This window comes from Streptomyces sp. PT12, from assembly GCF_003311645.1.
In the GTDB taxonomy this organism is placed as follows: Bacteria; Actinomycetota; Actinomycetes; order Streptomycetales; family Streptomycetaceae; genus Streptomyces.
Map to the genome: position 1 here is coordinate 1 of NZ_QEST01000081.1, position 105877 is coordinate 105877.

Genomic DNA, 105877 nt, shown 5'->3' on the forward strand with positions numbered 1-105877 from the left:
AACGGCCAGAAGATGACAGACTCCAGAACATGGTGGTGGGTGAAGGACTGGCCGCCCGCCCCGGTCCTGCGAGCACCCTCCGGGGCGGGCGAGGGCGGCCCGGCACCCCAGCCAGTGGGTGCCGGGCCGGATGTCCCCGCGCTCGGAAGGGAATCGAGCGCTGGGAGGACCGCCCGGGACCGCCCAGGCGGGTGGGAGCCCCTGCCACCGTCCGGGCCGCACCCGTCCCCAGCGGGACGGCCTCACACACGGCGACAGGGGGGATCAGAGGTGGCCGCGCGCCTGCTCGGTCAGGTGCGGCGGGCGGTCGCGTTCGATCTCGTCCGCCCGCGCCATGGCGTACAGGCGACGCACACACCGGAGGCAGGCGTAGGCGGGCGCGGTCGCGATCCCGTTCGGCCCCGCGATGGAGACAGGCCCGATCCAGACCACCGGCTGAACGACCTGCGGGTCGCAGCCCAGCCAGCAGCGGCCGTTCACGGGCCGGTCGTTGCCTCGGTCGGGGTCGCGGAGATAGAGGTCGATCGCGCCGTTCACCGCGCCTCCCAGGTGGTGCCACTCCCCTGCCGAGCTGCCTCCCGCAGCCGCGCGACGGCCGCGCGGGCGGCGTCGTGAGCCGCGTGCCGCGCGTCGGCGTCCAGCGTGCGGTCCTTCGTGCGGGCCACGGCCGCCAGCAGCCGCCCGACCGGCGCGGCAAGCACGGGCGACTCGCCCAACGGCGCAAGTGCGGCAACCAGTTCACCCGGAACGATCTCCGGGTACGTCAGCCGTGCCCCGTCGTGGCGCAGCGGGTGGAAGGCGAGCGGGATCAGCCGCTCACGGGCCAGGCAGCTCGCGCACGCGCGATGCGTCCACCCGCCCCCCGACCCGGCATGGTGCACCGCCACCACGGTTAACGGCGGCACCGTCGTCCCGCACGACGCACAGCGCTCCGTCACAACCCACCGCCCGAACCCACGCGGGCGGCGCGGTCTCGCACCCGCTCCCGGCAGCCCAGACACAAATCAAGCGGCATCGCGGGCGGGCAGTCCCGCCCGACAATCACCGTCATCGGCTGGTCGTCGCTCAACGGCGGCGGCGCGGGTTCGGGCGGGGGCGTGCGGGGGGTCCTAGCCATGATCGAGCTCCAGTGACCGTCTCAATGCTGACAGTCACGAGCCTGGCGCGCAGACAGGCCCCCAACGTTCCAAGATTTGGAATATAGGGCCCCTGTCGGTACGTCAGGTCATCCCGACCCAGCGAGCGAGCGACGTCAGCTCCTCCGACAGCCGCCGCTGACGGCGAACGAGAGTGCCCACTACCTCCCGCGCTGTCGGGTGGTACCGCACCAGCTGTCCCGCCGTCTCCCGCGCCTTCCGCAACGTCTTCAGCGCCTGCTCGTTGCGCCCCATCTCGGCATACGCCCGCGATAGGTCGATGTGGTGGCGCCCGACCCTCGTTGGCGAGTAGCTGGCAGGGAACCGAATCCCTCGCGCAGCCTCGACCGCCTCGGGCATCTGCTCCAAGTCTACGTTCGTCTCGACACGGTATTGCTGAACATCCGTGGGCCCGAACGACAGCCAGTAGACGTCAGGCACATCCCGCCCGATACGCACCGCCGCCTCTTCGCCCATGGCCAGGAACTCCTCCGAGCGCGTCTGATCCTTGGCGCGCGCCGCGATGAAAGAGGCACGCAGATGCAGCTTCCCCGCCACTGCCAGGGCCGGTACCGACCTCGGATCGTCCGCTTGCTCAACGAGCCGCTGACCGCGAGTCACCAGCTTCAGCCCTACCTCAGGCGTACCACGACGCACGTAGGCGAGACTCCGTGTGTACAGACGCACGGCCTGGAGCAACGGATCTTCTGCCTGTGCGGCTACCCACCCCATGCGGTCCAGGGCCACCGACGCGAGATCGGGAAATCCCAGTCGTGCGGCGAACTGGTGCGCGATCCAGTAGGTGTTCGCGAGGGCGCCAGCTGCCCGGCGCCGCTCGTCCGTGCGCCGCGTCGTGTGCAGCACCGTAGTCAGCTCCCCGAGCAGGCCCGGCAGCTGGCGCCCGACATCGGCGTAGTCAGTGTGACGGAACTGCCGGATCAACTGCTCGGCATTGCCCGTCAGCGCCGCTGTGGGGCGCGGGACGATGTCGGGATCGGGCTCGATGTCGTACAGGTCCAGCGCCTCGGAGAGCGGCGAGATGAGCTGGTCGATCTGGTCCTTGCGCATCTCGGAGATGTACGGCTGCCCGTACAAGACGCTCACGTCCATTCCGAGGGCGCGCCCCACGGCCGCGACGAACGACGGGGAGGCGGGTGACAGGCCCGCTTCCACCTTGGCGATCATTCCTCGAGAGACGAACGCCCGCTGGGCGAGCCCGTCTTGTGTGAGATGCCGGAGCTTGCGGTAATCCGCAACTCGGGCACCCGTGTGATCTTCAGGGCCGTGTGGCATGCTGAACTCCGTTGTGTGTCTTGGCAACCACAACGGTACGCCCCGGTAGTGCTGGGGAACAGCGAACGGCCCTGCCTCACCCGATCGGTGAGCCAGGGCCGTTGTGCTGCGGCATGACGAAGCCCCCGCGCGCGGCCCGGTGGCCCGAGTTCTAGTGATCGTCGCAACACCCGAGAACCGGGAGAGGCGCCTTGCCCCGAGCGCGCCGGAGGGACCCTGGAGCCCATTCTGAGCTACCGGGACCTGATCACGGGAAAACCCTGTCAGCGCCCCGTCGCTCACAGCGTCCTCCTACGGCCGTTGACGTGGCTGGGGCGGGCGGCATACGGCGCGGCAGGGGCGGCCGGTTTGGCGCGAGCCTCCGGAGCGGGGCCCAACCGGGCTGTTGCGGGCAGGCCAAGGGCTGCCCGGTTCGCGGCCAGCGTACGGCCCCGCTCCCTCACGCCAAACCGGCCGCCGCCCACCACCCCGCACGCCACCCGCGACCGCACCCGACCCGCCCACCCACCTAAGGTCACGATCCCACAACGGTCTCAGACGCCGCAAAACCGCAGGTCAGAGGCCCCCCTTAGGGCCGAAGTTGCGACCAACTGGTCGTCGGGGGACGGCCCTACACCGTGTGCGACATGAGCGCGCTCGCCAGCGGCGGCAAGCTGCTGCACTTCCACGGGGGCGAGTCGTTCCACATGGGCTGCTTCACGGTCCTGTGGGCCAGCCGCCACATCTCCCAACTCCCCGGCTTCATCGCGCCCCGCCCGCGACGCTACGAGGCAGCGCGCCACCAGCGCGTCACGCGGTAGCGGAGCTCATCGCGGCCCGTGTGGGGAAAACCCCTCACCGGTCGAGTGCGGCGCGCAGTGCCGAAGCCCTGGGGTCGTCGTATCCGCCGACCAGCTCACGCGCCCTGGCCCGGTGGTGGCGCGCCTCGTCGGGGTCGGTCTCGGCCAGCGCGTCGGCCAGGGCGAGAAGGGCGGACGCCTCGTGCCAGTGCTCTCGGGTCTCCCGGTGAACCGCCGCGGCGCGGCGGTGAAAGTCCGCGGCCTCCGAGGGGCGGTTCATGGCCCGGTAGGTCTCCCCCGCGCCGCTCCAGGCCAGTGCCTCGCGGCTCCGGTCGCCGAGACGGCGGTGCAGCAGCGCGGACCGTTGAAAGGAGGCGAGAGCTTCCCCGTGGTCGCCCAGGGCACGCTGGGCATTCCCCAAGGACAGCAACCAGAACGCCTCCATCACGGGCTCTCGGAGCTCGAGCGCGATACTCACCGACTCCGTCGCGGCACGTTTCGCTCCGGCGAGATCGCCCTGTTCGAGACGGATCAGGCTCAGCAGCCTCAGTGCCTCCCCCATCCCGGCTCGGCTTCCACGCTGCCGGTGGGCGGCGAGGGCCTGATCCACGTCTTCGAGAGCCTCGTCGAGGCGACCGCCCTCATAGCGTGTCGCCGAGAGGTTCGTCAGGCAGATGATCTCCCAGTGCCTCTGGCGCAGTTCGGCGAAGGCGGTGCGCGCTCGCGTGAAGTATCGCTCCGCGAGTGCCAGTTCACGACCTCGGAAGTGGACGAGGCCGAGGACGTTCAGGCTCTGGGCTTCGCCGTCCCGGTCACCGAGTTCACGACGAATCGCCAGCGCGCGCTCGTGGCATTCCCGAGCCTCCGCCAGCTGATGCATCTGATTGCGGGCCATGCCAAGACGTTCCAGCATGCTCGCCTCTCCCGCACGGTCACCCAGCCTGCGCACGGCGTCCAGCCCTTCACGCGTCATGGCCAGGCGATCGCCAAGGGGCGCGCTGGGGGCCATGGCGTAATACAGGAGGGCTGACATCCGCCAGACGTGCCGATCCAGACCTTCAGCACGCGCGGCGCGCACAGCGGCCAGCAGGTTCACGTGTTCTCGTTCCACCCAATCGACTGCTTGATCACGGTCGGTGAAGGTGATGGGCGCGATGCCGTCAGTGGGTGGATCAAGAGGCAGCCTGTCCTCCTCTGGTTCGATCCAGCCGTGGGCCGCGTCCAACGTATGGAGGTACCAGTCGAGGACTCGGCGGAGCGCTCTTTCCCGCTCCGCCACCGTTTCCTGTCGAAGAGCCTCGTCGTTGGCGTAGGCCCGCAAGAGGTCGTGGAACTCGTACCGATCCGGCCCGGACTGCTCCACCAGATGCCCTCCCACCAGGCTGTCGAGCGATTGGCGGGCCATTCTGACGGCAAGGCCGGTGAGTGCCGCGGCGGCATGGATGCCGATTTCGGGACCAGGATGAATGCCGAGCAGTCGGAAGACACGGGCGGCTGACGCGGAGAGAGCCCGGTAGGACCACGCGAATACCGTCCGGACACTGTCGGCGTCGTCATCGTCATCCGTGCTGAGAGTGGTCCACAGTGCCGACTCGTCGCGCAGGTCGGCGATGAGATCGTCCAGTCCCACATATGGTCTCGTTGCCGCACGTTCGGCGGCGATGCGTAAGGCCAAGGGCAGACGGGCGCAAAGCTGGGCCAACTCGAATAGTTTGTCCGTGTCTTCCCCGGGACGGTAGCCCGCCGTGACCACACGGATGAGTTCCACGGCATCGCGTTCGGGGAGGGTGCCAAGGGTCAGGCGTCGGGCTCCGTCTCGTATGGCGAGCCCGGACAGGCGACTGCGACTGGTCACGAGGGCGAGGCTGCCGGTGGAGCCGGGCAGGAGCGGACGGACCTGCCTGGTGGTGGCGGCGTTGTCCAGGACGACGAGGACTCGGCGGTCGGCCAGGCGTGAGCGGTAGAGGGCGGCGGCCTCCTCGATGTTCTGGGGGATGGCCCGGGGAGGAACCCCCAGAGCCGTCAAGAAGCCCTGGAGCGCCGACTGGGCAGTGACCGGCTCTCGGGGGTCGTAGCCGCGGAGGTTGACATAAAGCTGGCCATGGGGAAACCGATCTCGCACCTTGTGTGCCCAGCGCAATGCGAGCGAGGTCTTGCCTACCCCTGCCGTGCCCGCGATCACATAGACAGACACGACAAGGGGAGCGTCGCCATCGCTGGGCAGGACCGCATTCAACTGCTGAAGCTCGTCGGTGCGGTTGACGAATCCTTGGTCGTCTCCCGGCAACTGCCGGGGCGGATGAGCGTCGGGCCCCTGTCCGTACCGGTGGAAGTGCACACCACCACTCAAGGATCCTGCCTGGACGACGTCCCGGGAGGGTGCCGCCAGCTCGTTGCTGGTGCCGCTGGGGTCGTTCTCCCTCTCCGAGGGTTCCCTGTCCTGACTGCCGATGGCGCACCCCTCGACCAGTTACGCGGTCGGCGGCGGAAGGTGGGCCGCGTACCGCTCCATATAGGAATCCAGCTCCTCGCCAGCGTCGAAGAGGGCGGCGATGAAACGCTCCCACTCGCGAATGAGAGGAGGGTCGACGAAGCGTACGGCCCCCTCGGCAATCCCGGCGTCCGAATAGAGGATGTGATACAGCACTTGCCCCCCGAGAGACACCAGCTCGGGAAGCGGGCCATCGCTCTCCGACCGCCCGACCTGATCCGAGGTGAGCACCCGAACGGGAGACCCGCTGCGCGCACGGACCCGAAGAAAGTGAAGCTCCCACTGCACGTAGGGCGACAGGGGCTCCTCAACGATGCGGACACGGCGCATGACCGTGCCTCGCTCGCGGTTCCTCGCGGCCGCCTCTCGCAGGGCTGGCTCCTGGGCCTTCGCGAAGCTCAGAGCCTCATCCCACTCGCCCCGACGGAAGGCGTCATAGCCCGGATTGCCGCTTTCGTCGAAGTCTTGATTTCGCTCCAGCTTCCAGGAATCGTGCTCCCGAATCTTCCCCTCGTAGGTGTCGAAATCGCTGTCGTACTCGGCGAATGTGAGCCGATCCCCGTCCGACAGATCAAGGCCTGGAACGCTGACGTCAAGCATCAGGGATGTCTTTCTTCGCGTTGCGGAGCATGATTCCCGGGATGACCACAAGTCGCTCGCCGGGCGCTATCGAGACACCCTTGGGCAGCTGCTCGGCATAATGGTCTGTGAGATCCCGGCCGATTACCGCCACGTCACCGTTGCTCAACTGCCAGATATCCGGGCAGGTCTTGTCTCCCGTGGTCAGCTTGTCATCCGCTGCCGACCTCCCAAGACGCCGCGAGAATAATGCGGCAGGATCGGGCTCCCAGGGGGCCATGGTCAACCACTCCCTCTCACCGTCAGACCTACAGGCCATCACTCTGCGTCCATGCTAGAGGGGCGGTGTGCCACGAACAATGTGCCGTCAGCGGCCCACGACACACGCGCCACCGGGCTCGCGCGGCGGCGGGCGCCGAACTCGGGTGTGGGGCGAGGCCGTCGGTCGCCTCGCCCCACGGCCCTGTGGGCCAGCCGCCCCATCCCCCGGCTTCCCGGCTTCATCGCGCGCCCTGCCCGGGACGTTACGAGGGAACGCGCCGCTCACGCACCACTCGGTAGCGGAGGTAGACGATGGCCGAGTCGAAAGTGCGGGTCTCGACGAGCTCGAGATCCACCTGGCGCTCGGCCTGCAGGAGGAACGGAATGCCGCCGCCGACCAGCACCGGGTAGACCCTGACCCGGTACTCGTCGATCAGATCAAGCGCGGCCGCCTCGGCGGCGAGAGTCGCGCCACCGATCGCGATGCCGCCCTCCCCCGGCTCGGCCCGCAGCCGCTCGATCTCCTCCGCCAGGCTGCCCGACGCCAGGCGGGCGTTGCCCCGCACCTCGGAGAGCGTGGTGGAGAACACCACCTTGGGAAGGGGATTCCAGACCTCGGCGAACTCGCGCATCGAGGCGTCGAACGTGCGGACATCGGCGTCCTCCCAGCACAGCATCGTCTCGTACAGCCGCCGCCCCAGCAGGTGCACGCCGACGCCGCGCACCTCGTCCGTGGCGAAGCGGCGGACCGCCTCGGGGGTCGGCGTCCAGTTGAAGCCGCCATCAGGGCCCACGATGTAGCCGTCGAGCGAGGCGCTCATCGAATAGGTCACGCTGCGCATCAGAGGTCCTCCTCGGTAACGGGCTCGGACAGTACGACCGCCCGACGCCGCAGAACTCATCGCGGCCGGGTGCCGACCCGCCTGGGATCCGAGGATGGATCCGCGCATCGTAACGCTCGCGACGTGGGGCCTCTTCGCACACAACACCGGCCTCCTCCGTGCGCGCATCATCGCGGTCGACGTCTTCGGTGTTCAGGAACCAGCCGACACGCCCTCCGGTCTGGTCCCCGGCCCGGGTGGCCTGGTCATCAGTCACCACCCTTGCCAGGAGGACGAACGACCACCCAGCGCTTTCCGTCGCCGCCAGGTACATCCCCCAACAGGTCGAACCCGAGCACGTCCACGGAGAAGGTGATCGCCTCGTCGTAGTCACGTACGACCACGGTCACCAATCCAGACGAGCCACCCGACGATCAGGCCGCCGTCCGACGCCGTCTCCAACCCGGCGAACCCATGCGGTCACAGCACTCTAGGCGCGGCTGTCGGCCAGCGCGGCGAGCTGATCGAACGTGCGGACAAGGGTCTCGCGGCGGCGGGCGCGGAAGTCGGGCGTGGGGGCGAGGCCGTCGATCGCCTCGTCCCAGACGGCGAGATACCTCTTCTTCCACTCCCTGACCGTGTCGCCCGACGGCAGGGTGACGCCGACGTAGCCGCGCGTTCCGAGCAGGTGGAGCAGTTCGAGGTTGCACGGGACGGCCACGCCGTCGTACTCGTCGGGCTCGAGCCCGACCGGGTCACCGGCCATCGCCTCGGCCACCTCGTCGACCAACCGGCCGGTGAGCACGGACAGATGGTCGGCCGCCGTGTCCTCGTCGAAGTCCCCGCGCCCCACCTGCCCACCGTTGCTCGCCGCCCGGCCCCCCAACGGTCCCCCGAGGCGTTCCCGCGCAACGGTCCCGCGAGGCGTTCCCGTGAACGTTCCTAGAACGCCCGCGTATAGATGAGGGGGGCCTCGTCCGTGGTGTTCTCGCGGACGAGCCTATCCCCGTCACGGACCAGGAACGTCGGGTCGCCGGAGGCGCACGCCCCCTCCTGCGCCGTCAGCCGCGTCCCTTCGAGATGGACCTCGCCATTCACCACGCCGATGAGGTCACCCTCGAACTCGCAGTGGTAAGGCTGCCCGTCCTCGCTCGTGCCCACGGCCGTCAGCCAGATCGCGGTCTCGCCGGGCGCCGCCTGCCGCACCTCAAGGGTGCGGGTGTGCGCGTAGCCGAACCAGTCGGCGGTGGCCGTCCATTCGCCGAGGAAGAAGTCCGGGATCGGCTCGTCGGCCGTGCCGGTGTCGTCCGGCTCCGGCTCGTCGCGCTCCGGCTCGTCCCACTCGGGCTCCTCCGGCGCGCCGCCGTCGGGCCCCGACTCGTCCGGCCCGTCCGGCCCGGCGTCCTCGGGCGTGGCATCGCCGCTCGGCTCGTCCTCGCTCGAACCCCCGTCGTCGGCGGGCGACTCCTGCGCGGTGTCGCCCGCCCCGTTGTCCCCCGTGGTGCTGGCGTAGACGAACCCGCCGCCCAGCGCGGCGACCAGCAGCCCGGCCAGGGCGACGACCAACCACGGCCTGCGGTCGCGGTGTTCGCCCGTCGAGGGCCCGGGGACGCTCCGGTCGGGGGCGGCCGTGAGCGGGGCGGGGACCGGCGCGGACAGGTAACGCGGGTGCCCCGACACGGGCATCGGCGGCGCGGACGGGGGCAGGGGCGTGGTGGCGGTCGCCGTCGGGGAGGAGTCGGTGCCGGATGGCACGGTGGGCTCGGGGATGTCGAACGGCAGCCACCCCGCGGCGGGCAGGGCGCGGTCAAGGCCCAGCTCGCCCGCTAACTCGCCGCAGAGCGCGAGGACTTCGGCGGCCGTGGGGCGTTCGCCCGGCTCCCGGCGCAGACAGGGCTCGACGATGCGGCGCAACGGGGCGGGGCACGCGGACAGTTCGGGCTCGGCGTGCGCGATGCGGTAGAGGAGGACATCCGCGGGGCCCTCGCCGAACGGGTGGGTCGCGGTGGCGGCCACATGGGCCGTGAGGCCGAGCGTGAACAGGTCGGTCGCGGCGGTGATCGCGCCGCCCGTCGCCTGCTCGGGGGCCATGAACCCGGGCGTGCCCACCCGGATCCCGGTGCCCGTCAACGACGTGGCGTCGGCGGCCTGCGCGATGCCGAAGTCGATGACCACGGGCCCCTCGGCGGCCAGCATGACATTGCCCGGCTTGAGGTCGCGGTGGACCACGCGCGCGGCGTGGATGTCGGCGAGCGCGGAGGCGACCCCGGCGACCAGGCGCAGCACCGTGGGCGGGTCGAGGGGGCCGCCGTCGGCGTTCAACACCCAGGAGAGCGAAGGCCCTTGGACATACTCGGTGGCGAGCCACGGCACCGGGCCCTCGGTGTTGCTGTCCACCACGGCGGCGACATAGCGGCCGCGCACCTGCCGCGCGGCGTTCACCTCCTGCTGGAAGCGCCTGCGGAAGCGCGGCTCGCCCGCCAGGTCGGGGTGGACGACCTTTAGCGCGACGGGCTGGCCGCCGCGCGTGGCCGAGAGATAGACCGTTCCCATGCCGCCCGCGCCGAGGCGGCCCATGAGCTGGTAGCCGGAGATCTCGCGCGGGTCCCACGACTGGAGCGGCGCGGCAGACGGTGGCGTTCCCCAGCCCGCGGCCTCCCGCCGTTCGCCCCGCGGTCCCTGCTGTCCGTGCTGTCCCTGCTGTCCGTGCTGTGCCTGCCGCCCGTACTCCCCGGTGCCGTCCACGGCCACAGCCCCTTCCCCCGCGTGGTCGCCCGTCGTATGTGTCGTGCCCCACTCCGTATCGTAGGGATGGCACATATGCGCTCCGTAACAGCTCGGTAGCGGATCCGTCTCCCGTGCGCGGGGCGCCAGTTGAACCGCACCCGGCACACAACTACGGTCGGTGGGCACAGGAACGAGCGACGACCGGGAGATTCATGACCGACGTGCGCGACGCGGTGATCGCGCTGGTCACCCCCCGGGTCGCCGGTGACGAGGCGGGCGGCGAACGGACGCCCTGGCACGCCGTGTCCAAGGAGTGGCGGCGGGCGGGGGCCGCCCCCGAGCCGCTGCCGGGGTTCGACCCGGCCACGGGCGGGGTCGACCTGTCCGCCGAGGACGTGCGGCTGCCCGGCGTGCTGCCGCTGGTGATCGGCCGCCGCCACAGGAGCGGCGGGCCCAGGGGCAGGCACTTCGGGCCCGCCTGGACCTCGACGCTCGACCAGCGCCTTGAGCTACGCGCGGACGGCGTGCGGCTCGTCGCTGAGGACGGCACGCTGGTGGAGTACCCGGTGCCCACGGGCGGCGTGGCCGTGCTTCCGGTCAATGGGCCGCACTGGCCGCTGCGTTGGGACGGCACGGCGGGCGGGCCCATGACGGTCACCAGGACAGGGAGCGGGATGACGTGGCACTACCGGCCCGTGCCCGGGGTGCCCGGGTCCGAGTTGCCGCTCGTCGAGGTGACCGACCGGCACGGCAACGGCGTGGCGCTCGCGCATGACAAGGGCACGGTCATGGAGCTGGTGCACAGCGGCGGGCAGCGGGTCGGGGTGGTGTCCGAGGCGGGGCGCGTCACCGAGCTGCGGCTGCTCGGCGACGACGACGTGGTGCTCGCCCGCTATGCCTACGGCGAGGCCGGGGACCTGGTCCGCGCCCCCGGTGGGCGCCTCCACCACGACGCCGCGCACCGGGTCACCGGGTGGGAGGACCCCACGGGGACGACGCGCTACTCCTATGTGTGGGAGGGCGGCCACGTGGTCGCGACCGAGGGCACCGACGGGCTGCTCTCGGCGACGATCGCGTACGAGGGCGAGGGGGCGGGCCGCACGACGGCGATCACGGACGGGCTCGGCGCCACGACCGTGCTGGCCTTCGATGAACGGGGCTTGGCTCTCTCCGCGACGGATCCGCTGGGCGCCGTGACGCGTAAGGAGTGGACCGCCGAGGGCCGGATCGCCGCCGTCACCGACCCGTTGGGCCGCACGACGTGGTATGGGTACGACGAGCGCGGCGCGCTGGTGTCGGTGGCCTACGCCGACGGCACCGGGGTCTCGGCCACCTATGACGAGCATGGGCTCATCACGTCGTTCACGGCCGAGGACGGGGCCGTGAGCGAGATCGCCCGCGACGACCTGGGCAACCCCCTGCGCCGGACCGCGCCGGGGGGCGCGGTGACCGTCCGCACCCACGACGGGCGTGGCGCGCTGGCCTCGGTGACCGACGCGCTCGGCGGGCTCTGGCGGGTGACGTGCGACGCCGCGGGCCTTCCCGTCGAGGTCGCCGACCCGATGGGCCGCGCGACGCGGTATGAACGCGACGCGCGCGGCCGGGTCATCCGCGTGACGGGCCCGGGGGGTGCGAGCGTGGCGGTGGGGTGGCACGACAGCGGCGCGCCCGCCGAGGTGACGTGGGCGGACGGGACGGGCGAGCGGTTCCACCACGACGCGGCGGGGCACCTGGTCGAGCACGTGGACGCGGCGGGGCACGTGACGCGCCGGGCGATCGGCCCCTTCGGCGTGGTCACCCGGGTCAGCCGCCCCGACGGCTCAAGCCTCACCAGGACCTTCGACGCGGCGCTTCGGGTCACCGAGGTCAGGGACGGCAGGGGCACCGTGTGGACGTACCGGTACGACGCGGCGGGGCGGCTGAGCGAGGAGACGGGACCTGGCGGCGGCTCGGTGCGGTACAGGTTCGACGCGGCGGGGCAGCTGGCGCGCCGGACGAACGGCGCGGGGCAGCGCGTGTCCCAGACCTACGACGGGCGCGGGCGGCTGGTCGAGCAGCGCTCGGACACCGACATCGCGCGGTTCCGCTACGACCCGGTCGGGCGCCTGGTGGGGGCGGTGGGCGGCGAGGCGTCGGTGACGCGGGTCCTCGACGCCACGGGCGCGGTGGTGAGCGAGTCGTGCGGCGAGCGCACCGTGCGGTTCGCGTATGACGCGCTGGGGCGGCCCGTCGAGCGGCGCACGCCCTCGGGCGCGGTGACGTCGTGGACCTATGACGCGGGCTCGTTCATGATCGGACTGCGGGCGGGGGACCGGGAGTTCGGCTTCGACCACGACGCGCACGGGCGTGAGACGGCCCGGCATCTGGGCCGCCCCGGGGTCACGCTGCGGCAGCGCTGGGACGCGGCGGGGCGGCTGATCGAGCAGGTGCTCCCCGGTGGCGCGCGGCGCAGGACGTACCGCTATCGCGAGGACGGCTTTCTCACCCGGGTGGTGGACTCGGGGGCGGGGATCACCGAGCTGACGCCCGACCCCCTGGGGCGGCCGCTGAGGGTCAACGGGCCCGGTGGCGACGAGGAGCTCGGCTACGACGCCGACGGCGGCCCGTCGGGCGCGGCGTCGGGGTACCGCTATGACACCCAGGGCCGCGTCGTCCAACTCGGCGGCGGCGAGCTGAGCTTGAGCTGGGACGCCCATGACAGGCTCACCGATGTGGTCTCCCGCGACGGGCGGCACTGGCACCTGGTGTACGACGCGCTCGGCCGCCGCATCGCGCGCCAACTCCTCGACGACTACGGTTCTGTGGTCGAGGAGACCGCGCTCGTGTGGGCGGGCGCGCGGCCCGCCGAGGAGATCGCGCCCGACGGCACGGCCACCACATGGCACTGGACGCCCGACGGCGGCCGCCCGGTGGCCCAGTCGACGGCCGCCCCGGGGGCGGTCCCCCGCTGCCATGCGATCGTGACCGACCCCACCGGCACGCCGCTCGAACTGGTCAACGGGCACGGGGGCGTTGCCTGGCAGCGCAGGGCCTCGGCGCTCGGCGCGCGGCGGTCGGCCGACGACGAGGCTCCGGGCGGGCGCCCCGGCCCCTGGTGCGCGCTCGACGGGCCGCACGCGCTGTACGACGCGGCAACGGGCCTGTCGTTCCAGCACGAAGCTGGCGGGGATCCGGCGACCCGGCCCTATGACCCGGTGGGCGGGCGCTTCCTCGCCCCCGCGCGCGAGCCGGGGCCGCACCCGTACGGCAGGGCGCCACGGGCCGCCGCGCACATTCTGTTGCACTGACCGCCTCGCACGCAGCGGCATGTGTAAGTACCCTGTTGCCGCGTCGACTTGGGGGAGGTTGCTGCGGTGGGTGCCCAACAGGGGCCGGTGTTCAAGCCGTTGTCGCCGGAGGATCCTTCCGAGGTGGCGGGCCAGCGGCTGCTCGCGCGCCTCGGCGAGGGCGGCATGGGCGCCGTCTATCTTTCGAGGACCAGGGGCGGTCAGCCCGTCGCCATCAAGGTCGTGCGGCGGGAGTACGCGCGGGACGCGGCGTTCCGGCGGCGCTTCGCGCAGGAGGTGCGGGCGGCGAGCCGGGTGCGGGGATACCACCTGGTGGCGGTCGTCGACCACGACAGCGAGGCGGCGGCGCCCTGGCTGGCCTCGGAGTATGTGGCGGGCGTGGGCCTCGACGAGGCGCTGGCCGCGCGTGGCCCGCTGCCGCTGGACGCCGTGCTCAAGGTGACGGCGTGCGTGGCGCGGGCGTTGGCGACGATCCACGCGGCGGGCGTCGTCCACCGCGACCTCAAGCCGAGCAACATCATGCTCGCCGCCTCGGGCCCTTTTGTCATCGACTTCGGCATCGCCCGCGCGGCCGACGCGACCCAGCTCACCACCACGGGCGGGCTGATCGGGACCCCGCACTACATGTCGCCCGAGCAGGCGCTCGGCGATCCGGTGGGACCGGCTGGCGACGTGTTCGCGCTGGGGCTCGTCGCGGCGGTCGCGGCGACGGGGCGCCACCCCTACGGGGACGGCGGCGGGATCACCGTGGCCACGCAGATCGCCAACACGGCCGTGCGCCCGCCCGATCTCTCGGGCTATCCGGACGCGCTGCGGCCGCTGCTTGAGCGGGCTCTGACCGCCTCGCCCGACGAGCGGATCACGCCGGGCGAGGTGGAGGCGCTGTGCGCGGGGGCCGCCGAGCGGCCGCTCGACGACTTCGGCGGGTGGCTGCCGGGGGAGTTGGCGCGTTCCCTCGCCGAACGGGCCGCCGAGGTCGAGCGGTTGGTGCGCGCGCCCGCGCCCCCTCCGCCCGCCTCGTCCGCGCCGCTGCCCCCGTTGCCGCCCCCGCCCGGGTCGGCGCTCGCGGCGACGGGCAGGGCGGCGCGGCCCGCTCCACCGGAGCCGCCGCGGCCGAAGAAGCGGTCGGGGCGGGCGCGTTGGGCGTGGGGCGGCGCGGTGGCCGCGGCGGCGGCCGTGGCCCTGGTGCTGCTCGCGCCCGTGGTGGCCGACCTGTGGTCCGACGACTCGGGGGCGGGCGCGGAGGGGAACGAGGCGGGCGAGTCGCCGGAGGATCCTCCGGCGGACGACGGGGACGGGGAAACCCCCGGCACCCCCGAACCCGAGCCGGAGCCCTCGACATCGGAGCCCGAGCCCGAGCCGCGCTTCGAACCCCTCATGGAGGGCCAGCCGTTCGAGATCAGGGCGGTGCTCTACGACATCATCTTCGTCGACCTCGACGAGGCGCGGGTGAGCGCCGACTCGGACGACAGCGACGACGACGAGCTGTCCATCTCGGGCTACTCCGACGCCTGGTCCCTGGAGACCACGGCCGGGATCTCGGCGGGCACCTCCCCCGAGGAGTGCCAGGACGCGACGCAGTTCAACGTCATGAGCCCCGAGATCAACTTCGACGACTTCGCGGACACCCTGCCGGTCGGCACCCGGCTGTGCTTCATCACCACCTCGGGCAATCTGGCCCAGCTGGAGATCACGGGGCTGACCGTCTCCGGCGACTACGACAACCTCTACGACGTCTCGACCGTGCTGACCGTGTGGGCGGTCAACCAGCCATGAGCACCGAGGCGCTGGAAGGAATCGAGCCGCACCTGGCCGCGGGGCACCAGGAGGCCGACGCGCTCGTCGACCTCTCCAACGTGGTGCGCGACACCCGCGTCGGCGAACGCGGCGCGCGCCCGCCCCGCTCCCTCCACCGGCTGCGCCTGGTGATCGAGGCCCTGGCCCGGCACACCAGCGACAGCGCCGCGACGGTGTACGCGATCGCCGACGGCAGCCTGGCGCTCGCCCGGCACGAGTACGCCGACCCGGCCGAGCCGCGTCTGCTGCGGCGCTGGATCGAGCGGGGCCTGGTCGATGAGGCGCCCGACGCGGACGGCCCCCTGCTCGAACTCGCCGAGGTCACGGGCCTGCCCGTCATCTCCAACGACGACTTCGCCGACTTCCGCACCGCCCACCCGTGGATCCAGGGGGACACGACGCGGTTCCTCGGCGTCGTGCCCATCCTCGGCGGCACCGCGGTCGCGCTGCGGCCGCGCGCCATGGGCGTGCGCACCCCGGCGCAGATCTCGCGGAAGCTGGAGGAGTCCGACCTCAAGGCGCACGGCCTGCTCCAGGGGCGCGGGCGCAAGCCGATGACCGCGGTGCTCAAGCGGTACTGGTCCTGTCCGCACCGCGGCTGCCAGCTGTACGACCGCTCGCGGGGCAGCGCCGTGCGGCTGCCGCTGCTGCGGGGCGGGACGCCGCTGTGCGAGCTGCACCGCGTCCCGCTCGTGGACGACGGGCCGCGCACGGGGATCGCGCAGCTCAAGCTGCATGTGCGGGGCGAGTGCGTGCGCCGCTTCACGCTCGACGTCGGAACGCGGGTAGCGCTGGGGCGCGCGCCCACGCCCGAGGGGATCGGGCTGCACGGCGTGGTGCCCGAGCCGCTGCTGCGGAGGATCAGCCGCAGCCACCTGGAGGTCACGGCATCGGACAGCGGCCTGCTGCTGCGGGACCTGGGCCGGGGCGGCACGCGGCTGCTGCGGCATGGGACGGCGCGGTGGCGGCCGTTGAACGCGGATGAGCCGACACACTTCAACCTGGGCGATGTCGCCGAGCTGACGCCGGGGGTGACCGTGACGCGCAGCGCGCGGCGTTACCCCCCGGAGATCGCGGCGGCGTGGCGGCGCTCCGCCGCGCGGGAGGCGCGGGGGCCGCGCGCGGCGGCGCTCGGCGCCGAGACGGAGCTGCCGCCCGGCGAGGCCGCGGAGTAACGCGGTGGACGGGGGCGGGGCGGTCAGGGGCGCGGGACGTCGGCCGGTCCGGTCAGCGTGACGCGGAAGACCGGGTGGTCGGGGGCGATGCGGCGCAGCTCCTCGTCCGACGAGTCGGGCCCGACGCCCCGGAAGAACGCGCCGACCTCCCACTTCCAGCGTCTGAGGTAGGCGCGCAGCAGCTCGGGCTTGTCGGCGTCGGCGACCTCGTCGGCCGTGAAGGCGTCCGCCTTTCCGCCGAGGATCAGCCGACCGCCGCCCGCGGCCCGCATGTTGTGCGTCCACTGCACATGGCCGCGCGGGGCGACGAGGTACTGGGCGCCGCCGAACGTCAGCAGGTTGACGGGGGTGGTGCGCCAGGCACCCGATGTGCGCCCGCGCACGGCCAGGACGCGCGAGCCCCACAGGCTGATCCCGCGCCGGGTGAGAAAGGCCACGGCGCGGTTGAGGACGTGGGTGGTGAGACGGCCGGGCTTCTTGGTGTACGGGCGCTCGCCCATGGCATGGCTCCTCGGTCGCGCTGTTTGCGAGAGCGGTGCTCTCTCTTCTGCCGGGAAGCCTGCCGGAAGCGGTGGCCAAAAGCAAGAGCACCGCTCTCCTTTTTGAACGTTGCTCCACCCGCTGGCTAGACTGCGCCCCATGACGGCGATCCAGGGGGCCAGGGAGCGGGCCAGGCGCGAGGTGACCGCGGCGATCATGGACGAGGCGCGACGCAGACTCGCCGTGGACGGGGCGGCCAAGCTGTCGCTGCGCGCCGTGGCGCGCGAGCTCGGCATGGTGTCGTCGGCGCTCTACCGCTACTTCCCCAGCCGCGACGACCTGTTGACCGCGCTCATCGTGGAGGCGTACGACGCGCTGGGCGAGGCGGCCGAGGGGGCGCTCGACGCGGCGCCGCGCTCGGCGCCCGCCGAGCGCTGGGTCGCGGTGTGCGTGGGCGTGCGCGCCTGGGCGCTGGCGCATCCGCACGAGTTCGCGCTGATCCATGGCACGCCCGTGCCCGGGTACGCGGCACCGCCCGACACCAACGCCCCCGGTGGGCGCGTTCCGTTCGCGCTGGCCCGGGTCGCGAGGGAGGCGGCGGAGGACGGGCTGCTGGGCCCCGTGCCCGGCGGGCCGCTGCCCGACGCGCTGGCGGATGAGGCGCGAGCCCTGGTCGAGGAGCATGCGCCGGGGGTGTCCGCGCCCGTGATGGCGGCGGTCGTGGCGAGCTGGGCGCAGCTGGTCGGCCTGGTGGGCTTCGAGGTGTTCGGCCAGTTCACGGGGGTGATCGAGCGTTCGCGCGCCGAGCTGTTCGCGCACCAGGCGCGGAGGCTGGCGGAGGGTGCGGGGCTGCCGCCGAACTCAACGCCCGCCCCCGCCGTATCCTGGGCTACCGCACCCCATCCGAAGTCTTCACCGCGCTACTGACCAGCTCAATCGCTTCCACCGACTGATACCACCCTCCGCTGCGTCTGAGCTTGACTCTGTCGGGGATCTTGAGGATCCCCGGCGGGCGCGTGATCAACGGGCATGCTCGACCCTGTTCAAGGACCGATGCAGTTGTCGAGGTGCCCGTTATGGTGCAGAACTACTACCGCGAAGGGGCCGGGCGCCTTCGCTGGCGCACCGCCGAGGACGGCGGGCTGCCGCCCTCGGCCGTCGCGGTCGTCTCGCCCTGCGACCCGACCGCCCGCTACGCACGTCGCGGACACGTCACCCGCTGGAAAGGGTTCGTCGCACATCTCACCGAGACCTGTGCCCCTGACGGCGTCAACGTGATCACGGATGTGGCCACCACCGACGCCACCGGCTATGACGCGAAGGCGCTGCCCGGCATCCACACCCGGCTCAAGCGCCACGGGCTGCTGCCCGCCGAGCACCTGGTCGACGGCGGCTACACCTCCCTGGTCCGTCTGGAACAGGCAGCCCGCGAACACCAGGTCACGGTCACCGGCCCACTGCCGGTCAACACCACCCGCAGAACCGCAGGAACAACGGCTTCGGCCGCGACGACTTCCGCATCGACTTCGACCGCGGTCAGGTCACCTGCCCGCAGGGCGAGACCAGCGCGGGATGGCACGGCCCCTATCCGACCTCCTCACCCACCGCGGCACCTCTGATCGTGGCACGGTTCACCAAGAGCCAGTGCCGTCCCTGCCCGGTCCGCACCCGCTGCACGACCACCGCCGACAGCGCCCGAGGCGTGGGCTTTCCCCCGCGAGAACTCCGTGACCTGCAACTCCAAGTCCGCGCCGAGCAGCAGACACCCGAAAGGCAGGCCCGCTATGCGGTCCGCTCCGGAGTGGAAGGCACCATCAACGAGCTCGCTCACGGACACGGCATGCGCCGCTGCCGCTACCGAGGACAGCACAAGGCCCACTGACAGCATGTGTTCACAGCCATCGCCGCGAACATCGAGCGCCTCAGCCGACGGCCGGAGAAGCACCTTCGTCCCGACCGCCGACCGCCTTCCAGAGCTACCTGGACCAGCACGGAATCGCCCGGCCGAGGTCGTGAGTGATCATTTCTGTTCTCGACGCAGAACGATCACCACGGAACCACGGGCTTGGACAACGATAGCGACGCGACGGTGCTGCTGGACCTGGACGGCCTGGCCGTCGTGCGGGTGAAGGGCCGGGCCCTCACCCGGCCACGGGGCCTGCCCCGCGGGGAACGAGGGCTTCATCTGGTGTGGCACAAACGGCGCTGGTACTGTGCCCGGTCGGGGCGGCGCTCGTGATCGCGCGTCGGCTCGGGCGATGCGGTGGACTCCGCACAGCTCCAGCAGAGTGGCGCACGAGAGGGGGACTCGGCGCGATGGCCGAAGTCTGGATGTGGCGATCATTCTCCTGGCTGGCATGGGGAATTCTCGTCTCCTGGGCCGTGCTGTTCCTCCTTCCTATCCTCATGGTGATCCCAGCGGATTCGCCCGCGTCCGGGACGCGCATGTTGTTCCTTCCCGTCGTAAGTGGAGTGTTCTTCCTGGCACGCTGGCAGGTCGGCGGTCGCATCCGTGTCCACCTGTATCGCAATGGTCTCCCCGCCACCGCGGAGATCAATCAAACGAAATACCGTGGGTCGTGGGGTGAAGGCAGCGAGGACGCCCCCCGGCGGGACTGGTACGACACCTGGCTGCACGTGACACCGGGGGTCGGCGTTCAACCCTTCGATGCGTTCGTCCGCCAGGGCTTGCGGCCGGGGACGGGGACTCATCTCGCCGAGGGGCTCCTCGTTCAGGTCGTGTACGACCCGGAAACGGGCCTGACGGCCCTTGCGGAGCGCGGGATTCCGGGAGATTTCTCCCTCCGGAAGACCCTCAGCAAGCTGGGTAGGAGGAAGTGTCGTCACTGATGCTTTTACGGATGTCAAGCAGTGGTTGTGGGGTGGCTCATGGCCGTTGCTGTGGCGTTCGTGGTGGTCAGGACGTGGTAGATCTCGCGGGCGATGAGCCGCTTGAGGCAGCGGATGATCTCCTTCTTCGACAGGCCCTCTTTGGTGCGTCGTTCCATGTAGTCCTTGGTGCGCTGATCCCAGCGCAGGCGGCAGAGCACGATCCGGTAGAGGGCCGCGTTCGCGGCTCGGTCGCCGCCGCGGTTGAGGCGGTGGCGGTGGGTGCGGCCTGACGAGGCGGGCAGTGGGGCGGCCCCGCAGAGCATCGCGAACGCGACCTCGGAACGGAGCCGGCCGGGGTTGTCGCCGGCGGTGACAAGCAGCTGGCCGGCGACGTTCGGGCCGACGCCGTTCAGCTCGGTCAGGGCCGGGTTGATCTCCTTGGTGAGCGGGGCTGTCAGCTCGTCCAGCTCGTCGATCTCCTCGCCCAGGTCGCGGTGGCGGCGGGCGAGGGACCGCAGAGCGATCTTCGTCGCGGTGACCGGGTCACCGGCCTACCCGAGGCTCGGGCGGAAGCCCGCGCAGACGGCAAGGAGGTCCTTGTCCTTCAGGTGCCGCAGCATGGTGCGGACGCCTTCCGGGGCGGTGACGATCAGGTTCTTTGATCTGCCGCATCACGTCCGAGCGCTGCTGGATGGCGCTGCGGCGGGCCACGCGCAGGGCCCGCAGGGCCTCGACCCGGCCGTCAAGGAACTTCGGTGTACCGGTGCGGCGTTCGGCCAGCGCGGCCCGGGCCGCCGCCTCCGCGTCGACCGGGTCGGACTTGCCCTGCCAGCGGCGGGTCTTGCGGTCCTGGCGGTCGATCTCAACCACCGCGGCGTCGTTTTCGCGCAGGTAGCGGGCGAGCCCGGCGCCGTAGGCACCGGTCCCCTCGACCCCGACCATCAGCAGGACTCCGAAGGAACGGAGCCAGGTCAGCAGCTGACGGTAGCCGAGCGCGGTGGCGGGGAACTGGGCCGAGCCCAGGACGCGGCCCGCGGAGTCGACCGCCGCCGCGATATGGGTGTCCTTGTGCGTGTCGACGCGGCCGGTGACCTCGACCTGGTGCTGTGCCATCGTGGACTGTGCCGTCCTCTCCATTCGACCGGGCGGGAGGCACCCACCGGCCGGGAGGGCGGACAAGACAGTGATGGGGCCTCTGGCCAGGCTCTTATGAAGTCACGCCCCCGGTCCAGCGGATACACACGAGCGTCCCCCGGCCAGGGCCGACAGATCCCGTCGAGGACCCTGAGTCAGTCAGGCGGTGGGTCAGACCCCGCCGGGGAACGCTCATGAACATCCTCACTGTCAGGCGGCGGCGCAGGCCGTTCCGTTGAGGGTGACCTGGGGAGTGGCGTACTGCGTGCCGCTGTTGGTCTGGAAGCCGAAGCTCAGCGACTGTCCGGCGCCAACGTTCGCGTTGTGCGACAGGTTACGCGCCGTGACATTGGTGCCGCTCTGGGCGACGTCCGCGTTCCACGAGCTGGTGACCGAGCCGGATGGCAGGGCGAAGCCGACCGTCCAGCCGTTCACCGCCGCTGCGACGGTGACGCTGACGTTGACCACGGAGCCGTTGTTCCAGCGGCTGGCCACCTGGTAGGTGGCACGGCAGTCGCCAGGCTCGGGATCCGGGCCGGGGCCGGGCTCGCCGCCGCCTGGTGTGCCGCCGAGGGCGGTGAGGACGCCGTTGTAGGCGGGCTTGGGGTTGAGGTTGTCGTCCCACAGGCACGCCGCGCCCTCGCCGGGGAACACGTCGGGGATCCAGGAGTCGGCGTCGCTGATGCCCCACACCGTGACGCCCGAGCAGCCGTCCACGGCCAGGCAGTAGCCCACGACCTGCCCAAACTGCGTTGCCTGGCGGGCCAGTCGGGTCGCGTCGGACGGGGTGTCCATGCGGATGTCGAGCTCGGTGATCACGACTTCGAGGCCCAGGTCGGCGAAGCGCTGCATGTTCTGCTGCATCGTGCCGGGGATCTGGTCCAGGATGAGGTGGGACTGGATGCCGACGCAGTCGATCGGCACGCCCTGGCTCAGCAGGCTCTGCACCAGGGCGTACATGCCGTCGCTCTTGGCGTTGTCGCCCTCGATGTTGTAGTCGTTGATGCAGAGCTTGGCACTCGGGTCGGCGGCGTCCGCGGCTTGGAAGGCGTTGGCGATGTACTGCTGGCCGATCGTCGTCTGGAAGACCGACTGGCGGAAGGTGCCGTCCTCGTTGAACGCCTCGTTCACCACGTCCCAGTAGGCGATGTCGCCCGCCCAGCGGCCCGCGACGTTGGTGATGTGGTCGACCATGATCTGGTTGAGCTCGGTGGCGTTGAAGCCGCCGTTGGACACCCAGCTGGGCAGCTGGCTGTGCCACACGAGGGTGTGGCCCCAGACCTGCTGGCCGTTCTGTTGCGCGAAGTCGACCAGACGGTCGCCGCCCGCGTAGGTGAACTGGCCGCGGGAGGGCTGGACCGACTCCCACTTCATGACGTTCTCCGCGGTGACGCTGCTGAACTCGTCACGCGCGATGCCGCTGTAACGGGAGTCGCCGAGGCGGCCGTCGTTGACGGCGGTCCCCACGAATATCCCCTGCTCATCGGCCGCCTCGCGCAGCGTGGCGGCCTGGGTGGTGGACGGATCCTGGGCTTGTGCGCTGGCGTGCATCGCGCCGGAGAGCAAGGCCCCGGCCGCGAAGACGACCGCGGCTTTGCGCACCAGGGATAGCATGAGTACCCCTTTCACTGTCATGCCCCCGCAGGCTGACGATCACCGTTGTATGGGGCGCTCTTGGACGCGTCAACCCTTCCGGAATAATGTTGAAAAACTTCCGGACAGCGGAGCCCAGCAGAAGAGGTGCTCATGACAGGGGAACGCAAGGTGACGATCACCGCCATCGCCAGGGAGGCGGGGGTCTCCGTGCCCACCGTGTCCCGGGTGGTCAACGGGCGCTCGGACGTGGCACCCCAGACGCGGGCCAAGGTCGAGGAGCTGCTGCGGCAGTACGGCTACCGACGGCGCACGCACGCCCCTGGCGACCGGGCGGCGCTGCTCGACCTCGTCTTCAACGACCTCGACAGCCCGTGGGCCGTGGAGATCATCCGCGGCGTCGAGGAGGTCGCCCACGCCTCGGGCGTCGGCACGGTCGTCTCGGCCATCCACGACAGGGCGGGGGCGGCGCGGCAGTGGATGACCAACCTGCGGGCGCGCGCCTCCGACGGCGTGATCCTGGTGACCTCAGCGCTCGAGCCGGTGCTCCACAAGGAGCTGCACCGGCTCGGGGTGCCGATCGTCGTGGTGGACCCGGCTGGCACGCTCGCGCTCGACGCGCCGACCGTGGGGGCGACCAACTGGGCGGGCGGCCTCGCGGCCACCGAGCACCTGCTCCAACTCGGCCACCGCAGGATCGGGTTCATCGCGGGCCCGCCGCGGCTGCTGTGCAGCAGGGCCAGGCTCGACGGCTACCGCGCGGCGCTCGAGTCGGCCGGGGTGGCCATCGACGAGTCGCTCATGGTGCCAGGCGACTTCTACCACGAGACCGGGTTCACCGGGTGCGGGCGGCTGATGGAGCTCGACGACCCGCCCACGGCCGTCTTCGCCTCGAGCGACCAGATGGCGATGGGCGCGATCGAGGCGCTGCGGCAGCGCGGACTCCGCGTTCCGCAGGATGTCTCGATCGTCGGCTTCGACGACCTTCCGGAAATGCGGTGGTCGGCTCCGCCGCTGACGACCGTCCGCCAGCCGCTGGCCGAGATGGGCAAGGTGGCGGCGCGCACGGTGCTGCGCCAGGCGCGCGGCGAGGAGCTTGACTCGCCCAGGCTCGAGCTGGCGACCGAGCTGGTGGTGAGGGCGTCGAGCGCCGCGCCGCCCCAGCGCCGCCAGGTCCTGTCGTGAAAGTAGCGCCGTCCGCCCGAAGGGCGTGCCCTGTGGCGTCTGGTGCGTGCGATCGCAAGGCGCCGGATCGCCCTCGTGCTCGGGGGCACCTCCCGGACGAAGTCCGGGGGAGCACGTGGGTGATTCGGCAACGCAGCGAGTGCGCGGGCCAGGCGTCGCGGGGCAGGAGGGACTTTCACAACAGGGGCCAAGGGCCCCGGGACGAGGGGCCCGACGCGACGGCCCGCCCGGCTCGCCGCCCGCGCCCGCGCCCGGCCCGCGCCCGACTCGGCGCCTTAATCGACTTGTTGTCGCACGCACCGTTGACGCGAAGGGCACCACCCCCGTAACTTCCCCGGCACCTGCCCGATAATTTTCGGCGAGTTTCCGGAAGGTGTGCGATGCGAAGCTCTGACCCGTGGCGACCCCGGCGGCCCAGAACCCTGGCGGCGGCGGCCGTTCTCGCGCTGGCCGCCCCCACCCTCGCTGCGTGCGGCAGCGACGGACCCGGTGGCGGCGGTGACGCTCTCGAGGTGTGGGTCTACCAGGACGGCTCGTCCACGATCCAGCAGGAGTTCGTGGACCGCTTCAACGAGACGTCCGACATCGACATCGAGCTCACCCAGATACCGGGCGAGAGCTACCAGGACCGCATGCGCACGGCGATGGGCACGCCCAACGCGCCGGACATCTTCTTCAACTGGGGCGGCGGCTCCATCAGCGACTTCGTGGCCGAGGACATGCTGGTGGACCTCACGCCGTACTTCGATGACGACCCCGAGTTCCGCGACGCGTTCATCCCGACGATCCTCGACGCGGGCGCGGTGGAAGGGCGCTACTACGGCGTCCCGATGCGCGGCGTGCAGCCCGTCATCCTCTTCTACAACCAGACCCTCTTCGACGAGGCGGGCCTCGAAGCCCCCGCGACCTGGGACGACTTCCTCACCGCTGTGGACGCCTTCCAGCGGGACGACATCACCCCCGTCGTGCTCGGCGGCGCGGACATCTGGCCCAACATGATGTGGCTCGAGTACCTGCTCGACCGCCAGGGCGGCTCCGAGGTCTTCGACCGCATCCGCAACGGCGACGCGAGCGCATGGGGCGACCCGGCGATGCTGTACGCCGCCGAGACCGTCGTCGAGCTGGTCGACTCGGGCGCGTTCGGCAACGACTTCCGCTCCGTGGCCACCACCAACGACGGCGCCCCGACGTTCTTCGCGTCGGGCGAGGCCGCGATGCACCTGATGGGCAGCTGGGAGTACTCCAACCAGCTCACCAACCAGCCGGAGTTCGCCGAGAACGACCTCGCCTGGACCACCTTCCCGACGCTGCCAGAGGGCGTGGGCGACCCCTCGGCCGTGGTCGGCAACCCGACCAACTACTGGTCGGTCAACTCCCAGGTGGAGGGCGAACGCCTCGACGCCGCCATGGAGTTCCTCAAGCTGCACGGCGACGAGGACTACGCCCAGGCGCTCATCGACAACGGCGACATCCCCACCACCTCCAACGCCGTGGACCTGATCGGCAGCAGCCCCAACCCCGAATTCGCCCAGTTCCAGTACGACATGGTGGAGAACGCCGCCAGCTTCACCCTCTCCTGGGACCAGGCACTGCCCGCCTCCCAGTCCGCCCCGATGATCGACGCCATCGACCAGCTGTTCAGCGGACAGCTGAGCCCCCAGGAATTCGTCGATTCCATGCAGGAGTTGTAGGGCGCCCCGTGAAGCAGCAGACGTCCAAAGCTCCGCGCGCCGGTCGCCCAGGCATCGCCTGGGCGATCCCGGGCGTGCTCTTCTTCGCGTTCTTCGCCGCCGCGCCGATGGGCATCGTCGCCTACCTGTCCTTCACGGACTGGGACGGACTGAGCGACCCCTCCTGGACGGGCCTGGACAACTGGACCAGGCTCTGGGAGGACGACAGCATGCGCAACGCCGTCTGGCTGAGCCTGCTGCTGACGGCGCTGACCTGGCTCACCCAGACCCCGATCACGCTGCTGCTCGGCGTGTGGGCGGCGGGGCGCCAGCGCAACAGGGCCGTGCTTTCGGCCATCTTCTTCCTGCCGCTGCTCGCCTCGTCCGTCGCGCTCGCCCTGCTGTGGCGCACCATCTTCGACCCCAACTTCGGCCTCGCCGCCGACATCGCCGACTGGTTCGACCTGGAGAGCGCCGACCTGCTCGGCAGCTCGCAGGGCGCCTTCGCGGCGATCCTCTTCGTCACGGGCTGGCAATTCATCCCGTTCCACATGCTCATCTACCAAGGCGGCGCCCGGCAGATCCCGCGCTCGTTCTACGACGCCGCGTCGATCGACGGAGCGGGCACCATCAGGCAGTTCTTCCACATCACGCTGCCACAGTTGCGCAACACCATCGTCACCTCAACGGTGTTGATGGTCGTCGGCGCCCTCACCTACTTCGACACCGTCCTGATCCTCACCCGCGGCGGCCCCGGGGACGCCACCGAGATCGTGCCGTACCTGATGTACGACACCGGCTTCGCGGCGTTCGACCTCGGCTATGCGAGCGCGATCGCCTGCGCCCTGGTCGTCGTGGCCACCACGGCGTCCCTGCTGCTGGTGCGGCTGACCGGGTTCACCAGGATGCGCAGCACCCGGGAGGGGATGTGACCAGCACCGTCGACAAGCGCCCCGCGCGCCTGAGGGACGAACGCCCGCCGCACGAACGCCCCCGCGCGCGGCGGCCGTTCCGCCTGCCGCGCGCCAACTACCCCGGCGCCCTCGCGGCGTTGATCTGGCTGGGCATCGTGGTGGTGCCGCTGTATGTGCTGATCGTCTCCACGATCCAGACGCGCCAGTCATACCTGGAGAACGGCCCGCTCTCCCTCCCCGACGACATCACGTTCGACGCCTACCGGACCGTGCTCGAGGGCGACTTCCCGCGCTATCTGCTCAACACCCTGGTCGTCACCCTCGCGTGCGCCGCCATCGCGGTGACGCTCGCCGTGACCGTCGCCTACAGCGTCGTGCGCACCCGGTCGCGCCTGTCGGGGCGGGTGTTCCAGCTCTTCCTGCTCGGCCTGGCGATCCCCTCCCAGGCCGTGATCATCCCCGTCTATCTCATCATCACCGAACTCCAGCTCTACGACACGCTGTTGGCGATCATCCTGCCCACCGCGGCGTTCTCCCTGCCGGTGGGCGTGCTCATCCTGGTCGGCACCATGCGCGACATCGACGAGGAGCTGTACGAGTCCATGGCTCTCGACGGCGCGAGCCAGGTCCGCATGCTCCTCCAGCTCGTGGTGCCCGTCTCCAGGGCGGGCATCTCCACCGTCGCGGTCTTCTCCGCCCTCAACGCGTGGAACGGCTTCCTCTTCCCCCTGATCCTCACCCAGTCACCGGAGACCCGGGTACTCACCCTCGGCCTGTACGACTTCGTCGGCGAGTTCCGCACCGACATCCCTTCGCTGCTCGCGGCCGTGGTCCTGTCGATCGTGCCGATCTTCACCGCCTATCTCTTCGCCCGCAGGCAGCTGATCAACGGCCTGATGGGCGTCGGCGGTCGCTGACCAGCGCCGTCCGCATCCGACAAGGAGCCCTATGCACCACCGCCCCTGGCAGGACACCTCGCTCCCGGCCGAGACCCGCGCCGCCGAGCTGCTGTCCGCCATGACCCTCGAGGAGAAGCTCGCCCAGCTCGTCGGCCTCTGGCCGGGCTCGGACGCCGGGCACGACGACGACGCCGACGTGGCGCCCATGCAGAGCCAGGTCAACTCCGGGTCCCCCGACCTGTCGGCCCTGCTGCCGCACGGACTCGGCCAGCTGACCCGCCCGTTCGGCACGGCCCCCGTGGATCCGTCCGAGAAGGCGCGGGCGCTCGCCGACGACCAGCGGAAGATCGCCGCCGCCAACCGCTTCGCCCTCCCCGCGCTGGTCCACGAGGAGTGCCTGACCGGGTTCGCCGCCTGGCGGGCCGCGATCTTCCCCACCCCGCTGGCCTGGGGCGCCTCCTTCCACCCCGAGCTGATCGAGGAGGCAGCCCGGCTGATCGGCGCCTCGATGCGCGCCGTCGGCGTCCACCAGGGCCTGGCCCCCGTCCTCGACGTCACGCGCGACCCGCGCTGGGGACGCACCGAGGAGACCATCGGCGAGGACCCCTACCTGGTGGCCACCGTCGGCACCGCCTATGTGAGGGGCCTGGAGTCCGCCGGGATCGTCTCCACCCTCAAGCACTTCGCCGGACACGCCAGCTCGCGCGGCGCCCGCAACCACGCCCCGGTCTCGATGGGCCCGCGCGAGCTGGCCGATGTCGTGCTGCCGCCGTTCGAGATGGCGCTGCGCGAGGGCGGGGCGCGCTCCGTCATGTCCGCCTACCACGACATCGACGGCGTGCCGACCAGCGGCGACCCCCGGCTGCTCACCCAACTCCTGCGGGAGGACTGGGGGTTCACGGGAACGGTCGTCTCCGACTACTTCTCCGTCTCCTTCCTCGAGCTGACCCACCGCGTCGCGGGCTCCCCCGCCGAGGCCGCGGTGCTCGCGCTCGCCGCGGGCGTCGACGTCGAGCTGCCCGCGCAGCGCTGCTACGGCACCCCGCTGCTCAAGGCGGTCCAATCCGGGGAGGTCGCCGAGGAGTTGGTGGACCGCGCGGTGCTGCGCGTGCTGCGCCAGAAGGCGGAGCTCGGCCTGCTCGACCCGGACTGGTCGCCCGTGCCGCCCGCGCTCGCGGACGGCGGCACCGTCGACCTCGACCCGCCCGCGATGCGGGAGGTGGCCCGGCGCATCGCCGAGGAGTCCGTGGTGCTGCTGGCCAACGACCAGGGCGCGCTGCCGCTCGCGCCGCGCGGGCGCATCGCGGTGGCCGGGCCGCTCGCCGACGACATCGCGCCCCTGATGGGCTGCTACACCTTCCCCCGGCACGTCGGGATCCGCCACCCCGAGCTGCCCGTGGGCCTCCCCATCAGGACGCCGGTCGAGGCGCTGCGCGCCGAGCTGCCCGACGCGGACATCGACGTCGTGACGCGGCCCGCGGACGCGGTGGGCGCGGATGTGTGCGTCATGGTCGCCGCGGACCGCTCGGGGCTCTTCGGGCGCGGCACCTCGGGCGAGGGCTGCGATGCCACCGACCTCGAACTCCCCGACGACCAGGGGACGTTGCTCGACGAGCTGCTGGCCACCGGCGTTCCTGTGGTCCTGGTGCTGCTCACCGGCCGACCCTATGCGCTTGGCCGGTGGGCCGATCGCCTCGCCGCCTGCGTGCAGGCGTTCTTCCCCGGCGAGGAGGGCGGCAGCGCGGTCGCGGGGGTCCTCTCCGGACGGGTCAACCCGTCGGGGCGGCTGCCGGTCGGGGTGCCACGGCACACCGGCGCGCAGCCGTGGACGTATCTCGCGCCGCCGCTCGGCCAGCGCGGCGACGCCAGCAGCATCGACCCCGGCGCGCTCTACCCGTTCGGACACGGCCTGTCCTACACGGAGTTCACCTGGAGCGACGCCGGGGCCGACGCCGACGCGCTGGACACCGACGGGGCGACGACCGCGCGCGTCACCGTCACCAACACCGGCGAGCGGGCCGGGACCGAGGTCGTCCAGCTCTATCTGCACGACCCGGTCGCCAGGACCGCGCGCCCGGTCAACCGGCTCATCGGCTACGCCCGCGTCGACCTGGCGCCCGGCTCCTGTGCCGAGGTCGCGTTCGCGTTCCACGCCGAACTCGCGGGCTACAGCCTCGGAAACGGCCACCACGTGGTCGAACCCGGCGCGCTCGAACTGCGGTTCGGCGCGTCGAGCGGCGACCTGCGGCACTCGGTCCCGCTCACCCTGACGGGACCCGAGCGCCATGTGGGCCACGACCGCCGCCTGCGCTGCCCCGCCACCGTGCGGGCCACCGCGCGGACGACCGCGCGCACAAACGGAGCGTAAGCGCCTCGCCACCCACCGCGGCCGCGGCCTACCCTGGGGAAATGGGCTGGACCGTACGCGACATCCCCGACCTCAAGGGCCGCACCGCGGTGGTGACGGGCGCGGGCAGCGGACTCGGCTATGTCACCGCCCGCGAGCTCGCCCGGCGCGGCGCCCGTACCGTCCTGGCCTGCCGCAGCCAGCGGAGCGGCCAGGACGCGCTCGAACGCCTCTTCGGCGAAGTCCCCGAGGCCCGGGCCGAGACACAGCTCCTCGACCTCGCCGACCTGGCCTCCGTACGGGCGTTCGCGCTGGAGTGGGGCGAGCGGCGGCTCGACCTGCTCATCAACAACGCAGGGCTGATGGCCGTTCCCTATGCCGAGACGGCCGACGGCTTCGAAATGCACTTCGGCGTCAACCACTTGGGGCACTTCGCCCTGACCGGGCTGCTGCTCGACCGCCTGGTCGCCTCGCCGGGCTCCCGCGTGGTCACCGTCTCCAGCCTGCTCCACCTCATCGCCAACATCGATCTGCGCGACCTCAACTCCCAGCGCCGCTACCGGCGTTGGGTGGCCTATGGCCGATCGAGGACGGCCAACCTCCTCTTCACCCACGAGCTGGCCCGCCGCCTGCGCGGCCGCGACGTGGTGGCCGCGGCCGTCCACCCTGGCTGGGCCGTCCACCCTGGCTGGACCGACACCGGGCTGCCCGCGCGGGGCCCGCGCAGGCGGCCCGCGCGGCTCGCCCACCGCCTGGCGGCCGCGCCACCCGAGGCGGGCGCGACACCGTCGCTGTACGCGGCGACGGCACCGGCGATCGCCCCCGACTCGTTCACGGGCCCGAGCGTGCTGGGCGCGCGCACCCCCAGGGGCGGCCCCGGCGGCCCCTGGCGCGCCCCCTGGACCCGCAACCCCAGGACGGCGGCCTCCCTGTGGCGGGCGTCCGAGGAGCTGACGGGGGTGCGGTGGGAGGGGTGAGCCCCGCCCGACGGCGTAGCATCGCCCTGGACGCGGCTCGTTCCGCGGCGCGTTGCGCGGGGTCGTTCTGTGGGCTCGTTCTGTGGGGTCGTTCTGTGGGGTCGTTCTGTGGGGTCGTTCTGTGGGGGGATGATGGGATCGTTCGACGAGGAGTGGGCCAGGTTACAGGCCGAGGCCCGTGATCAGCCGCTGCCGCTGCCAGGCGGCGGCACGGGCGGGGACCGGCTGACGGTGCGTTCGGACGCGCAGCGCGCGGCGGCCGACTTCCTCCAGACGGAGCTGCTGCCCGACGCGCGCCGCGAAGGCGACCGGCCCGTGGGCGAGTTGGAGTCCGCGTCGGCACGCATGAGCGGGTGGGCGTCGGCCACGGGCCTGCGGACCGTCGCCGACACCTGGGCGGGCAAGGTGGAGCTGCTGACCGCCCAGCTGGGCGCCGAGGCGGAGGCGCTGCGCGGCACGTCCAACGACTTCGCGGGCGGCGAGCTGGAGATCGCGCACCAGCTCACGCGGCTCGGCCTCGTCGACGGGACCGAGTGAGCCATGCCGGGCTACGGCGAGATCATCGAGCAGGACTTCGAGGTCCTGGAGACCGCGGCGAGCGAGCTGGAGGCCGCGTCCGAGGGGTTCGCCGAGGTCGCGCGGCGCTACCGCAGCGAGGTCGCCTCCCTGCCGGGGCACGAGGACCTGTGGGTCGGGGAGAGCGCCGAGGCGGCCAGCTTCCGGTTCTCGGTGCCCGAGGAGGAGCTGGACGCGGCGAAGGCCGAGGCCCTGGCGATCGCGCGGGTGCTCCGCGACGGCAAGGCCGAGCTGGTGCGGCTGCGCGGCGCGTTGGAGTCCGTGGCCGCCGACATCAGGGCCGAGGGCTTCGGGGTCAGCGGCGACGGTCGGGTCCTGCTCGACCCCGACTGGGCCAACGACACGGAGTCCACCCGCCTGGAACGCGAACGCAGCGCCTGGCAGGGCGAGTTGAGCCGGGCCGTGGAGGCCGTGTGCCAGGCCGACGAGAGCCTGCACCTGGCGTTGACCCGGCTCACGACGGAGCGCGACGGCCGACGCGCGGGCATCTTCAACGGCGCGGCCGACGACACGACCGACGAGGTACTGGCGGGCCGGGCACGGGAGTTGGCCGACCGGCTCGCGGCGGGCGACGCCCTCTCGGAGGCGGAGCGGGACGAGCTGAACCGTCTGCTCGAACTGGAGGCGCACGACCCGGAGTTCGCCCGTGAGCTGCTGGACGGGCTCGGCGGGGACGGCTTCGTCGACCTCGCGGCCCACACCTGGCAGGACTCGGGGCCGCTCCAGGACCACCTGCGGACGCTGCTGGCGACGGGCACCACGTTGCCGGGCCCGGCCACGCCGCAACAGGACGCGTTCTACCGGGAGTTCATGACCGAGCTGGACGAGGCCGGTCGGGCGGGTCACCTGGTGGAGGACCTGTCCGACCACGAGGTGCGCGGGTACCAGCTGCTGCTGAGCGTGATGGACGGCGGCGAGGCGGCCTGGTCGGCCCGGCTGCTGCACGACCTCGGCGACAACATCCGCGCCGCGGAGGACCCGTCCCTCGGCGGCGACCCCGGCATCTGGGCCCATGGCACGGACGACATCGGCGTGGACGGCCTCGACGCGTCGGACCTGGAGTGGCTGCGGACCGACCCGATGGACACGGTCCTCGGCATCATGGCCGACCAGCCGGGCATCGCCACCGCCTACCTCGACCCGGCTGGCGACAACGGCCGCCTCGCCTACCTCATCGACGACCGCGAGTGGTCCCAGCTCAGCATGCGGATCAGCCCGACCGGCGCCGTGGACATCCCGTCCACGCTCGACGGCTTCGGCGCGGCACTCCAGGCCGCGACGACGGGCGTCCCCGCCGACGAACGCCCGACCCAGCTCCACCTGACGCACGGCGGCCGCCGGATCATGGAGATGGCGTTCGAGAAGTTCGCGGAGAACGACGCGTCACTGATCGCCGACGAAGGCCCGTTCGCCCCCCTGCGCCCCGAGCTGGCACGGATGACGGGGGCGTACATGGGGGATTTTCAGCAGCAGTTGAGCGGGCTTGAGATCAATCCCCCGAACGAGGGGCACGTCGCTCTCGGATCGCCGGAGGAGATCCGGGCATTCCTGGTGCAACTGAGCGGCGATCAGGAGGCCCATGGCATCGTCACCGGCGCCCAGCAGGCATACACGACGCTTGCGGTGGATTACGCGATGGGCCTGGAACTCCCCCCGAACATCAGCAGGGAGGAAGTCGTGTACCAGGCCGTGGCCCCCGGGGCGCAGGTGGCGGGAATCCTCAGCGAGGCCCGTGCGAACGCCGCCTTCGAGGAGGTGATCGAGAGCGACCAGGCACACAACGACCGAGTGACGATGGTCCAGGACTGGACCGGGGTGATCCTGGACGAGGCCGTGGGACGGGCCGCCGAGCGCTATCCGGTCGCGGGCCCGGTCATCGAATGGGGCGTGGGCGAGCTGTCCGACTCCATCTTCTCCACCCTCGAACGCGACAACAGCGAACAGGCCGCTGGGGACGCCGAGAGCGGCTACATGGCGGACTACCGCTCGGCCCTCGCCTCAGCGGGCAACTCCGTGACCGTGGCGGCCGAGGCGCGGTACGGCCCCGACAGTGACGGGGCGCGGATTCTGCGCAACACGGCGGAGATCGCCACGTTGGAGAACTTCACGGAGCGCATTGAGTGGGAACTTCCGGAAACACAGCAGTAACGAGGAGAGGCATGCGCAGATTGTGCCTGGCGGGCGCCACCCTGGCGGTGTCCGTGACGGCGGTGGGGTGCGGAGGTTCGGAAGAGCGTGACTATGCGCTGCCCGGCGATTTCTGCGGTGTCGACATGCCCGAGGAATTGTACGCGCCTCTCTTTCCGGGGGGTTCCGAGCTGAGCGTCAGCCGGTCGTTCGACGAGTTCGGCAATCTGGCGGTCCGCTTCTGCCGCATGTCGGTGGACGACGAGATCATCCTGACCGCGGAATCCACCGGCACCGGCTCATTCGGCGACACCGAATCGTGGGACCTGGGCCCACTCGACCCGGATGACACGGAGACCGTGCCGGGAGAGTTCGGAGCGCGCGTCTCGCCGGGCGTGGCCATGGCCCTGGCACCCTGTACCGTCCCGGGTCCTGGGGGCGAGCCCACCATCGAGACACTGAAGCTCGTCCTGGAGACCGAACACCCCGGCGACGACGAGGAGTCGAAGGACGTGCTCGCCGGTCTCGTCCAGCCGTTGATGGCCGGGGCCATGGAAATGACGCCGTGCCAGGAGCACGGCGAGGACTGACGCGTTCCCTTGGGATCCACCGTCAGGAAATCCGTGATGAGGAATGGCATGCGCGCGCTCGGCGTCCTGGGCTCGGCACTCCTGGTGTCCGCCTGCGCGGGAGCGGAGGAGCGGGAATACACACTTCCCGACACCTTCTGCGGCGTCGACATGGACCAGGAGCTCTACGCGCCGCTTTTCCCCAACGGCTCCGAGTTGGACGCCGAGCAGGTGTTCAAGGACTTCACAACCGACCCGCTGCGCCAGTGCAGGCTGTCCGTCGACGGCGAGGTCTTCGTGGCGGCGGACGCGTCCGGTACCGTCTCGTTCGACCGGTGGGAGCTGGGTGATCTCAGCCTGGACGACGCCGAGACCGTGCCGGGCGACCACGAAGCGCTCGTCTGGCCCGGCGTGGCCAAGGCCATCGCGCCCTGCACCGTGCCAGGCCCAAGCGGCGAACCCTCCATCACAGAGCTGCGCGTCATCGTGGAAGCCGAACACCCAGGTGACGACCAGGAGTCCGTGGAAGCACTCTCCCAAATCATCCACCCCTTCCTCGCAGGCGCACTGGAAATGACGCCGTGCCAGGAGCACGGCGAGGGCTGAGGCGTTGCGCCCTCCCCGTCCACGCCGTTGCCACTCCCGCCGCGGGCACAGCGTTCACCTCAGCAGTTCGAGGCCCAGCGGGGTCAGGGTGTGCAGCACCTCGCTGCCGCGGCGCGTGGAGTGGATCAGGCCCGCGTCGCGGAGGACGCGGGCGTGCTGGCTGGCCGACGCGGGGGACACCGCCGCGCTGCGGGCCAGCTCGCCCGTGGTCGTGCCATTGCCGATGCAGCGCAGGACGCGGGCGCGGGTCGTGCCGAGGAGGCGGGGAAGTGCCGTCGGGCTGCCGGGAGTTGGCGGCGTGTGCTCGATGGGGTACACGAGCACCGGGGTCTGGCCGTCGTCCGCGTAGGTGACGGGGCGGCGGGAGCAGAAGAACGAAGGGACGAGCAACAGGCCCCGGCCGCCCGGGTGGAGGTCGCGCGCCACGGGGTAGGGCGCCTCGAGGACGGGGGCGTTCCAGCGCAGGACCGGGCGCATGCCCTCGAGCAGGCCCTGTGCGCCGCCCGCCATCAGGTCGCGGGCGCGGACCGCGCGGTCCGCGGCCACATCGGCGTGCACGCGGGCCCACACCGACGCGTCGGCCTGAAGCGCCGTGCGGTGGTAACGCGCCAGGTCCGTGGCCAGCTGCTCGACGGCCTCGCGGTCGCCGCCCGCGAGAGCGCGCAGCCAGCCGTGGAACGGCGTCGCCGGGTCGAGGCGGGATATCTCGGCGGCCAGGCGGCGGCGCGGCGTGGCGCGCAGGGCGTCCAGGCCGCTGTCCCAACTCTCCGCTGCCTGCGGGGGGTTGAGGAAGTCCGGAAAGTAACCCGTCGGCGGTATCAGGGCGCGCAACGTGCCGGGCAGGGCGCCGAGCCGCCGCCGCGCGCCCTCGCGCCAGCCGCCGTAGACGTGCGTCCCTCGCCGGTCGCGGAAGCGGTGCGTGCTGAGCACCGTCTCCCACAGCGGATCGGGACGGTCCGCGACGCGGATGCGGGCCAGGTCCTCGCCGGTGAGATGGATCCGCAGCACCGAGCGCCCTCCTTGTGCAACAAGCCTTGCATCACCCCGCCCGCTTGACCACGGAGTTTCAGCCTACGCCGAAATGATTCGCCCGATGGCCCGGTTGTCCGCGAAGGTGGGGCCGTCCGGCACCGCCCGGTACGGGGGGAACAGCGTCGGCTCCGCTTCGCCGCCGCTGTTTACCAGACACGCCGGGGGTAGCTGAGGGACCCTTTCTTGAGGCCACGGCGCGTCCTCCGGGCGCGTGCCGGACACCACTGTGGCCCCGGCATGTCCCAATGGTGTAACCGTCCCTCGGAGTTGGCATGGTCCCGTGCCATACTCGGCGCCGAAAACACCGGGGAACGAGTGGCGGGGGAGTCGAGTTGGCCGCCGAGGGCGGGGGCGTCGGCGCGGGCGGTATACGCCTGGTCACGCCCTATTTGGACACCAGCGCCGAGGAGTTGTCGTTCGCCATCGGGCTGCCCGCGCGCCCGGCCCTGGCCGTCACCCGGCTGGAACTCCGCGGCGTTTCCGTGGAGTTGCGGCTGCTCGGCGCGTCGCACCAGGTGTTCGCGGGGCCCGTCGCCGAGACGCTCGCGTGTCTGCCGGGCGAGCCGGGCGGGGGGCCGCCCCGTGCGGTGGAGCGGGACATCGCGGGGTGGCGTTACCGGTTCGGCTCGCGCGTCCACCGCCACGCGCCCGAGGCGTTCGCGGCCGAGGCCGAGCGGCTGCGCCGCACGACGGCCGAGCGCCCCGGCGCGCTGTGCGGCGTCTTCCCCGGCTCGCCCGACGCCATCACCGCCCTCGCCGCGCGGCGGGAGGCGGACGTCATCATCTGGCAGACCTGGCACGCGTACCCGGGGACCGGCCAGATCGTGGAAACCCGGACTCGGCTGGAGGGCCCGTGAAGCGAACTCCCGTGAAGCGCACCAGGATCGTCGCGGCGGCGGCCGTGGCGGGCACGCTGCTGCTGAGCGGCTGCGGCGGTGGCGACGACGATGACGACGACGCGCCGCGCGCCTGGATAGCCAGCACATACGACCGGGTGCGGACCGACCTCTACGAGGACCCCGCTGACGCCCCGACGCGCGTCGCGGGGGAGATCGCCGAGGAGCGGGGCCCCGAGGACCGCATCACGAGCGAGGACATGGTCTTCCTCTGGTACGACGACGACATCGTGGCGGTGGCCCCGCGCACCGTGGGCGGCAGCGAGATCGAGGTCGGCGACTACGACCGCATGCGCTCGCGTTACAGCACCCACCTCAGCCGGTGGCCCGTCTCGCAGAGCAGCAGCGGCGGCGACTTCAGGGGCGGCGGCCCCGGCTCGGGCAAGTAGCGGCCCGCGCACGCAGAGGGAACGCAAGGGACCGAACGAGGAAGCGACGAGAGAGTACGGAGTGGGAACAACATGGTGGAAGAGATAGTCGAGTCCGCCGGGCAGGCCGTGCTCTACGGCCTGGTCGGCTTCGCCGTCATGGCGGTGGCGTTCGTCGCGCTCGACCTGGTGACGCCGGGGCACCTGTTCAAGGTGGTCTGGTCCGAGCGCAACAAGGGCGCGGCCGTGGTGCTCGGCTCGGAGATGGCGGGCGTGGGCTGGATCGTCGCCGAGGCGATCAGGGCGAGCGAGTCCGAGGCGGGCCTGGACTACGGCCTGCTCTCCACCGGGCTCTACGGCCTGGCGGGCGTCGTGGTGATGACCCTGGTCTTCCTCGTGGTCGGCGCTATCACGCCCGGCCCGATGGGCGCGCGCGTGCTCGAGGACCAGGACGGGCGCCCGCACCCGGCCGCGTGGGTGCAGGGCGCGGTGTACCTCGGCACGGCGCTCATGGTCGGCGCGGCGCTTTCGTGAGTCCGCGCCCCAGGGTGGCGCGGTTCCTCCTGCTGCTGACCGTGTTCCTGTGCGCCGCCTGCGGGTTGGCGTACGAGCTCGCGCTGGTCGCGCTGGGCGGCTACCTCATCGGGAACACGGTCTTCCAGACCTCGCTCGTGCTGTCCGTGATGGTCTTCGCCATGGGCATCGGCTCGCTCGCGGCCAAGCCGCTGCAACGGCGCGCGGTCGGCGCGTTCGCCGTGGTCGAGGGGATCCTCGCGCTGGTCGGCGGCCTCTCCGTGCTGCTGCTCTATGTGATGTTCGCGTGGCTGAACATCTACACCCCGGCGATGATCGTCGTGGCGTCCGTCGTGGGGCTGCTGATCGGCGCGGAGATCCCGCTGCTGATGACGATGCTCCAGCGCATCAGGCGGCAGGAGGCGGGCGGCGCGGTCGCGGACATGTTCGCGGTCGACTACCTGGGCGCGCTGGTCGGCGGGCTGTCCTTCCCGCTCCTGCTGCTGCCGACGTTCGGGCAGCTCAAGGGGGCGCTCGTGGTCGGCGCTGTCAACGCGGTCGTGGGCGTCGCGGCCGTCGTGTGGATCTTCAGGCGGCAGCTGCGCGCGGTGGTGCGCGGCGGGCTGCTCGCCGGGATGGCGACCGTGCTCACGGTCCTCGGCGTGGTGTACGCGTACGCGGAGGACATCGAGGTCACCGCGCGGCAGCGGCTGTACCGCGACCCGATCGTGCACGCGGAGCGCACGCTGTACCAGGAGATCGTGATCACGCGCTCGCTCGGCTTCACGCAGGCCGAGGACCTGCGGCTCTTCCTCAACGGCGACCTCCAGTTCTCATCGCTCGACGAGTATCGCTACCACGAGGCGCTGACACACCCGGCGCTCGCGGGTGACCGTTCCGACGTGCTGATCCTGGGCGGCGGCGACGGGCTGGCGCTGCGGGAGGTGCTGCGTTACGACGACGTGGAACGCGTCACGCTCGTCGAGCTCGACGGGGCGATGACGGGTCTTGCCGAGGAGTACGGCCCGCTGCGCGAGCTGAACGGCGACGCGCTGGCCGACCCGAGGGTCACGGTGGTCAACGAGGACGCGTTCACGTGGCTGCGCGAGGCGCCCGGCGGCTTCGACGCGGCGCTGGTCGACTTCCCCGACCCGGAGGACATGGCGACGGCGAAGCTGTACTCGGTGGAGTTCTACGCGATGCTCTCCGGGGTGCTCGCGCCCGAGGGGCGCGTGGTGGTGCAGGCGGGCTCGCCGTTCTTCGCGCCGCGCACCTACTGGTCGATCGACGCGACGCTGCGCGAGGCGGGCCTTGGCACGACGCCGTACCAGGTGGACGTGCCGAGCTTCGGGAACTGGGGCTTCGTGCTCGCCACCGCCGAGGCGCGCGGCGGGCGGGGCGGGGGGTTCAGCTCGGGGGCCGCGACATCGGGGCCGCCGCTGGCGCTGGCGCCCGACGCGCCGGAGCTGCGTTTCCTCGACGACGCGGTGCTGCGCGCGGCCACGGTCTTCCCGGTGGACCGCCGCGAGCGGGACGTCAGACCGAGCACGCTGATGGACCCCGCGGTGCTCGAATACGCCCAGAGCGAGTGGCAGTTCGATTAGCGGTGCCCTGCCCGGGCGGGCCATGCGCCCTTCCTGCCGGTCGGCCCGGCGCCCCGGCGGGCGCGTCACGGGCGGGCCGCGGGCGCGTCACGGGAGAAACACGTTCGACATCTCCTCGCAACACGCCCAGTCCTACGCCCTGGCCGGGCTCGTCGCCGTACGGGCGGCCAGGCGGCGGTCCGCGCTGTCGGGGGCGTAGAGCGACTCCACCACCATCGCCGCCGCCCCGCTCAGGCCCGCCCTGTCGCCAAGGCGCGAGGTGACCACCTGGAGATACGCCGTGGTCCTTGGCATCGCCCGCTGGTAGAGCGTCTCGCGCACCCCGGTCAGGAACGGCGGCCCCGCCAGGTCGCCCGCGATCATCAGCACGCCCGGGTTGATCAGCGTGACCACGGTGGCCAGCACCCCGCCCACCAGGCGCCCGGCCTCGCGCGCGAGCCGCACCGCGTCCGGGTGGCCGACGGCCAGCTGGTCGCGCACCCCCGAGCCCGACGCGGTCGGCGTGCCCGCCGCGGTCAGCTGCTCGGCGAGCGCCCGCCCGCTGGCCACCGCCGCCAGGCAGCCATACGAGCCGCAGCGGCACAGCGCGTGCCCGTATTGGCTCAGCCTGATGTGACCGATATCACCAGCGGCGCCGTCGATGCCCTGATAGATCTCGCCGCCGACCACGACCCCCGCCCCTATGCCGGTGGACACCTTGATCAGCAGAAACGCCGAACAATCGGCGAAATTCTGGCGTTGTTCGGCGAAAGCCATCAAGTTCGCGTCATTTTCGAGCAGGACGGGTATGTGTGAGGCGCCGTCGAAGCGCAGCTCGGCGGCCAGCGCCTCCCGCAGCCGCCGCGCCACGGGGTAGCGGTCCCAGCCCGGCATCATCGGCGGCTGCACGACCTCGCCCGAGACCGGGTGCACGGGCCCTGGCACCGAGAGGCCGATCCCGCACACCGCGTCCACGCGCACCCCTGCCTTGTCGAGCAGCAGCGCGAACCAGTGGGCCAGCCGCCCCAGCACCTCGTCGGGGCCCTGATTGATCATCAGCGCGCCCGCGTGCTCGGCCAGCACCGTGCCGCCCAGGTCGAGCACGGCCGCGCGGGCGTGGCGCGTTTCGAGGTCGGCGCACAGGACGACCGCGTGGCCCGTGTCGAACGTCAGGCGCAGCGAGGGGCGCCCTCCGGTCGGCGCGTCCACCGGGTCGCCCGCCGCCTCACGGATCCAGCCCGCGCGGAAGAGCTGGTCCAGGCGGTGGGAGACGGTCGAGCGGGAGAGCCCCGTGACGCGTTGCAGCTCTCCCCTGGTGCACGCCTGACCCGCGCGGATCAGACGCAGCAGGTGTCCCGCGCTCGCCTGGTTCATGGACTGCCTTCCCGCCCACCGGATCTCGGATTCCCGCCCCCTTCAGCTTGTGAAGGAGATATTACAGCGGTACTTTTGCGTGTTAAGTAGACGTAACTCTGCGGTACCTTCGACAAAACGACAGGTGCGTCCGCCAGGCAGCGAACGCGCCGCCCTCCTCCGGAGCCCACGTGGACACCGCTGATCACCTTCAGCTTCCGAGACCCTCATCGATCGCGTCCCCCTCGTCGATCGCATACAACAACGCCCGCCGCGTCCTCTCGGGCAACTGGACCGGATGCTCCACGGTCCCCTCGCGCACCCTGTACCCACACCAGTGGAGCTGGGACTCGGGCTTCGTCGCCATCGGCCTGCGTCACCTCTCCCCCGTCCGCGCGCAGAGCGAGCTGGAGTCGCTGCTCGCCGCCCAGTGGGCCGACGGCCGGGTCCCGCACATCGTCTTCAACCCCGCGGTCCCGCTCTCCGCGTACTTCCCGAGCCCCGACTTCTGGCGCTCCTCCCTCGCGGGGGACCGCGCCGGGGCGCCGACCGCCGTGGAGACCTCCGGCATCGTGCAGCCCCCCATCCACGCGGTGGCCGCCTGGCTCGTGCACCAGGCCGACCCCGCCGCGTCCGAGAGCCGCGGCTTCCTCGCCCGCCTCTACCCCCGGCTCGTCGCCTGGCAGCGCTACCTCACCGAGCGCCGCGACCTCGGCGGCCGCGGCCTTGCGTCCATCGTCCACCCCTGGGAGTCCGGCATGGACAACAGCCCGTGCTGGGACCCGCCGCTCTCCCGCATCGAGCCCGCCGCCACCGCGACGTTCCAGCGCGCCGACCTCGACCACGGCTGCGCGACCGACCGGCCCACCGACCTGGACTACGGGCGTTATGTCCGCCTCGCCGAGCGGTACCGCGACGACGGGTACGCCGACGACGCGGGCCGCCACCGCTTCGCCGTGGAAGATCCCGGGTTCAACGCCCTGCTCGCCGCCTCGGAGCACGCGCTCGCCGACATCGCCGCCGCGATCGGCGCCGACCCCTACGACCACCAGGTGCGCGCCGAGCAGTTGACGACGGCGCTGCTCAAGCGGCTGTGGAGCCAGGACGACGGCCTCTTCCTGTGCCACGACGTACTCGCGGGGCGCACGGTGCGCGAGCGCAGCGCCGCGGGGCTGCTGCCGCTGATCCTCCCCGGCCTTCCCGACGAGATCGCCACGGCGCTGCTGGCCACGGCGGCGGGCGAGCACTTCGGCCTCGACGGCTCGGTCAGGCTCGTGCCGAGCTACGACCTCAAGGGCCACGCGTTCGACCCCTGCCGGTACTGGCGCGGGCCCGCGTGGTTCAACGTGAACTGGCTGCTGGAGCGCGGGCTGCGCCTGCACGGCGCCGCCGACCGGGCCGACGCGCTGCGCGCCACCCTGCTGGGGGCCGCGGCGGACTCCGGGTTCGCCGAGTATGTGGACCCGTTCACCGGCCAGGCCAGGGGGAGCCGCGACTTCAGCTGGACCGCGGCCCTCACCATCGACCTGCTCGCGGAGGTGGACCGTTGATCACGACAGGGCACTGCCTGCTCGTCAACGACGGCACGTTTCTCGCGGTCGGTCCTTCGGGGGACATCACCGGCGAGCGCGGCGCCCATCCGCACGGCCTCTTCGCGCGCGACGCCCGGCACCTCAGCCGCTGGCAGCTGACCGTCGACGGCTCGACGCCGACCGTCCTGATGCCCGCCGAGTCCACGGGCGCGAGCGCGACCAGCGTCCTGACCCCGCCCGGCAGCCGCGCCGAGGCGCCCGCGCTGACCGTCTTCCGCGAGCAGCGCGTGAGCGACGGCGGTCTGGTGGAGCGCATCAGGCTCAGCAGCAACCGAGGCGCGCCCTGCGAGACGCTGCTCGCCCTGATCGTCGACGCGGACTTCGCCGATCAGTTCGAGCTGCGTTCCGATCACCGCTGGTACGAGAAGCCGCACGCGGTGCGCACCAGGTCGTTACTTCCCGACGGGGTCGAGTTCGGCTACCGGCGCCGTGAGTGGCACTCGCGCACGGCCGTGACGGCCGAGCCCGCGCCCGAGGCGGTCGAGGAGACCGGCAGCGGCGCGCGGCGGCTGTGCTGGCGCGTCGAGCTGCCGCCGCACGGCTCGGCCGAGCTGACGCTGCGCGTGGCGGCGCACCCGTACGGCGCGCCCGAGTCGGCGGCGGTCTTCCCCGAGGACCCGGCGCCGCGCGAGCTCGACGTCCCCGATGGCTGGCCGGGGCTCGCCCGCGCGTGCGCGCAGGGCCTGGCCGACCTGACCGCGCTGCGCATGACCGCGACCGGCCCCGACGGCGAGCCGGTGCGCGTTCCGGCCGCGGGGGTGCCGTGGTTCCTCACGCTGCTCGGCCGCCATGCCGCGATCGCCTCGCTGTTCGCGCTCCCCGCGCGCCCCGAGACGGCCGCGGCGACGCTGCTCGCGCTGGCCGCGGCGCAGGCCACGGGCGAGGACGCGGACCGGCTCGCGCAGCCGGGCAAGATCGTGCACGAGCTGCGCCACGGCGAGCTCGCCCACTTCGGGCAGGTGCCGTACGGGCGTTACTACGGCTCGGTGGACAGCACCCCGCTCTTCCTCGTGCTGCTGGGCGCCCACGCGCAGGCCACGGGCGACGACAAGCTGGCCCACCGCCTTGAACGGAACGCCCGGGCCGCGGTGGACTGGATGTTCCACTCGGGCGGCCTGGCCGAGCACGGCTATCTGCGCTACCGCGCCGACGAGGGCGGCCTGGCGAACCAGAGCTGGAAGGACTCCCCCGGCGCGATCTGCCGCGCCGACGGCACCCCGGCCAAGGGCGTCATCACGGCGGCATCGGCACAGGGTTACGCGTATGACGCGCTGCGCCGCACGGCCCGCCTGGCGCGTTCCACCTGGGACGACCCCCGGTACGCCGACCGCCTCGACGCGGCGGCCGACGGGCTCAGGGCGCGTTTCCTCGCCGACTTCTGGCTGGACGAGCGGGACTTCCCCGCGCTGGCCCTCGACGGCGAGGGCGAACGGGTCGACGCGCTCGGCTCGGACGCGGGCCATCTGCTGTGGACGGGCATCCTCGACGAGGAGCGTGGCAAGTCCGTGGGGCGGCGCCTGCTCTCGCCCGCGTTCTTCACCGGCTGGGGCGTGCGCACGCTGGCGGCGGGCCAGGAGGCGTACCACCCGCTGTCGTACCACCGGGGCAGCGTGTGGCCGCACGACAGCGCGATCGCGGCACTCGGCCTCGCGCGGTACGGCCTGCACGAGGAGGCGGCGACGCTCACGCGTGGCCTGCTCGCGATGGCGGAGCGGCACGGCTACCGGATGCCCGAGGTGATCGCGGGCTACGCCCGCGCCGAACACCCCGAGCCCGTCCCCTATCCCCACGCGTGCTCGCCGCAGGCGTGGGCGGCGGCCTCGCCGCTCGCGCTGCGCACGGCGGTCTCGAACGTCGCGGCCGCGGCGCGCTGACCGGGCCCCGCCCGCCCCTTCCGGGAGGGGCGGGCGGTCGGGGCCGCGGCAGGGCGGCGGAGTGCGGGGCGGCGGCGCGCGCGGCGCGGTCTCGACGGGGGCGCGCGCGGGGCGGTCAGCCGCCCGAGGTCGCGGACTCCGCGTCGGCGGTGACGCAGGCGCCCGCGTCGTACGGGTCGGCCAGCCAGCCGTCGGGGAGCGCCACTCTGTTCCGGCCCGAGGTGCGGCCACGGGGACCGTCGGCCGCGGCGGGCCACTCCTGGGAGAGGTCAAGGGTGCCCAGCAGGTCCTCCAGCTCGGCGAGCGAGGCGACCACGGCCAGGCGGCCCCGCAGGTCGGAGCCCACCGAGAACCCCTTGGTGTACCAGGCGACATGCTTGCGGAAGTCGATCACGCCGCGCGCCTCGTCCCCGAGCCACTCCCCCAGCAGCCTCGCGTGCCGCAGCATCACGTCGGCGACCTCGCGCAGCGAGGGGCGCGCATAGCCCTCGGGTCCCCGCCCGTCGAACGCGGCCACCAGGTCGGCGAACAGCCATGGGCGGCCCAGGCAGCCGCGGCCCACCACGACGCCGTCGCAGCCGGTCTCGCGCATCATCCGCACCGCGTCGTCGGCGGACCAGATGTCGCCGTTGCCCAGCACGGGGATCTCGGGCACGGCCTCCTTGAGCCGGGCGATCGCGGACCAGTCGGCCCGGCCGCCGTAGTGCTGCGCCGCGGTGCGGCCGTGCAGGGCGATCGCGGTGACGCCCTCGTCCACGGCGATGCGGCCCGCGTCGAGATGGGTGAGGTGGTCGTCGTCGATGCCCTTGCGCATCTTTACCGTGACCGGCAGGCCGCCCGCCCCCGCGACCGCCTCGCGCAGGATCGCGCGCAGCAGCGGGCGCTTGTACGGGAGCGCCGAACCCCCGCCGCGCCTGGTCACCTTGGGGACGGGACAGCCGAAGTTCAGGTCGATGTGGTCGGCCAGGTCCTCGTCGGCGATCATCCGCACCGCGCGCCCGACCGTGGCCGGGTCCACGCCGTAGAGCTGGAGGGAGCGGGGCTTCTCCGCGGCGTCGAAGTGGATGAGCCGCATCGTCTTGTCGTTCCGCTCGACCAGGGCCCTGCTGGTGATCATCTCGCTGACGAACAGCCCGCGCCCGGCCGCGAACTCGCGGCACAGGGTCCTGAACGGCGCGTTGGTGATGCCCGCCATCGGGGCCAGCACCACGGGCGGGTCCACGGCGTGCGGGCCGTAGTGGAGCGGAGTCGTCATGGAGCCCATTGTCCCCCGGCGCGGCGGGGGCCGCGCGGGAGCGGACAGAAGAGATCCTGACAGATATTGACATCTGTCAGTTGATGGGTCACTCTGGGGGCATGACACATTCAGAGACGGCTTCTTCTCCGGTGGCCACTTCCTCCTCCACGACCGCTCCTTCTCCAGCTCCTTCTGCGACTTCGGCTGCTTCTCCGGCTTCGGCTGCTTCTCCGGCTTCGTCCGCGATGCCGCTCCGGCGGCTCGGGGCGACCGGGCCGGAGGTCTCGGCGCTCGGCCTGGGCTGCATGGGCATGTCCGCGCTCTACGGCGAGGCGGACCGCGCCGAGTCCCTGGCGACGATCCACGCCGCGCTCGACGCGGGCGTCACCCTGCTGGACACCGGCGACTTCTACGGCATGGGGCACAACGAGTTGCTGATCGGCGAGGCGCTGCGCACGGCGCCCGCGGGGGCGCGGGAGCGGGCCCTGGTCAGCGTGAAGTTCGGCGCGCTGCGCACCCCTGAGGGCGCCTTCGTCGGCTATGACGGCCGCCCGGCCGCCGTGAAGAGCTTCGCGGCGTACTCCCTGCAACGGCTCGGCACCGACCACATCGACATCTACCGCATCGCGCGGGCCGACCCGGATGTGCCCATCGAGGAGACGGTCGGTGCGATCGCCGAGCTGGTCGAGAGCGGGCATGTGCGCCACATAGGGCTCTCGGAGCTGGGGGCCGACACGATCAGGCGGGCCGCGGCCACCGCGCCGATAGCGGACCTCCAGATCGAGTACTCGCTGGTCTCGCGCGGCATCGAGCCGGAGATCCTGCCCACCGTGCGGGAGTTGGGCATCGGCGTCACGGCCTATGGCGTGCTCTCCCGCGGCCTGATCAGCGGGCACTGGACGCCCGACCGGCGCCTGTCGCCGACCGACTTCCGCGCCATGTCCCCGCGCTTCTCCCCGGAGAACATCCAGCACAATCTCGGCCTGGTCGAGATCCTGCGGGAGATGGCCGACGACAAGGGCGTGACGGTCGCGCAGCTGGCCATCGCGTGGGTGCTCGCCCAGGGCGAGGACATCGTCCCGCTCGTCGGCGCCAGGACCAGGCAGCGGCTGGACGAATCGCTCGCGGCGCTGGGCGTTAGTCTCGACGCCGACGAGCTGGCCGCCCTAGGCAAGGCCCTCCCGCCCGGCTCCATAGCGGGCGAGCGGTATCCGGCGGCCCAGATGGCGCACCTGGACAGCGAGAAGTGAAGTAGGGACGGTATGGCCGAAGCGCTGACGCCCGAGCAGATCCTACGGGCCACGGAGGAGGTGCTGCGGCGCTACGGCCCGGCGAAGGCCACCGTGGTGGACGTGGCGCGGGCCCTCGGCGTCAGCCATGGCACGGTCTACCGCCACTTCAGGACCAAGGCCGCGCTGCGCGAGGCCGTCACCAAGCGCTGGCTCGACCGCACCACCGAGCAGCTGGAGTCCGTGGCCGAGCGCCAGGGCCCGGCCGAGGAACGCCTCGTCGACTGGCTGACGGGCCTGTTCGCGGCGAAGCGGCGCAAGGCGGGCGACGACCCGGAGCTGTTCGCGACGTACACCTCGCTCGTCGGCGAGCACAGCGAGGCCGTCGACCAGCATGTCACCGACCTGGAGGGCCAGCTGGCCCGGATCATCGAGGACGGCCGCGCGCAGGGGACGTTCACCGGCCTGTCCTCGGGGCCCGACACCGCGGCCCGCGCGGTCTTCCAGGCCACCGCCCGCTTCCACGACCCCTCGTATGCCCCGCAGTGGTCCGACCCCTCGGCGGACGCGGACTTCGAGGCGGTGCGCGACCTGATCCTGCGGGGACTGACCAGCTGATCCACCGGCGATCGCCGTCCGTGCCCGGGCACAGGCACGACGGGCGCCCCCGGCGCGGCGGATGGACGTGCCCGCGGGCTAGCCGCGCGCTGGACACCGCGGGCTGGGACGGCTGATCTCGTGAGCGACGCCGGTCGCTCCCGGGTGGGGGCGGACCGGCGTCGGTCGGGAAGGGCGGGGGTCAGCAGCCCACGAGGCGGGCCCCCAGGTAGGACTCGATCTGGTCGAGCGAGACCCGCTCCTGCTTCATCGAGTCACGCTCGCGCACGGTCACGGCGTTGTCGTCCAGGGTGTCGAAGTCGACCGTCACACAAAACGGCGTGCCGATCTCGTCCTGGCGACGGTAGCGGCGGCCGATGGCGCCCGCGTCGTCGAACTCGATGTTCCAGCTCCGGCGCAGCGCGGTGGCCAGGTCGCGGGCCTTCGGGGAGAGCTGGGGGTTCCGGGAGAGCGGCAGCACGCCGACCTTGACCGGGGCGAGGCGCGGGTCGAGGCCGAGCACGGCGCGCTTCTCCATCTTGCCCTTGGCGTTGGGTGCCTCGTCCTCGCGGTACCCGTCGAGGAGGAACGCCAGCATCGTGCGGCCGACACCCGCGGCGGGCTCGATGACATAGGGCGTCCAGCGCTCGCCCGCCTCCTGGTCGAAGTAGCTCAGGTCCTGGCCCGACGCCTTGGAGTGGGCGTTGAGGTCGTAGTCGGTGCGGTTGGCGACACCCTCGAGCTCACCGAACTCCGAGCCCTGGAAGTTGAAGCGGTACTCGATGTCGGCGGTGCGCTTGGAGTAGTGGGACAGCTTCTCCTTGGGGTGCTCGTACCACCGCATGTTCGCCTCGGAGAGGCCGAGGTCGCGGTACCAGCTCCAGCGCTGCTCCATCCAGTATCCGTGCCAGTGCTCGTCCTCGCCTGGCTTGACGAAGAACTCCATCTCCATCTGCTCGAACTCACGGGTGCGGAAGATGAAGTTGCCGGGGGTGATCTCGTTCCTGAAGGACTTGCCCATCTGCGCGATGCCGAACGGCGGCTTGCGGCGCGACGTCTGCTGCACGGCGGCGAAGTTGGTGAAAATGCCCTGCGCGGTCTCGGGCCGCAGATAGGCCACCGAGCCCGAGTCCTGCGTCGGGCCGAGGTGGGTGGAGAGCAGCCCGGAGAACTGCTTGGGCTCGGTGAAGGTGCCCTTGTTCCCGCAGTTGGGGCAGTTGAGGTCGGCGAGGCCGCCGGTGGGCGCGTGGCCGTGCTTCGCCTCGTACGCCTCCTCCAGGTGGTCCGCGCGGAAGCGCTTGTGGCAGGAGGTGCACTCGGTCAGCGGGTCGGTGAAGGTGGCGACGTGCCCCGACGCCTGCCACACCTCCGTGGCCAGGATGACCGACGAGTCGATCCCGACGACGTCGTCGCGCGAGGTGACCATGGCGCGCCACCACTGGCGCTTGATGTTCTCCTTCAGCTCCACGCCCAGCGGCCCGTAGTCCCAGGCGGCACGCTGCCCGCCGTAGATCTCGCTGCTGGGGTAGACGAAGCCACGGCGCTTGCTGAGGCTGACGATGGTGTCGATCTTGTCGGCGGCCACGGTGCTCTCTTCAGGACGAAGGACGACATGGAATTGCCTCAGGTTACCGGCGTACAAGGGGGCCGCAGCAAATCGGTAACGGGAATCCGGACCGGCCGGGGCGACCCCTCCCACAGGGCCCGCCGTCAGGCCACATTGACCCATTTGACAATCATTTCCACTTGTAGTGAAAATGGCTGTCATGACAACAAGACGCCGTTCACGCTCCCGGATACGCATCCCCGCCCTGGCCGCCGGTGCCACGGCACTCGGCCTGCTGGCCCTCTCGGCCTGCGGCTCGGACGACGGCGGGGGCGGGGGCGACGAAGGGCAGGGCGGGGACGGCCGGTTGAGCGTAGTGGCGTCGTTCTATCCGATGGAGTTCCTGGTGGAGCGCATCGGCGGCGACCATGTCTCCGTGGAAACCCTCACCGAGCCGGGCGTCGAGCCGCACGACCTGGAGATCAGCCCCCAGCAGACCGCCTCGCTCCACGAGGCCGACCTCGTCGTCTACCTGGCCGGGCTCCAGCCCGCCGTGGACGACGCGATCGAGCAGTCGGGCGCCGAACACGTCGCCGAGGCCACGTCGTTCACCACCCTCCACGAGGACGAGGGCCACGCCGGGGACGAGCACGGCGAGCACGGCGAGGAGGAGGAGCACGGCGAGGACGAGCACGCCGACGAGGGCCACGGCGAGGACGAGGCCCACGAGGAGGAGCACGGCCACGCGCACGAGGGCGGGCTCGACCCGCATGTGTGGCTCGACCCCGTGAAGTACGGCGAGGTCGCCGAGGGCGTCGGCGCCGCGCTTGCCGAGGCCGACCCGGACAACGCCGCCGACTACGAGCGCGCCACCGCCGAGCTCACCGAGGAGCTGACCGCGCTGGACCAGGAGTTCAGCGAGGGACTGGCCGCGGCCGAGACGGACACGTTCATCACGACGCACTCGGCGTTCGGCTACCTCGCCGAGCGCTACGGCCTCCGCCAGGAGTCCATCGCCGGTCTCGACCCCGAGTCCGAGCCCAGCGCCGCCCGGATGCGCGATCTCCAGGAGATCGCCGAGGCGGACGGCGTGACCACCGTCTTCTTCGAGACCCTGGTCAGCGACGAGACCGCGCGCACCCTGGCCGACGACCTCGGGATCGACACGGCCGTCCTCGACCCGCTCGAGGGAATCACCGAGGACTCCCCCGGCGCTGACTACATCGCCGTGATGCGCGCCAACCTCGAGGCCCTGCGCCTCGCGCTCGGCGCCGCCTGACCCCGGCGGCCCACGGGCCGACGCGCACACGGACAGACGCACGGACACACGCACGGACGCACGACGAGACGGAAGAGGTCCCCCATGGAGCCCGTGATATCCCTGACCGGGGTCCGCGCCGAGCTCGGCGGGCAGCGGGTCCTGCACGGCGTCGACCTGGCCGTGCGCCCCGGCGAGGTGGTCGCGCTGCTCGGCGCCAACGGCTCGGGCAAGTCCACCGCCGTGCGCGCCGCCGTGGGGCAGGTGCCGGTCAGCGCGGGCACGTTGACGCTGTTCGGCACCCCGGTCCGGCGGTTCCGCGACTGGGCCAGGGTCGGCTATGTCCCGCAGCGCTCGACCGCCGCGGGCGGCGTGCCCGCCACCGTGCGCGAGGTCGTCGCGGCAGGGCGCCTGGCCCGCCGCGGCCTGCGCCCGCTGCGCCGCGCCGACCACGCCGCCGTGGACCGCGCCCTTGGCCTGGTGGGCCTGGCCGACCGGGCGCACGACGCGGTGGACGCGCTCTCGGGCGGCCAGCACCAGCGCGTGCTGATCGCGCGCGCGCTGACGGCCGAGCCCGAGGCGTTGATCATGGACGAACCACTCGCGGGCGTCGACCTGGCCAGCCAGCGCGTGCTCGCGGGGACGCTGCGGACGCTGGTCGCCGACGGGGTCGCGGTGCTGCTCGTGCTGCACGAGACGGGCCCGCTCCAGCCATTGATCGACCGGGCCGTCGTGCTGGCCCACGGCCGGGTGGAGCGCACCGTCGAGCACCCGGCCGGGCTGCCCGAGAGCCAGGCATGCCATCCGGCCGACGCCGTTGAGCCGTCGGCCGAGTCGCCGCTCCAGACGGGGATCCTGTGATGTTCGAGCTGCTCGACTACCCCTTCATGCAACGGGCCCTGCTGGCCGCCCTGTTGATCGGCGTGGCCGCCCCCGCCGTCGGCATCTACCTCGTGCAGCGGCGGCAGGCGCTCATGGGCGACGGCATCGGGCATGTCGCGTTGACGGGCGTGGCCCTCGGCTTCCTGTTCGAGAGCAGCCCCGTCTGGACGGCCGTCGCCGTCTCGGCGCTCGGCGCGGTCGGGATGGAGCTGCTGCGCGCCTCGGGGCGTGCGCGCGGCGACATCGCGCTGGCCATGCTGTTCTACGGCGGCATGGCGGGCGGCGTCATGATCATCAACCTGGCGCCCGGCGGCTCGACGGCCAACCTCACCAGCTACCTGTGGGGCTCGGTGACCACCGTCTCGCCCGACGACATCACCGCGATCACGCTGCTCTCGGCGTTCGTGGTGCTGGTGGCGCTCGGGCTGCGCAGGCAGCTGTTCGCGGTGTGCCAGGACGAGGAGTTCGCCCGCGTGACGGGCCTGCCGGTGCGGGCGCTCAACCTGCTGCTCGCCGTCACCGCGGCCGCCACCGTCACCGTCGCGATGCGCGTGGTCGGCCTGCTGCTGGTCAGCGCGCTGATGGTGATCCCCGTGGTGGCCGCCCAGCAGGTCACCCGCGGCTTCGCGACGACGCTGGCCGCGGCCCTGACGATCGGCGTGCTGGTCTCCGTCTCCGGCACCGCCACGTCGTACTACCAGGACGTGCCGCCGGGGGCCACCATCGTGCTCCTGGCGATCGGCGTCTTCGTGCTCGCGGCCCTGCTCGCCGTGCCGCTGGCCAGGCTGCGGGCCAGGCGCGCGCGGCCCGCGACCCCCGGCGCCGGGAGCGATCGCGACCCCGCGCTCGCGGCCCGCCCGTGAAGGCCGCCCGAAACCGATGGCGAAAGGGGCTACCCTGGCCGAGCAGACGACGCAGGAACGAACGACGCTCGGGAGGCTCTCCGTGGGGACGGCAGAACCGTCGGTGCGCGGCCGGTCGACGCGCCAGCGCGCGGCGGTCGCGGCGGCGCTGGCCGAGGTGGACGAGTTCCGCAGCGCGCAGGAGCTGCACGACATGCTCAAGCACCGCGGCGACTCGGTCGGCCTCACCACCGTCTACCGCACCCTCCAGTCGCTCGCCGACGCGGGAGAGGTGGACGTTCTGCGCACCAACGACGGCGAGGCCGTCTACCGCAGGTGCAGCACCGAGGAGCACCACCACCACCTGGTGTGCCGCTCATGCGGCAAGGCGGTGGAGGTCGCGGGGCCCGCGGTCGAGAAGTGGGCGGACGCGATCGCCGCCGAGCACGGGTTCGTGGACGTGGACCACACCGTGGAGATCTTCGGCACATGCGGCGACTGCGCCCGCAGGGCGCAGGAAGGCTAGCCGCCGCCCGCTAGCCCCCCCGCGGGCGCGCCGCCCGAAGCACCGCCAGAGACACCGTCAGAGACACCACCAGGGGCCCCGCCCGCGATCTCGTTGGGGAGGGCGCCGCCGAAGCGGCGGTCGCGTGAGGCGTACTCGGCGCAGGCGTCCCACAGGTTGCGCCGGTCGAAGTCGGGCCACAGCACGTCCTGGTAGACCATCTCGGCGTAAGCGCTCTGCCAGATCAGGTAGTTGGACGTGCGCTGCTCGCCCGAGGGGCGCAGGAAGAGGTCCACGTCCGGCATGTCGGAGTGGTACAGATACCGCGCGAACGTCCGCTCGTCGACCCTCTCCGGCGATATCCGCCCGGCCCGCGCGTCCTCCGCCAGGCGCGCCGCCGCGTCCGCGATCTCCGCGCGGCCACCGTAGTTGACGCACATGTAGAGCGTCATCACGTCGTTGTCCCGCGTGCGCTCCTCGGCCGCCTGGAGCTTGCGGATCACCGACTTCCACAGGCGCGGCTCGCGCCCCGCCCACCGCACGCGCACGCCCATGGCGTCCAGCTCGTCGGTGCGCCGGTCGATCACGTCGCGGTTGAAGCCCATGAGGAAGCGGACCTCGTCGGGGGAACGCTTCCAGTTCTCCGTGGAGAAGGCGTAGAGCGAGAGGTTCCGCACGCCCATCTCGATGCAGCCCTTGACCACTTCGAGGACGACGCCCTCGCCGACCTTGTGCCCCTCGGTACGTGGCAGCCCGCGCCGCTTGGCCCAGCGGCCGTTCCCGTCCATCACGATCGCCACATGGCGGGGGATCAACTCGCCGGGGAGCTTGGGCGGTCGCGCACCCGAGGGGTGCGGGTCGGGGGCGCGGTACTCGCGACGCGGCCGGGACACGAGGATTCCACGGCGGGCCATGGCGAACTCCAGGAGTAGGTGCTGTCCTGCCGCCGAGGGTATCCCTCTCAGCCCTTCTCGACGAACCGCAGGGACCGCAGCCCCCGTTCCAGATGCCAGTGCAGATACGCCGAGACGAGCCCGCTGCCCTCCCTGACGTGCCGGGCCTCGGCCCCGTCGGCCGTCTCCCAGTCGCCCGCGAGCAGCGCGCCAAGCAGCCGCAGCGCCTCGGGGGACGGCACCACGCTGCCGGGAACGCGGCAGTCGCCGCACACCGAACCCCCCGCGGCCACCGAGAAGAAGCGGTTCGGGCCCGGGAGCCCGCACTTCGCGCAGTCGACAAAGGTGGGCGCGTACCCGCCGACCGCGAGCGAACGCAGCAGGAACGCGTCCAGCACGAGCCCCGGCGCGTGCGCCCCGGCGGCCAGCGTCCGCAGCCCGCCCACGAGCAGGAGGTACTGCTGGACGTTCGGCTCGCCCTCGTGGTCGGTGAAGCGCTCCGCGGTCTCCAGCATCGCGGTGCCCGCGGTGTACCGCGCGTAGTCGTCGACGATGTGCCGCCCGTACGGCGCGATCGTCTCGGTCTGCGTGCACAGCGGCAGCCCGCGCCCGACGAGCGCGCCGCCCCGCGCGAAGAACTGCACGTCCACGTGCGAGAACGGCTCAAGGCGCGCGCCAAAGCGCGACTTGGTGCGCCGCACCCCGCGCGCCACCGCACGCACCCGCCCATGGGTCCTGGTCAGCAGTGTGATGATCCGATCCGCCTCCCCGAGCTTCTGGGTGCGCAGCACGATGCCGTCGTCGCGGAACAGGGTCATGCGGGCCATTCTGGCCCATGCCCCGTTCGGCCGACCCCCGCCGGGCGCGGCGGGGGCGGCTCCCGGAAGGTGGAGGGGTGGACCCCTCGGTGACGCCAAGTCGCAGACGGTGGCGCCGCTGGGTCATGTCGGGCGAGCCCGCGCTCCGGATCGGCCGCCTGAACCTGGCCTGGCTGCTGCCGACCGGGCTGCTCGTCACCATCGCCGCCGTGGACACGCAGACCTCGGGCGACCTCAGGATCGTCACCTGGATCGTGCTGGTGCCCGGCATCGCGGCGGCGCTGTGCGGGGTGGTGGCCACGGCCCTGTTCGCCGCGGGCGCCGCCGCCCTCTTCGCGCTCCTCGACCAGGCCCACGAGTACCGCTACCACCGCGGCGCCGTCGACTTCTGGCTCGTGGTGGCGGGCGGGCTGCTCGCCGTGCTCGCCGCGTGGCTGCGCCGCCGCGCCCGCGACCTGCTGGTGAGCGTGGAGAACGCGGCCGACGCGACCCGGCTCGCGGTGCTGCGCCCGATCCCGCGGGGGGCGGGGGGCCTCGAGTCGGCCAGCGTCTACCTGGCGGCGGACAGCGCGGCCCGGGTGGGCGGCGACTTCTTCGACATCCAGCCGTCGCCGCACGGCACGCGCGTGATGCTCGGCGATGTGCAGGGCAAGGGAACGTCCGCGGTGGACGCGGCGGCGGCGCTGCTGAGCGCGTTCAGGGAGGCCGCGTACTACGAGCGGGAGCTCGCGGCGGTGGCGTGGCGCCTGGAGACCAGGATGCGGCGGCACAACTACTACATCGCCGCGCTCGGCCAGCCCGACGCGCGCTTCACGACGGCGGTGCTGGTGTCGTTCCCCCCGGCGGACACCGGCTGGATCGAGCTGGTCAACTTCGGGCACCCCGGGCCGCTCGCCCTCGGCGGCGCGGAGCGCGTGCGGCGGCTGCCCGAGGGCGAGGGGGCGCCGCTCGGCATGGTCGACCTGGTGGCCGGGGTGGAGGGGCACAGGTGGGCGGGGTGGCCGCCGACGCGACGGGTGCCGTTCGGGCGGGGGGAGACGCTGCTGCTGTTCTCGGACGGGGTGACGGAGGCGCGCGACCGGTCGGGCGCGTTCCTGCCGCTGACCGACCGGCTCGAGGAAGACGACGACACCGCGCCCGCCACCGTGGTGGACCGGGTCAGCCGGGCGGTGCTCGACCACACCAGGCGGCGCCTGGCCGACGACACGGCGGTTCTCGCGGTGCGCAGGACGGAGCACCGGGGGGACGAGGGCATCGCGCCCTACGCGTTCCCCGAGCCGCCGCCCGGGGTGCCGCGCGGCTGAGCCCTCACGGCCCTGCCGTCTCGGCCCTGCCGTCTCGGCCCTGCCGTCTCGGCCCTGCCGTCTCGGATGCTGATACGGCCGAGGCGTGTGGCACCGGGGGGATTAGGCTGGGCAGGCGATGCGTTTCGGGATTCTTCTCCTTAGCCGCCGCGGCGAGGGTCTGTAGTCAGGCCGACCCCCTCCCCGCGGAGTGCGGCGCTGCCGTCGGCCCCCACGTCCGTCCGCCCGGGAGAATCGCCCCTCATGAGCAAGCCGACCCCGTTGACCGCCGCCTCCGTACGCCAGCGGCCCTCCGGGATGCCGATCCACAAGTACCGCCCGTTCGAGGCCGTCGACCTGCCCGACCGCACCTGGCCGAGCAGGCGCCTCACCGCCGCCCCCCGCTGGCTCTCCACGGACCTGCGCGACGGCAACCAAGCCCTGATCGACCCGATGTCCCCGGCCCGCAAGCGCGCGATGTTCGACCTGCTGGTGCGCATGGGCTACAAGGAGATCGAGGTCGGCTTCCCGTCATCGGGGCAGACCGACTTCGACTTCGTGCGCTCCATCATCGAGGAGGGCGCCATCCCCGACGACGTCACCATCTCGGTGCTGACACAGGCGCGCGAGGAGCTGATCGAGCGCACCGTCGAGTCGCTCGTGGGCGCCCACCACGCCACCGTCCACCTGTACAACGCGACCGCCCCCACGTTCCGCCGCGTCGTCTTCCGCGGCAGCCGCGAGGACGTCAAGCGGATCGCGGTGGACGGCACCAGGCTGGTGATGAAGTACGCCGAGAAGCTGCTGGACGACCGCACGGTGTTCGGGTACCAGTACAGCCCCGAGATCTTCACCGACACCGAGCTGGACTTCGCCCTCGAGGTCTGCGAGGGCGTCATGGACGTGTGGCAGCCCGACGAGGGCCGCGAGATCATCCTCAACCTGCCCGCCACGGTCGAACGCTCCACGCCCTCCACCCACGCCGACCGCTTCGAGTGGATGGGCCGCCACCTGTCGCGCCGCGAGCACGTGTGCCTGTCCGTCCACCCGCACAACGACCGCGGCACCGCCGTCGCCGCCGCCGAGCTCGCGCTGATGGCGGGCGCTGACCGGATCGAGGGCTGCCTGTTCGGGCAGGGCGAGCGCACCGGGAACGTCGACCTGGTGACCCTGGGCATGAACCTCTTCTCGCAGGGCGTCGACCCGCAGATCGACTTCTCCGAGATCGACGAGATCCGCCGCACATGGGAGTACTGCAACCAGATGGAGGTCCACCCGCGCCACCCGTATGTGGGCGACCTCGTCTACACCGCCTTCTCCGGCTCGCACCAGGACGCGATCAAGAAGGGCTTCGAGGCGATGGCCGAGGAGCCGGGCGACGTGTGGGACGTGCCGTATCTGCCGATCGACCCCAAGGACGTGGGCCGCTCCTACGAGGCCGTGATCCGGGTCAACTCCCAGTCGGGCAAGGGCGGCGTGGCCTATGTCCTCAAGAACGACCACAAGCTGGACCTGCCGCGCCGCATGCAGGTGGAGTTCTCGAAGATCATCCAGGAGAGGACGGACGCCGAGGGCGGCGAGATCACCCCCGCGCTCATGTGGGAGATCTTCACCGACGAGTACCTTCCCGCGCCGGGCTCCGGCTGGGGCCGGGTGGCGCTGCGCGAGGCGCAGACCTCGACGACGAGCGAGGGCCAGGACGCGCTCACCGTCGCGGCCGTGGTCGACGGCGTCGGCACCACGCTGACCGGCACGGGGAACGGCCCGATCGCGGCGTTCTTCGACGCGCTGGCCGCCGCGGGGGTCGTCGGGGACGAGGTCAGGCTGCTTGACTACGTCGAGCACACGATGAGCGAGGGCGCGGGGTCGCAGGCCGCCGCGTACATCGAGTGCGCCATCGGGGACCGGGTGCTGTGGGGCGTCGGCATCGACGCGAACATCGTGCGCGCCTCGCTCAAGGCCGTGGTCTCCGCGGTCAACAGGGCCTCGCGGTAGAGCAGAGGCGCCCGCTTCGTGCCGACGCGCTACTGACGCGGACGCCCGCCTGTGGTTAACATCACGCCCACGGCAGAGTCGCCGGTGGGTTACGGAGGTACGGCGTGGTGCATCCCCGGGTGGCGGGCGTCCGCACGGCCTGGCGCGTGCTGGACGACGGTGATTTCTTCTGCGCGGCCTGCGGCGGCGACCGCTGCTACCGGCGGCTCGGCGGGCGGCGCAGGCTGACCGTCCTCGGGGTGCCGGTGCTGCCGCGCGGCAGGGCCGAGCCCGTCGTCGAGTGCGTCTCGTGCCGCGGCCACTTCCCGCTCACCGCCCTCGACCGGCCCACCACGACCCGGCTCTCCGCGCTGCTGCGCGACGGCGTCCACACGATAGCGCTGGCGCTGCTCGCCGCGGGCGGCGGCGCGGGCGCGGCGGGGTCGGCCGCGCGGCGGGCGGCCGTCGAATCGATCCGCGCGGCGGGCTTCCCCGACTGCACCGAGGAGCGCCTGCTGACGCTCCAGGCCGCGCTCGGCGCGAAGAGCCTTCCGCTGCTCGACCGCGAGGTCAGGGCGACCCTCTCGGAGCTGACCCCGCACCTGGCGTCGCCGGGCCGCGAGTCGCTGCTGCTGCACGGCGCGCGCATCGCCCTGGCCGACGGCCCGTACCACGCCACGGAACGCGCCATGCTCGGCGCGGTCGGCGAGGCGCTGCGCCTGTCCCCCTCGGACACCGAACGGCTGCTCGCGACGGCGCTCTCGGCGTAACGACGCCAACGCCCCCGACAGCCCCGACAGCCCCGACAGCCCCGTCGCCGGGGTCCACGTCAGAAGCCCAGGCGCCTCAGCTGCTTGGGGTCGCGCTGCCAGTCCTTGGCGACCTTCACATGCAGGTCGAGGAAGACCGGGGTGCCGAGCAGGGCCTCGATCTGGCGGCGCGCGGTGCTGCCGACGTGCTTCAGGCGCGCGCCCTTGGGCCCGATGACGATGCCCTTCTGACTGGGGCGTTCGATGAAGAGGTTCGCATGGATGTCGAGCAGCGGGCGGTCGGCCGGGCGGTCGTCGCGCGGCAGCATCTCCTCGACCACGACGGCGATCGAGTGCGGCAGCTCGTCCCGCACCCCCTCGAGCGCGGCCTCCCTGATCAGCTCGGCCACCATGACCTGCTCGGGCTCGTCCGTGAGGTCGCCCTCGGGGTAGAGCGGAGGCCCCTCGGGCAGCAGCGGCACCAGCAGGTCGGCGAGCAGCTCGACCTGGGCGCCCGAGACGGCCGAGACGGGCACGATCTCGGCCCACTCGAACCCCGCCTCCTTGCCGAGGCGGTCCACGGCGATCAGCTGCTCGGCGAGCGCGTCCCGTTCGGCCAGGTCGGTCTTGGTGACCACCGCGACCTTGGGGGTGCGGCGGATCTGCGCGAGCTCGCTCGCGATGAAGCGGTCGCCGGGGCCGACCTTCTCGTTCGCCGGGAGGCAGAAGCCGATCGCGTCGACCTCGGCCCACGTCGCGCGCACCACGTCGTTGAGCCGCTGGCCCAGCAGCGTGCGGGGCTTGTGCAGCCCCGGGGTGTCCACGAGCACGAGCTGGGCATCGGGGCGGTGGACGATGCCGCGCACGGTGTGCCGCGTGGTCTGCGGGCGGTTGGAGGTGATCGCGACCTTGGTGCCGACCAGGGCATTGGTCAGCGTGGACTTGCCCGCGTTGGGGCGGCCGACGAAGCACGCGAAGCCGGAGCGGTGCCCGGCGGGTGCGGAGGAGGAGGCGGGGATGCTCATGAGGCCGCGATCGTCGCACGGAGGACGCCGTCGGGGCCAGCCAGCAGCACGGGAACGCCCGCCCCGCCCAGGTCCCGCACCGCCGCCAGGTCGTCGTCTGGCAGCGTGCCGACCTCGCTGACGACCGAGGCGGCCTCCAGGCCGTCGGCGCCGCTGGCCACCGCCATCGCGACGGCGAGGCGCAGGGCGCTCAGCCGCAGCGAGTCGAGCGCCACCGTGGTCGCCACATAGGTCCGCCCCGTGGTGTCCCGCACCGCGGCCCCCTCGGCGACGCCGTTGCGGGCGCGCGCGCCACGGGCCAGGGTGATGATCTTCTTGTCCTCGGGATCGAGGGGCCCGGTCGGGTCAACGGCGTCAGTCATGGCCCCGAGCTTAGGCCCTGCGCGGGCAGGGCCCCACGGGCCTCACGGCCTCATGGCCTCATGGCCTCATGGCCTCACAGGTCCGTGGTGCCCGGCTGATCGGGCCGCGGCACGGCGGTGCGGCCCGCGGCGACCTCCTCGAGCTTCTCCACGGCCCGCTCGGCGAACGCCACGATGTCGCCCGAGTCCGAGTCGTCACGGCCCGCCTGGGCAACCCGCACGGTGTGCGCGCCGACGCGGGCGATCACGACATCGGCGACGACCGGCGCCGTGGCCGACTCCCCCTCGACCCGCCGCTGGAAGCGAACGGCCAGGCTCTCCTCGCCCAGCTCGTCGACGGACGCGGCGTCCAGGCGTTCCGCGTCATAGGCCACGCGCACCCCGCCGCCCTCGGGCCCCTCGGTGGCGTGGAACGTCCGGCACGCGCCGTCCACGGCGTCGCGCAGCGCGTCGAGCGAACGCCGCGCCCGGTCGGTGTCGCGGTGCGCGGCGGCCACGGTGGTGACGAACGGCCCGCTGCGGGTCCGCGCGAACCCCGCCCGCGCGGCGGTCTTGGCGTCGGTGTCGAACAACTCACGGCAGCGGGACTCACTCGGGTCCGGCACACCGAACCCGCGCCTGGCGGCTGACCGCTCGCTGTCGCTGGCCCACCCGGCGGGAAAGTCCACGGCGTCGAGCAGCGCCTCGCGGAGCTGCTGCTCGCTGAGCGCGTCGGAGGCGAGGGGCCGCCCTGGCGCCAGGGCCAGGCTCAGCATGGCGATCCCCGCGACCACGGCTGTCTGAAGGTGCGTGTCCATGCCTCCCATGGCGCCCCCCGAACGCCCGTACGGCCACCACGTGCGCCCCATTCGAGTGAGCGACGCCCTGCGGGCAGCGGGGGCCTCCGGCGGCGGGACGGGGGAAGACGGGCCACGACTGCCAGGGGCCCCGCCGCCCGCGGCCGGGGCCGCCCCGCGCCCCGCGCCCCGCGCCCCGCGCCCCTGGGGCCGGACCGGTGACCGGGGCGGGCCGGTGCCACGAAAGCGACAGCCGAACGCCGCACGGGCCACACCGGCCCATCGCCTGGCCCCCACGGGAGACGGCGAGACGCCAAGGCGCCACCGCCCAGACCGAGACGCGCCCGCCAAGGCGCGACCCCACCACCGACCACCGGCACCCCCGACGGACCACCCGCCGACCAACGGCCCCTCGCCGCCGAAGGCGGCGCGTCGTACCCCGCCGGAGGCGTGCCGCGGCGCGTCACGGCCCGCCGGAGGCGACGTTCACGCGAGCCGTACCGGCTCGACAAGCACCCGGTCGATCCTGTTGCGCCGTCCCGCGGGCGACTCCGCCGTCAGGCGCAGCGCGGACAGGCCCGTGCCGCCCTGCTCGGCCGAGACGTCCACCTCGGCCACCGCCCCCGCGATCGGCACCCGCCCCAGCGCCTTGGCCAGCAGGCCACCCACCGTCTCCACGTCCTCGTCCTCCAGGCGCAGCCCGTACAACTGCCCGAGCGCTCCGAGGTCGAGACGCGACGTCACGCGGTAGACGCCGTCGCCGACCGACTCCACCGGTGGCAGCTCCACGTCGTACTCGTCGGTGATCTCGCCGACGATCTCTTCCAGGATGTCCTCGATCGTCACCAGTCCCGCCGTGCCGCCGTACTCGTCGATGACGACCGCGACATGCGTGCGGTTGCGCTGCATCTCGCGCAGCAGATCCCCGGCGTTCTTGGTGTCGGGCACGAACGCCGCGGGTCGCATCACCGTCTCGACCAGCTCGGACTCGGCTTCGCGGCTGATGTGCACCTTCCGCGCCAGGTCCTTGAGGTAGACGATGCCGACGATGTCGTCGTCGCTCTCCCCCGTCACCGGGATCCGCGAGAAGCCGGAGCGCAGCGCGAGCGAGAGGCCCTGCCGCAGCGTCTTGTGGCGGTCGAGCGAGACGAGGTCGGTGCGCGGCACCATCACCTCGCGCACCAAGGTGTCGCCGAGCTCGAAGACGGAGTGCACCATGCGGCGTTCCTCGTCCTCGATCAGCGACTCGCGCTCCGCGAGGTCCACCATCGCCCGCAGCTCCGCCTCGGACGCGAAGGGCCCCCTGCGGAAGCCCTTGCCCGGGGTCAGGGCGTTGCCCAGGATGATCAGCGCCTGGATCAGCGGGCCGAGCACGCGCGCCAGCGGGATCAGGACATACGACGCCGCCGTGACCGTGTTGAGCGGGTGCTGGCGGCCGATCGTGCGCGGCGAGACGCCGACGGCGACGAACGACAGCAGTAGCATCACGCCGAACGCCGCGGCCAGCGCCTGCCACACGTCGTCGAACTCCTGGAGGAACGCGTACGCCACGAGCACCGCCGCGGCCATCTCCCCGGCGACGCGCAGCAGGAGCGCGAGGTTCAGGTAACGCGCCGGGTCGGCGGCCACGAGCGCCAGCCGCTCCGCGCCGCGCCGCCCCTTGCGCTGCGCCTCCTCCGCGCGAAAGCCCGTGATCACCGCGAGCGCCGCCTCGGCGCACGAGGAGAGCCAGGCCACGATCAGCAGCCCGACGACGGAGACGAGCAGGGTGGCGGTCATGTGGTGGTGGGGGCTGGGGACGGTCCCGGCAGGCCGCGCTCGGCGCGCCAGCCGTCCACGATGGCCTTCTGGAGCCCGAACATCTCCGCCTTCTCGACCGTCTCCTCGTGGTCGTACCCGAGCAGGTGCAGCACCCCGTGCACGGTGAGCAGCTGGAGCTCGGCGTCCATGGAGTGGCCCGTGGGGGCCGCCTCACCCTGCCGACGGGCCACCTCGGGGCAGAGCACGACATCCCCGAGCAGGCCCTGGACCGGCTCCTCCTCGTCCCGCGAGGGCGGCCGCAGCTCGTCCATCGGGAACGACATCACATCGGTGGGTCCCGGCAGCTCCATCCACTGGAGGTGGAGCTGCTCCATCGCCGCCTCGTCCACCGCGATCACCGAGAGCTCGGAAAGCGGATGGATCCGCATCCGGGTCAGGGCGTAGCGCGCGATGTCGAGGATGGCCCGTTCGTCGATCTCCAGGCCGGATTCGTTGTTGACCTCGATCGCCATGATGAGGAGAGGCTACTTCCCGTTCCGGTCGCCGCCGCGGTCGCCGGTGCGTTCGCTGTTGCGGACGTCGAAGCGGTCGTAGGCGTCCACGATGCGGCCGACCAGCTTGTGGCGGACCACGTCCTGGCTCGTGAGGCGCGAGAAGTGCACGTCGTCGACGCCGTCAAGGATCTCCTGCACCTGGCGCAGGCCACTCTTGGTGCCGCCCGGCAGGTCGACCTGGGTCACATCGCCCGTGATCACGATCTTGGACTCGAACCCCAGGCGCGTGAGGAACATCTTCATCTGCTCGGGGTTGGTGTTCTGTGCCTCGTCCAGGATGATGAACGCGTCGTTCAGCGTCCGGCCGCGCATGTACGCGAGCGGCGCGACCTCGATCGTGCCCGCGCTGAGCAGCCGCGGGATCGAGTCGGGGTCGAGCATGTCGTGCAGCGCGTCGTAGAGGGGGCGCAGATACGGGTCGATCTTCTCGTAGAGCGTCCCCGGCAGGAAGCCGAGCCGCTCCCCCGCCTCGACCGCGGGACGGGTGAGGATGATCCGGTTGACCTGCTTCGACTGGAGCGCCTGCACGGCCTTGGCCATCGCCAGATAGGTCTTGCCCGTGCCCGCGGGGCCGATGCCGAAGACGATCGTGTGGGTGTCGATCGCGTCCACGTAACGCTTCTGGTTGAGCGTCTTGGGGCGGATGGTCTTCCCGCGGTTCGACAGGATGTTCTGCGTCAGGACCTGGGCCGGGCTGGCGCCCGAGCCCTCCTCGCCGCGCAGCATGCTGATCGACCGCTCCACGGCGTCCTCGCTCAGCGGCTGCCCGGTCCGCAGGACGAGCATCATCTCGTCGAACAGGCGCTGAACCAGGCGGACATCGTCCTCCTCGCCGGTGGCGCTGATCTCGTTCCCCCGGACGTGGATGTCGGTGCCGGGGAAAGCCCGCTCGATGACGCGCAGCAGGGAGTCCCCGGAACCCAGCACCGTGACCATGGGGTGCTTGGCCGGCACGGTGAACCGGGCGGTGGCCTCGGCGCGGGCCGCTGGCTGGTGTGTGGGTGTCTGTGTCATGGGCGGCCCACTGCGGACCTGCTCATCCCTCTCTGCGCTGGAGTATCCGTGAAGCCCAGGGTACGCCGCGGATCCGACAGAGCCACAGGAGATTACCCAGCGCGATCGACCCTGTTCGTCGTGCTCTTGACAACGCGCGCAGCGGTGCGGGACCGGCCGCGCGCGGCCGACTGGCCGACCACCGCGACGGCCAGCGCGAGCGCCGCCGCGGCCAGCAGCGCCCAGGCCGCGCCGAGCCCGATCAGGCCCGCACCGGCCGCCGCGCCCGCGCCCATCGTGGCCAGCACGACCGCCCGCCTGACCCACGGCTGACCGCGCCCGTCGGCCATCAGCCCGGTGAGCGTGGAGGTGACCACGACCGTGGGAACGTCGCGGACGGCGAGGTGGCGCGCGGTCGCCGCCTGGCCGCCCAGGGCGAGCGCCAGCGCGCCCGAGACGAGCAACGCCCCCGTCTCGCCCGGGTGGTCGCGCGCCAGCAGCGCGGGCGCCGACCCGGCCACCAGCGCCACCACGGCGCACAGCAGCGCGGTGTGGCGGCCCGCCCAGACCTTCGGCGGCGCCGACCGCAGCGCGAGCCCGCCGAGCGCCGCGCCCGCCGCGAAGGCGGCGAGCACCACGGCGGGCCCGAGCACCGGCAGGCTCCCCGTGCCGGGCACGGCGGCGCCGAGGATGATCAGGTTCCCGGTCATGTTCCCGGCGAAGACGCCGCCGAGGGACAGAAAGCTGACCGCGTCGACCATGCCCGCGGCGAAGGTCAGCACCATCAGCAGGACGAGCGGCAAGCCCTGGCCCTGGCCTGGCATCGTCAGGTGGCGGTGCGGAAGCCGAGGGTCGGCACCGCCCTGCGGCGCGGCCAGGGCCTGGGGTCCTCGGGCAGCACGTCGCGCAGGAACGCGTACCGCTCCAGGGCCTGCCCGAGCGGCCCGCTCTCCGGGGTGAGCCGCCGCACCCGCTGCCACCACGCGGCGATCTCGCCCCACCCTGGCGCGGACAGGGAGCCGCCGAACTCCTGCACCGAGAGCGCCGCCGTGAGCCCGGCGAGCGCCAGCCGGTCGGCCAGCGGCCAGCCCGCGAGCGTCCCGGTGAGGAAGCCTGCGACGAAGACGTCGCCCGCGCCCGTGGTGTCAAGGGCCTCGACGACGATCGCGGGCACATCGGCCGTCTCCCCCGTGCCGCCGTCCACGGCGTACGCGCCGTCCGCGCCCATGGTCACCACGGCGAGTGGCACCGTGCGGGTGAGGGCGTGGGCCGCCGCGCGCGGGGAGTCGGCGCGGGTGTAGCGCATGGCCTCGGTGGCGTTGGGCAGGAACGCCGCGCAGTGCTCCAGGTCGGGCAGCGCGGCCAGGTCCCAGCGCCCGGTGTCGTCCCAGCCGGTGTCCGCGAGGACGAGGCTGCCCGCGCGGGCGGCGGCGCCGATCCACTCCTGGGGCTGGCCGGGGGTGAGCGAGGCGACGCACGAGCGGGCGGGCGGCGGCTTCGGGTCGGCGGCCGAGACGGGCGCCTCGTGGCCGTGCGAGATCATGGTCCGCTCCCCGTCGTAGGCCAGGGAGACGGTGACGGGCGAGTGCCAGCCAGGGAGCGTGGCCGAGCGGGAGAGGTCGATGCCCTCGCCGCGCTCGAGCGTCTCCCAGCAGTACTCGCCGTAGTGGTCGTCGCCGAACGCCGCCGCGAGGCTCGTGCGCAGGCCGAGCCTGGCGAGGGCGGTGGCCATGTTCGCGACGCCGCCCGGGCTCGACCCCATCCCGCGCGCCCAGGACTCGGTGCCGCACACGGGCGCGGAGTCGAGCCCGGTGAAGATGATGTCGAGGAAGACGGTGCCGGTCAGGTACACGTCCCACGGGGGGTCCCCGGGCGCGCGCGCCCTGGCGAGTGGGTCGACGTTCTCCGTGGTCACGAGGCGCTCCCGGTCATGGCGGCGGTCCCTTCCTACGGTACGTTCCGCCTCATGAGGCTCACGATCATCGGCGGCGGCGGTTTCCGTGTCCCCCTGGTATACCGGGCGCTACTGACAACGCCGGGGAGCGAGGTCACGCTGTTCGACCTCGACGAGGCCAGGGTGCGGGTGATCGCCGACGTGCTCGCGGGCATGGCGGCCGGGCGCCGCGACGCCCCGGCGGTGCGGATCGCGCCGTCGCTCGACGAGGCGGTGCGCGGCGCGGACTTCGTGTTCAGCGCGATCCGGGTGGGCGGCACGGCGGGCCGGGTGCGCGACGAGCGGGTGCCGCTGGCCCATGGGGTGCTCGGGCAGGAGACGGTGGGCGCGGGCGGCGTGCTCTACGGGCTGCGCACCGTGCCGGTGGCGCTGCGGATCGCGGCCCGCGTGCGGGCGCTCGCCCCCGACGCGTGGCTGATCAACTTCACCAACCCCGCGGGTCTCGTGACCGAGGCGATGGCCGCGGAGCTGGGCCACCGGGTCATCGGCATCTGCGACTCCCCCGTGGGCCTGGTGCGGCGCGCGGCGCGCGCGGCGGGCGTGGACCCCGACGAGGTGCGCTACGGCTATCTGGGCCTCAACCACCTGGGCTGGCTGCGCTCGTTGACCCACAGGGGCCGTGATCTGCTGCCGGGGCTGCTCGCGGACGACGCGGCGCTCGCGTCGTTCGAGGAAGGGCGCCTCTTCGGCGGCGAGCTGCTGCGGGCGCTCGGCGCGCTGCCCAACGAATACCTCCAGTACTACTACCGCGCGCGGGAAACGCTCGGGGCCGCGCGGGAGGCGGACGAGACGCGCGGGGAGTTCCTCGACCGCCAGCAGGGCGCGTTCTTCGCCGCGGCGGCCCGTGACCCCGGGGGCGCGGGCGCGCTGTGGGAGCGCGCCAGGCGGGAGCGCGAGGAGACCTATGGCGGCGGGGACCGCGACCCGTGGGACCTGGAGGGGGGCGGCTACGAACGCGTCGCGCTCGCCCTGATGCGCGCCATCGCCGAGGACCGCCGCACGCGGCTGATCCTCAACGTCCGCAACGGCGACGCCTGTCCCGCCCTGCCCCATGACGCGATCGTCGAGACGGTGTGCGAGGTCGGCGCCAAGGGCGCCCACCCGGTGCCCTGTCTGTCCCCCGGCATGGCGGAGCTCGGCCTGATGCTCCAGGTGAAGGCGGCCGAACGCGCCACGATCGAGGCGGCCGTGAAGCGCTCGCGCCCCGCGGCCTTGCGCGCCCTGGCCCTGCACCCCCTGGTGGGCTCGGCGGACACGGCGTCCAGGATCCTGGCGGCGGTGGCGTTCCCGCCGCTCTAGGGCCCGCGCCGCCCTGAGGGGCGTCAGGCGCGGGGCGGGACGGGGACGCGGTCCAGGTCACCGGCCACCGTGAGGGCGCCGGTGAAGCCCGCGGCGCGCGCCTCGTCCTCGAACGCCGCGGGGTCCTGGTAGCGCTGCGAGAAGTGCGTCAGCACCAGGTGCCGCACCCCGGCCCCCGCGGCGACGCGCGCGGCCTGCGCGGCGGTGAGGTGGCCGTACTCCTCGGCCAGGCGCGCGTCGCGGTCGAGGAAGGTGGACTCGATGACCAGCAGGTCACACCCGTCGGCCAGCTCGTGGACCCCGTCGCACAGCCGCGTGTCCATGATGAACGCGAAGCGCTGGCCCCGGCGTTCGACGCTGACCTCGTCCAGGGTCACTCCGCGCAGCGAGCCCTCCCGCATCAGCCGCCCGACGTCGGGGCCGCCGATGCCGTGGGCCGCGAGGCGGTCGGGGAGCATCGTGCGGCCCGCGTGTTCGGTCAGCCGGTAGCCGTAGGAGTCGATCGGGTGCGACAGGGGGCGCGCATGGAGCGTGTACCCCTCCGTTCGCGCCAACGCGCCCCCCTCGCCCGCGACGGGGCTCGGCTCGATCCTCGCCGTCTCGTGGTACGCGGTGGCGTGGCGCAGCCGGTCGAAGTACGCCTGCCCGGTGGCCGGGTAGTGCACGGGCACGGGGTGCGGCACGCGGTCGAGGCTGACGCGCTGGAGGACCCCGGCGAGCCCGAGTGCGTGGTCGCCGTGGAAGTGGGTGACGCAGATCCGGGTCAGCTGGTGCGCGGTGACCCCGGCGTACAGCAGCTGCCGCTGCGTTCCCTCGCCGGGGTCGAACAGGATCGCGTCGGAGTCCCAGCGCAGGACGTAGCCGTTGTGGTTGCGCAGCCGGGTCGGCACCTGGCTCGCGGTGCCGAGCACCACGAGCTCACGCGCGGGCACCGGCGGCTCCCGCTACCCGGGCGGCCACGCGAGGCCGCGCCCGCCCAGCACATGGGCGTGCGCGTGGAAGACGGTCTGACCGGCCCCGACCCCCGTGTTGAACACGATGCGGTACCCGGTCTCGTCCACCTTCCCCCCCTCGGCCACCGCGCCCGCCTCGCGCAGCACGTCGGCGGCCAGCGCGGGCGCCTCGGTGGCGAGGGTCACGGCGTCCCGGTAGTGCGCCTTGGGGATCACCAGCACATGGCAGGGCGCCTGGGGGTTGATGTCCTGGAAGGCGACCACCGTGTCCGTCTCGCGGACCACCGTCGCCGGGACCTCGCCCGCCACGATCTTGCAGAACAGGCAGTCGGCCTGGGCTTCTCCCGCCATCGCCTTGGGGCCCTCCTCGCGGGCGTCGTCCAACGAGTACGCCCCCGGATGCTATCGGCTGACCTGGGTGCCTGGAACGCGGGGATGCGGGTACGCGCTCCGTCGGCTCGCCCGGGCACTGTCAGAACCGGCTGGTAACCTCCGACGGCGGGCATGGAAACGACACCGCGCGACCCGAGGACAAGGGATCATGACCGCAGAGCCGCAGCGGGAGCAGTGGGGCTCACGCCTCGGATTCCTCATGGCTGCCATCGGCTCGGCGATCGGTCTCGGGAACATCTGGCGCTTCCCCGCCGTCGCCTACGAGAACGGCGGCGGGGCGTTCCTGCTGCCCTATCTGCTCGCCCTGCTCACGGCCGGGATCCCGCTGCTCATCCTCGAGTACGCCATCGGCCGCAGCCGCCGCTCCTCGCCGCCCGGCGCGACCCGGCTGCTGGCCCGCCCCGCCGAGGCGATCGGCTGGTGGCAGGTGGCGATCTGCTTCGTCGTCGCCACGTACTACGCCGCGATCCTGGCGTGGGCCGTGCGCTACGTCGGCTTCTCCTTCGACCGGTCATGGGGCGACGACCCCGAGGCGTTCCTCATGGGGGACTTCCTCGAGGTCTCCGAGGACCCGGGCGACGTCTCGACGTTCGTGCCGGGCGTGGCCTGGCCGCTGATCGCGGTCTGGGCCGCCGTCCTGGTCATCCTGGCCCTGGGCGTGCGGCGCGGCATCGAGCGGGCGAACACCGTGTTCATCCCGCTGCTCGTCGCGTTCTTCCTCGTCCTGGTGGTGCGGGCGCTCACCCTCGAAGGCGCCGGCCTCGGCCTCGACGCGCTGTTCTCGCCCGACTGGGGCGCCCTGGGGAACGGCAGCGTGTGGGTCGCGGCCTACGGGCAGATCTTCTTCTCGCTCTCCGTCGGCTTCGGCATCATGATCACCTACGCCTCGTATCTCCATCGCGGGTCCGACCTCACCGGCTCCGCCATGGTCGCCGGGTTCGCCAACAGCTCGTTCGAGATCCTGGCGGGCATCGCGGTCTTCGCCACGCTCGGCTTCATGGCGGCGCAGGCCGGGGTCGGGGTCGGCGAGGTGACGGACAGCGGCGTGGGGCTGGCGTTCGTGGCGTTCCCGCAGATCATCTCCGAGATGCCGATGGGCGCGCTGTTCGGCGTGCTGTTCTTCGCCTCGCTGGTGATCGCCGGGCTCACGTCGCTGATCAGCATCGTGCAGGTGATCGTCGCCGCGGTCGAGGGCAGGACGGGGCTGCGCCGCGTCCCCGCCGTGCTCACGGTCGGCGGGGCGGTCGCCGTGGTCTCCACGCTGCTGTTCTCGACCGGCAGTGGGCTGCACTTCCTCGACGTGGCCGACCACTTCATCAACCAGTACGGCATCGTCCTCGCGGGCCTCGTCCTCGTGGTGACGGTCAGCTGGGTGCTGCGCAAGCTGCCCGCGCTCCAGCGCGACGCCGACGCCACGTCGGCGATCGGCCTGGGCATCTGGTGGCGCGTGTGCCTCGGGGCCGTGACGCCGCTCGTGCTCACCTGGATGATGGTGGACAGCCTGACCGACGAGTTCGAGGAGAATTACGCCGGATACGACTCGTCGTTCCTGCTCTGGTCCGGGTGGGCCGTGGCGGGCGGTGCGCTGCTGATCGGCGTGGTGTTCTCGCTGGTCCCGTGGCGGCGCTCCCCGGCCGCCCCGCCCCCGCCCACCGCCGAGCCTGAGCAGGTGCCGGAGAGGAGCCTGTGATGTCCACGGATGCCGTGGTGATGCTGATCGTGACCATCGGGGTGGTGTGGGGCGGCCTGGTGGCCGCGATCGTCAAGCTGCGCGGCCACCCCGATGAGCGGGCCTCGTAACGCCGTCCGGCTCCGTTTCTCGCTGGCCACCGACCCGGACACCGGGCGGCCCGTGGCCACGGCGGTGGACGCGCCGGGCGGGGGCGCGGCGTTCGAGGGCGCGGCGTTCGAGGGGGTGCCCGCCGCGCTGGCGCACCTGGTCGCCGCGGCGGCCCCGGCCCCCGGCCGCGGATCGCTCGGCCACTCCAGGGTGCCGGGCGGCGGGGGCGCGGTGCTGTGCCATGTGCCCGAGGGCGGCGGCACCGCGGAGGTGCTGTTCGTGCCGGACGGCGCGGCGGGGGCGCCCGTTCCGCACCCCGTCGACCTGTGGCGGCCGCCGGGGTGGGCGGACGACGAGCGGCTGGCGCGGTTCGCCAGGGAGCGGGCGGACCGGGTGGTGCCGTTCCTGTCCGATGTGCGGCGGCTGTTCGTCTCGTTCGACGGGCGGCCGCTCGTCGTCGCCGAGGACGAGCAGGAGACGGTGGCGCTGTGGATCGCGCTCGCCTGCCGCTTTCTGCACCGCTCGGGCGAGCCCGCGAACGCCGGGGCGCTGACGTTCACCACGCGCGCCCCCCGGCCCCACGACGCGCCCCAGCAGATCGTGGGGATCGGCCCCGACAGCCCGTTCGACCGCGCCGACCCGCGGCTGCTGCGCGCCCGGTACCGGGTGCACGACGGGCTCGGCGGCGAGGGCAGCCCGCCCGAGCCCGACCCCTGGGTGGAGCAGGTGGTGCGCTCGTGGCTGCGCCCCGCCGACGAGCGGCTGAGGCTTGCGGCGGAGCGGCTGCGCGGGCGCCCCCACGAGCTGCGCGGCGTCGGTCTGTTCCGGATGCTGGCCGGGCGGCTGCCCGCGGGCGGCCCCGGGGACGCCGCGTCCCTCGTGCTGCTCTACGAGCTGGTGTGGGGCAGGGACGACCCCGATGTCGCGGGCGCGCTCGAGCTGATCCGCTCGTGCCCCCCGGCGCTGCTCGCCGAGGCGCAGCTGCGCCCCCGGCTCGCCGGGGCGCTGGTCGGCACGGGCGAGATCACCGACGAGCACTGCGCGCTGGCGAGGGAGCTGCTGCGGGTCGAGCGCACCCTGCCGCTCGACCCGGTGCCGCGCACCACGGCCCAGCTGCTGATCGCGGGCCAGGACATCGCGGCGGGCGGCCCGGCGGCCGAGGCCGCGGAGCGCTTTCTGCGCACCGAGCTGAACATGCCGCACCCCCGCGTCCCCCGGGCCCCGCTCGCCTGGGCCCGCCGTCGGCTGCGCCGCTCCGAGACCGGCGCGCGCCTGCCCCCGCCGCTCCCTGGCCCGCGCCGCGGGCGCCGCACGGAGTGGGAGGAGCGCCCCGGCGCGTGACGGGCGTCACCGGCGCGCGCGGGGCGCGTTCAGGCCCAGCGGCCCGTGCGGCCCATGAGCAGCGCCGCCGCCGCGGTCCCCGCGGTCGAGGTGCGCAGCACGGTGGGCCCGAGCCGGTAGGGCGTGGCGCCCGCCGCGGTGAACGCCGCCAGCTCGTCGGGGGTCACCCCGCCCTCGGGGCCCACGATCAGCACCAGCTCCCCGGCGTCGGGCAGCGGAGCGGTGGCCAGCGGCGCCGTGGCGCCCTCGTGCAGGACCGCGGCGAACGCCGCCTCCTTGGCCAGCCACTCGGCGACCTCACGGGTGGGCATGGCCGCGGCCACCCGGGGGAAACGCGTCCTGCGCGCCTGCTTGCCCGCCTCGCGCGCCGTCGCGCGCCACTTGGCCAGGGACCTGGCGCCGCGCTCGCCCCGCCACTGGGTGACGCAACGGGCCGCGGACCAGGGGATGATCGCGTCCACGCCCGTCTCGGTCATGGTCTCCACGGCCAGCTCGCCGCGGTCCCCCTTGGGCAGCGCCTGCACGACCGTGATCCAGGGCCGCGGCGGCGGCTCGTGCCAGACCTCGCCGACCTCGACGGTCAGCCGGTCCTTGCCCTCGACGGCCGCGACCGTGCCGAAGGCGCCCGTGCCCTCGCCGTCGGTGAGGACCACGGCCTCGCCGACCCTCAGGCGCCGCACGGAGACCGCGTGACGCCCCTCGGGCCCTTCGAGCAGCAGCGCGGCGCCGCGCCCGACGGCCGTGAGCGAGTCGTGCACAAAGACCGGAGCGGTCGTCATATGACCGCCGCCTAGCGGCCGTTGAAGGCGTCCTTCAGCCGGGAGAACAGCCCCTGCTGCCCCGGCTGGAACTGCCCGAGCGGACGCTCCTCGCCCCTCAGCTTCGCCAGCCGGCGCAGCAGCTCCTCCTGCTCGGGGTCGAGCTTGCCAGGGGTCTGCACCTCGACATGGACGACGAGGTCACCCCGGCCGTTGCTCCGCAGGTGGGAGACGCCGCGGCCGTGCAGCGGTATCGACTGCCCCGACTGCGTGCCGGGCCTGATGTCGACCTCTTCCATGCCGTCGAGCGTTTCGAGCGGCACCTTGGTGCCCAGCGCGGCCGCCGTCATCGGGATCGTGACCGTGCAGTGCAGGTCGTCGCCGCGACGCTGGAAGACCGGGTGCGGCTTCTCGCGGATCTCGACATACAGGTCGCCCGCGGGGCCGCCGCCAGGGCCGACCTCGCCCTCGCCCGCGAGCTGGATGCGCGTGCCGTTGTCCACGCCCGCGGGGATCTTGACCGTCAGCGTGCGGCGCGTGCGGACCCGCCCGTCGCCCGCGCACTCGGGGCACGGGGTCGGCACCACGGTGCCGAAGCCCTGGCACTGCGGGCACGGCCGCGACGTCATGACCTGGCCGAGGAACGAGCGCGTGACCTGCGAGACCTCGCCGCGCCCTCGGCACATGTCGCACGTCTGCGCGGAGGTGCCGGGGGCCGCGCCCTCGCCGTTGCACGTGGTGCAGACGGTGGCCGTGTCGACCTGGATCTCCTTGGTGGTGCCGAACGCCGCCTCGTTGAGGTCGATCTCCAGACGGATCATGGCGTCCTGGCCGCGCCGCGTGCGCGACTTCGGGCCGCGCTGCGACGCGGTGCCGAAGAAGGCGTCCATGATGTCCGAGAAGTTCCCGAAGCCGCCCGCGCCGAAGCCCGCGCCCGCGCCCGCCGACGCGCCGCCCATGGGGTCGCCGCCCAGGTCGTACATCTGCTTCTTCTGCGGGTCGGAGAGCACCTCGTACGCGGTGTTGATCTCCTTGAACCGCTCTTGCGTCTTCGGGTCCGGATTCACGTCCGGGTGGAGCTCCCGCGCGAGCCTGCGAAAGGCCTTCTTGATCTCGTCCTGCGAGGCATCGCGCTGCACGCCCAGGACCGCGTAGTAGTCCGCCGCCACTTAGTTCTCCGCGAGGATCTGTCCGACGTACCGTGCCACTGCGCGCACCGCTCCCATCGTTCCGGGGTAGTCCATGCGGGTCGGTCCGACCACGCCGAGCTTAGCGACCGCCTCGTCCCCTGAACCGTAACCGACTGAGACGACCGATGTGGAGGTGAGCCCCTCATGGGCGTTCTCGTGGCCGATGCGCACGGTCACTCCCGAGTCCTTGGCCTCCCCCAGGAGCTTCAGGAGCACGACCTGCTCCTCGAGCGCCTCGAGCACCGGACGGATGGTGAGGGGGAAGTCGGTCGCGAAGCGGGTCAGATTGGCGGTGCCGCCGATCATGAGCCGCTCCTCCGTCTCCTCCACCAGAGTCTCGAGCAGGGAGGACAGCACCGTCGAGACCGTCCCCCGGTCCTCGGCGTCGAACGAGTCGGGCAGGTCCGCCACGAGCGGCGGCACGTCGGTGAAGCGCTCCCCGACGATCCTGCTGTTCAGCCGGGCGCGGAGATCGGCGAGCGACGTCTCGCCGAACGGCGCGGGGCAGTCCACCACGCGCTGCTCGACGCGGCCCGTGTCCGTGATCAGCACCAGCATGAGGCGGGCCGGGGCCAGGGAGAGCAGCTCCACATGGCGCACCGTGGAACGGCTCAGCGAGGGGTACTGCACGACCGCGACCTGCCGGGTGAGCTGGGCGAGGAGGCGGACCGTGCGGCCCACCACGTCGTCCAGGTCCACGGCGCTCTCCAGGAAGCTCTGGATGGCACGGCGCTCGGGCGTCGACAGGGGCTTGACGTCGGCCAGCTTGTCGACGAACAGCCGATAGCCCTTGTCCGTGGGCACGCGCCCCGCGCTGGTGTGCGGCTGGGCGATGTACCCCTCCTCCTCGAGCGCGGCCATGTCGTTGCGCACGGTCGCGGGGGACACCTGGAGGTTGTGCCGCTCGGTCAACGCCTTGGAGCCGACCGGCTCCTCCGTGCCGACGTAGTCCTGGACGATGGCTCGCAACACCTCGAGCCTGCGTTCACTGAGCATGTCGCACACCTCCCGTCCGGCGGTCACCTGTCTGGCTGCCGTCCTGGCACTCCGCTGGGCTGAGTGCCAAGCCCTGTCCCAGTGTACGGCCGGGTAGCACGGCCAGGGAACGAGCAGCCGGGAGAGATCGGGGAGAACTGGGGGGCACGTTACGGTCGTGGCATGGACACGCGGGACGCAAGGGACATGGGGGACCCCGCGGGCTGGGACGAGCCCGCTCCCGGGGTGCTGCGCCGTCGGCTGCCCGGGTGGGACGAGACGGTCGGGGCGGTCGTGGGCGGCGACGGGGTGCTGCTGGTGGACGCGGGCCCGTCGCGTTCGGCGGCCGCCGCGCTGGCCGAAGGGCTGCGCAGGCGGCTCGGGGCACCCGTGACGCGCCTCGTCCTCACGCACGCGCACTTCGACCACGCGCTGGGCGCGGGCGCGTTCCCCGGGGCCGAACGGTACGCGGCGGCCGGTCTCGCCGCTTCGCTGGCGCGGGGGGCGCGCGCGGCGCTGGCCGCCGACGCCGCGCGCCACGGGGCGGACCGGGCGGCGGCTGAGGCGGACGCGCGCGCCGTTCCCGGGCAGTGGCGTGAGGTACGCGGGGGACTGACGGTGTCGCTCGGGGGCGCGCGGAGCGTGGTGCTGGCGTCCCTCGGCGCCGCGCACTCCCCCGGTGACCTGGCGGTGCTGGTGCCGGGAACGCCGCCCGTGGTGTTCTGCGGCGACCTCGTCGAGGAGTCGGGCGAGCCCCAGGCGGGCGATGACGCGTCGCCCGAACGCTGGCCCGCCGCCCTCGACCGGCTGCTCGCCATCGGCGGCCCCGCCGCGCGGTATGTGCCGGGCCACGGGGCGGTGGTGGACGCGGCGTTCGTCGGGGCCCAACGGGCCGCGCTCGCCCGGCGCTTCGGGATCGGCCGCCCCCGCCCATGATCTGATGGGCGCATGCGCAGCAGACGGTACGGACCGGATCTCGGCGGCCCCGATCTCACGCCGCCATGGAAGCGATCGGCGCCCGCCCCCGAGGTGCCTGCCGAGCCCGACCTGGTGGTCGAGGAGGTCACCACGGGGTTCTGCGGCGCGGTGATCGCGTGCGACAAGGCGACCGTGACGCTGGAGGACCGTTTCGGCGCCCATCGGGTCTTCCCGCTCGAGCCGCGCGGCTTCCTGCTCGAAGGCGGGCCCGTCACGCTGGTCCGCCCCCGGGCGACGCCTCCCGCGGGGCGGGGGCGCCCCACGAGGACGGCCTCCGGGTCGATCGCCGTGCCGGGCGCCCGCGCGCGAGTGGCGCGCGCCGGGCGCATCTATGTGGAGGGGCGCCACGACGCCGAGCTGGTCGAGAAGGTGTGGGGCGACGACCTGCGCGTGGAGGGCGTGGTCGTGGAGTACCTGGCGGGCATCGACGATCTCGGAGCCGTCGTCGCGGAGTTCGGCCCCTCGGCCGACGCCAGGCTCGGGGTGCTGGTGGACCACCTGGTGCCGGGGTCGAAGGAGTGGCGGATCGCCGCGGGGATCGACGACCCGCATGTGCTGGTCGTGGGCCACCCGTTCATCGACATCTGGGCGGCGGTCAAGCCGTCGGCGGTCGGGATCGACGCGTGGCCCGACGTGCCCCGCGGCCAGGACTGGAAGACGGGCGTGTGCCGGGCGCTGGGCTGGCCTGGGCCCACGGGCGCGGCCTGGCAGCGGATCCTGTCGCGGGTGCGCGACTACCGCGACCTCGACCCGGGGCTGCTCGGCCCGGTCGAGCACCTGATCGACCATGTGACGGTCGGCACCTCCGCCTGAGCCGGGCAGCCGCGCCCGGGTGGCGGACAATGGGGGCCATGCCCTCCGCCCTCCCCGAAGGCGAGCCCGTCCCCGACGACGGCGCGCTCCCCGCGTCGGCCCGCTCGGGCGCCGCCGACCGGCCGCTCGCGTTCTATCTGCATGTGCCGTACTGCGCGTCCCGCTGCGGCTACTGCGACTTCAACACCTACACGGCGAGCGAGCTGCGCGGCTCGGGCGGCGTCCTGGCCTCCCGCGAGCGGTACGCCGAGACGCTCGAGCTCGAGGTCAGGCTGGCGCGCAAGGTGCTGGGCGACGACCCGCGCCCGGCGAGCACGGTGTTCGTCGGCGGCGGAACGCCCACGCTGCTGCCGCCCGAGGCGCTGGCGCGGATGCTCGACGCGGTGCGGAGCGAGTTCGGTCTCGCCCCGGGGGCCGAGGTGACCACGGAGGCGAACCCCGACTCCGTCGCCCCCGCGTCCCTCGCGGCGCTGCGCGCGGCGGGCTTCAACCGGATCTCGTTCGGCATGCAGAGCGCGCGCCCCCATGTGCTCGCGCTGCTGGAACGCACCCACACGCCGGGGCGCCCGGAGGCGTGCGTGGCCGAGGCGCGCGCCGCGGGGTTCGACCATGTGAACCTCGACCTGATCTACGGAACGCCCGGCGAGACCGACGACGACTGGCGCGCCTCGCTTGACGCGGCGATCGGCGCGAGCCCCGACCATGTCTCGGCGTACTCGCTGATCGTCGAGGAGGGGACGCGGCTGGCCGCCAGGGTGCGGCGGGGCGAGGTCCCGATGACGGACGAGGACGAGCACGCGGACCGTTACCTGATCGCGGACGAGACGCTGTCGGCGGCGGGCTTCGCCTGGTACGAGGTCTCCAACTGGGCGACGTCACCCGCCGCCCGCTGCCACCACAACGAGCTGTACTGGACGGGCGCCGACTGGTGGGGCGCGGGCCCCGGCGCCCACAGCCATGTGGGCGGCACCCGCTGGTGGAACGCCAAGCACCCCGGCGCCTACGCGGCGGCCCTCGCGGCGGGCCGCTCCCCCGGCGCGGGCCGGGAGGTCCTGACGGCCGAGGACCGCAGGGTGGAGCGGATCCTCCTCGAACTCCGCCTCGCCGAAGGCTGCCCGCTGTCGCTGCTGCGCCCCGCGGGACTCACGGCGGCCAGGCAGGCGGAACGCAACGGCCTCCTCCACCTGACCCCGACCCACGCACGCCTGACCCTGAACGGCCGCCTCGTGGCGGACGCGATCGTCCGCGACCTGGTGGACTGATCCGCCCCTCCGGGAAGCCCCCAACGGGACGGCCCGCGGCCCGCGAAACGGCCTGCGGCCCGCCACGCCACCCAGGTGCGCGTTCCGGGCGCAGCCCGGGGCGCACCGGCGCGCCAACGCCGCCCGCACCTGCACGGTACGGACCCAGGCACACCCCGGTGCCCACCCGCGCGCGAACGCCACGGACCCACGCAGGACAACGAGCGGACGCGCCCCCGCGCGGGCCAACAACCGGCCGCCGCGCAGCAAGAGACCCGGCGCAGCCCGAAACGCACCGGCACCAGCACCGTTGACTCGCCACCGCGCGGTGCGTGTCCGGGCGAAGCCCGGCGCGCAGCAGCGCCGCGGACCCGCGGGCCCGGGCGAAGCCCGGTTGACCCGCCGCGACGGGTCCGGGCGGAGCCCGGGGCGGGTCCGGAGGGCGCCCGTGCGCCTCCGCGGACCGGGGTGGGTGGGCGCGCGGGTGAGGCCCGGCGAGGGCTACTCCGCGAACATCCCCTCGATCAGTGGCTCGAACTCCCGCTCCACCGCGGGCCGCTTGAGCTTCAGGCTCGGCGTCAGGTCACCGTGTTCGACGTCGAGCTCGCGCGGCAACAGCTCGAACTTCTTGATCGTCTGCCACCGCTGCAACCCCGCGTTGAGCGTGTCGACATAGCCCTCGATCAGCCGCCGGGTCCGCTCGTGGGCCACGACCTCCGCGTAACCGCCGGTCAGGCCCTCCTCCTTGGCCCACCCCAGGATCGCCGCCTCGTCCAACGCGATGAGCGCCGCGCAGTACTTGCGGCCCGCGCCGATCACCACCATCGTCGAGGCGTAGGGGCACACCACCTTGAAGCGGCCCTCGATCTCCGTGGGCGCGACATACTTCCCGACCGACGTCTTGAACAGGTCCTTCTTCCGGTCGGTGACCCGCAGATACCCGTCGTCGGACAGCTCCCCGATGTCCCCGGTGTGGAACCAGCCGTCGGGTGCGAGCACCTTCTCCGTCTGCTCGGGCAGCCCGTGATAGCCCTGCATGATGCCGGGCCCGCGCAGCAGGATCTCGCCGTCCTCGGCTATCCGCACCTCGTTGCCGGGGAACGCCTTGCCGACCGTCCCGGTGCGCAGCGCGTCGCTGGGGTTGATGAAGCTGGCCGCGGCCGACTCGGTCAGCCCGTAGCCCTCCAGGATCGGTATCCCCGCGCCCGCGAAGAAGAATCCGATGTCCGGGGTGAGCGCGGCGGAGCCTGAGACGCACGCCCGCATGTTCCCGCCGAACGCCGCCCGCAGCTTCTTGTAGACCAGCCGGTCGGCGACCGCGTGCTTCACCGCGAGCCCGGCGGGCACGGACGCCTTGCCGGTGCGGCGGAAGCTCTCCTGGGAGGCGCGGGCGTGGGCGCGGGCCACGTCGGCGGACCAGTTGAATATTCTGAGCCTCGCCGCCCCGCCCGCCCTGGCCTTGGCCGCGACGCCGTTGTAGACGCGCTCGAAGATGCGCGGCACGCCGCACATGTAGGTGGGCTTGACCGCGGGAAGGTTCTCGATGATCTTGTCGACCCGGCCGTCCACGGCCATCACATGGCCGACCTTGATGTGCCCGGCGAGGAGCACCTTGCCGAAGACGTGCGCGAGCGGCAGCCACAGGTACTGGATGTCGTCCTCGTGCACGACGTTGACGGCCTCGATGGCCAGGGCCATGTAGGACCATGTGTCCTGGCTCAGCCGCACGCCCTTGGGGCTGCCCGTGGTGCCCGACGTGTAGATCAACGTCGCCAGCTGGTCGCTGCCCAGCGCCGCTATCGTGTCGGTGACGCAGTCGGGCTTGGCCTCCAGGTATGCGGCGCCCCGCTCGGCCAACTCGGCCAGCGAGAGCACCCACCCCTCCGGGTCGTCCGCCGCTGGCTCGACCCCGGCCGGGTCGATCACGACGACGTGCGCCAGGCCGGGCAGGTCGCCGCGCTTCTCACGGACCTTGGCAAGCTGCGCGGCGTCCTCGGCTATGAGCACGCGGCTGCCGGAGTCGGCCAGGATGAACGCGGTCTCGTCGGCGTTCGTCTGCGGGTAGACCGTGGTGGTCGCGGCGCCCGCGCACATGATGCCGAAGTCGGCCAGGATCCAGTCGACGCGCGTCGTCGAGGCGATGGCGACGCGCTCCTCGGGGCGTATGCCGAGGCCCATCAGCCCGGCGGCGATGGCGTACACGCGCTGCGCGGCCTGCGCCCACGTGTAGCTGTGCCACGCGTCGGGGCCCCCTTCCGTGGCGACCGGGTAGCGGAACGCCTCCAGGTCGGGGGTCTCCGCCACGCGATCGAGGAGCAGATGCGCCACGGAGGGCGGACGGTCGCTGATCGAGGTGATCGACGGCTGTGTCTCGGTCACGACTTCCTCCGGGGGCCGCACTGCAACGGACGTAACTGCCGGGTAACCCATGGGTGGCGATCAGACTAAGCGCCCGGGCCCCGGCGCGTAAGGGTCTTCCCGCCCGTCATTTCTTGCTCTTCGCCTCGCCACCGTCCGCGTCGGAGGAGAGCGCGGCGATGAACGCCTCCTGAGGCACCTCGACGCGGCCGACCATCTTCATGCGCTTCTTCCCCTCCTTCTGCTTCTCCAGCAGCTTCCGCTTCCGCGAGATGTCGCCGCCGTAGCACTTGGAGAGCACGTCCTTGCGGATCGCCCGCACGGTCTCCCTGGCGATCACCCGGGAGCCGATGGCGGCCTGGATCGGCACCTCGAACTGCTGCCGCGGGATGAGCTCGCGCAGCTTCGCGGCCATCTTGACGCCGTACGCGTACGCCTTGTCCTTGTGCACGATCGCGGAGAACGCGTCCACCTTGTCGCCGTGCAGCAGGATGTCGACCTTGACCAGGGCCGCGGCCTGCTCGCCCGTGGGCTCGTAGTCGAGGGAGGCGTAGCCGCGGGTCTTGGACTTCAGGGCGTCGAAGAAGTCGAAGACGATCTCGGCGAGCGGCAGGGTGTAGCGCAGCTCGACGCGCTCCTCGGAGAGGTAGTCCATACCCTTCATGACGCCGCGCCTGGTCTGGCACAGCTCCATGATCGCGCCGATGTACTCGCTCGGGGCGATCAACGTCGCGCGCACGACCGGCTCGCGCACGTCCGCCACCTTGCCCGCGGGGAACTCGCTGGGGTTGGTGACCGTGTGCTCGGCGCCGTCCTCCATGGTCACGCCGTAGACGACGTTGGGCGCGGTGGCGATCAGGTCGAGGCCGAACTCCCGCTCGAGGCGTTCCCTGATGACCTCCAGGTGCAGCAGGCCGAGGAAGCCCACGCGGAAGCCGAAGCCGAGGGCGGCGGAGGTCTCCGGCTCGTACACCAGGGCCGCGTCGTTGAGCTGGAGCTTCTCCAGGGCGTCGCGCAGCGCGGGGTAGTCGGAGCCGTCGATGGGATAGATCCCCGAGAACACCATCGGCTTGGGGTCCTTGTACCCGCCAAGGGCCTCGGTGGCGCCGCCGCGCTGGAAGGTGACGGTGTCGCCGACCCTGGACTGGCGGACGTCCTTCACTCCGGTGATGAGATAGCCGACCTCGCCCACGGCGAGGCCGTCGGCGGGGGTCATCTCGGGGGAGTTGACGCCGATCTCCAGCAGCTCGTGGGTGGCGCCCGTGGACATCATCGCGATGCGGTCGCGGTGGCCGAGGCGGCCGTCGACGACCTTCACATAGGTGACCACGCCGCGGTAGGCGTCGTAGACCGAGTCGAAGATCATCGCGCGGGCCGGGGCGTCGGCGACGCCGACCGGGGCGGGGACCTGGCGGACCACCTCGTCGAGCAGCGCCTCGACGCCCTCGCCCGTCTTGGCGGAGACGCGCAGCACGTCGCCGGGGTCACAGCCGATGAGGTGCGCGAGCTCGGCCGCGAACTTGTCGGGCTGGGCGGCGGGCAGGTCGATCTTGTTGAGCACGGGGACGATCGTGAGGTCGTTCTCCATCGCCAGGTAGAGGTTGGCGAGGGTCTGGGCCTCGATGCCCTGGGCGGCGTCCACCAGCAGGACGCAGCCCTCGCACGCGGCGAGGGAGCGGGAGACCTCGTAGGTGAAGTCGACGTGCCCCGGGGTGTCGATCATGTTCAGCACATGGGCGGTGTCCCCCGCGGCCCAGGGCATCCTGACCGCCTGGGACTTGATCGTGATGCCCCGCTCGCGCTCGATGTCCATCCGGTCGAGATACTGGGCACGCATCTGGCGCTGTTCGACGACGCCGGTGAGCTGGAGCATCCGGTCGGCAAGGGTCGACTTGCCGTGGTCGATGTGCGCGATGATGCAGAAGTTGCGGATGAGAGCCGGGTCGGTGCGGCTCGGCTCCGGCGCGTTCGATGAGATCGCGGGCACGCGGGATCCTGTCGGGTCATGGCTGTGGGTCGTGTGGTCGCTGTCCATCGTCCCATGCGGACGGGGGGCGCCCCGGATTGGGAGCGCGGGGTCGGCCGCTGGTAGGCTGGCCCACTGTGTCCGGTGAGGGCGCGTTCTTTTTCTCTCCATCTCCACCGAGAAGGCTCACTTCGTGGCGAACATCAAGTCCCAGATCAAGCGCATCAAGACAAACGAGAAGGCCCGCCTGCGGAACCAGGCGATCAAGTCCGAGGTCAAGACGGCGGTGCGCCGGGCGCGCGAGGCCGTGGCCACCGGCGACGCCGAGAAGGCCGAGGCGGCGCGGCGCGAGGCGTCCCGCAAGCTCGACAAGGCCGTGAGCAAGGGCGTTCTGCACAAGAACAACGCCGCCAACAAGAAGTCGGCGCTCGCCCAGCAGGTCAACGCGCTCCAGGGCTGACGCCCGCGCGCCGGTACGGCTCGGCGGCCCCTCTCTCCGCCGCTGCCGGTCGCGACACCGCACCGATCACCGTTCGCCACGCGGGTGCGGTGTCCTTGTGAACGCTTGTCCTTGTGAACGCTGTCCTTGTGAACGTTTCCAGGGCCCCTGGCCACCCCTCGTGGGTGGCCGGGGGCCCTTCCATGTCGCGCGCGTTCCGGGGGAAGTTCCGGAAACGCGAGGGAGCGGCGGCAGTTGAGCGGGTAGATTCGCCGTATGTCGATGCCGGGGGGCTCGAACCCTTATCAGCAGCCGCAGCCGTATGGCGCGCCGCCCGCGTCCTACGGCTATCCGCAGGGGCCCGGCGGGTTCGGGCCGATGGTGCCGCCGGGGCCGCCGCCGCGCGGCGGGGGCCGTTCGGCGGTGTGGGTCGCGGGCTTCGCGGGCGCGCTGCTCGCGTCGGCCGCATGGGGCGGGGTCGTGGTGGCCACGGGGGGTCTCGGCTCGGGCGAGGAGGACGCCGACCTGGCCGGGTACCGGTTCGCGCGGGACATGTGCGAGACGGGCGACATGACCGCGTTCGAGGAGGACTACCAGCCCTACGCGGACAGCGAGCCGCGTCCCCAGTCGGCGCGGAGCGACGATCTCGACCTGAGCAGCTGTGAGTTCTCCCTCGAGCCGCGGGGCGCGGACCCGAGCGGCTACGAGACGGCGTACATGACGTACGAGATCACTTGGCACAAAGCCACCGATCCCGAGGGGGAGTTCGCGGCGGCGGCCGAGTCGTACGACCAGTACAACGAGTTCGACGGGTTCTACGAGTACCGCACCGAGCCCCTGGAGAGCCTGGGCGAGGAGGCGTTCATCGTCTACGGCGACGACGCGTCCACGGGCGAGCTTTCGTGGGTGAGCCTGATGGTGCGGGACGGCTGGTTCGAGTACGGGCTGACGTGGAACGCGTTCCTCACGGAGCCGGACAACGAGCACCTGACCGAGCCCGACCGCGTGCGGGACATGCTCGTCGCGGCGACGGAGGAGACGCTGGCGACGCTCCAGCGGCCCGCGGACGAGGCGGACACCCCGGGGGACTCGGTCTGAGCGGGAGAGATCCGGGCAGCAGAGATCCTGGGCGGAAGAGAGCTGGGCGGGAGCGGGCCGGGCGGAAGAGATCCTGGGCGGAAGAGAGCTGGGCGGGAGTGGGCTCAACGGGAGCGCGCCGAGGCCGCGATCGTCACCACCGCCCGCTCCAGCGCGTACCCGGGGTCGTCGCCCCCGCCCTTGACGGCGGCGTCCGCGGCGGCGACGGCGGTGAGGGCGGTGGCCACGCCGTTCGCCGACCAGCCGCGCATCTGCTGCCGGACGCGGTCGACCTTCCACGGCGGCATGCCCAGCTCGCGCGCCAGGTCGGCGGGGCGCGTCCCGCCGGGGGCCGAGGCCAACTTGCCGATGGCGCGCACCCCTTGGGCGAGGGCGCTGGTGATCAGCACGGGCGCGACGCCGGTGGCCAGCGCCCAGCGCAGCGCCTCGAGGGCGTCGGCGGTGCGGCCCTCGACCGCTCGGTCGGCGACGGTGAAACTGGACGCCTCGGCGCGGCCGGTGTAATACCGCGCGACGACGGCCTCGTCGATCGTGCCGGGCTCGTCCGCGGCGAGTTGGGAGCAGGCCGAGGCCAGCTCGCGCAGGTCGCTGCCGATGGCGTCGACGAGGGCCTGGCAGGCGGCGGGCGTGGCGCTGCGCCCGGCCTGGCGGAACTCCCCGCGCACGAACGCCAGCCGGTCGGCGGGCTTGGTCATCTTCGGGCAGGCGACCTCGCGGGCCCCCGCCTTGCGGGCGGCGTCGAGCAGCCCCTTCCCCCGCGCCCCGCCCGCGTGCACGAGGACCAGGGTGATCTCGTCGGCGGGGGCGGCCACATACGCCTTGACGTCCTTGATCGTGTCCGCGCCCAGGTCCTGGGCGGCGCGGACCACGATGACCTTGCGCTCGGCGAACAGGGACGGGCTGGTCAGCCCGGCGAGCGTGCCGGGCTGGAGCTCGCCTGGGCCGAGGTCGCGCACGTCGGTGTCGGGGTCGGCGGCGCGCGCCGCCGCGACCACCTCGGCGACGGCCCGGTCGAGCAGCAGCTCCTCCTGGCCCACGGCGAGGGTCACGGGGGCGAGCGGGTCGCCCGCACCGGTCGTTCTTGCAGCCATGCGGCCAGCATCCCATGTGCCTGTGACAGTCGGCGGATCGGCAGAATGGCGGGGTGACCCCTGAGCGACACGTTCTGGTGCTGCCCGACCGCGACGCGGCGGACGAGGTGGCGGCCGAGCTGGCCGAGCGGCTCGGGCTGCCCGAGGAGCCACGGCCCGTGCGGGAGGCCCTCGCGGGCGAGGACGACGCGGAAGACGCGCAGTGGCTCGTGGTGCTCGACGCCCCCGAGGGCGGAACGGACGAGGCGGCCTGGCACCCCGAGTCCCTGGCGGCGCTGGCCGAGGCATACGACGGATGGCTCGAACGGGGGCCCTGACTTGGCGGGTTGACCGGGGCCCCGACCGGGCGGGTGGCGTTGTCCTGACCGGGTGGGTGGCGGGAGGCGCGCCCGCGGCGTCCCCCACGACGCGTCTCGCCGCGGCGGGCGGGTCCCCTCACCACGTGACGGCGCACGGCGGCGAGGCGGTCGAGACCATCCATGCCCTGCCCGGGGGCCGGGGGCCGCTCACGCCGCCGTGGTGACGTCGTCGGGCTCGGGGGCGGGGAGTTCGGGGAGGTCACGCAGGCGCGGGACGGGCGAGGGGAGCAGCCACAGGACGCTGAGCACGGCGCCCGCGGTGCCGATCCACAGCCCCGCGTGCAGGCCGATGGAGCTGCCGAGCGCTCCCCCGGCGAGGGCGCCGAGCGGTCGGAAGCCGTGGTTGAGCATGCGGTAGGCGCCGGTGACCCGGGCGCGCATGGCGGAAGGGATGAGGGCGGCCTGGATCGAGCCGCCCGCGATGTCGACGAGCATGACGCCGACGCAGGAGACGAACTCCGCCAGGCACAGCAGCCCGACGACCAGCCACGTCGGCCCCGCGGCCAGCGGGATCAGCATGAGCGGAACGGCGAACGCGACGAGGCCGACCACCGTCGTTCTCCCGATCCCGATTCGGCGCACCACGCCGCCCGTGAGGGCGGCGCCGATCAGCCCGCCGAGGGCGCCGACGCCCAGGACGAGCCCCAACAGGCCGGGGGCCAGGCCCAACTCCTGGGTGGCGTAGAGGACGAAGAGGGTGTGGAAGATGAAATTGAAGAACTGCACCGTCCCCGACGCGGCGAACATCGCCCGCATATACGGGTTGTGCAGCACCCAGCGCAGGCCCTCGGTGAAGTACCCCCTGGTGGGCGTGGCGGCGGGCGGCTCGGCCGGGGAGACCCGGGCCAGGAACCCGGCCGAGAGCAGATAGGTCAGCCCTGTGGCCACCAGGGCGAGCGGCGCGGTGAGCTGCTGGACGAGGATGCCCCCTGCGCTGGGGCCGCCGACGAACGAGACGGCGCGGCTGCCGTTGAGCAGCGACTGCCCCTGCACAAACTGCCCGGTGGGGACAAGCGACACGAACAGCGTCGCGTTGCACACGTCGAACAGCACCGTCAGCACGCCGATCGCAAACGCCACGCAGTAGAGCTGGGCGAGCGTCAGCAGGCCAAGCAGGTGGGCGGCGGGGATCGAGGCGATCAGCAGGGCGCGGCCGACATCGGTGGCGATCATGACGTGGCGCCGCCTGGAGCGCCGGTCGGCCCAGGCGCCCGCGGGGAGCGAGAGCAGCAGGGCGGGCAGCAGCTCCAGGGTCTTGAGCAGGCCCATCTGGGCGGCGTCGGCGTCGAGGACGAGAACGGCCGCGAGCGGGATCGCGATGAGCGATATCTGGTCGCCGGCCAGGGAGATGGACTGGCCCGTCCAGTAACGGCGGAAGCCGCGCTCGGCCAGCAGCGCAGGAACGCGCGCGGCGAGGCGGCTCACCCCGGGGCGCCCGGCGGCTCGTCGCGGTACCTGTAGGCGATCCTGAGGACCTGCACCAACTCGGCGCCCTCCGGCCGCAGTCCCGGATCGTCCGCGCGCGGCCCGTACCGCTCGACCAGCTCCCTGAACCGGTCGCGCAGCTCGGTCAGCTCGGCCGGGGTGAGATAGACGACCGAGTCGCCGAACTCCTCGGCCTCCTGCCACGCGCGCGGCAGCGCGTGCCGGGTCTCGATCGCGCGGGTGATCCGCTCGAACCAGTGCTCCGCGACGACCGTGCTCAACGCCGCCGTCGCCTCGTCCACGGCCGGGTCGTCCGAGTGGTCGGGCCACGAGGTGTAACGGGCCGTGGCGCGCCAGGGCTTCTCGCGCCCGGTCCCGCCATCGGCCTCCTCGACAAGACCGTACTTGGCGAGCATCCGCAGGTGGTAGGAGCAGCTGGCGACCGACTGGCCCAGGAGGTCGGCGGCCTGGGTGGCCGTCAGGGGTCCGCGGATGCGGAGCAGGCCGACCAGCCGCATCCGGGTGGGGTGGGCGTAGGCCCGCAGCGCCTGCACATCGGACAGGTGGACCCGCGAGGGCCCCGAGCCCCGCGAGGGCCGGGGTGGCTCGGGCGGCCGTGAGGGTGGCGTGGCGTCGTCCATGAAGTAAAGCTAGCTTTAGAAAGGGACCTTTAGCAAGCTTTCTTTAGCAAGCCTTCTTTAGATGGATGGGTGGCCCTTCAGTCCTGTGCCGGGACAGCCAGTTGGGCCGAGGCCGCCCTGAACAGGCCGTCCGCCGCCAGTGGGGACCCTGGTCCCCGCCTTCCTGCCCGCACTCGCCGACCAGGAGCCCCGCATCTTCGACTCGTCGTCCGCCGCCCTCGAATCCCTGGCCAGGGGCGAGGTCGCCGTCGCGACCGGCGTCGTCAGCAGCATCCACATCGCCGCGAGCAAGAACGCGCCGGTGAACGTCGTGATCCCCGACGAGGGCATGGCGGCCTACGACTACTTCGTCGGCAAGACGTCGTCGGCGCGCCACAAGGCGGCCGCCGAGCTGTTCGTCGACTGGAACCTGCCACGGCGCGGCGGCGACGTCTTCCGCCAGATCGGGGAGTTCCCTGCCAGGGACGACCTCGCCCCGCCCACCACGCCACGGCTTGCCACGGCGGCGGCCGCCACCCCGTACCGGACCGGCGGTCCGGATGCCGCCCGCGCGAGAGCGGCTGCTCGTGGCGTTCGACGGCGACCTGGTCAGGGAGCCGACGCCCCCCGGACGATCCCGCGCGGGCCGTTTCGCTCCGCGGTCACGGCCAGCGCCCCCTGGGTGTCGGTCCGCAGCACCGTCGCCCCCGCCGACTCCAGGGCGGCGACCGTGCGCGGCGCCGGGTGGCCGTAGAGGTTGTCAGGGCCGCAGGAGATCAGCGCCAGCTCGGGGCTGAGCCGATCGAGGAGCGGGGGGTGCTGACCGGCCGAGCCATGGTGGGCGACCTTCACCACGTCCACCTCCCCGAGGTCCTGGCTCTCGGCCAGCAGCCGCTCCTGGGCCGTCGGCTCCAGGTCCCCCGGCAGCAGCACGGTCAGCGGCCCGGCGCGCACCAGCAGGGTGACGCTTCCGTCGTTGGCCCCGAGGCCCGCGCTCGCCGCGTCGGCGGGCGGCCACAGCACCCGCCAGCTCAGCCCCTCCCCCATCCGGCCGCGCTCGCCCGGCGCCGCGGGCACCACGGGGACCCCCGCCTCCCGCGCCACCCGCTCGACCAGCGCGGCACCCTCCGGGGGGTCGCGCACCGGGGAGACCTGGACGGCCCCCACCGTGCGGCCCCTCAACACCCCGGCGAGACCGCCGACATGGTCGGCGTGGAAGTGGCTCAGCACCACGAGCGGCACATGGCGCACGCCAAGCTCCCGCAGACACCCGTCCACGGCGGCGGGCTCGGGCCCCGCGTCCACCACGAGCGCCGAACCCCCTCCCGCCGCCAGCACCAGGGCGTCGCCCTGCCCGACGTCGCACGCCACCAGCCGCCACCCCGGGGGTGGCCAGCCCGTCAGCAGCCGGGTCAGCGGGGGCGGGCGCAGCAGGGCGAGCAGCACCAGGAGGGCGCAGACCGCGGCGAGCCACGGGCGGCGGGGCACGCGCCGCGCGAGCACGAGCACGCCCGGGGTCACCGCGGCCAGCAGCGCGGCACCCGACCAGCCGCCCGGCCAGGCCAGCTCGGCGCCCGGCAGCCCCGCCCCGGTCCTGGCCACGGCCGCGATCCACCGGGCTGGCCACCCCGCGCACCAGGCCAGTGCCTCCGCGACCGGCATTGCCACCGGGGCAGTCGCCAGGGCGAGCCACCCCAGCACCACGGCGGGCGCGACGACCGGAGCCGCCAGGACGTTGCACGGGATGGCCACCAGGCTGGTGCCCTCGGCGAACACCGTGATCACCGGCGCGCACACCACATGGGCCGCGGCCGCGGCGGCCAGCGCCTCGCTCACCCGCCCCGGCACCCCACGTGCCCGCAGCGCCACGCTCCACCGCGGCGCCACGGTCAGCAGCGCGCCGGTGGCGAGCACCGAGAGCAGGAAGCCGAAGGAGCGGGCCAGCGCCGGGTCGAACAGGATCAGCAGCAGCACCGCCCCTGCCAGCGTCGACAGCAGCGCGCGGCGCCGTCCTGTGGCCAGGGCGAGCAGCGCGATCCCGCCGCACACCGCCGCGCGCAGCACGCTGGGGTCGGGGCGGCACACCAGCACGAAGGCGAGCAGCAGCCCGCCGCCCAGCACGGCGGTGAGGCGCAGCGGTATGCCGAGGCGCGCGGCCAGCCCGCCACGCTCGGCCCGCGCCGCGGTGCCGGGGCTGCCGATCAACAGCGCCAGCACGATGGCCACCTGGCTCCCGCTGACCACCACGAGATGGGTGAGCCCTGTGGCCTCGACGGCCGCGTCAAGATCGGGAGTGATGCCCGAGTCGTCGCCGATGACCAGCGCGGGGAGCAGCGCGCCCGCATCGCCCGGCACCCCAGCCGCGGCCTCCCGCAGCCCGGCCCTCAGCCGCCCCGTGAACCGGTGGTGCGCCCCTGGCCCGCCCGTCACCTCAGGCGCCCCGGCGTCGGGGGCGACCAGCACCGCCGTCAGCTCCCACGCCCGCCCCGGCATCGGCCGCTCGGCGCGGGCCTCTACGCGCAGCCGGGTGGAGGGCAGCAACCGCAGCCACTCCTCGGCACGTGGGGTCTCGGCGACCAGCAGGACCGGCGACTCCACGCGCCGCGCGCCGCCGTCGGGGGTCAGGACGCGGGTGGCCTCGGCCGCCACGAGCACCGGCCGGGGCGCGCCCGCGGGGGCACCGGGCCGCTCCCGCGCCAGCCGGGGATCGCCGGTCAGCGTCACCTCGACAGTGACCCGCCGCCCCGCCAGCGCGTCGAGCGGCCCCGCGGAGACCGCGGCCCGGTGCAGCCCCGCCACCGCCGAACCCGCGGCCGCGGACAGCAGCGCCAGCGCCACGGCCACGAGCAGCGGCCGGGCGCCGCGCCGGGCCGAGGGCACGGCCGCCCCGCACAGCAGCGCGCCCGCCGCGGCGCAGCAGCCGAAGGAGCAGAGCGCGGCGATCCTCGGAGGCACGCCAAGGGCCAGGGCCGCCGCCGCCCACGCGGCGCCCGCGGGGGCCAGCAGCCGCAGGTCGACCGGCCCGGCCTGGCGGGGCGCGGGATCGCCGAGCCGGTGGCCCGAGGCGAGGTGGACGGGATGGCGGGAGCCGCCGCTTGGCGCCTCAGAGGGTGACACGGTCCCTCAGATCCGCGAGCCGCCGCTCGCCGATGCCGGTGACGTCGCCCAGCTCGTCGATGGCGGTGAACGGGCCGTGCGTCTCCCGGTGGGTAACGATGTGGCCCGCCAGCACGGGACCGATGCCGGGAAGGGTCTCAAGCTGCTCGGCCGTCGCGGAGTTGAGGCTGATCAGGCCGCCCTCGGCCCCCGGAGGGCCCGCCGCGGGGCCGGGCGCCACCGGCTCTCCGCCGACCACGATCTGCTCGCCGTCCACCAGGGGCCTGGCGCGATTCAGCCCCTCGGTCGGGGTGCCCGGCTCGCTGCCGCCCGCCGCCTCGATGGCGTCGGCCACGCGCGATCCGGCGGGCAGCGTGTACAGCCCGGGCTCGGCGACCTCGCCCGCCACGTCGATCACGACCTCGCCCGCCGCACCGGCCGAGCCCCCCACGCCGGCCGGGGCAGCCGATCCGCCCGAGCCGACCGCGCCGTCCGGCGCCGCCGAAGGGTCGCCCTCCTCGGCCGCCCGGTCCGACTCGGCGGCCGTCACGCGCTCGGCGACGGCCGCGGCGCGGGGCCGCCCGGTCCAGACGTGGTGCACGGCGAAGGCCAACGCCACGACCAGCACCACCGCGAGGGCCACCAGCGCCCTGGGCTCGATCCCGCAGCGCTCGCCCACGGCGAGCCGTGCCCGCGCCCACCGCGAAAGCCGCGGCGCCTCCTCAGCGGCCGTGGCCTCGGCCGCCACATCGGGCGGTGACTCGGTCGGCGGCACGGGAGGCGGCGCCTCGGGCGGCGGGGTCATGGGGCGCGCCCTCGCCCCCGCCGCGATCGTCAACTCCCCTTGTGCACCGGACCGTTCGCCGGTGAACAGCGCGGCGGCCCGCCCCCGCGCCACCGCCTCGCGCACCGGCCGCCGCCTCGCCGCGCGGTGCCGACCGGGCCCGCCGTCCCCTCGCCCCGCCGATCCACGCCCGACCCCAGCGCCAGCCCCTGCACCAGCCGGCGCACCAGCACCAGCACCAGCACCGATGCCACGCCCATGTCCTCGGATGATCTCCATGCCCCCGACGGTAGGCGCCACCACGGCCCCCGAACGGCCCCCGCCGAAATCTGTGGACAACCACCGCCCTGTGGAAAACCCCGTCCCCCACACGAGCGACCCCACCGACCAGCGCGCCCCTCAGCGCGGCGCCACCACCGCGCCGAGCAGCCCCGGCCCCGTGTGCGCGCCGATCACCGCGCCCACCTCGCTCACATGCAGGTCCACCAGCCCCGGCAGGCGCCCCCGCAGCCGCTCCCCGAGCTGGGTGGCGCGTTCCTCCGAGTCCAGGTGGTGCACCGCCACATCGACGGGGCCAGCGCCCGCGTGCTCCACCGCGAGCGCTTCGAGGCGGGCGATCGCCCGCGACGCGGTGCGCACCCGCTCAAGCGGCTCGATCCGGCCCTCGCGCAGCTCGAGCAGCGGCTTGACGGCGAGCGCCGAGCCCAGCAGCGCCTGGGCAGGGCCGATCCGGCCGCCGCGCCGCAGGTGCTCCAGAGTGTCGACATAGAAGTACGCGCGGGTTGACCCAGCCCGTTTCACCGCGGCGGCCACCGCGTCGTCGGGGGTGCCGCCCGCCGCGACCGCCTCAGCCGCGGCCACCACGCTGAAGCCGAGCGCCATCGCGATCATCGCGCTGTCCACCACGCGCACCGGCACGGGCGCCTCGCGCGCCGCCACGACCGCCGCGTCGTACGTGCCCGAGATCTCGGACGACAGGTGGAGCGACACGATGCCTTCGGCGCCCGCGTCGGCAGCCGCGAGGTAGGCCGCCGCGAATGTCGCGGGCCCGGGCCGCGACGTGGTCACAGGACGCCGCTGCTGGAGCGCGTTCGTCAGCTCCCGCGCCGCCTCGTCCGTGCCGTCCTCGAACGCCGTGCCGCCGAGCACCACCGTGAGCGGAACGACGATGATCCGATGCCGTTCAACCGCCTCTGTCGGCAGATAGGCCGTGGAGTCGGTGACGATGGCGACGGAGCGGGACCGGGGCATGGGACGGAGACTACGTGAGCCCTGCACGGATCAGTCCGCGTCCTCCACGGCCTTCCTCGGCCGCTCCCGCGGAGGCAGGGAGTGGCCACCGGACGGCGGCGGCTCGGACGGCGACCAGTGCCGAAGGGCCTTGGCCTCGATGGCGATCTGGTCCTGGAGCGCGTCGAGCCCTTCGACGTTGTCGTGCCTGGCGCGGTCCTGGGCCGCCATGCGCAGCGAGTCCGCCGACGCCTTGATCCGGTCGGCGCGCACGCGCAGGTCGGGCAGCCGACCGGCGATCCTGGCCCGGTCGGGCTCGCCGGTCATCAACGACGCGAGCTCGCCGTCCAAGCGATCGGCGTGGCCCGCGAGCTGGTCGAGGAGGGCAAGCGCCTCGCCCAGCGCGGGGTCGCGCTGGGCGCCCGCCGCGAGCGTGCCGCGCGTGCTGTCGAGGCTGGCGCGCAACTCCCTGCGCGTGCGCGCCACATCGCCGATCAGGCCAGGCTGGGCCGAGCGCGCGGTGAGCGACGCGTCGGTCACCGCGCGGCGCACCTCCCGCCTGGCGCGGTCGATCCCGCGCCGGGTGGCCCGCACGCCGCGGGCGACCGCGAGCACGAACACCGTGAAGAACAGCAGGGACAGCACGGCGAGCGCGATAGCTATCTCCATAAATCTCCAGAGTAGAGCCCTCGGGCCCGGGGCGGGCCAGGATGTCAGCCAGGAACGACGTTCACCAGCTTGGGCGCCCGCACGATGACCTTGCGGATCGCCGCCCCGCCCAGCGCCTCGGTGATCCCGGGGGCGGCCAGCGCCAGCTCCTCCAACTCCGTGTCGGAGATGTCGGGTGCCACCTCGAGACGGGCCCTGACCTTGCCCTTGACCTGCACCACACAGGTCACCGTCTCGTCCGTGACATACGCGGGATCGGCGACGGGGAAGGGCGTGTACACCACGCTCTCCTCGTGTCCAAGCCTGCTCCACAGCTCCTCGGCGATGTGCGGCGCCAGCGGGGCGATCAGCGTCACCAGCGTCTCGGCGGCGGCCCTCGGCACCCGGTCGATCTTGGTGACGTGGTTGTTCAGCTCGGTGATCTTGGCGATCGCCGTGTTGAACCGGAGCTGTTCCAGGTCCTGGGCCACGCCGTGGATCGCCTTGTGCATCGCGCGCAGCGTCGCGTCGTCCGGGGCGTCGTCGACGACCGAGACCTCGCCGGTCGTCTCGTCCAGGACGTTGCGCCACAGCCGTTGCAGCAGCCGGAACTGGCCGACGACCGCGCGGGTCTCCCAGGGCCTCGACACGTCGAGCGGCCCCATCGCCATCTCGTAGAGCCGCAGGGTGTCGGCGCCGTAGGCGGCGAACACCTCGTCAGGTGAGACGACGTTCTTCAACGACTTGCCGATCTTGCCCAGCTCGCGCCGCACCGGCTCGCCCCGGTGGACCCAGCCGTCGCCGACCTCCTCGACCTCGGCTGCGGGCACGGGGAAGCCGCGGCTGTCGCGGTAGACATACGCCTGGATCATGCCCTGGTTGAACAGCTTGTGGTACGGCTCGGCCGATGAGACATGCCCCAGGTCGAACAGCACCTTCTGCCAGAAGCGGGCGTACAGCAGGTGCAGAACGGCGTGCTCGGCGCCGCCGACATACAGGTCGACGCCGCCCGTGCTCATGCCGTCGCGCGGGCCCATCCAGTACCGCTCGATCTCGGGGTCGACCAGCGCGCGGTCGTTGAACGGGTCCAGGTAGCGCAGCTGGTACCAGCACGAACCCGCCCAGTTGGGCATGGTGTTGGTCTCGCGGCGGTACTTCCGCGGCCCGTCGCCCAGGTCGAGCTCGACATGGACCCAGTCGTGGTTGCGCGACAGGGGCGTCTCGGGCTGGGTGTCCGCGTCGTCGGGGTCGAACGTGCGCGGGGAGTAGTCGTCGACCTCCGGCAGCTCCAGGGGCAGCATCTCGTCGGGCAGCGCGTGCGCCACGCCGTCCTCGTCGTAGACGATGGGGAACGGCTCGCCCCAGTACCGCTGGCGGCTGAACAGCCAGTCGCGCAGCCGGTAGGTGACCGTGCCCTCGCCCGCGCCGCGCTCGGCCAGCCAGGCGTTGATCCGCTCCTTGGCCTCGGCGACGCCCAGGCCGTCCAACGAGATGCCGGGCGCCGAGGAGTTGATCAGGCTTGCTTCACCCGAGGTGAACGACCCGTCCCACGTGGCGGGGTCGGTGCCACGCCCGTCCGTCGGCTCGACCACGCAGCGCATGGGCAGCCCGAAGGCGCGGGCGAACGCGAAGTCGCGGCTGTCGTGCGCGGGGACGGCCATGATCGCGCCGGTGCCGTATCCGAGCAGGACATAGTCGGCGATGAAGACGGGGATCCGCTCGCCGTTGACGGGGTTGGTCGCGTGGGCGCCGGTGAAGACGCCGGTCTTCTCCTTGGCCTCGGCCTGGCGCTCGACGTCCGACTTGGCGGCGGCCTGCTTGCGGTAGGCCGCGACCGCCTCGGCCGGCGTGGCGTGCCCTCCGGTCCACTCCTGGGGCGTGCCCTCGGGCCAGGCGGCGGGGACGACGTCCTCGACCAGCGGGTGCTCGGGCGCCAGCACCATGTAGGTGGCGCCGAACAGCGTGTCCTGGCGCGTGGTGAAGACGGTCACCGAGGCGTCGTCGGCGACGGGGAAGTGGACCCTGGCGCCGTGGGAGCGACCGATCCAGTTCCGCTGCTGGATCTTGATGGCCTCGGGCCAGTCGACGGTGTCCAGGTCGTCGATCAGGCGGTCGGCATAGGCGGTGATCCGCATGTTCCACTGGCGCAGGCGGGCCTTGAACACCGGGAAGTTCCCGCGCTCGGAGCGCCCTTCGGCGGTCACTTCCTCGTTCGCCAGGACGGTGCCGAGGCCGGGGCACCAGTTGACCGGGGCGTCGGCGGCGTACGCCAGGCGGTGGGCGCTCAGCACGTCGGCGCGCTCGGCGGGCGACAGCTCGGCCCAGGGACGCCCATCGGGGGTGGGCCGCTCGCCCGACGCGAACAGCTCGACCAGCTCGTCGATCGGCCTGGCCCCGCCCGCCTCGGCGTCGTACCACGCGTTGAAGACGCGCAGGAAGATCCACTGCGTCCAGCGGTAGTAGTCGGGGTCGATGGTGGCGAACGAGCGCCGCGTGTCGTAGCCCAGGCCCAGCCGCCGCAGCTGGGTGCGGTAGGTCCTGATGTTCGCCTCGGTGGAGACGCGCGGGTGGGTGCCGGTCTGCACGGCGTACTGCTCGGCGGGCAGGCCGAACGCGTCGAAGCCCAGGGTGTGCAGGACGTTGTGCCCGCTCATGCGCTGGAAGCGGGCGTAGACGTCGGTGGCGATGTACCCCAGCGGGTGGCCCACGTGCAGCCCCGCCCCCGAGGGGTAGGGGAACATGTCCATGATGAACTTCTTGGGCCTGGCCGCCCGCCCGCTGTCGTCCGCGAGGTCCCCCGTGGGGTTGGGCGTCTGGTACGTGCCGTGCCGCTCCCAGTAGTCCTGCCAGCGTGCCTCGATGTCCGCTGCCAGGGCGGCGTCGTACCTGTGTGTCTCGCTCATCGTCTTCGAAGCTCCATCGGTCGTCATCCGCCACGCCATGAAAAAACCCCTCGCACAGGGAGGGGTAGCCACGCTGACGTCGTCCTGACGCTCGTCAGCGCGGCCGCGTAAGCAGAAGGCGTACGGCACGCATGCCGACAGGGTAGCGCACGGGGCGGGGCGCGGCCCTGGCGAGCGAACGGGTCACCCGGCGGCGGGGGCGGGCGCGGGGGCGAGCCAGCCCTGCCCTGCCGCCAGCCGCCTCGCGGTGTGGACCAGCGCGGCGACGGCGGGCGGGGCGCTGCCACGCGGGCGGACGAGGGCGAGCGGGACGCGGGGCAGCGGGTCGCTGACCGGCAGGTGGGCGGCGGCGGGCAGAAGGTGCTCGGCGACGGAGCGGGGCAGCAGCATGAAGCCGCCACGCAGGATCTCCCGGTGGTGGCGCAGCCCCGGCACGGGATTCTCCCAGACGGGGAACGTCTCGCCGGTCGCGCGCAGGGCGGAGAGCACCGCGTCCACATAGCCGGGCGCCAGCTCCCTGGCCAGGAAGCGGAACGTCTCGCCGCGCAGCTCGGACAGCGCCACGGACGGGCGCCCGGCCAGCCGGTGCCCGGCGTGGACCACGACGACGCACTCCTCCTCCCGCAGCACCTCGGCGACCCAGCCGTCGGGCACGGGCGAATACCGGCCGATGGCGAGGTCGAACGCACCGTCGGCCAGGGCGGCGGGCAGCTCCGCGTCCCAGGTCTCCCTGGGGGCCACGCGTATCTCCGGGTGGCGCTCGGCCAGGGCGGCTATCAGCTGCGGAAGCTCGGCGTGGGCCACGCTCGGGCCGTAGGCGACGCGGACCGTGCCGCCCGCCGCGCGGCCCGCCTGCCGGGTGCGGGCCACGGCGCGCTCGGCGCGGTGCAGCACGTCGCGCGCCTCCGCCACGAAGACCTCGCCCGCCGCGGTGAGCCGCGTGGGCCTGCGCAGGAAGAGGGCGAGCCCCAACTCCCGCTCGAGCGCGCCGATCTGGCGGCTGAGCGGGGGCTGGCTCATGTGCAGCCGCGCGGCGGCGGCCTGGAAGCTCCCGGTGTCCGCGATCGCGATCACATACCGCATCAGTCTCAGATCAACGGCCATGCCCCGAGGGTATGTCGGCAGACATAAAGGGACTGTTCGTTTCGGAAGTGACCGGGAAACGCTCTCAACGCCCTGATGCGCAGGGCATACGCCAAAGAAGAGAGCTAAAAACATGTCTGAAACGGACAGTACCGAAGCGTCGGGCGCCACGCGCCGCCATGCGCTCGGGGCGGGCGGCCTCGCCGCCGCCGCAGCCGCCGGGGTCGGAGCCGGGGCCCTGACGCCGGGCGCGACCGGCTCGGCCGCCGCGTCGGGGGCGCGGGGCCGCGGCGGCGGAGCGTTGATCACCAGGCCGTTCCCGGCCACCGGTGAGCGGATCCCGGTGATCGGCCTTGGCACGTTCATGACCTTCGACACCCTGCCCGGCGCCCCCCGTGGTCACATCCGCGACATCGTGCGGTGCTTCAGGCGGGCCGGGGGCGCGGTGATCGACACGTCGCCGCTCTACGGCGCCGCCGAGGCGAACACCGGCTGGGCGATCGCCGGATCAGCCGACGATGTCTTCCTCACCGACAAGATCTGGTCCACGGGCGAGCACCTGTGGGACGACAGCCACGCGCTGCGCTCCCTGGAGCGCTCGATGGAGCGGCTTTCCCGCGACCGCCCGCTGTCCGTCGTGACCTGCCACAACCTGGTCAATGTCGATGTCGTCCTGCCGCTCCTGCACGCCTGGAGGAAGGAGGGCCGCATCCGCCACCTCGGGGTGACCCACCACGACATCGCCTACTTCGACCTGCTCGCCCACTGGGTCGAGCGCGGCGCCCTCGACTCCCTCCAGGTGCGCTACTCGATCCGCACCCGCGACGCCGAGCGAAGGGTGCTGCCCGCCGCGGCCGACCACGGCACGGCCGTGATGGTCAACATGCCGCTGGAGAAGGGGCGTCTGCACGCGGTCGTCGGCGACAGGCCCCCGCCGGACGAGGCCCTGAAGCTGGGGATCGACAGCTGGGCCGAGCTGTTCCTCACGTGGGTGGTCGCCCACCCCGCGGTCACCTGCGCGCTGCCCGCGACCTCGCGCCCCGAGCACCTGGAGGAGAACGTGCGGGCGATGCGCGGCGCGCCGCCCGACCCTGAGACCCGCGAGCGGTTGGCGGCGCTGCTGGCCGAGCTGCCGGGCTTCGCCGACCTCGAGACCGCGCCCTGGTACCCGGGCAAGTCCTACCCGGGGCTGGTCTCGCGGGCCCAGGCGGCGCCGCGGGAGCGGAGCCCCTGGTGGCCGTCGTGACGGCGCCGCGCGCCCCGGGGGTCCTTCGCGGGCCCTTCGCTCACGCCGCGCTGAGCACCGGCTGGTCGATGACGCGGCCGAGGAAGCCGCGCATGTAGCCCGCGATGGCGTCGAGGTGGCTCTCCAGCGCGAAGTGCCCCGTCGGCAGGAGGTGCACCTCGGCGTCGGGCAGGTCGCGCCGGAACGCCCTGGCGCCCTCGGGTCCGAAGATCCCGTCGTTGGCGCCCCACACCGCGAGCAGCGGTACGCGGCTTGAGCGGAAGTACTCCTGGACCCGCGGGTAGAGGGCGATGTTCGTCGGATAGTCGCGGAAGAGGGCGAGCTGGACGAGGTCGTTGCCTGGCCGTGCGAGCAGGCCGAGATCGTGGCTCCAGGTGTCGGGGCTCACCAGGGAGGGGTCCTCGACGCCGTTCAGGTACTGCCAGCGGATCTCGTCCTCGGTGAACGCCTGGCGCGCGGCCGTCTCGTTCTCCGGGGAGGGGTCTGCGGCATAGGAGTTGAGGCCCCGCCAGAATTCCTGGACGAACCCCTCCTCGTAGGCGTTGCCGTTCTGGGAGACGATCGCCGTGACGCGCTCGGGCGCCCTGAGGGCGAGCCGCCAGCCGATGGGGGCGCCGTAGTCCTGGACATACAGCGAGTAACGCCCCACGCCGAGGCTGTCGAGCAGGCCGTCGGTGAGGTCGGTCAGCGCGTCGAAGCCATAGTCGAATTCCTCGACCGTGGGCATGCCGGAGTATCCGAAGCCGAGGTGGTCGGGCGCGATGACGCGATAGCGGTCGGCGAGTTCCGGGATGAGCTGCCGGAACATGTGCGAGCTGGTGGGGAATCCATGGAGCAGCACGATCACGGGAGCCCCGGAGGGCCCGGCCTCCCGGTAGAAGATCCGCTGCCCGTTCACCATGTCCGTCCTGTGGTGCACGGCGGTCATATTCCGGCCTCCTGCCTGTGGGCGCGTGCGACGACGCGAAAGAGTCGCAGCCACCCCGGCGCCGCGCAACAAGGCTCGCCAGCCGCCCGCCAGGGGAGCGCGCAACGGCCCAACGCGCGCCCCGGGCGCGGGGCGCCTCAGTCGGTGACCCTGCTCCTGCTCTGGTAGAGGAGGTCGGCGTACTCGGGGTGGCGCCCGATCCAGCCCGCGTAGAACGGGCAGGTGGCCAGCACCCGCAGCCCCGCCTCGCGCGCGGCGTCGAGCGACACGCGGGCGAGCGACGAGCCGATGCCCTGGCCCTCGCGGTCCGGATCGACCTCGGTGTGGACAAAAACGATCAACTCCGGGGTGCGCAGATACTCCGCGTATCCCGCGACCCTCGGCTTCTCGCCCGCGCCCTCGCCGCCCTCGCCATCCTCGCCATCCTCGCCGCCCTCGCCGGTGAGCCTGGCCTCGAAGCGCCGTGCCTCGGGGACGTCCACGATCTCGACCGCCATGAGCGATCACCCCATCTCTCGTTCACCGGCCACGGTACAAAATCGCGGTACCGGAACGGCTCCCGTATTGACGGCGTCACCGGCGGCTGCCATGGTCTAGACATGACGCGGACATGGTCTAGACCTTGGACCGGTGCGCGCCACCCCCCGCTCCCCCACGGCCCCGCATGCTCCCTCGCCGAGCGAATTGTCATGAACGCTCCACTAAACCAGGCGACGCTCGGCGCGCGCTGATCACCGCTCCTCACCTCACAGGCGCCCTTTGATGCGAAGGGGACAACTCACCATGTCCATCAGCTTCCTGAAACGTCTTCCGCTCGGACGTTCGGCGATCGTCGTCGCGCTCGCGGCGATCGTCGCCACCCTGTTCGTCGCGCCGCCCGCGCACGCCGCCGAGGGCCCGATCCGCGGCCTCGGCGGCAAGTGCGTCGACGTCGCGGCGGCGGACACCGCCAACGGCACGCCCGTGCAGCTCTACGACTGCAACGGCACGGCCGCCCAGCGCTGGAACGTCGGCGGCGACGGCACCATCCGCGCGCTGGGCAAGTGCCTCGACGTCACCAGCGGCGGGCGCACCGACGGCACGCCCATCCAGCTGTGGGACTGCACCGGCAGCCCCAACCAGCGGTGGGTGGTCACCGCCGCCGGCGACATCGTGAACCCGCAGGCCGACAAGTGCCTTGACGTGCGCGACCGCAGCACGGCCAACGGGACGCGGCTCCAGCTGTGGACCTGCACCGGCGCGTCGAACCAGAAGTGGACGGCGCCGGGCGCGGGCGGCGGCCCCAACCCCGCGGCGTTCGTGGTGAGCGAGGCCCAGTTCAACCAGATGTTCCCGAACAGGAACCCCTTCTACACCTACGGCGGCCTCGTCCAGGCACTCAGCTCCTACCCTGGCTTCGCCAACACCGGCAGCGAGACCGTGCGCAGGCAGGAGGCGGCGGCGTTCCTCGCCAACGTCCACCACGAGACCGGCGGCCTGGTCCACATCGTCGAGCAGAACCAGGCCAACTACCCGAACTACTGCGACTGGGGCCAGCCCTACGGCTGCCCGGCCGGTCAGGCGGCGTACTACGGCCGTGGCCCGATCCAGCTCAGCTGGAACTTCAACTACAAGGCCGCGGGTGACGCGCTCGGCATGGACCTGCTGAACAACCCCTGGCGCGTGGAGCGCGAGTCGGCCGTGGCCTGGGCCACGGGGCTGTGGTACTGGAACACCCAGAGCGGGCCTGGCACCATGACGCCGCACAACGCGATGGTGAACCAGGCGGGCTTCGGCCACACGATCCGCGCCATCAACGGCTCCCTCGAGTGCGACGGGCGCAACCCCGGCACCGTGCAGAGCAGGGTGAGCCGCTACCAGCAGTTCACCGGCATCCTGGGCGTCGACCCCGGCGGCAACCTCTACTGCTGACCCCGCGACGCCCTCGCCACCCCCGCGCGGCCCGGAAACCCCACGTCCGGGCCGCGCGGTCACGCGCGCCCGTGGCGCGACACCGCGGCGGCGCCCGTCAAACGAGGCGCCGCCGCGGGGCGGTCGGGGCCGCGAGGGCCCCGTCGGGGGTCAGCAGCGCGCGAGCGCCTCGGGCAGCTGGTCGCGTGAGGCGATGCCCTCGGCCATCGCGCGGAACTCCGCGAGCATCGGGTCCATCAGCGGGGAGTGGAACGCGTGGCGCCCGGCAGCCGCTTGGTCCTCGCGCCCCCGGCGGCCAGCGCATCGGCGACCGCGGTCACCACCTCTTCGGGGCCCGAAACCACCACGGACGAGGGGGCGTTGACCGCCGCGATGCCCGCGACGCCCTCGTGGCCCGCGAGTTCGGGCAGCACCGCGGCCTCGGGCGCGACGATGGCCACCATCGCGCCGCCGGGTGGCAGCCGGTCCATCAGCCCGCCGCGCGCCGCGCCCAGGTCGCACGCGTCGGGCAGCGACAGGATCCCCACGCCATGGGCCGCGGCGATCTCGCCGACCGAGTGCCCGAGCACGACATCGGGCCGCACAGGCCAGGCCCACCCGCCCCGCGTCGGCGCGCACCTCGCCGCTGACCACGCCCGGCGCGGCGTTCCCCGCCGCCAGCGCCTCGACGCCCGCGAGCGGCCCGGCGCGCCCGCCTCCCAGTCCACATGGGTCGAACGGCGTTCGGCGTGCAGGGTCTTCGGCAGCACCGCGTGGCGCAGCGCCATTACCGTCTTGATGACGCCAGCCACCCCGGGCGCGGCCTGGGCATGGCCGATGTTGGACTTCAACGAGCCCAGCCACAGCGGCCGTTCGGCGTCCCTGCCCCGGCCGTAGGTGGCCATCAGGGCGTGCGCCTCGACGGGTCGCCGAGCCTGGTGCCCGTGCCGTGCGCCTCGACCGCGTCCACCTCGGCGGCGGTCAGCGTCACGGGCATCGGTCTTGGCCTCGCCGGGATAGAGGTCGGCGATCCGGCGCATCGCCAGCCCGGGCAGGTAGGCGTTCGTGACAGCCGACGTCCCACGCGACCGTCAGCGGCAGGGCGCCGATCGAGGCGGGCTGGTCGACGATGACCAGCACAGGGCCGAATCGGATCGACGGCCCTGCTCCTGCTGATGACGCCGCCGCTGCTGTCGTTGCGGCTCGGCACGCCCGACGACGGCAGCCAGCCGGGCGAGCTGACGCAGCGCCGCGCCTACGACATCGTCACCGAGCGCTGGGGCGCGGGCTGGAACGCGCCGCTTGTCATGACCGTCAGGGGCGCCGACGAGGCCGGGCCGCGGGACTTGGCCGCGGCGCTCGAGGACGATCCCGAGGTGCGGCTGGTCGACGAGCCGCGGCCCAGCGAGGACGGCGAGGTGGCCATCGTGACCGCCACCCCGCACAGCGCGCCGCAGGACGAGGCCGTGACCGAGCTGGTCGAACGCATCCGCGACGACACCGGGCCCGCGACGCTCGCGGCCTCCGGCGGCGAGGTGCTGGTGGGCGGCCCGACCGCGGTGGTCATCGACCTGGCCGAGGTCATCGGGGAGCGGCTGCCGTGGGGGGTCCTCGCGGTGGTCGGCGCGGGGATGCTGCTGTTCGCCATGTTCAGGGCGCCGTTGATCGCGCTCAAGGCGGCGCTGATGACGCCGCTGTCCATCGGGGTGTCGTTCGGCGTGGTCACGGCCGTCTTCCAGTGGGGCTGGGGCATCGAGCTGCTCGGTCTCGACAAGAGCGTGCCGATCGTCTCGGCGGTGCCGATGCTGCTGTTCGCGGTGCTGTTCGGGCTCTCGATGGACTACGAGGTGTTTCTCCTCTCGGCCATCCGCGAGTCCTACGACGGCGGCAATGACGCGCACCGCGCGATGGTCTCCGGCATCGGCTCGACCGCCCGCGTCATCACGTGCGCGACGATCATCATGGCGGTCGTCTTCTTCTCCTTCTCCACGGTGCCCGACACCCTGGTCAAGATGGCCGGGATCGGCCTGGCGACCGCCGTCGTCATCGACGCGACGCTCATCCGCATGGTGCTGGTCCCCCGCGCTGATGACCCTGCTCGGGGACCGGGCGTGGTGGCGGCCCCTCAGCCGCCCGCACGGGCACGAACGCGCCCGCCCACACGGGCACGACCACGCGGGCTGAACCGGGGCCCCGGGGGCTGACCCGGGGCCCCGGGAGCGCGCGGTCACTCGATGCCAAGCTCCATGTCGATGAGCGCGAACATCTCGTCGTCGCTCGCCGAGCCCAGCTCGTCGCCGCCCCCCGGCGCCCCCGCGCCGCCCTGCGCGCCCCCCTCGACCTCGCCGAGCAGCGACCGCAGCCGGGCCGCGACCGCGAGCCGCCCGTCCTGGTCGGCGCCCAGCGCGGACACCGCGGCCCGCAACCGGTCCAACTCGCCGAGCACGGCCGCCGCGTCGCCCGCCGCCGCGTCGCCTTCCCGCTCGAACAGCTCGCCGTGCAGCCGCTCCGCGAGCAGCGCGGGCGTGGGGTGCCGGAAGATCACCGTGCTGGGCAGGCGAAGACCGGTCGCGGCGTTGATCCGGTTGCGCAGCTCGACGGCGGTGAGCGAGTCGAAGCCCACCTCGCGGAAGGAGCGGTCGGGGCCGACGTCGGCCGCCGTGCCGTGCCGCAGCACGGTCGCCGCGTGGGAACGCACCAGGTCGAGCAGCGCGCGCCGCCGCTCCTCTGGCGCGGCATCCGCCAGCCTGCCCTTGAGCGAGCCGTCCTGGGACGCGGGCGGCTCGGCCGCCGCCGCGGCGGCCCTGCGCCGCGGCACGGCGCCGCCGAGCCCGGTGAGCACCGCGGGCAGCGCACCGGCCGCGGCCTGCTCGCGCAGCCCCTCGGGGTCGAGGCGGGCCGCGACGAGCGCGGGCTCGCCGCCCGCGAACGCCGCGTCGAACAGCGCCAGGCCCTCGTCCGTCTCCAGCGGGGCCACCCCGGTGCGGGCCAGGCGGCCGATGTCCCGCGCGTCCAGGTGCCCCGTCATGCCGCTCGCCTCCCGCCACAGGCCCCAGGCCAGCGAGACGGCGGGCAGCCCTCGTTCGCGGCGGCGGCGGGCGAGCGCGTCGAGCGCGGCGTTGGCCGCGGCGTAGTTGGCCTGCCCCGCGGTGCCCAGCACCCCGGCGACCGAGGAGAACAGCACGAACGCGTCCAGGTCCGCGCGCTCCGTCAGCTCGTCGAGCAGCTGCGCCGAGCGCGTCTTGGCCCGCAGCACGCGCTCGACCCGCGCGGGCGTCAGGTCGTCGAGCACCGCGTCGTCGAGCAGCCCCGCGAGGTGGAACACCGCGCCAAGGGGCCGCGTGCCCGGGATGCCGTCGAGCAGCGCGGCCAGCGCGTCGCGGTCGCTCGCGTCGCACGCGGCGACCCGCGCCTCGGCGCCGAGACCGGTGAGCTCGTCGACGAGGGCGCCCGCGCCGTCCGCCGCCTCGCCGCGCCTGCTGGTCAGCAGCAGATGCCGCACGCCGTGCCGGGTGACCAGGTGGCGGGCCAGCAGGGCGCCCAGCGTTCCCGTGCCGCCGGTGAGCAGGACGGTGCGGGACGGGTCGAGCGGGCGTGGCGCGGTGAGCACGATCTTGCCGATGTGCTCGGCGCGGCGCATGGTGTCGAACGCGTCGGGCGCCTGCGCCAGCGGCCAGCCGCGCAGCGGCGGCGGGGTCAGGGCGCCTTCGGCGAAGAGCTCCATGAGCCGCGGCAGCACCAGGCCCACGCGCTCGGCGTCCTCGCTCATCAGGTCGAAGAACTGGTAGCGCACGCCCGGGTGTTCGCGGGCGACGGCCTCGGCGTCGCGCACATCGGTCTTGCCCATCTCCACGAACCGCCCGCCGCGCGGCAGCAGCGCGAGGGAGGCGTCGGTGAACTCGCCGCTGAGGGCGTTCATCACCACGTCCATGCCCTCGCCTCCCGTCGCGGCCAGGAAGGCGTCGCGGAAGCGCACGTCGCGGGTGGAGGCGATGTGGTCGTCGTCAAGGCCAAGGCGGCGCAGCACATGCTGCTTGGCCGGGCTCGCGGTGGCGAAGACCTCGGCGCCGACGTGCCGGGCGACCTGGAGGGCGGCCAGGCCGAGGCCGCCCGTGGCGGCGTGGACGAGGATCCGGTCGCCGCGGCCGAGGCCGCCGAGCTCGACCAGGCCCATCCAGGCGGTCAGGAAGATCACGGGAACGGCGGCGCCGCGCTCGAACGTCCAGCCGTCGGGCAGCGGCACCAGCGTCCTGGCGTCGGCCACCGCCACCGGGCCCATGGCGCCCGGGATCATCCCCAACACCCGGTCCCCTACGGCGAATCGGGTCACCCCAGGGCCGACCTCGACCACGGTGCCCGCGCCCTCGACGCCCATCTCGGCCTCGCCGGGGAACATGCCGAGCCCGATCACCACGTCGCGGAAGTTGAGCCCGGCCGCGCCCATGGCGACGCGGACCCGCCCAGGGGCCAGGTCCTCGCCCGCGGCGGGCGAGGGCAGCGCGGCCAGGTTGTCGAGCGTGCCCACGGCGGTGACATCGACCCGCCAGTGCCCCGCGGGCGGCGGCGGCAGCACCCTGCGGACGGCCCTGGCCAGCCGGGGAACGGCGATCTCCCCGGCGCGCAGGCGCAGTTCGGGCTCGCCCGGGCGGGCCGCCACCGCGGCGGCGGCCGACCCGACGGCCGCGTCGTCGGCGCCGCCCACCAGGTGGACCAGCGCGAAGCGCCCGGGGTTCTCCGTCTGGGCGCTGCGCAGCAGCCCAGCCACCGCGGCCTGCGCGGGCCCGTCGCCCAGCAGCGCGAACGCCAGCCGCGCGGCGCCGAACCGCTCGTCACCCGACCTCTCGGCGCCGAACTTCTCAGCGCCGAACTTCTCAGCGCCGGACTTCTCACAGGCCAGCCACTCCTGGGCCAGCGCGAGGGCCGCCGTCACGGCCTCCTGGATGTCGGGCCCCTCGTCGACGAGCGCCACGACCACGTCGGGCACCGCGGCGGGCAGGGCGTCGAGCGTGGGCACGTCGCGGCCAAGGACGCACCAACGCGCCGCGCCCTCGGGGGAGTCGGGGCGCTCGGCGGCCGGGGACGGCACCCATTCGACGCGGTGGAGCCCGCCGACCACGGGGGCGGCGCCCGCCGCCCCGCGCGGCACCTCGCGCAGCGCAAGCGCCTCGACGGCGGCCAGCGGGCGGCCCGTCACATCGGCCACCAGGATCCGCACGGAGTCCTCGCCGTCAGGGGTGACGCGGACGCGCGCGGCGGACGCGCCCGCGGCGTGGATCTCGACCCCCGACCAGGCGAAGGGCAGCGCGAGCCCGGCCGCGTCCTCGCCCGCGCGGTCGAGCAGGGCGCCGTGCAGGCACGCGTCGAGCAGCGCCGGGTGGAGCCCGTACCCCGCGGCGTCGGCCCGCTGCTCGGCGGGCAGGGCCACCTCGGCGAACACCTCGTCGCCGCGCCGCCACGCGGCCCGCAGGCCGCGGAAGACGGGCCCGTACTCGTAGCCGAGGGCGGCGAGTTGGGGATAGAGCTTGTCGAGCGCGACGGGCACGGCGCCCCGCGGTGGCCACACGGCGAGGTCGCCGCTCGCACCGTCGTTGTCCAGAGCCCCGGCGCCCCTGCCGGGGGCGAGAACGCCCGTGGCGTGCGTGGTCCAGGGCTCCCCCTCGGCGTCCGCGGGGCGCGCGTGGACGGTGAACGGGCGCCCCGCGGCGGGGTTGTCCGCGTCGCGGGGGCCGCCCACGGCGATCTGGAGGTGGACGCGGCCGCGTGCGGGGAGCGGCAGGGGCGCCTGGAGCGTCATCTCATCCAGCCGGTCGCAGCCCGCCTCCTCCCCGGCGCGCAGGGCCAGCTCGACAAACGCGGTGCCCGGCAGCAGGACGCTGCCCGAGACGGCGTGGTCGGCGAGCCACGGGGTGTCGCGCGGCGAGAGCGTCGCGGTGAGCAGCGCGCCCTCGGCGCCCGCGAGCGGCACGGCGGTCTCGGCCAGCGGGTGGACGCGTTCGACGCCGGTCCTCGCGGGGGCGTCCATCCAGTAACGCCGGTGCTGGAAGGCGTAGGTGGGCAGCTCGACCGTGCGCGCGCCCGACCCGGCGAACGCGGCCGACCACGCGACGTCGGCGCCGTGCGCGTGGGCCTCGGCGATCGAGGTGAGGAAGCGCTCCCTGCCCCCGTCGTCGCGGCGCAGGGTGCCGACCGCGGCGATGTCGGCGTCGGCGTTCTCCTGGATGGCCATGGCGAGCACGGGGTGGGCGCTCGCCTCGACGAAGAGGGAGTGCCCCTCCTCGATCAACAGCC

At 72.9% G+C, this 105877-nt stretch carries 92 protein-coding genes and 5 pseudogenes; 48 read left to right on the plus strand and 49 right to left on the minus strand.

The window, feature by feature from the left end; genetic code table 11:
- Nucleotides 1-264 precede the first annotated feature (264 nt).
- The 3 genes from DEH69_RS08655 to DEH69_RS08665 all read right to left on the minus strand — a co-directional run bounded on the left by DEH69_RS08655 (nucleotide 265) and on the right by DEH69_RS08665 (nucleotide 2429).
- On the minus strand, nucleotides 265-537 hold the full coding sequence (locus tag DEH69_RS08655) for a hypothetical protein (protein ID WP_113686325.1): 273 nt from the start codon (nucleotides 535-537) through the stop codon (nucleotides 265-267).
- On the minus strand, nucleotides 534-881 hold the full coding sequence (locus DEH69_RS08660; RefSeq protein ID WP_181727331.1) for a hypothetical protein: 348 nt from the start codon (nucleotides 879-881) through the stop codon (nucleotides 534-536). The genes DEH69_RS08655 and DEH69_RS08660 overlap by 4 nt, the downstream gene beginning before the upstream one ends.
- A 339-nt stretch (nucleotides 882-1220) precedes the next feature.
- Entirely contained in the window at nucleotides 1221-2429 is a 1209-nt protein-coding gene (locus tag DEH69_RS08665; protein ID WP_113686327.1) for a helix-turn-helix domain-containing protein, read from the minus strand.
- A 626-nt stretch (nucleotides 2430-3055) separates the two neighbouring features.
- On the opposite strand from DEH69_RS08665, the gene DEH69_RS31365 reads away from it, so the two are divergent.
- Nucleotides 3056-3229, plus strand: coding sequence for a hypothetical protein (locus DEH69_RS31365; protein ID WP_181727332.1), 174 nt, complete (start codon nucleotides 3056-3058; stop codon nucleotides 3227-3229).
- Between the two features lie 34 nt (nucleotides 3230-3263).
- On the opposite strand, the gene DEH69_RS08670 is transcribed toward DEH69_RS31365, so the two are convergent.
- The 7 genes and pseudogenes from DEH69_RS08670 to DEH69_RS31995 form a co-directional block, all read right to left on the minus strand.
- Nucleotides 3264-5546 carry a tetratricopeptide repeat protein gene (locus tag DEH69_RS08670; protein ID WP_113686328.1) on the minus strand — a complete coding sequence of 761 codons (2283 nt, stop codon included), beginning with the start codon at nucleotides 5544-5546 and terminating at the stop codon, nucleotides 3264-3266.
- A gap of 132 nt (nucleotides 5547-5678) precedes the next feature.
- Complete coding sequence (locus DEH69_RS08675) at nucleotides 5679-6299, minus strand: DUF6879 family protein (RefSeq protein ID WP_258534538.1); 621 nt, start codon at nucleotides 6297-6299, stop codon at nucleotides 5679-5681.
- Nucleotides 6292-6558, minus strand: a complete 267-nt coding sequence (locus tag DEH69_RS08680) for a hypothetical protein (RefSeq protein WP_113686395.1) — start codon at nucleotides 6556-6558, stop codon at nucleotides 6292-6294. Before DEH69_RS08680 ends, DEH69_RS08675 begins: the two co-directional genes overlap by 8 nt.
- A 244-nt stretch (nucleotides 6559-6802) precedes the next feature.
- Nucleotides 6803-7381 carry a dihydrofolate reductase family protein gene (locus tag DEH69_RS08685; protein WP_113686329.1) on the minus strand — a complete coding sequence of 193 codons (579 nt, stop codon included), beginning with the start codon at nucleotides 7379-7381 and terminating at the stop codon, nucleotides 6803-6805.
- Nucleotides 7382-7523: 142 nt separating this feature from the next.
- Nucleotides 7524-7773, minus strand: a pseudogene (locus tag DEH69_RS32490) (VOC family protein); the annotation flags it as partial.
- A 77-nt stretch (nucleotides 7774-7850) separates the two neighbouring features.
- Nucleotides 7851-8213, minus strand: coding sequence for a DUF4259 domain-containing protein (locus tag DEH69_RS08690; RefSeq protein ID WP_113686330.1), 363 nt, complete (start codon nucleotides 8211-8213; stop codon nucleotides 7851-7853).
- An 89-nt stretch (nucleotides 8214-8302) separates the two neighbouring features.
- Nucleotides 8303-10105, minus strand: coding sequence for a serine/threonine-protein kinase (locus tag DEH69_RS31995; protein WP_258534539.1), 1803 nt, complete (start codon nucleotides 10103-10105; stop codon nucleotides 8303-8305).
- 194 nt (nucleotides 10106-10299) lie between these two features.
- Here DEH69_RS31995 and DEH69_RS08700 point away from each other — a divergent pair, with 194 nt between their 5' ends.
- The 3 genes from DEH69_RS08700 (at nucleotide 10300) to DEH69_RS08710 (ending at nucleotide 16346) form a co-directional block, all read left to right on the plus strand.
- Nucleotides 10300-13374, plus strand: coding sequence for a DUF6531 domain-containing protein (locus DEH69_RS08700; RefSeq protein ID WP_113686331.1), 3075 nt, complete (start codon nucleotides 10300-10302; stop codon nucleotides 13372-13374).
- A 66-nt stretch (nucleotides 13375-13440) separates the two neighbouring features.
- Complete coding sequence (locus DEH69_RS08705) at nucleotides 13441-15150, plus strand: serine/threonine-protein kinase (protein ID WP_113686332.1); 1710 nt, start codon at nucleotides 13441-13443, stop codon at nucleotides 15148-15150.
- On the plus strand, nucleotides 15147-16346 hold the full coding sequence (locus DEH69_RS08710) for an FHA domain-containing protein (RefSeq protein WP_113686333.1): 1200 nt from the start codon (nucleotides 15147-15149) through the stop codon (nucleotides 16344-16346). Before DEH69_RS08705 ends, DEH69_RS08710 begins: the two co-directional genes overlap by 4 nt.
- A 23-nt stretch (nucleotides 16347-16369) precedes the next feature.
- Here DEH69_RS08710 and DEH69_RS08715 read toward each other — a convergent pair whose 3' ends face one another.
- Complete coding sequence (locus DEH69_RS08715) at nucleotides 16370-16846, minus strand: nitroreductase/quinone reductase family protein (RefSeq protein ID WP_113686334.1); 477 nt, start codon at nucleotides 16844-16846, stop codon at nucleotides 16370-16372.
- Nucleotides 16847-16985: 139 nt separating this feature from the next.
- Here DEH69_RS08715 and DEH69_RS08720 point away from each other — a divergent pair, with 139 nt between their 5' ends.
- From DEH69_RS08720 to DEH69_RS08730, 5 genes are all read left to right on the plus strand, one after another.
- Nucleotides 16986-17753 (plus strand): TetR/AcrR family transcriptional regulator, encoded by a 768-nt coding sequence (locus tag DEH69_RS08720; RefSeq protein WP_113686335.1) that lies wholly within the window; start codon nucleotides 16986-16988, stop codon nucleotides 17751-17753.
- Between the two features lie 149 nt (nucleotides 17754-17902).
- Complete coding sequence (locus DEH69_RS32495; RefSeq protein ID WP_258534540.1) at nucleotides 17903-18445, plus strand: hypothetical protein; 543 nt, start codon at nucleotides 17903-17905, stop codon at nucleotides 18443-18445.
- Nucleotides 18346-18708, plus strand: a complete 363-nt coding sequence (locus DEH69_RS32500) for a transposase (RefSeq protein WP_258534548.1) — start codon at nucleotides 18346-18348, stop codon at nucleotides 18706-18708. Before DEH69_RS32495 ends, DEH69_RS32500 begins: the two co-directional genes overlap by 100 nt.
- 183 nt (nucleotides 18709-18891) lie before the next feature.
- Complete coding sequence (locus tag DEH69_RS31370; protein ID WP_181727333.1) at nucleotides 18892-19065, plus strand: hypothetical protein; 174 nt, start codon at nucleotides 18892-18894, stop codon at nucleotides 19063-19065.
- Nucleotides 19066-19142: 77 nt separating this feature from the next.
- Nucleotides 19143-19676, plus strand: a complete 534-nt coding sequence (locus DEH69_RS08730) for a hypothetical protein (RefSeq protein WP_113686336.1) — start codon at nucleotides 19143-19145, stop codon at nucleotides 19674-19676.
- A 14-nt stretch (nucleotides 19677-19690) separates the two neighbouring features.
- On the opposite strand, the pseudogene DEH69_RS08735 reads toward DEH69_RS08730, so the two are convergent.
- Together DEH69_RS08735 and DEH69_RS08740 are read right to left on the minus strand one after the other, a co-directional pair.
- A pseudogene (locus DEH69_RS08735) lies at nucleotides 19691-20771 on the minus strand (IS110 family transposase).
- Between the two features lie 231 nt (nucleotides 20772-21002).
- The gene (locus DEH69_RS08740) at nucleotides 21003-22406 is read right to left on the minus strand and encodes an endo-1,4-beta-xylanase (protein ID WP_113686337.1); all 1404 of its coding nucleotides are present in this window, start codon (nucleotides 22404-22406) and stop codon (nucleotides 21003-21005) included.
- Between the two features lie 132 nt (nucleotides 22407-22538).
- Here DEH69_RS08740 and DEH69_RS08745 point away from each other — a divergent pair, with 132 nt between their 5' ends.
- The 10 genes from DEH69_RS08745 (at nucleotide 22539) to DEH69_RS08790 (ending at nucleotide 34255) form a co-directional block, all read left to right on the plus strand.
- Entirely contained in the window at nucleotides 22539-23570 is a 1032-nt protein-coding gene (locus DEH69_RS08745; RefSeq protein ID WP_113686396.1) for a LacI family DNA-binding transcriptional regulator, read from the plus strand.
- A gap of 380 nt (nucleotides 23571-23950) precedes the next feature.
- Entirely contained in the window at nucleotides 23951-25261 is a 1311-nt protein-coding gene (locus tag DEH69_RS08750; protein WP_113686338.1) for an extracellular solute-binding protein, read from the plus strand.
- A gap of 8 nt (nucleotides 25262-25269) precedes the next feature.
- The gene (locus tag DEH69_RS08755) at nucleotides 25270-26172 is read left to right on the plus strand and encodes a carbohydrate ABC transporter permease (protein WP_113686339.1); all 903 of its coding nucleotides are present in this window, start codon (nucleotides 25270-25272) and stop codon (nucleotides 26170-26172) included.
- Nucleotides 26173-26255: 83 nt separating this feature from the next.
- On the plus strand, nucleotides 26256-27071 hold the full coding sequence (locus DEH69_RS08760) for a carbohydrate ABC transporter permease (RefSeq protein ID WP_258534550.1): 816 nt from the start codon (nucleotides 26256-26258) through the stop codon (nucleotides 27069-27071).
- 31 nt (nucleotides 27072-27102) lie between these two features.
- Nucleotides 27103-29421, plus strand: coding sequence for a glycoside hydrolase family 3 N-terminal domain-containing protein (locus tag DEH69_RS08765; protein WP_113686340.1), 2319 nt, complete (start codon nucleotides 27103-27105; stop codon nucleotides 29419-29421).
- A 41-nt stretch (nucleotides 29422-29462) separates the two neighbouring features.
- Nucleotides 29463-30377: an oxidoreductase gene (locus DEH69_RS08770; protein WP_113686341.1), complete on the plus strand. Its 915-nt coding sequence runs from the start codon at nucleotides 29463-29465 to the stop codon at nucleotides 30375-30377.
- Nucleotides 30378-30506: 129 nt separating this feature from the next.
- Nucleotides 30507-30914 carry a hypothetical protein gene (locus DEH69_RS08775; RefSeq protein WP_147255483.1) on the plus strand — a complete coding sequence of 136 codons (408 nt, stop codon included), beginning with the start codon at nucleotides 30507-30509 and terminating at the stop codon, nucleotides 30912-30914.
- A gap of 3 nt (nucleotides 30915-30917) precedes the next feature.
- Nucleotides 30918-33101 (plus strand): hypothetical protein, encoded by a 2184-nt coding sequence (locus DEH69_RS08780; RefSeq protein WP_113686343.1) that lies wholly within the window; start codon nucleotides 30918-30920, stop codon nucleotides 33099-33101.
- Nucleotides 33102-33112: 11 nt separating this feature from the next.
- Nucleotides 33113-33670 carry a hypothetical protein gene (locus tag DEH69_RS08785; protein ID WP_113686344.1) on the plus strand — a complete coding sequence of 186 codons (558 nt, stop codon included), beginning with the start codon at nucleotides 33113-33115 and terminating at the stop codon, nucleotides 33668-33670.
- Nucleotides 33671-33706: 36 nt separating this feature from the next.
- Nucleotides 33707-34255 (plus strand): hypothetical protein, encoded by a 549-nt coding sequence (locus tag DEH69_RS08790; protein ID WP_147255485.1) that lies wholly within the window; start codon nucleotides 33707-33709, stop codon nucleotides 34253-34255.
- 54 nt (nucleotides 34256-34309) lie between these two features.
- On the opposite strand, the gene DEH69_RS08795 is transcribed toward DEH69_RS08790, so the two are convergent.
- On the minus strand, nucleotides 34310-35263 hold the full coding sequence (locus tag DEH69_RS08795) for a helix-turn-helix domain-containing protein (RefSeq protein ID WP_113686346.1): 954 nt from the start codon (nucleotides 35261-35263) through the stop codon (nucleotides 34310-34312).
- A gap of 356 nt (nucleotides 35264-35619) precedes the next feature.
- On the opposite strand from DEH69_RS08795, the gene DEH69_RS08800 reads away from it, so the two are divergent.
- The 4 genes from DEH69_RS08800 (at nucleotide 35620) to DEH69_RS08815 (ending at nucleotide 38668) form a co-directional block, all read left to right on the plus strand.
- Nucleotides 35620-36144 carry a DUF2617 family protein gene (locus tag DEH69_RS08800; RefSeq protein WP_258534541.1) on the plus strand — a complete coding sequence of 175 codons (525 nt, stop codon included), beginning with the start codon at nucleotides 35620-35622 and terminating at the stop codon, nucleotides 36142-36144.
- Nucleotides 36141-36572: a DUF4247 domain-containing protein gene (locus DEH69_RS08805; protein WP_113686348.1), complete on the plus strand. Its 432-nt coding sequence runs from the start codon at nucleotides 36141-36143 to the stop codon at nucleotides 36570-36572. Before DEH69_RS08800 ends, DEH69_RS08805 begins: the two co-directional genes overlap by 4 nt.
- Nucleotides 36573-36644: 72 nt before the next feature.
- Nucleotides 36645-37085 (plus strand): DUF350 domain-containing protein, encoded by a 441-nt coding sequence (locus DEH69_RS08810; RefSeq protein WP_230423469.1) that lies wholly within the window; start codon nucleotides 36645-36647, stop codon nucleotides 37083-37085.
- Complete coding sequence (locus tag DEH69_RS08815; RefSeq protein WP_113686349.1) at nucleotides 37082-38668, plus strand: polyamine aminopropyltransferase; 1587 nt, start codon at nucleotides 37082-37084, stop codon at nucleotides 38666-38668. Before DEH69_RS08810 ends, DEH69_RS08815 begins: the two co-directional genes overlap by 4 nt.
- 132 nt (nucleotides 38669-38800) lie before the next feature.
- Here DEH69_RS08815 and DEH69_RS08820 read toward each other — a convergent pair whose 3' ends face one another.
- Nucleotides 38801-40021: an ROK family transcriptional regulator gene (locus DEH69_RS08820; RefSeq protein WP_113686350.1), complete on the minus strand. Its 1221-nt coding sequence runs from the start codon at nucleotides 40019-40021 to the stop codon at nucleotides 38801-38803.
- Nucleotides 40022-40233: 212 nt separating this feature from the next.
- On the opposite strand from DEH69_RS08820, the gene DEH69_RS08825 reads away from it, so the two are divergent.
- A complete protein-coding gene (locus DEH69_RS08825; RefSeq protein ID WP_113686400.1) occupies nucleotides 40234-41550 on the plus strand; it encodes a hypothetical protein in 1317 nt (438 codons plus the stop codon).
- Complete coding sequence (locus DEH69_RS08830; protein ID WP_113686399.1) at nucleotides 41550-43466, plus strand: glycogen debranching N-terminal domain-containing protein; 1917 nt, start codon at nucleotides 41550-41552, stop codon at nucleotides 43464-43466. The genes DEH69_RS08825 and DEH69_RS08830 overlap by 1 nt, the downstream gene beginning before the upstream one ends.
- A 115-nt stretch (nucleotides 43467-43581) precedes the next feature.
- On the opposite strand, the gene dusB is transcribed toward DEH69_RS08830, so the two are convergent.
- Nucleotides 43582-44730, minus strand: a complete 1149-nt coding sequence (gene dusB, locus DEH69_RS08835; RefSeq protein ID WP_113686351.1) for a tRNA dihydrouridine synthase DusB — start codon at nucleotides 44728-44730, stop codon at nucleotides 43582-43584.
- Between the two features lie 218 nt (nucleotides 44731-44948).
- On the opposite strand from dusB, the gene DEH69_RS08840 reads away from it, so the two are divergent.
- Entirely contained in the window at nucleotides 44949-45953 is a 1005-nt protein-coding gene (locus DEH69_RS08840) for an aldo/keto reductase (protein ID WP_113686352.1), read from the plus strand.
- 12 nt (nucleotides 45954-45965) lie between these two features.
- Nucleotides 45966-46550: a TetR family transcriptional regulator gene (locus DEH69_RS08845; RefSeq protein ID WP_113686353.1), complete on the plus strand. Its 585-nt coding sequence runs from the start codon at nucleotides 45966-45968 to the stop codon at nucleotides 46548-46550.
- Between the two features lie 181 nt (nucleotides 46551-46731).
- Here DEH69_RS08845 and DEH69_RS08850 read toward each other — a convergent pair whose 3' ends face one another.
- Complete coding sequence (locus tag DEH69_RS08850) at nucleotides 46732-48114, minus strand: glycine--tRNA ligase (RefSeq protein WP_113686354.1); 1383 nt, start codon at nucleotides 48112-48114, stop codon at nucleotides 46732-46734.
- 172 nt (nucleotides 48115-48286) lie between these two features.
- Between DEH69_RS08850 and DEH69_RS08855 the strand changes: the two genes are divergently transcribed.
- The 4 genes from DEH69_RS08855 (at nucleotide 48287) to DEH69_RS08870 (ending at nucleotide 51583) form a co-directional block, all read left to right on the plus strand.
- A complete protein-coding gene (locus DEH69_RS08855; protein ID WP_113686355.1) occupies nucleotides 48287-49354 on the plus strand; it encodes a metal ABC transporter substrate-binding protein in 1068 nt (355 codons plus the stop codon).
- Between the two features lie 84 nt (nucleotides 49355-49438).
- Entirely contained in the window at nucleotides 49439-50194 is a 756-nt protein-coding gene (locus DEH69_RS08860) for a metal ABC transporter ATP-binding protein (protein ID WP_113686356.1), read from the plus strand.
- Nucleotides 50194-51078, plus strand: a complete 885-nt coding sequence (locus DEH69_RS08865; protein ID WP_113686357.1) for a metal ABC transporter permease — start codon at nucleotides 50194-50196, stop codon at nucleotides 51076-51078. The genes DEH69_RS08860 and DEH69_RS08865 overlap by 1 nt, the downstream gene beginning before the upstream one ends.
- 82 nt (nucleotides 51079-51160) lie before the next feature.
- Complete coding sequence (locus DEH69_RS08870; protein ID WP_113686358.1) at nucleotides 51161-51583, plus strand: Fur family transcriptional regulator; 423 nt, start codon at nucleotides 51161-51163, stop codon at nucleotides 51581-51583.
- On the opposite strand, the gene DEH69_RS08875 is transcribed toward DEH69_RS08870, so the two are convergent.
- A complete protein-coding gene (locus DEH69_RS08875; RefSeq protein WP_113686359.1) occupies nucleotides 51580-52476 on the minus strand; it encodes an isoprenyl transferase in 897 nt (298 codons plus the stop codon). The genes DEH69_RS08870 and DEH69_RS08875 overlap by 4 nt on opposite strands.
- Before the next feature lie 47 nt (nucleotides 52477-52523).
- Nucleotides 52524-53273 carry a DNA repair protein RecO gene (recO, locus tag DEH69_RS08880; RefSeq protein WP_113686401.1) on the minus strand — a complete coding sequence of 250 codons (750 nt, stop codon included), beginning with the start codon at nucleotides 53271-53273 and terminating at the stop codon, nucleotides 52524-52526.
- Between the two features lie 77 nt (nucleotides 53274-53350).
- Between recO and DEH69_RS08885 the strand changes: the two genes are divergently transcribed.
- From DEH69_RS08885 to DEH69_RS08895, 3 genes are all read left to right on the plus strand, one after another.
- Complete coding sequence (locus DEH69_RS08885; RefSeq protein ID WP_258534542.1) at nucleotides 53351-54577, plus strand: PP2C family protein-serine/threonine phosphatase; 1227 nt, start codon at nucleotides 53351-53353, stop codon at nucleotides 54575-54577.
- A 243-nt stretch (nucleotides 54578-54820) separates the two neighbouring features.
- Nucleotides 54821-56551 (plus strand): 2-isopropylmalate synthase, encoded by a 1731-nt coding sequence (gene leuA / locus DEH69_RS08890; protein ID WP_113686361.1) that lies wholly within the window; start codon nucleotides 54821-54823, stop codon nucleotides 56549-56551.
- Nucleotides 56552-56655: 104 nt separating this feature from the next.
- Complete coding sequence (locus DEH69_RS08895) at nucleotides 56656-57300, plus strand: TerB family tellurite resistance protein (RefSeq protein ID WP_113686362.1); 645 nt, start codon at nucleotides 56656-56658, stop codon at nucleotides 57298-57300.
- Between the two features lie 59 nt (nucleotides 57301-57359).
- On the opposite strand, the gene era is transcribed toward DEH69_RS08895, so the two are convergent.
- From era to DEH69_RS08935, 8 genes are all read right to left on the minus strand, one after another.
- Complete coding sequence (gene era / locus DEH69_RS08900; protein WP_113686363.1) at nucleotides 57360-58304, minus strand: GTPase Era; 945 nt, start codon at nucleotides 58302-58304, stop codon at nucleotides 57360-57362.
- Nucleotides 58301-58666 (minus strand): cytidine deaminase, encoded by a 366-nt coding sequence (locus DEH69_RS08905; RefSeq protein ID WP_113686364.1) that lies wholly within the window; start codon nucleotides 58664-58666, stop codon nucleotides 58301-58303. The genes era and DEH69_RS08905 overlap by 4 nt, the downstream gene beginning before the upstream one ends.
- Before the next feature lie 74 nt (nucleotides 58667-58740).
- The gene (locus tag DEH69_RS08910; RefSeq protein WP_147255487.1) at nucleotides 58741-59463 is read right to left on the minus strand and encodes a hypothetical protein; all 723 of its coding nucleotides are present in this window, start codon (nucleotides 59461-59463) and stop codon (nucleotides 58741-58743) included.
- Nucleotides 59464-59928: 465 nt separating this feature from the next.
- Nucleotides 59929-61221 carry a hemolysin family protein gene (locus DEH69_RS08915; protein WP_113686366.1) on the minus strand — a complete coding sequence of 431 codons (1293 nt, stop codon included), beginning with the start codon at nucleotides 61219-61221 and terminating at the stop codon, nucleotides 59929-59931.
- On the minus strand, nucleotides 61218-61715 hold the full coding sequence (gene ybeY, locus DEH69_RS08920) for an rRNA maturation RNase YbeY (protein ID WP_113686367.1): 498 nt from the start codon (nucleotides 61713-61715) through the stop codon (nucleotides 61218-61220). Before ybeY ends, DEH69_RS08915 begins: the two co-directional genes overlap by 4 nt.
- Before the next feature lie 12 nt (nucleotides 61716-61727).
- Entirely contained in the window at nucleotides 61728-62771 is a 1044-nt protein-coding gene (locus DEH69_RS08925; protein WP_113686368.1) for a PhoH family protein, read from the minus strand.
- A 92-nt stretch (nucleotides 62772-62863) separates the two neighbouring features.
- Nucleotides 62864-63574, minus strand: coding sequence for a YoaK family protein (locus DEH69_RS08930; protein WP_113686369.1), 711 nt, complete (start codon nucleotides 63572-63574; stop codon nucleotides 62864-62866).
- 2 nt (nucleotides 63575-63576) lie between these two features.
- Nucleotides 63577-64665: a PfkB family carbohydrate kinase gene (locus tag DEH69_RS08935; protein WP_113686370.1), complete on the minus strand. Its 1089-nt coding sequence runs from the start codon at nucleotides 64663-64665 to the stop codon at nucleotides 63577-63579.
- A 51-nt stretch (nucleotides 64666-64716) separates the two neighbouring features.
- Here DEH69_RS08935 and DEH69_RS08940 point away from each other — a divergent pair, with 51 nt between their 5' ends.
- Entirely contained in the window at nucleotides 64717-66003 is a 1287-nt protein-coding gene (locus DEH69_RS08940; RefSeq protein WP_113686402.1) for a 6-phospho-beta-glucosidase, read from the plus strand.
- A gap of 23 nt (nucleotides 66004-66026) precedes the next feature.
- On the opposite strand, the gene DEH69_RS08945 is transcribed toward DEH69_RS08940, so the two are convergent.
- Together DEH69_RS08945 and DEH69_RS08950 are read right to left on the minus strand one after the other, a co-directional pair.
- Nucleotides 66027-66935: a ribonuclease Z gene (locus DEH69_RS08945; protein WP_113686371.1), complete on the minus strand. Its 909-nt coding sequence runs from the start codon at nucleotides 66933-66935 to the stop codon at nucleotides 66027-66029.
- 12 nt (nucleotides 66936-66947) lie between these two features.
- On the minus strand, nucleotides 66948-67307 hold the full coding sequence (locus tag DEH69_RS08950; RefSeq protein WP_113686403.1) for a histidine triad nucleotide-binding protein: 360 nt from the start codon (nucleotides 67305-67307) through the stop codon (nucleotides 66948-66950).
- Nucleotides 67308-67497: 190 nt separating this feature from the next.
- Between DEH69_RS08950 and DEH69_RS08955 the strand changes: the two genes are divergently transcribed.
- The 3 genes from DEH69_RS08955 to DEH69_RS08965 are packed head-to-tail and all read left to right on the plus strand — an operon-like array spanning nucleotide 67498 to nucleotide 70470.
- Nucleotides 67498-69039, plus strand: coding sequence for a sodium-dependent transporter (locus tag DEH69_RS08955; protein WP_113686372.1), 1542 nt, complete (start codon nucleotides 67498-67500; stop codon nucleotides 69037-69039).
- Nucleotides 69039-69149 carry a methionine/alanine import family NSS transporter small subunit gene (locus DEH69_RS08960; RefSeq protein WP_113686373.1) on the plus strand — a complete coding sequence of 37 codons (111 nt, stop codon included), beginning with the start codon at nucleotides 69039-69041 and terminating at the stop codon, nucleotides 69147-69149. Before DEH69_RS08955 ends, DEH69_RS08960 begins: the two co-directional genes overlap by 1 nt.
- Nucleotides 69133-70470, plus strand: coding sequence for a hypothetical protein (locus tag DEH69_RS08965; protein WP_147255489.1), 1338 nt, complete (start codon nucleotides 69133-69135; stop codon nucleotides 70468-70470). The genes DEH69_RS08960 and DEH69_RS08965 overlap by 17 nt, the downstream gene beginning before the upstream one ends.
- 29 nt (nucleotides 70471-70499) lie before the next feature.
- Here DEH69_RS08965 and DEH69_RS08970 read toward each other — a convergent pair whose 3' ends face one another.
- Genes DEH69_RS08970 through hrcA form a run of 3 tightly spaced genes read right to left on the minus strand, consistent with a single transcriptional unit; the run spans nucleotide 70500 to nucleotide 73414 of the window.
- Entirely contained in the window at nucleotides 70500-71249 is a 750-nt protein-coding gene (locus tag DEH69_RS08970; RefSeq protein ID WP_113686375.1) for a 16S rRNA (uracil(1498)-N(3))-methyltransferase, read from the minus strand.
- Between the two features lie 11 nt (nucleotides 71250-71260).
- Nucleotides 71261-72397, minus strand: a complete 1137-nt coding sequence (gene dnaJ / locus DEH69_RS08975; protein ID WP_113686376.1) for a molecular chaperone DnaJ — start codon at nucleotides 72395-72397, stop codon at nucleotides 71261-71263.
- Entirely contained in the window at nucleotides 72398-73414 is a 1017-nt protein-coding gene (hrcA, locus tag DEH69_RS08980; RefSeq protein ID WP_113686404.1) for a heat-inducible transcriptional repressor HrcA, read from the minus strand. It abuts the gene before it with no gap.
- 162 nt (nucleotides 73415-73576) lie between these two features.
- Between hrcA and DEH69_RS08985 the strand changes: the two genes are divergently transcribed.
- From DEH69_RS08985 to hemW, 3 genes are read left to right on the plus strand one after another with little or no spacing between them, the layout of a single operon-like run.
- A complete protein-coding gene (locus tag DEH69_RS08985; protein ID WP_258534543.1) occupies nucleotides 73577-74329 on the plus strand; it encodes an MBL fold metallo-hydrolase in 753 nt (250 codons plus the stop codon).
- A gap of 12 nt (nucleotides 74330-74341) precedes the next feature.
- Complete coding sequence (locus DEH69_RS08990) at nucleotides 74342-75184, plus strand: DUF3097 domain-containing protein (protein WP_113686377.1); 843 nt, start codon at nucleotides 74342-74344, stop codon at nucleotides 75182-75184.
- A 38-nt stretch (nucleotides 75185-75222) separates the two neighbouring features.
- Entirely contained in the window at nucleotides 75223-76446 is a 1224-nt protein-coding gene (gene hemW, locus DEH69_RS08995) for a radical SAM family heme chaperone HemW (protein WP_113686378.1), read from the plus strand.
- A gap of 480 nt (nucleotides 76447-76926) precedes the next feature.
- Here the strand turns inward: hemW and DEH69_RS09000 are convergent, their stop codons facing one another.
- Together DEH69_RS09000 and lepA are read right to left on the minus strand one after the other, a co-directional pair.
- Nucleotides 76927-78804, minus strand: coding sequence for a long-chain fatty acid--CoA ligase (locus DEH69_RS09000; RefSeq protein ID WP_113686379.1), 1878 nt, complete (start codon nucleotides 78802-78804; stop codon nucleotides 76927-76929).
- 106 nt (nucleotides 78805-78910) lie between these two features.
- Nucleotides 78911-80770: a translation elongation factor 4 gene (gene lepA, locus DEH69_RS09005; protein WP_113686380.1), complete on the minus strand. Its 1860-nt coding sequence runs from the start codon at nucleotides 80768-80770 to the stop codon at nucleotides 78911-78913.
- A gap of 172 nt (nucleotides 80771-80942) precedes the next feature.
- Here lepA and rpsT point away from each other — a divergent pair, with 172 nt between their 5' ends.
- Together rpsT and DEH69_RS09015 are read left to right on the plus strand one after the other, a co-directional pair.
- Entirely contained in the window at nucleotides 80943-81209 is a 267-nt protein-coding gene (gene rpsT / locus DEH69_RS09010; protein WP_113686381.1) for a 30S ribosomal protein S20, read from the plus strand.
- Between the two features lie 255 nt (nucleotides 81210-81464).
- Entirely contained in the window at nucleotides 81465-82286 is an 822-nt protein-coding gene (locus tag DEH69_RS09015; RefSeq protein WP_113686382.1) for a hypothetical protein, read from the plus strand.
- Nucleotides 82287-82390: 104 nt separating this feature from the next.
- Here the strand turns inward: DEH69_RS09015 and holA are convergent, their stop codons facing one another.
- The gene (gene holA / locus DEH69_RS09020; protein ID WP_113686383.1) at nucleotides 82391-83377 is read right to left on the minus strand and encodes a DNA polymerase III subunit delta; all 987 of its coding nucleotides are present in this window, start codon (nucleotides 83375-83377) and stop codon (nucleotides 82391-82393) included.
- A gap of 53 nt (nucleotides 83378-83430) precedes the next feature.
- On the opposite strand from holA, the gene DEH69_RS09025 reads away from it, so the two are divergent.
- Nucleotides 83431-83694: a hypothetical protein gene (locus tag DEH69_RS09025; protein ID WP_113686384.1), complete on the plus strand. Its 264-nt coding sequence runs from the start codon at nucleotides 83431-83433 to the stop codon at nucleotides 83692-83694.
- 189 nt (nucleotides 83695-83883) lie between these two features.
- Here DEH69_RS09025 and DEH69_RS09030 read toward each other — a convergent pair whose 3' ends face one another.
- Nucleotides 83884-85161, minus strand: a complete 1278-nt coding sequence (locus DEH69_RS09030; RefSeq protein ID WP_113686385.1) for an MFS transporter — start codon at nucleotides 85159-85161, stop codon at nucleotides 83884-83886.
- Nucleotides 85158-85802 carry a helix-turn-helix domain-containing protein gene (locus DEH69_RS09035; RefSeq protein ID WP_113686386.1) on the minus strand — a complete coding sequence of 215 codons (645 nt, stop codon included), beginning with the start codon at nucleotides 85800-85802 and terminating at the stop codon, nucleotides 85158-85160. Before DEH69_RS09035 ends, DEH69_RS09030 begins: the two co-directional genes overlap by 4 nt.
- Before the next feature lie 139 nt (nucleotides 85803-85941).
- Between DEH69_RS09035 and DEH69_RS32505 the strand changes: the two are divergent.
- Nucleotides 85942-86271, plus strand: a pseudogene (locus tag DEH69_RS32505) (ABC transporter substrate-binding protein); the annotation flags it as partial.
- Between the two features lie 119 nt (nucleotides 86272-86390).
- Here DEH69_RS32505 and DEH69_RS09045 read toward each other — a convergent pair.
- From DEH69_RS09045 to DEH69_RS09070, 6 genes are all read right to left on the minus strand, one after another.
- Nucleotides 86391-88898 (minus strand): ComEC/Rec2 family competence protein, encoded by a 2508-nt coding sequence (locus tag DEH69_RS09045; protein ID WP_113686388.1) that lies wholly within the window; start codon nucleotides 88896-88898, stop codon nucleotides 86391-86393.
- The gene (locus tag DEH69_RS09050; RefSeq protein WP_258534544.1) at nucleotides 88885-89787 is read right to left on the minus strand and encodes a ComEA family DNA-binding protein; all 903 of its coding nucleotides are present in this window, start codon (nucleotides 89785-89787) and stop codon (nucleotides 88885-88887) included. The genes DEH69_RS09045 and DEH69_RS09050 overlap by 14 nt, the downstream gene beginning before the upstream one ends.
- A gap of 273 nt (nucleotides 89788-90060) precedes the next feature.
- Complete coding sequence (locus DEH69_RS09055; RefSeq protein WP_113686389.1) at nucleotides 90061-90912, minus strand: DegV family protein; 852 nt, start codon at nucleotides 90910-90912, stop codon at nucleotides 90061-90063.
- Nucleotides 90913-90942: 30 nt separating this feature from the next.
- Nucleotides 90943-91560, minus strand: a complete 618-nt coding sequence (locus DEH69_RS09060) for a hypothetical protein (protein ID WP_181727334.1) — start codon at nucleotides 91558-91560, stop codon at nucleotides 90943-90945.
- Between the two features lie 44 nt (nucleotides 91561-91604).
- Nucleotides 91605-94442 carry a leucine--tRNA ligase gene (leuS, locus tag DEH69_RS09065; protein ID WP_258534545.1) on the minus strand — a complete coding sequence of 946 codons (2838 nt, stop codon included), beginning with the start codon at nucleotides 94440-94442 and terminating at the stop codon, nucleotides 91605-91607.
- A gap of 183 nt (nucleotides 94443-94625) precedes the next feature.
- Nucleotides 94626-95546 carry a LysR family transcriptional regulator gene (locus DEH69_RS09070; RefSeq protein ID WP_181727335.1) on the minus strand — a complete coding sequence of 307 codons (921 nt, stop codon included), beginning with the start codon at nucleotides 95544-95546 and terminating at the stop codon, nucleotides 94626-94628.
- 112 nt (nucleotides 95547-95658) lie between these two features.
- Here DEH69_RS09070 and DEH69_RS09075 point away from each other — a divergent pair, with 112 nt between their 5' ends.
- Nucleotides 95659-96771, plus strand: a complete 1113-nt coding sequence (locus DEH69_RS09075) for an aldo/keto reductase (RefSeq protein WP_113686390.1) — start codon at nucleotides 95659-95661, stop codon at nucleotides 96769-96771.
- Nucleotides 96772-96811: 40 nt separating this feature from the next.
- Here DEH69_RS09075 and DEH69_RS09080 read toward each other — a convergent pair whose 3' ends face one another.
- Together DEH69_RS09080 and DEH69_RS09085 are read right to left on the minus strand one after the other, a co-directional pair.
- Complete coding sequence (locus DEH69_RS09080; protein ID WP_113686391.1) at nucleotides 96812-97699, minus strand: alpha/beta fold hydrolase; 888 nt, start codon at nucleotides 97697-97699, stop codon at nucleotides 96812-96814.
- A gap of 137 nt (nucleotides 97700-97836) precedes the next feature.
- Complete coding sequence (locus DEH69_RS09085; RefSeq protein ID WP_113686392.1) at nucleotides 97837-98196, minus strand: GNAT family N-acetyltransferase; 360 nt, start codon at nucleotides 98194-98196, stop codon at nucleotides 97837-97839.
- Nucleotides 98197-98482: 286 nt separating this feature from the next.
- Here DEH69_RS09085 and DEH69_RS09090 point away from each other — a divergent pair, with 286 nt between their 5' ends.
- Complete coding sequence (locus DEH69_RS09090; protein ID WP_113686393.1) at nucleotides 98483-99610, plus strand: lectin; 1128 nt, start codon at nucleotides 98483-98485, stop codon at nucleotides 99608-99610.
- Between the two features lie 236 nt (nucleotides 99611-99846).
- Here DEH69_RS09090 and DEH69_RS09095 read toward each other — a convergent pair whose 3' ends face one another.
- The 3 genes and pseudogenes from DEH69_RS09095 to DEH69_RS09100 form a co-directional block, all read right to left on the minus strand.
- Nucleotides 99847-100377, minus strand: coding sequence for an acyltransferase domain-containing protein (locus DEH69_RS09095; RefSeq protein WP_369008266.1), 531 nt, complete (start codon nucleotides 100375-100377; stop codon nucleotides 99847-99849).
- Between the two features lie 18 nt (nucleotides 100378-100395).
- Nucleotides 100396-100586: pseudogene (locus tag DEH69_RS33615) on the minus strand (hypothetical protein); the annotation flags it as partial.
- Nucleotides 100573-100747, minus strand: a pseudogene (locus DEH69_RS09100) (transposase); the annotation flags it as partial. The pseudogenes DEH69_RS33615 and DEH69_RS09100, both read right to left, overlap by 14 nt.
- A gap of 17 nt (nucleotides 100748-100764) precedes the next feature.
- On the opposite strand from DEH69_RS09100, the gene DEH69_RS09105 reads away from it, so the two are divergent.
- Nucleotides 100765-101793: an MMPL family transporter gene (locus DEH69_RS09105; RefSeq protein WP_258534547.1), complete on the plus strand. Its 1029-nt coding sequence runs from the start codon at nucleotides 100765-100767 to the stop codon at nucleotides 101791-101793.
- A gap of 23 nt (nucleotides 101794-101816) precedes the next feature.
- Here the strand turns inward: DEH69_RS09105 and DEH69_RS09110 are convergent.
- Nucleotides 101817-105877, minus strand: a 4061-nt coding sequence (locus tag DEH69_RS09110; protein WP_113686409.1) for an SDR family NAD(P)-dependent oxidoreductase, incomplete at its 5' end; no start/stop codon positions are given.

Coding starts and splice junctions, on each gene's coding strand:
- recO (WP_113686401.1), bottom strand. CDS start 53,273: ATGACCCTGTTCCGCGACGACGGCATCGTGCTGCGCACCCAGAAGCTC.
- DEH69_RS09085 (WP_113686392.1), bottom strand. CDS start 98,196: ATGGCGGTCGAGATCGTGGACGTCCCCGAGGCACGGCGCTTCGAGGCC.
- DEH69_RS09080 (WP_113686391.1), bottom strand. CDS start 97,699: ATGACCGCCGTGCACCACAGGACGGACATGGTGAACGGGCAGCGGATC.
- DEH69_RS08740 (WP_113686337.1), bottom strand. CDS start 22,406: ATGCTATCCCTGGTGCGCAAAGCCGCGGTCGTCTTCGCGGCCGGGGCC.
- leuS (WP_258534545.1), bottom strand. CDS start 94,442: ATGAGCGAGACACACAGGTACGACGCCGCCCTGGCAGCGGACATCGAG.
- DEH69_RS08910 (WP_147255487.1), bottom strand. CDS start 59,463: ATGGACACGCACCTTCAGACAGCCGTGGTCGCGGGGATCGCCATGCTG.
- DEH69_RS09070 (WP_181727335.1), bottom strand. CDS start 95,546: ATGGCCGTTGATCTGAGACTGATGCGGTATGTGATCGCGATCGCGGAC.
- DEH69_RS09015 (WP_113686382.1), top strand. CDS start 81,465: ATGTCGATGCCGGGGGGCTCGAACCCTTATCAGCAGCCGCAGCCGTAT.
- DEH69_RS09095 (WP_369008266.1), bottom strand. CDS start 100,377: ATGGCGCTGCGCCACGCGGTGCTGCCGAAGACCCTGCACGCCGAACGC.
- DEH69_RS08875 (WP_113686359.1), bottom strand. CDS start 52,476: ATGGCCCGCCGTGGAATCCTCGTGTCCCGGCCGCGTCGCGAGTACCGC.
- DEH69_RS08810 (WP_230423469.1), top strand. CDS start 36,645: ATGGTGGAAGAGATAGTCGAGTCCGCCGGGCAGGCCGTGCTCTACGGC.
- DEH69_RS08680 (WP_113686395.1), bottom strand. CDS start 6,558: ATGGCCCCCTGGGAGCCCGATCCTGCCGCATTATTCTCGCGGCGTCTT.
- DEH69_RS08780 (WP_113686343.1), top strand. CDS start 30,918: ATGCCGGGCTACGGCGAGATCATCGAGCAGGACTTCGAGGTCCTGGAG.
- DEH69_RS08685 (WP_113686329.1), bottom strand. CDS start 7,381: ATGCGCAGCGTGACCTATTCGATGAGCGCCTCGCTCGACGGCTACATC.
- DEH69_RS09075 (WP_113686390.1), top strand. CDS start 95,659: ATGTCTGAAACGGACAGTACCGAAGCGTCGGGCGCCACGCGCCGCCAT.
- DEH69_RS32495 (WP_258534540.1), top strand. CDS start 17,903: ATGGTGCAGAACTACTACCGCGAAGGGGCCGGGCGCCTTCGCTGGCGC.
- DEH69_RS08700 (WP_113686331.1), top strand. CDS start 10,300: ATGACCGACGTGCGCGACGCGGTGATCGCGCTGGTCACCCCCCGGGTC.
- holA (WP_113686383.1), bottom strand. CDS start 83,377: ATGGCTGCAAGAACGACCGGTGCGGGCGACCCGCTCGCCCCCGTGACC.
- DEH69_RS31365 (WP_181727332.1), top strand. CDS start 3,056: ATGAGCGCGCTCGCCAGCGGCGGCAAGCTGCTGCACTTCCACGGGGGC.
- DEH69_RS08785 (WP_113686344.1), top strand. CDS start 33,113: ATGCGCAGATTGTGCCTGGCGGGCGCCACCCTGGCGGTGTCCGTGACG.
- ybeY (WP_113686367.1), bottom strand. CDS start 61,715: ATGGCGATCGAGGTCAACAACGAATCCGGCCTGGAGATCGACGAACGG.
- DEH69_RS08970 (WP_113686375.1), bottom strand. CDS start 71,249: ATGACGACCGCTCCGGTCTTTGTGCACGACTCGCTCACGGCCGTCGGG.
- DEH69_RS08840 (WP_113686352.1), top strand. CDS start 44,949: ATGCCGCTCCGGCGGCTCGGGGCGACCGGGCCGGAGGTCTCGGCGCTC.
- DEH69_RS09035 (WP_113686386.1), bottom strand. CDS start 85,802: ATGGACGACGCCACGCCACCCTCACGGCCGCCCGAGCCACCCCGGCCC.
- DEH69_RS09105 (WP_258534547.1), top strand. CDS start 100,765: ATGACGCCGCCGCTGCTGTCGTTGCGGCTCGGCACGCCCGACGACGGC.
- DEH69_RS08860 (WP_113686356.1), top strand. CDS start 49,439: ATGGAGCCCGTGATATCCCTGACCGGGGTCCGCGCCGAGCTCGGCGGG.
- DEH69_RS08925 (WP_113686368.1), bottom strand. CDS start 62,771: ATGACACAGACACCCACACACCAGCCAGCGGCCCGCGCCGAGGCCACC.
- DEH69_RS08765 (WP_113686340.1), top strand. CDS start 27,103: ATGCACCACCGCCCCTGGCAGGACACCTCGCTCCCGGCCGAGACCCGC.
- DEH69_RS09055 (WP_113686389.1), bottom strand. CDS start 90,912: ATGCCCCGGTCCCGCTCCGTCGCCATCGTCACCGACTCCACGGCCTAT.
- hrcA (WP_113686404.1), bottom strand. CDS start 73,414: ATGCTCAGTGAACGCAGGCTCGAGGTGTTGCGAGCCATCGTCCAGGAC.
- DEH69_RS08715 (WP_113686334.1), bottom strand. CDS start 16,846: ATGGGCGAGCGCCCGTACACCAAGAAGCCCGGCCGTCTCACCACCCAC.
- DEH69_RS08905 (WP_113686364.1), bottom strand. CDS start 58,666: ATGACTGACGCCGTTGACCCGACCGGGCCCCTCGATCCCGAGGACAAG.
- DEH69_RS08915 (WP_113686366.1), bottom strand. CDS start 61,221: ATGACCGCCACCCTGCTCGTCTCCGTCGTCGGGCTGCTGATCGTGGCC.
- leuA (WP_113686361.1), top strand. CDS start 54,821: ATGAGCAAGCCGACCCCGTTGACCGCCGCCTCCGTACGCCAGCGGCCC.
- DEH69_RS08790 (WP_147255485.1), top strand. CDS start 33,707: ATGAGGAATGGCATGCGCGCGCTCGGCGTCCTGGGCTCGGCACTCCTG.
- DEH69_RS08985 (WP_258534543.1), top strand. CDS start 73,577: ATGGACACGCGGGACGCAAGGGACATGGGGGACCCCGCGGGCTGGGAC.
- DEH69_RS08965 (WP_147255489.1), top strand. CDS start 69,133: ATGAGCGGGCCTCGTAACGCCGTCCGGCTCCGTTTCTCGCTGGCCACC.
- DEH69_RS09090 (WP_113686393.1), top strand. CDS start 98,483: ATGTCCATCAGCTTCCTGAAACGTCTTCCGCTCGGACGTTCGGCGATC.
- DEH69_RS08730 (WP_113686336.1), top strand. CDS start 19,143: ATGGCCGAAGTCTGGATGTGGCGATCATTCTCCTGGCTGGCATGGGGA.
- DEH69_RS08665 (WP_113686327.1), bottom strand. CDS start 2,429: ATGCCACACGGCCCTGAAGATCACACGGGTGCCCGAGTTGCGGATTAC.
- DEH69_RS08750 (WP_113686338.1), top strand. CDS start 23,951: ATGCGAAGCTCTGACCCGTGGCGACCCCGGCGGCCCAGAACCCTGGCG.
- DEH69_RS08955 (WP_113686372.1), top strand. CDS start 67,498: ATGACCGCAGAGCCGCAGCGGGAGCAGTGGGGCTCACGCCTCGGATTC.
- DEH69_RS08745 (WP_113686396.1), top strand. CDS start 22,539: ATGACAGGGGAACGCAAGGTGACGATCACCGCCATCGCCAGGGAGGCG.
- DEH69_RS08950 (WP_113686403.1), bottom strand. CDS start 67,307: ATGGCGGGAGAAGCCCAGGCCGACTGCCTGTTCTGCAAGATCGTGGCG.
- DEH69_RS08990 (WP_113686377.1), top strand. CDS start 74,342: ATGCGCAGCAGACGGTACGGACCGGATCTCGGCGGCCCCGATCTCACG.
- DEH69_RS08865 (WP_113686357.1), top strand. CDS start 50,194: ATGTTCGAGCTGCTCGACTACCCCTTCATGCAACGGGCCCTGCTGGCC.
- hemW (WP_113686378.1), top strand. CDS start 75,223: ATGCCCTCCGCCCTCCCCGAAGGCGAGCCCGTCCCCGACGACGGCGCG.
- DEH69_RS08720 (WP_113686335.1), top strand. CDS start 16,986: ATGACGGCGATCCAGGGGGCCAGGGAGCGGGCCAGGCGCGAGGTGACC.
- DEH69_RS08960 (WP_113686373.1), top strand. CDS start 69,039: ATGTCCACGGATGCCGTGGTGATGCTGATCGTGACCATCGGGGTGGTG.
- DEH69_RS08775 (WP_147255483.1), top strand. CDS start 30,507: ATGATGGGATCGTTCGACGAGGAGTGGGCCAGGTTACAGGCCGAGGCC.
- DEH69_RS09060 (WP_181727334.1), bottom strand. CDS start 91,560: ATGGAGATAGCTATCGCGCTCGCCGTGCTGTCCCTGCTGTTCTTCACG.
- era (WP_113686363.1), bottom strand. CDS start 58,304: ATGAGCATCCCCGCCTCCTCCTCCGCACCCGCCGGGCACCGCTCCGGC.
- DEH69_RS08770 (WP_113686341.1), top strand. CDS start 29,463: ATGGGCTGGACCGTACGCGACATCCCCGACCTCAAGGGCCGCACCGCG.
- DEH69_RS08940 (WP_113686402.1), top strand. CDS start 64,717: ATGAGGCTCACGATCATCGGCGGCGGCGGTTTCCGTGTCCCCCTGGTA.
- DEH69_RS08710 (WP_113686333.1), top strand. CDS start 15,147: ATGAGCACCGAGGCGCTGGAAGGAATCGAGCCGCACCTGGCCGCGGGG.
- DEH69_RS08820 (WP_113686350.1), bottom strand. CDS start 40,021: ATGAACCAGGCGAGCGCGGGACACCTGCTGCGTCTGATCCGCGCGGGT.
- DEH69_RS08930 (WP_113686369.1), bottom strand. CDS start 63,574: ATGCCAGGCCAGGGCCAGGGCTTGCCGCTCGTCCTGCTGATGGTGCTG.
- DEH69_RS08855 (WP_113686355.1), top strand. CDS start 48,287: ATGGCTGTCATGACAACAAGACGCCGTTCACGCTCCCGGATACGCATC.
- DEH69_RS08845 (WP_113686353.1), top strand. CDS start 45,966: ATGGCCGAAGCGCTGACGCCCGAGCAGATCCTACGGGCCACGGAGGAG.
- dusB (WP_113686351.1), bottom strand. CDS start 44,730: ATGGGCTCCATGACGACTCCGCTCCACTACGGCCCGCACGCCGTGGAC.
- DEH69_RS08675 (WP_258534538.1), bottom strand. CDS start 6,299: ATGCTTGACGTCAGCGTTCCAGGCCTTGATCTGTCGGACGGGGATCGG.